Raw genomic sequence first — 115,343 nt, forward strand, 5'->3', positions numbered from 1 at the left:
ATTATTGCTGTTATTAAATATATCTGGATTTTCTTCGTTAATAGTGCTCTTCGCAGTATCTTTATTATCTGCTCCGGATGAAGCTGTATCAGAAGATGCATCTCCTATTCCCTTCCATATATCACTTTCTGCAGGTCCGCTAAGTGTAGATGAATAACTTCCATCTTCATTGAATGTTACACTCTCGGCAACCTTTTCAGAATGTGTAAAACCTGTTGTGTCAACTGGTTCTGGAATACCTTTGACCTCGCGGAATATCTTCATAAATTCCTTACCTGTAATTGTTTCGTGATCATAAAGATAATGGGCAATCTTGTCAAGGACATCTCTGTTCTCTATAAGAAGCTGCTTAGCTTCCTCATAACATTCCTTTAACATATTCTTGACTTCTTCATCAATCTGTGCAGCTGTTTCATCAGAACAGTCAAGTCTTGCATTACCATTAAGGTAAGGGTCATCAACTGTTGCCAGATTCATAAGTCCGAATCTGTCTGACATACCATACTGTGTAATCATAGCCTTGGCTATCTTGGTAGCCTTTTCTATATCGTTAGCAGCCCCTGTTGTAACTTTGCCAAAGACAATCTCCTCTGCCGCACGTCCAGCAACTAAAGTTACAAGTCTTGCCATAAGCTCATCTTTGTTCTGTAAGTACTTTTCTTCTTCTGGAACCTGCATTACATAACCTAATGAACCCATAGTTCTTGGTACAATAGTAATCTTCTGTACTGGCTCTGAGTCTTTCTTTAAAGCTGTAACAAGTGCGTGTCCTACCTCGTGGTAAGCAACTGTCTGCTTCTCTTCCTTGCTGAGCACCCGGTCTTTCTTCTCTTTACCAGCTATGACAACTTCAACTGCCTCAAATAAATCTTTCTGTGATACATACTTTCTTCCTGCCTTAACTGCAGCGATAGCAGCTTCATTAATCATATTGGCAAGATCTGAACCTACTGCACCACTTGTTGCAAGTCCGATTTCTTCAAAATTAACTGTATCGTCCATAAGCACATCTTTAGAATGTACTTTAAGTGTTTCAATACGTCCCTTAAGGTCTGGCTTGTCAACTATAACTCTTCTGTCAAGACGGCCTGGTCTAAGTAACGCCTTATCAAGAACTTCTGGTCTGTTAGTAGCCGCAAGTATAAATATACCCTTTGATGAATCGAAACCATCCATCTCTGCTAATAACTGGTTAAGTGTCTGTTCTCTTTCGTCATTACCGCCGCCATATCTTGAATCACGGCTCTTACCAATAGCATCAATCTCATCTATGAATATGATACAAGGTGCCTGCTTGGTAGCTTCTTTAAAAAGGTCTCTTACTCGTGAAGCACCAACACCTACGAACATCTCAACAAAATCTGAACCTGCAAGTGAGAAGAATGGTACATTAGCCTCACCAGCTACTGCCTTTGCAAGAAGTGTCTTACCAGTTCCCGGAGGACCTACTAAAAGAGCACCCTTTGGAAGCTTGGCACCAATCTTTGAATACTTATCTGGATTATGAAGAAAATCCACTATCTCTGTAAGCGACTCCTTCGCCTCATCCTGTCCTGCTACATCTTTAAATGTAACACCTGTCTTCTTCTGTACATATACCTTAGCGTTATTCTTGCCGACACCCATGCCGCCCATCATACCGCCGCCTTTGGATATTCTTCTATATACAAAGGCAAATATTACATATATGAATAAGAATGGTAATACATATGCAACCAGAAATTCTACTATTGATGAATTAGAATCTGGTATATAACCTGAGAATTCAATACCTTTTCTCTTGAGTAATGGAACAAGTGTGTCATCATTAACATATCCTGTATAGTATGTGTAGCCTAACTTGTTCGCTTCCGGAGTATCCCCTGCACTGTCAACTGGTGTAATAAGAATTCTATCCTGTTCAAGTGCAACGCTCTTTACTTCATCATTATTAACCATCTCTATGAACTCATTATAAGTTATCTCCTTATAAGTAGCATTCTTTACGAGATTGTTAAGCATTGTTATTCCAATAAATGTAATAACCGCAGCAATTATAATAAAGACAATAAGACTGGTGTTCTTAGGCTTTTTATTATTGTTATTATTGCCGCCACCATTATTCCTGTTGTTATTATTACCACCACCGTAATTATTACCGTTGTTGTAATTATCCATTCGGCTTCTCCATTCCTAGTTCTTTATACTCTCATCGTCTGATAACTTATCATTAACAGACAATACCCATTATAAAGAAGGAATATTTATAAATCAACCTTTAATAAAAGGTTTCATACTATTTATTTTTTATTAAGATTTAGTTATTCTTTTCCTGATACTCAAGTGCCGCGCCAATAAATCCTCTGAATAATGGATGTGGTCTGTTAGGTCTTGACTTTAATTCTGGGTGAGCCTGTGTTGCTAAGAACCAAGGGTGCTCCTTAATCTCTATCATCTCAACAATTCTTCCGTCTGGTGAGATACCTGAAAGCTGCATGCCATTTTCAACAAGAACTTTTCTGTAGTCATTATTTACTTCATATCTGTGTCTATGTCTTTCATTAATAGTTTCTTCGCCATATAATTCATATGCCTTAGAATCCTTGGCAAGCACACAAGGGTATGAACCAAGTCTTAAAGTTCCACCGATATCGTCAATACCTTCCTGATCTGGCATAAGGTGAATTACTGGATGTGTTGTATCTGGCTTTAACTCAACACTGTGCGCATCTTCATATCCAAGAACGTCTCTTGCAAATTCTACGATTGCAAGCTGCATTCCAAGGCACAGACCTAAGAATGGCACGTTATTCTCTCTTGCATATTTTATAGCCTGAATCTTTCCTTCTACACCTCTGTCACCGAATCCACCTGGTACAAGAATACCTGATACATCTGATAATAATTCAGCGGCATTATCCTTAGTAACTGTCTCTGAGTCAATCCATTTGATTGTGACATCAGCAGAATTATATACACCGCCGTGCTTTAATGCCTCAACTACTGAAATATAAGCATCGTGAAGCTGTATATATTTACCTACTAATGCAACTGTAACCTTCTTAGTTGGATTTTTCCAAGCCTTGCACATAGCTCTCCACTCATCTAAATCTGGTTCTGGACAATCAAGCTCTAGACATTCGCAGGCTACCTGTGCAAGATGTTCTTCTTCCATAGCAAGTGGTGCATCGTAAAGTATCTCAACATCAAGATTTTGTAATACGTGTGTCTTTGGCACGTTACAGAATAATGCAATCTTATCCTTAATACCAGGTTCAAGTGGGTGCTCTGTACGGCATACTAAGATATCTGGCTGAATACCCATTCCCTGTAATTCCTTAACACTTGCCTGAGTAGGCTTTGTCTTCATCTCGCCTGAAGCCTTAAGATAAGGAATAAGTGTAACGTGTATAAGAATAGCATTTTCGTGTCCAACTTCGTGCTGGAACTGTCTGATTGCCTCTAAGAATGGCTGTGATTCGATATCACCTACTGTTCCACCAACCTCGATAATTGCAATCTTAGTTTCATCAGTTGAATAATCTCTATAAAAACGGCTCTTTATTTCATTAGTTATATGAGGAATTACCTGAACTGTTCCTCCACCAAAATCGCCACGGCGTTCCTTCTGTAATACAGACCAGTATACCTTACCTGTTGTTACATTAGAATTCTTATTAAGACTTTCATCAATAAATCTTTCATAATGCCCAAGGTCAAGGTCAGTCTCCGCACCATCATCTGTTACGAATACTTCACCGTGCTGTATTGGGTTCATTGTTCCCGGGTCAATGTTAATATATGGGTCGAACTTCTGCATAGTCACCTTAAATCCACGTGCTTTTAATAATCTACCGAGTGAAGCTGCTGTGATTCCTTTACCAAGACCTGAAACTACACCACCTGTTACAAATACATATTTTACAGACATTATTCCTCCTATCCGCCTTTCGGCTTACACATTAATCAACATTCCTACATTATTTTCAACATTATACAGTCATAAATTGCAAATTTCCACATTTTTTTATAATTAAATCTGTATTAATTCTGATACATTTATTTCATTTTATAATCGTTAATAAAATGTCTTTTCTATGGCAGATATAACGTATTCTGACTTAATATTATTAAGCTGGACAATATTAATATTAGTTATCTTATCTTTATTAATATAACCATTAATAATATCCTCCCCCTTATCATTCTTCTCATACCTGAACTCTGTATCTGATATCGTGAGAGCTATTCCCTGTCCTGTATATTTGGAATATGCTTCCTTTAATGTCCATATTCTAAGAAAACGATTCTCATCTTCGCCAATCCACCGACATTCATTATCAGTAAAAAATCTTCTGGCAACCTTTAAATAATTCTTTCTTGTATGCTCTATATCCACACCAACTGCATTTTCTGATATGGCGCATACAACATAATCTCCTGTGTGGGAAAGATTAAAATGTATATTCTTATCCGCATACTCCGGCTTATTATTCGCAGTAAGTTTGATATCATAATCATAAGCCTTATCATATCCGCTGATAAGCTTATTTATATCTATATCATATTCCGAATTACTTTCCCATAAATGTCCTGCTTGGATATTCTCTCTTTCCCGCTTGGAAGCCTCAATTAGATAATTCTTATCTACACAATTCCCAGTTATATAATTATGAGCTATATAATTCCCAGCTTCATAGTCCTTTGTCGCATAATTAAGAAGAAGCCCTGCAACAAGGCTTCTCCTCTTATCTTCCATATATTGATATCTGTCAATCTTCTCCTGCCTGTACTCTGGCACAAGCATTTTCCCAGTGTTAAACATATCCTCGGTTATATCAGATATGTCCGTTATATACAATCTCATATTCTTCCTATGCTGTTGCTGTATCGAACTGGCTCTCATATAAGTTCTTATAAAATCCGCCAGCCGCAAGCAGTTCTTCGTGATTACCCTTTTCTATAATATGTCCGTCTTTCATAACAAGTATAACATCTGCTGACTGTATTGTAGAAAGCCTGTGGGCAACTATAAAGCTTGTTCTTCCTTCCATAAGCTTGTTAAATGCGTTCTGAATTTTTATTTCAGTTCTGGTATCTATAGATGAAGTTGCCTCATCAAGAATAAGCATTGGTGGTCTTGTAAGCATAATTCTTGTTATGCACAAAAGCTGCTTCTGCCCCTGTGAAAGACTTCCTCCGTCCTCACCAATCACTGTATCAAACCCATTAGGAAGACGCTTTATAAATCCGTATGAGTATGAAGCCTTAGCTGCCTCAATAATCTCTTCTTCTGTGGCATCCGGCTTTCCCATAGTGATATTCTCCCTGATAGTTCCTGCCTTAAGCCATGTTTCCTGTAATACCATACCAAAACCGTGTCTTAATGAATATCTTGTCATATCCCTTATATCAACACCTGATACATCTATGCTTCCTGAATTAACATCATAAAACCTCATTAAAAGGTTGATTACTGTTGTCTTACCACAGCCTGTAGGACCTACAATCGCAATCTTCTGTCCCTTCTTAACGTGAAGTGTGAAGTCCTCTATAAGCTTTCTGTCTGGTGTGTATGAGAAGTATACGTTATTAAGGTCTACCCTGCCATCAATATCTGTAACACTAACTGCTGATGGTGCATCTGGAATTTCTGGTTCTTCCTCTATAAGCTCGAACATTCTTCCTGCACACGCAATGGCATTCTGAAGCTCTGTTATAACGCCTGATATTTCATTAAAAGGCTTAGTATACTGTGTAGCATAACTTAAGAAGCTTGATAACTGTCCAACTGTTATGCCTCCGCCTATTGCAGAAAATGCACCTGCAACAGCTACTGCTGCATACACAAGGCTGTTGACAAATCTCGTCGATGGGTTAGTTATTGATGAGAAGAATATAGCTCTTAAAGAATACTTCTGTAATCTTTTATTAATCTCGTCGAATTCTTCTACTGCCCTTTCTTCATAGCCGTATGCCTTTACAACCTTCTGTCCGCCAATCATCTCATCAATAAATGCCGTCTGCTCACCTCTTGTTTCTGATTGGAGCTTGAACATTGAAAATGTCTTCTTAGCAATAAAGCTTGCAACAAATAATGAAACCGGGGTTATAACAACAACTACAAGTGTAATCTTTACATTTATTGTAAGCATAAATATAAGTGTTCCTGCAATTGTAAGCACACCTGAAAAGAACTGTGTAAATCCCATTAAAAGACCATCTGCGAACTGGTCAACATCGGCAATTACACGGCTTACAATATCACCATATGACTGTGCGTCAATATATTTAAGAGGAAGCTTCTGTAACTTTTCCATAGCCTCATCTCTTATATCTCTTGTAACGTGGTAAGTTATCTTATTATTGCATATATTCATTATCCACTGTGACAGTGCTGTTATGGCAACAACAATTCCTATTGTTATAAGCACCTTTGTTATGCCTGCAAAATCAACATTGCCCGGTCCTATAATATGGTCAATTCCTCTACCAACAAGAATTGGCACATACAATGTAGAAGCAACTGTTACAGCAGCCATAAGGATTGATATAACAAGAAATCCACTATATTTCTTTATTCTTTTTAATACTTTGCCAAGCGTAGACTTCTGCGCTTCTCTTTTATCCTTATTATCTTTCATAACTAATCTCCATTCTGACCTATGACTTGAACTGTGAATTATATATTTCCCTGTATACTTCACAATTCTCCAAAAGTTCTGTATGTGTACCTATTCCTGCAACCTCACCATCATCAAGCACGATAATTTTATCTGCGTGCATAAGTGATGCTGAACGCTGTGATACTATAAATACTGTAGGATTATTAGGCATCGTTCTTATAGACTTTCTAAGTGCCGCATCTGTAGCAAAGTCAAGAGCTGATGCACTGTCATCAAGAATAAGGACATCTGGCTTTTTAACAACTGCCCTTGCAATTGTAAGTCTTTGTCTTTGTCCACCTGAAAGGTTCTTACCACCCTGTTCAATCATATAGTCAAGGCGGCCTTTCTTCTTATCAACGAATTCCTTCGCCTGTGCTATTGCAAGTGCATCATCTATCTCTTTATCTGTAGCATCTGCCTTAGCCATCTGGATATTCTTTCTTATGCTTCCTTTGAATAATACTGCCTTCTGCATTACTATTCCGACTTTGTCCCTTAACTGTTCTATATTAATATCTTTAACATTAGTTCCATTTATTAATACTTCGCCACTGGTTGCATCATAAAACCTTGGTATAAGTCCGACAAGACTTGACTTACCTGAACCAGTACCACCTATTATACCGATAGTCTGTCCCCTGTAAGCCTTAAAATTAACGCCGGCAATACTTGTATCACCAGCTCCATTATACTTAAGGGCAACATTCTTAAATTCTACGACAGGAACATTTTCTTTATCTTCTGATAAATCCATACTGCCATCCTTCATACTTGGCTGCACTTCAAATATTGACTCAATTCTTCCTGCACAGGCAAGAGCCTTAGTTATATTAATTACAAGATTAGCAAGCTTGATAAGCTCAACAAGTATCTGTGACATATAATTGTAAAGGGCTACAACCTGTCCCTGCGTAAGACCACCTTGATTAACTCTTATTGCACCAACCCATATAAGTGCAATTATTGAAACATTAACAACTGTGTAAGTAAGAGGATTCATAAGACCTGAAATCTTACCTACGAACTTCTGCAGATGATTAAGTTCTTCATTCTTATTCTTAAAACGTGCAAATTCATCGTCCTGCTTATTAAATGCTCTTATTACTCTTACACCTGTAAGATTTTCCCTTGTTATTCCAAGGATTGTATCAAGACCTGCCTGTACCTTCTTATATAAAGGTCTTGTTCCTATCATAATTCCAAATACTATAACGGCAAGGACTGGTATAGCTGCGACAAATATAAGTGCCGCCTTGACATCTATTGTAAATGCCATAATCATAGCACCAAATACAATAAATGGAGAACGTAAGAATAATCTTAATACAAGATTAACACCATTCTGAATCTGGTTAATATCACTTGTCATTCTTGTCATAAGAGTTGACGTTCCAATGTCGTCCATCTCCGTGAACGAAAGTGACTGTATATGCTTGAATAAAGCATGCCTTATTCCTGTAGCACAGCCAACTGCCGCCTTGGCACTGAAATATTGTGCTGTTATTGAACATACAAGACCTATAATTGCAAGGCCTAAAAGCATAAGGCACATTTTTACTATATAAGCTGTGTCCTGCTGTCCTATGCCCCTGTCAATTATAGAAGCAACTACCAATGGAACGAATAACTCAAAGAGTGCTTCAAGCATTTTAAAAAGTGGTGCTAACACACACTCTTTTTTTAATTCTTCCAGATACTTTAGAATCATCTTCATTACTCTTTACCTCACTTGTCCTTATCTTTAAACAGCCAATGGATTATCTTACTCTAAATCTATAAGCTCTGATAAAAGATTCTCATATGCATACGCTCTCTTGCTCATAAAATATTGATTATACACTTCATAATTATAATATGAATGTTCATACTGTCTTGAATACAGATGAGCAAGGTCTACCTTCCGTGTAAATGAAAGTTCTTTGTTATTATACCACCAGTCAGCAATATTCAGCATTTTAATTGCAATTATTCCAACAATACCGCCCTTGACTTTTAAAAGCAGATTATAATCATATACTGAATCAAGAAAATATCTGTACAGATAATACATAAGAAGCTGTTCATATTCAGTTTCATCTTCCTTGTGGTATTCGTCAAATTCCTTCACAACAGCCCTGAACTGCTCTGCACTTGTACATTCCTCAAAGAAATTATTAACTTCCTCTGTGTATATATTCCAATCTTTATTAATAACTTCCATTCCCTCAAAACTTTCAAAGAACTTTCTTATATGCTTATATGTATCTTTCTTTCCAGCAGCAATACGCCTTGCCCTGTTTAACTTATTTTCCCTGTAGTCTTCCTTGGCAAAACGTCCACATACACCTACTATAAGTTCATCTCTTTCTCTATCAAGATAATCCTGTATATTCCTTGCAAACATCAGTATAAGCACGCATCTTTCCATTATCGTGTAATCTCTGTCCGTGGCTATATTATAAGCTATAATTCTTGCCTGCCTTAACTGTACAAAGGTAAGTGGGTCTATATCATTGTAGCTGTCAATCTGTTCCCTGTTCTTTACCTCTCTGAATTTAAGCTCGTCCTTATATCCTAATATAAGCTCACCTGCTGTCTTACAGGATGGTGCAATTCCAATCTCCCTTGTATTACCGTATTCATTAATAAATCTTGGAAACTCTGCACACGTTTCACACAGCTTATCCTTACCAAGCTTGATATAAATCTCACACAAATTCTTCTTATTAAGAAATGGACATCTTCCCTCTTTTAGCGTAAATGTACAACCACCATCTTCAGATGGCACCATAACACTTCTTAACTTATTGCCAAATGACCCAATCACTCTCCTATACTGCTTGTACGACTCTTTATCAACATCAACATCCCAGCCTGCACAGCATGTATCCGTACATTCTCCCGCTATACATTTAAAATTCTTATAATAATCTGGTGTAACTATCTTCATTTAAGCCTGCTCTGCCTTTCTTTTAGTGTACTTCTACTTTATATATCCTAAGATATTCATACAATTTAACCCTTTATATTTTCTAATATTCGTGTATTTTCTAAACCTGCTGTGTCTTTCTGCCTGTTATAAGTGAATATATTGAAGTTATTGTAAGCACAGCAAATACTGCCACTCCAATAAAAAATGTATAGAACATATAAGGATTATTCTGTAAAAACACTGCAGCTGACGATGTATACACATCATTAAGTGTCACGCTTACTCCAAGTATATTGGCATACTGTGGATATTTCACCATTGTAAGCATTGCAAAATAATACACAGCTATAAGCTCTGGCACACTGCATACAAGTGAAACAGCTATGCTTATTGTCCTTATAATAAATGTATTATTATTCACCAGCTTTCTTGCAAGCACGCTGAATACTACCGAAGCCACCATAAATACCATAAACATAACATAATCATCAACCATCGAAGCTACCCTGTTAAACATATCTTCTCCGGATATTCCCTTATAAGTAATCATCAGCACATAGAAATTATATATCGTCCTTATTCCCATAAAAAATGCACCAATAATAACAACCCTGAATATAATATTTATAATCTTATTATCATTATTCTTCATATAATTCCTCATCTCCTTTAGTAATCACGCTATCTTTATATTTTACATTATTTCTAATATAATTCAATATTTATAATTTTACTTTTTATCATTGAAATATGATACATAATCTGTGTATAATTATAACATTATAATTAAACGAAAGGATTAAAATGATGAACACTAAAAAGCTCTCAACATTCAAACGCCTTTTTATGCTCTCTGTTGTGCTTGTGTTAAGCCTTGCAAGTACATTGACACTTACTGCCTGTGGCAGTAAAATTCCAGAGAACACTGTATTTTCAGTAGATGACCTTGCTGGAAAGTCAGTCGGCGTACAGCTTGGAACTACAGGTGACATATATGTTTCCGATATGGAATCTGATGGTTCAGGAACTAAGGTTGAACGATACAATAAAGGAAATGATGCAATTCAGGCTCTTAAGCAGGGCAAGATTGATGCTGTTGTAATTGATGCACAGCCAGCTAAAGCATTTGTTGCTGCTAACAACGAACTTATGATTCTTGATGAAGAATTTGTTACAGAAGAATATGCTATATGTATTGCCAAGAACAATTCATCACTAACAGAAAAAGTCAATGAGGCGTTAAATGTCCTTATTGCCAACGGAACAGTTAATACAATTATCAATAATTATATTGGTGAAAATGCCTCTAAAGAGGCATATGTACCTACAAGCTCAGGTTCTAACGGAACTCTTACTATTGCTGTTAACGCTTACTTTGAACCTTATGAATATTACAGCAATGGCAAGGTGTGTGGTATTGATGTCGATATTTCCAATGCCATAGCTGATTACCTTAATATGAAGATTGATGTTGAAGATATGGAATTTGATTCAATTATTACTGCTGTATCTTCTGGAAAAGCAGATTTTGGTATATCTGGTATTACTGTTACAGAAGAACGTCTGAAGAATATTGATTTCTCAATCCCTTACACAACTTCAAGCCAGGTTGTTATCGTAAGAAATAATGATGTTAAAGCTTCTGGTTCTAGTTTTGCTGATAAATTCAAGAGTGATTTCATTGATGATGCAAGATACCAGTATCTTCTCACAGGTTTAAGAAATACTCTTATTATTGCAATATGTGCCGCACTTATCGGTATTGTAATAGGTTTCCTTATTGCAATCGTACGTTCTAACCACGATAAGACAGGTAAGATGAAGGTGCTTAACTTCCTCTGCAACATTTATCTCACAGTTATACGAGGAACACCTACAATGGTACAGCTGCTTATTATATACTATGTAATATTCAGCTCAGTACATATTAACAAGATTGTTGTTGCACTCCTTGCCTTTGGTATTAACTCTGGTGCTTATGTTGCCGAAATCTTCCGTTCAGGTATTATGTCAATTGACAACGGACAGTTTGAGGCCGCACGAAGCCTTGGTCTTAACTATAGACAGACTATGATTCAGGTAATACTTCCACAGGCATTTAAGAATGTACTTCCAGCACTTGCCAATGAATTTATCGTACTCTTAAAAGAGACATCAATAAGTGGTTATATCGGTCTTAACGACCTTACCCGTGGCGGTGATATTATCCGAAGCATAACTTATGATCCAATGCTTCCACTTTTCGGTGTTGCACTTATATATCTTGTACTTGTTGTGATTCTTTCATCACTTGTAAAGAAACTTGAAAGGAGATTAAGAAGCAATGAACGACACTAATGTAATTCTTGAAGTAAAAAATCTTAAAAAGACATTTGGCGACCACGTTGTACTTAAGGACATTAATACAACTATTACCAAGGGCGAAGTTATTGCCATAATAGGTCCTTCCGGCTGTGGTAAATCTACATTTTTAAGATCACTTAATCTACTTGAAGTTCCTACCTCAGGACATATCATATATGAGGGCAATGACCTCACAGAAAAGGGTGTAAATGTTGATAAATTAAGACAGAGCATTGGAATGGTATTCCAGCATTTTAATCTCTTTCCTAATATGACAATCAAGAAAAATATCACTCTTGCACCTACACAGTTAGGACTTATGAGCAAAGAAGATGCTGACAAGAAAGCCTTAGAGCTTCTTGAACGTGTTGGCCTTTTAGACAAAGCTGACTCTTACCCTGATATGTTATCTGGTGGACAGAAGCAGCGAGTTGCAATAGCAAGAGCTCTTGCTATGAACCCAGAAATTATGTTATTTGATGAACCTACTTCTGCCCTTGACCCTGAGATGGTTGGTGAAGTACTTGCAATTATGAAAGAGCTTGCCGCAGATGGTATGACTATGATGGTAGTTACACACGAGATGGGCTTTGCAAGGGAAGTCGCTACACGCTGTATGTTCATTAATGAAGGTATGATTGAAGAGGACGAAGCTCCTAAGGAATTCTTTGATAACCCAAAGAGTGCACGACTTAAAGATTTCTTATCTAAAGTATTATAATAATAATATCCAAAAGCTTATTTTAATATTTTAAGAATTAAGCTATAATAAATAATAGTAATTAAGGCAGGTGTTAATTATCATATAATCTGATGTATAATTAACACTTGCTTTATTATTTAGTACTTGTACTAAAGATTAATAAATCACATCGAGGAGGAGCTATATGGAACAATTCAAAAAAGACCTGATTACAACAGGCCGTCCCAGCTTTATTCCAGCACTAATATTGGGAATAATCGCTATTATATCAGCAGTTACCGGAATTGCTTTTGAATTCAGCCGTTATGATAATTTCGACCCAACACATAAAGGTCTTGCACAGCTTAACGCTATATATCTTATGGGACCATTCGCCGAGGAGACTACTAATGGAAAAGTAACTGCAAGATATTATATTGCAGAGGACACCAATGGATATTTATGTGTGATAAGCACTAACAAGAATACTTCAGTACCTGTATATGGACAGGATTTTACTGACGGCAATGACATTTACTCTTTCACACCACAGACACTTAAAGGTAACAGAGTTAAAATATCTGCAAAGCTTGCTTCCTACCTAGTTAAATACTTCAAAGACTCAGGTCTTGGTATTACTACTTCTAACTACACTGATTACTTTGGAAGCTATTATCTTGATACTAATTACAACCGGCACCAGCTCTCTATTGTATTTTATATATGTTCCGGCATATTGGCATTTGCAGCTATTATGTTATTCATATCAGGAAACCGTAATGGTGCATTTATCAAGCAGAAAATGGCACAGCTTGAAGCCGATGGTTCTCTCAACGCCTTATATGAGAACTTTGCTACTAATAAACATTTTTTCTCTAATAAGTTAAAACTCGCTGTATCACCTGATTACATTATTGACCTGAATCGTACCACCAATGGATTTAATGTTATTCCATTAGATACTATTACCAATGTTTATGTATGCAATATAGCTGACGGCAAGCTTACAGGCACTAACTATATTGCCCTGGAGGTTGAATTCGGCAACAGAATAACTATTGCTCCTCACGAGGGTGAGCTGACTGAATATAATTATGTAGTCAATAACATAAGACATTTTATTAAAGAAAGACACGGGGAGGCAGATGCATGATAGTTATTTACAGTTATGGTACAATATACAAAAAAGATGCTGATACTGGTGTTTTCCAGTGTCCTAACTGTGGACATATAACTCCACACGGCTTATACAGACGAATTAACCGTGTTTCTATATTCTATATACCTGTTATTAATATAAGGGGTAAAAGCGGCGAAACGTGTGAATATTGCGGATTTGTACGCCCACTAAATATAAGCGATTACAGAAAGGCTAAGAAAGCTGCAAGACAGTAATTAAGCAGATTATTGTTATACACTTGTCCATACTAATACGGCACCGGCAATGTAATATTAAATAAGCACTCTTATACTTGACCTATGTCTCTAGTGCTGTAGATTTAGATTATTGACACAATAAAAAACAGATGATTAATTATGTATCTATACAGCAGACCAGAACTAAATTCCGGTCTGTTACAGGAAAATCACATAATTAACCATCTGTTTTTAAGACTGCATTTTCTTCTTTCCAATAATAAGAAGGACCACACCTGCTGCAATAAAGAATATTGATATAAACTGCGATGTTGAAAGAATACCTATCTCGCCCCTGTAATCATTTCTTAAGAACTCAATAAGAAATCTTCCAATCCCATATAAAATCATATATAAATAGCCAATTCCACCAGCTGGAAGCACAAGCTTTCTACCATCTTTCTTCCTTATTGTATAGCCTATAAAATGTGCCACCGCAATAAGTATTATCATATGAATTATATTAGCTCCTGCTGATATAAGCTGTGTTGGAATAAGCTTTACACCTGCTGGTGCCTGAGAACCCGCTGGGAATATCACGCCAAATGCACTGTCTGTCACACGTCCATAGCAACAGCCTGCAAGATAACAACCTATTCTTCCAAAGCCCTGTGCTAATGCTATCTCCGGCATTATAAGATCAAAATACTCAAGGAAATTAATCTTCTTAATCTTACAATAAAGCATACTGCAAAGCACACCTGCTATAATTCCTCCATACACAACAAATCCTGATGAACCTAATACCTCTTTAGGATTTTTAATAAAGCTGTCAAATTCAACTATTATAAATAAAAGTTTTGCTCCAGCAAATCCTGTAAGTCCTGCGATTATCGCTATATCTATAACCGACTCGTCCTTAAGTCCAAGTTTCTTTGCTCTGTATTCACCAAGAATCATAGCAAGGATAAATCCAAGTGCTATCATAAAGCCATAGCCGTGAACGGTCAGCCCTCCTATTTTAAACAAATCTGTCTTCATATATATCCTCTTTTCTTTAAATTCCAAACATCTTTATATTAATAATTATCTTTATATCAGAAGCGTTCCACATTCCAAGCATTTCTATATTAACCATCATCTTTATATCTGAAGCCACTCTACATTCCGAACATCTCTATGGATTTATCAAGTCTTTCCTTGAATTCTTCAAAGAATTTATCTGCTTCGTAACCTTTCATGTAAAATGTTCTGAGATTATACATATTAAGTATCTTAATCTGTTCCTCAGAAAGTCCTGCCAAGGCTCTCTGAACCTTCTTAATATAACTATGCCATTGTATCACATATGAATTATAACTTTCAATATTATCAATTCCTATCCACTTGCGTACTTTTATCTTAGTCAGATTATCTTTATTACATTCACCCTTCTGTAATATATAATAAAAATGCTCATCATCTTCCCAATATCTTCCTAACGGAAACATTCTGCATATGCCAGGCCTGTAATTATGTATTGTACATCTGTTATCAGCTCCAAGAAATGAACAGCCATTACTAACTGTCTGCATTTTAATATTAGGAAGTATACAGCCATCTACCATATTAAGCTCAATATTAGTATCCAGAAGCTGCTCAAATGTCTTTCCTGTGCCAATTCCAAGCCTGTAACAATCATAAGGATCAAGCACTATTGTTCTGCCCATTCCTATGCAGCATATCTTCTTACAGCCCTGGCAAGAATTCGTATCTGTCTTTACCATATCATTTTCTCTATATAATCTTCCATCACTAATATCTTCCAATCCTACATCTCTTAACATTATGTCACGTCAGCACCTTTCCTGTTATTTAAAATTTCATCTATCAAATTAAATTTTCATCTATTAAATTATAATCTCATCTAACATATTATAATCTCATCCGTCAAATATCTTTTTAGCCACTCAGACTTATTCATATTATACTTTAATATCGGATATGTGTCGATACTGCTTTTTTTGCTAAACACGGCTTATAATGCTATTTCATTTTCTATTTAATTATTATATCTGCCTGTTGTATACTGCTTCGTGCACTTAATAATCTGAAAAAGCACGCAGAAATGACAAAAAATACCAAACTTCTTTAAAATACATATTACTTTTTTATAAAAATGTGATACAATATATCACTGTACGATAAACAGTAAGCAATTGATGCAAGATGGGAGATAACAATGAAACACAAGATTATAACATTTGGTGAATTAATGCTCAGACTTTCACCTGACAACAATGAAAGATTTACACAGGCACATTCTTATGAAGCTGTATATGGCGGCGGCGAAGCTAATACTGCTGTATCCCTTGCCAATTTTAATGTTAATGTAAGCTATGTTACTAAGCTTCCAGAACATACTATTGGACAGAGTGCTGTTAATTCTTTAAGACAGTATGGTGTCGGTGTTGAACATATAGTAAGAGGCGGCGAACAGATTGGAATATATTTCCTTGAGAAAAAGACGAGCCAGAGACCTACTAATGTTATATATAACAGAAAAGGTTCAGCATTTGCCCTTGCCAATGTAGATGACTTTGACTGGGATTCAATATTTGCTGATGCTACATGGTTTCATTTTTCAGGAATTACTCCAGCAATAAGTGATAATATGGCACAGATTACTCTTCTTGCCTGCAAGAAAGCTAAGGAAAGAGGAATTACAATAAGCTGTGACCTTAATTACAGAAGCAAGCTCTGGTCTAGTGAAAAGGCTAACAAAGTAATGAGCGAAATATGTAAGTATGTTGATATATGTATCGCTAATGAAGATGATGCAGTTGGAATATTCGGACTTGATGCCTCTAATTCAGATAAAGAGAAGAATTCTTACATTGCAGAAGAACTTATAAAAATGTTCCCTAACTTCAAGATGGTTGCATCTGTATGGAGAACAGAAACTTCAATAACAACATTCAAGCTCCAGTCAATGATATACACAGAAGGAAAGGCTTACTACAGCCAGGAATTCTTTATGAATATTCTTGATTATATTGGTGCTGGTGATGCTTATTGTGCTGGTATTATATATAGTTTTATCAATGACTTTGACCCACAGAAAGCTGTTGAATTCTCTAATGCCGCAAGCTGCTTAAAACATACTGTAAGCGGTGATTACAACCTCGTATCTGTAGACGAAGTTATGAAGCTTGCATTTGCCAAGGCTGGTAATGAGGTTTCCCGTTAATATTAATAAACAATAAATATATATGGGTGTCATTTTAAACTAATGCTACAGTATACAGATAATAGCCTGTTATTATCTGTATATTACGTAATAGTCTATTATGACACCCTTTTTAAATTCTCTCTATATATTTATCTTTATATGGCAATAACTTACTATACCACTTATACAGCCTGAGACTGTCACATCTTACTCTTTACATTAACTACCATTAGCGATATAGCAGCTATTTCTATCCTTGTCATATTCCGTCATCATCACACTTTATTCTTATCCACAGTTATTGCAGTCACTTATGTTGTTCCCTGAATTCGTACACACTGGCATATCTTCCTCACACGTTGGCTGACAGCCTGTTTCGCAATCTTGTTTTAATCTACCTTCACATTTTGGTGGGCTTAAATCAAGAGGCTTGATTGCTAGATTCAAAAGATTGCCGCACACGAATTTCATCTCATTAGAATCTTCCTCTGCCACTATGCTTCCCTTAGGAGTTACAATCTTTCCAGCACTTGCAACCCTGTAGCCAGCAAAATACAAGCTCTGTAATATAATCGAAAGACCTATTGTTATCTCATCATCAGTTGTATCAAGGTTAATTACTTTTGGAATTGCAGAAAGATTAAGTCCCTGCGTTATTCTGTTATTATCCGCTGTAAATCCTGTATAATTAAGTGCCGCACTATACTGTGGTGTAGCCGCTGCATTATAATTGTAAGATATTCCATAAGGTGCAAATATTTCAAGCTCCACAGAAGTTGGATTGACATCTTCATCATAGGTAGCCGAAGTTGTTTCTGGTGGCAGATATACAGCTGTTGGATAAAGTGTTGCCACAAGCCTGCAATTCTCATCATACAGACTTACCGCAAATGTCACTGACAAGTTTGACAATGTAACTGAATAACAGTTCGGTCTGCCCGGTATCTGTGTTATAACTACATTTCCTGTTCCATATTCATAGGATACATCTATTACACTTGCAGTTGCGTTGACAGCCGTTGGATAAGTTGCTGATATATCTGCACCTATTGGAAATTCAGCACAAAGGTTAATACCAATCTGGTCATATATCAATGGCGCATAAAGACTAAGTTCACTCGGTGAACCGCATATCGGATTGGTACATACATCAAAACATCCATTAGGCATATTAGATACAAGATTACTTGCAATCTTTGTTGTACAGCATTTTTTCCTGCACTTACACTTTGCCATTTCAAATCCTTCCTTTAAGTATTCTTACTACATTATATGTTCTAAATACTTTGTTGCTACCATACATTTTAATAAGCTTCACATATCAGATCTACTGATGAACAGAGGGTAATATGTCAAATGTATATTCAGTTGGGAATAACCGCCAGTTAATTATCTATAATGCCTGTTCTAATATATTCTTACGTGTAGCCCATTTTGGTGGGCTTGACCGCCCTATCGTGCTTGCTGCAGACTACTTATGCGGTCTTACAGAGTGTATATATAATTCATCTCTTTATTATTCCTACATCAATCAGAATGGTTCACTTATCTTAAAAAATATTATGGATACCGCTAATGTATTGGCTATAGACTGTAATTATGTACAGGAATATTCTAATCCTAAGCTTGCCATATGTAATGACACCCTGCTTCTTTTCTATCTTAAGCAAAATCCTGTATCTGATAAACCCAGCCTGCACTGTATAACACCTGATGACAATAATGCACTGCCTATCCCACTGCCTGATATTAAAAAGCCTGTGAATTCTTACAGTGTGCTTGCATATAATAATTTTATTTTATTATGTGTTAATGAACACATATACAAAATTGAACAAATCGGACATTTCAAACAATTAGCTATATGCACTGCCGACAATAATAGTACTGATAATAACAACGCTGACAATATTAATTCAAATAATAATAATTCTAATAATAATGATAATTACATTGAACGTGAAAAATCCCTGACCGAAGATTTCAACAAAAAGATTGCCGCATGCCAGGCAAAAATAAATGAGCAGTCAGCCGTCATTGACAGCATAACCACCCAATATAATGAACTTATGGATATTGCCCGCCAGTACCGTGACGAAGCAATTAAATGGAGAAGTAAATTTATATAACTATTCCAATAATTAATTAGCGTAATGTACTTTTAAGAGGCTTAACCCCTTGGCTGGAGCTGTCGCTCCAGCTAAAGAACGATTCTTTGCCTCTAAAAGCTCTTGCATACTGTCTGCCTCTCTTTTACCAAAACCAACCTCTAATAATGTTCCTGATAATATTCTTACCATATATTGAAGAAATCCACTTCCGTGGAAGGTCATATTAAGATACGAACCCTTAAGCGATATATCAATTGAATATATCTCCCTGACTGTAGATTTCTTCATCTTTGGATTACCGCAGAAGCTTGCAAAATCATGAACTCCTACAAGATAAGAAGCTGCTTTCTTCATAGCCTCAACATCTGGCACAGCACCTGTGATATGCACATATTTTCTATTAAATACAGGCTTCTTATCCCCAACATAACAGGTATAACAGTAGGTTTTCCCCATTGCATTATATCTGCTGTGGAAACGTTCTGAAGCTATTCTTACTTCCATTACACATATGTCCTCAGGCAGATATCTGTTCATATAATCACAGATTTCATCTGGTGTCATACTTGTCTGCATATGTGCATTGGCTGCCATTCCTTTGGCGTGGACTCCTGCATCAGTTCTTCCTGCACCTATTACATCTATCTGCTCCCCTGTCATCTGTGACAGAACAGACTCTAACTTGCCTTGTATCGTCATATCTGTATTAGGCTGATGTTCCCAGCCATAATATCTGGTTCCATCATATGCTATTATCATCTTGTAATTATTCTTCACTTATTGCTTAACTCCATTCTTCTTACATATATCATTAAGACAGCACCCATCACAATGAGGCTTGGTTCTTGCACTGCACACTTCCCTGCCGTGTATTACAAATCTATGGCAAAGGTCACTTCCCTCTTCTGGCGGAACTATCTTCCACAGTGCCATCTCAACCTTTTTAGGTTCTTTCTCATCTTTTACAAGTCCAATTCTGTTGCACAGCCTTATACAATGTGTATCTGTCACAATTGCCGGCTTTCCGAATACATCACCCATAATAAGGTTGGCACTTTTTCTTCCAACTCCAGGAAGCTTTAAAAGTTCCTCTAATGTATCTGGCACTTTATTGTTATACACCGTATGAAGCATACGCATACAGCCGCTTATATCCCTTGCCTTACTCTTTGATAAACCGCATGGACGGACTATTTTCTCTATGTCATATACATCTGCATCAGCAAGTGCCTCTATTGATGGATACTTGTCAAATAACTGTGGCACAATAACATTCACTCTCGCATCTGTACACTGTGCTGCAAGCCTTACGCTTACCAGAAGCTTCCACGCATCATCATAATCAAGCGTACAGCCGGCATCAGGATATTCTGTTTTAAGACGTTCTATAACTTCATAAGCAAGCTGCTTTTTAGTCATTGCTCTTCTTTCCCTTTCCTGCAGCTATGTAGAATACCAACAGTGCAAGAATAACAGCTACTGTCATCCATATGCACACAACCTTAGTACCCTGTGGCTTAAACATATCATAATAACCCTTAAAATATATAACTAAATCAATAACAGGAAGAACGTATACCATATAGCCTTTTAACCATTTAGGAAATGATATGCCTTTTCCCATATTAACTTCTGCCACGAAATTGTCATATCCCCAGCCGTTCTTTCTTGTACAGAAAAGCACGAATAAAAGACAGCCAAGAGGAAGTATATTATATGAAACTATAAAATCTTCCAGATCCATTATAGTTGTACCAGCTCCAAGAGGCTGTACTCCCGACAAAACATTATATCCAAGAACTGCTGGCATACAAAGCACTGATATTACAAAAAGATTAACTAATGACGCTCTCTTTCTGCTACAGTTAAATAAATCCATAGTCATTGCAATAATATTTTCATATACTGCTATTACTGTAGATAATGCCGCAAATGCCATAAATATAAAGAATAATACTTCCCATATAACCCCACCCGGCATCTGGTTGAATACATTAGGAAGTGTTATGAATAATAACGATGGACCTGCACCTGGATTAATTCCATAGGCAAAACAGGCTGGTATAATGATAATTCCAGCTGTAAGTGCAACTACTGTATCAAGTATAACTACATTTATTGACTCTCCTGTAAGCTTGCAGTCTCTTGAAAGATAACTTCCGAATATCTCCATAGAACCTATACCAAGTCCAAGAGTAAAAAATGCGTGTGACATAGCTGCAAATACTACATTACCGATACCCTGCTCCTTCATCTTGGAAAAGTCTGGAACAAGATAGAACTTAAGTCCCTCCGAGCTTCCATCAAGCAGAAGGGAATTAACTGCCATTATTATCATAAGTGCAAATAATAATATCATCATTACCTTACTTATCTTCTCAACGCCTTTCTGTAAGCCAAGCGAACATACAAGTATGCTTATTACAACAACTACAAGTGTCCAGAATATCATAACTGATGGTGTTGAGAGCATATTATTGAACTCCCCGCCTATCTGCTCTACATTCTTTCCTGAAAGCTGTCCCGTAAGACTGTATACAAAGTAGTTGAGCATCCAGCCGGCAACCATTGTATAGAACATCATCAAAAGATAATTACCAGCATAAGCTACCCAGCGGAAATGATGCCATCTTGTTCCTTCTGGCGACAACATTTTAAATGCACTTCCAAGGCTCTTATTACTGCCTCGTCCAATTGCATACTCACATATAAGTATAGGAAGCCCAAGTCCAAGCAGACATAATAGATATATAACAATAAATGCCGCTCCTCCGTTCTTTCCACATATGTATGGGAACTTCCATACATTACCTAGTCCGACAGCACACCCCGCCGACACCAGTATAAAGCCTAATCTTGAAGCAAATTTTTCTCTCTTGTCATTCATTGTTATATATACCTTTCTTTTATTATTAAACAGACCCATTATTTTAATGCCTGCTTTAACCTGTAATTACCAAACTTACATATTTAATATGTTACTCCCAGTAACCTAATTCTACACCCTTGGCATATATTGCAATACCTTTTGAATAATAACCATATGAATTAAAATGTGTCCAGTCATATCTTAACTGTTTAGATATTCTTCCTCGTCTGAACCCTTTATAATCACCTACTGTTGGTCTTAATCCTACATCAGTAAGTCCGTTTTCTATAAGATAAGTTCTCATATTAATAAAATGTTCACCATATGCTTCTCTTAATGTCGCTTCCCACGCTGTATCACCAACCCCTATATAAGTTCCGTCCTCATTACGGATTCCCTGAGTTGTATCTGCTATTGATGTTCCCGGATCATCTGTATCACCGACTATTATATAATAATCACAGCCCGAATTCTGTATCATAGCATCATACTGGCTTATAAGCTGTCTGTAATTCTCCCAGCCGCCATTACTTCCTATCTCAAGTATAAGAATATCATTCTTTCTTTCATAGGAGGCCTTGGTATATACCTGTGTGTCCGCATATACGGTTGTAAAAGCATCATAGTTCACTTCTTCATCTGAATAACGGCATATATGAAGTCCCTCTTCTTCTGTACCTGTTATTTTAAACATTTCATCATTGATGTATACAATATCTGACTCCTGTGGCTCTGTATATCCATATGCACTGAAATCAGCCATATATACTTCCTCGCCATTCTCATCGACAATTGTAACATCTACACTGTCATCATATCCAACCTCAAATGTATCCCTGACATACATCTTTATGCCTCCCTGACGAAGTGCAATCTCATAAGATGTCTCACCTGAAACGCCAAGATTATATACCTTAATTCCAGTAAGATACTGTAATGTATCGGGACTTGTCCAGCCTGATATATCAAAAGGCTCATCATCTCCAAATACTATATAAGCCTCACCTGCACCCATTCCAAACATCATCGAATCACCCCAGCACGATATTGTTCTTGGAACTCCATCATATGGGATAACATCTGAGTTAAGTGTTCTTTCAGGCAGCTCATAAGCCTCTGCATCTTCATCAGGATAGTCCTCTTCGATATCCTGGTTATGATTACTTTTCTTATTATCAATGTGCTGTTTAGCAGCCGCAACAACTGATATCGTTAAAATAAGTATCAGCGTTACAGCCATAAATTTTAATAAATTCCTATACTTTTTCTTTAACCTCATTCAATTAACCACTTTCGTTATTATTATGTCCTAAATATATTCCCCCATACTAAATAACAGTTTATAATACGAAAATTGTGAATTAATGCTTATACATTTTCTTAATATTATTCAGAATAATTCCTGCTTACATAATTACCAATCTCAATACGGTCTTCTGGCATACGGCATCCAACGATATGGGTTCCTGCATTGTCAGTACTTCTTATAATTGTTCCTTCAAGAACCCTCCCCTGTTCAACTGGAAAATCTGGTACTTTTACAATTATATTCTCACCCTTACAATCTGCGAATTCTGTTTCTCTTGTCTGGAAAGCGAAGCCGTTGGCACTTATATTTACCATTGTACCCTCATATACATCTGCTCCGCCCTTGAATGTAACTGTACATTTATTATTAACAGGCATTCTTACATACTTTCTTCTGTTGACGATGCTTGGAAGTGAAGCTACTATGAGCCTGCATACATCACTGCCATACTGTGTGGCGGGTGCTGCTGACACAGAAGACCAGTGATAAAGTACATTTGCCGCTACAATATCAAGTTCGTATTTCAATGAGGTATTCTTATAATCTACATCTTTGTTCTTGAAACGTACATATAATACCCCATCTGCCTGTTCAACTATCTCGCCGTGGCTTTCTGTATCAGCTGGCTTTCCTGATATAATCTGTCTTATGGTACAATACATACCCTGCTTGATATCCTGAACACCCATAAAGCCGCCAACTCCAAGCTTTTCCATCATTGCACCAACAACATTTTCTATCTTATCAACATTGCGGGCTGACTCTTCATATTTGCTGAGCATTATCTTAGTGCTTTCGTCTGCGTTGCCTATGCAGTCAGTAATGTCTTTCATAACATTTTCAATCTCGTGCATATTGTCAACCATATTACGGTTAGAGCTTTCAACTTCCTGCATTGCTGAATCTACGACACCAATGTGTTCACCTATCTGTGTAGAGTCCTTAGCTATTCCTGACACGCTGTCATTAACCTGTACAACCTTGGTCTGTGTTGTCTGTATAAGTTCAAGTATTGTCGTTATTGACTTTAACATTCTGTTAGATGTATTTTCCAGATGTCCTAACGCTGTCATAATTCTATCTGATGATTCTTCTGTTTCTGTACTTAAATTTCTTATCTCATCTGCTACTACCGCAAAGCCTTTTCCTGCTTCGCCAGCTCTTGCCGCCTCAATTGAAGCATTAAGTGCTAACAGGTTAGTCTGTGAGTTAATCTCTCCAATTGTACCTGTCTCTGTCTTAACTTTACTGAATTCCTGCTGGAATTCTCTAAGTATATTATCTACCTCACCTGATAATTCAGCCATAGTCTTAGTACTTTCAACTACATCTGCAAGCTCTTTTGAACTTGTATCTGTATGTTCCACTGACTCACTGACAAGCTGCACAACTTCATTGATAAGTGAAGCTACATTTTCTACCTGATTATTAATCTGCGTAGTCATCTGTGTTGAAGAATATGTCTTATCATGAAGTATATCATTATTATGCGAAAGCTCTTTCATACTTGATACAACGAAATTAGCTCCCTGCTTGTTCTCTTCTTCCAGCTCTCTTACAACTGTAATTCCGTCAACTATCATATTACTTGAATCTTTAACCTGCTCAACTGTCTTGACAACTCTGTCAAGGTCAGCCTTAATTGAATCTGTAAGTGCTCCGTCTGAAAGATTAAGATGATTAATTGATAATACATAACATACATAGCAAAGGATTATACACGATATCTGTAATGAATAATTATCAATATCTGCCAACGCATTCATACCTGACATAAATTTAATAATTGTACTTAATATAACTATGGCAATATTACCAATTCCACAGCTCACTATGAACTTTCTGTCCTTGAACAGAATAGTCATACTTGCTACTGGAAATATATATGCAAATGTGAGCAGTGATGTGCTTGTACATACTATATATCCATAAAACAAACCATATCCAACACCTAATATATGCTTGTATCCATCAGCTGATTTTCCTTTTATCTTAGTATATATAACACCAATTATATATGGAACCCAGCCTATAATAAGAAATGGAATTATAAACTTCCTATCATATGTACCTTTAGTCATATTTGACAAATACTGCATTGTAAGCAGGATATTTAATATAAGCCATATATTTCCTGCTTTAGTATTAGCTCTGGCTTTGAATTTCTCAGCATCATATCCCATATTATATCCTCCGTTCTTTCGTTACGTAACACTATGTACAGTATATATCTTTACGCATAATTATTCAAGAAAAACGTATTTTACTGTCGAATTCTGCACCATATTTTTAAAAAAATCAGCTATAGGGTAACATAACTTTCCCTATAGCTGACTTTTATCTTTATTCTATCGTAAGTTTACATATTAATATTCTCACTATTACATATGCGTCTATTATCTTACTTACATACTTTCGTATGTTTCTGTACCTGAAATATTACTATAATACTATGATGTCGGGGTCAAAAGCCCCCGACTTTGATACCTACGAATTGTTCCGTGCTACGCACTCCCACAATTCTCCCCAATATTCGCATATCGTGGGATTATCATCCCACTTTTATGCTCATATCGGGGCGGGTCCCAAGGTCTTTCACCCACCTATGAGCAAGCTCATGTGGGTTTATACCTTTTGACCCTGGTATCATACTATATTACCATAATATTAAGCTTCTGATGCTTCGCCATCCTCATCAGTATCAGTATCTGTCTCTGCATATGTCTGCTCTGTTACGCTTACAATAACCTTCTCTAATACATCAGGTGATATTGATACATCTTTGTCCTTAGCAATATCAAGGTCTCCTACCTTAATACTGTCGCCCGGCTTAAGTTCTCCTATATCAACGCTTACCTTTTCAACAAGTGCTGATTTAGTTGCCTTATATGGAATTTCCTCCATATGCTGTTCAACAACCCCCTGTACCTTGTCGTGATTAACTAATACTATCTCTGCAACTGAGTGAACCTTTTCTCCTTCTGTAAGTACCTGGAAATCAATCTCTAATGTCTGTCGCTTGATTGGGTCGTAATCAACTTCCTTTACAAGAACATCATAATCTGTTGTATCGATTGTAAGCTTTGCCTCACTACCTTTGTTGCAAACTGATAAGAAACGCTCTGCTTCTTTCTTCTCAATCTTTACCGGTATTGATTCTGCAAGGCTTCTTCCAAATACATTGCCAGTTACATAACCTTCCCTTCTTAATTTCTTTGCCTTGTCATCCATGCTTCTTTTTTCAGCTTTTAAAGTATTCATTTATCTTTTCCTCCAAAAATCTGATTTGCTTAGCAAGCCTTCAACAAAGAGGTTCTGTTAAGTTTATCTATTCTTTATTACGATTTGTATTATAGTCCTTTGCAATTAAACAGATTAACCAAATTTTCAAGTTTTTTTTGTGCAATCATTACATATTTTCATTATAGTATTTTAACACAATCACTTTACATATTCAGATTTTAAATTATTTTATTACGAACATTGCGTGCCGGTATACCGATTTTATATTTATTTTATTGATTTTAATATAATAATCGTCTATTATATATCAGTAAATTGTATTTTTTATGTTTTTTTAATTTATTTTAAAAGTCCATTTATAAATTTATTATCGTAACTTTTTATTCAGGCATTTATACAACGGAGGAATCTATGCAGCTTATGTCATCATTGCAGCTTGAGGCTTATAATTACATTAAGAATTTAATTCTTACTCACCAGCTCGATGTCAACACACTTTACTCAGAAACTAAATTATCCAAAGAACTCGGCATATCAAGAACACCTATGAGAGAGGCTCTGCAATGCTTAAGCCAGGATGGTTATATCACAGTTATCCCAAGCAATGGCTTTCGCATAAGACAATTAAGCCAGAAAGATATGAGGGAAACTATCCAGATAAGATGTGCTATCGAAGGATTTTGTACGCAATGCCTGGCTAAAGAATATCAGACTGCTAAAGGTCAGAATACAATACAGAAACTTGGTGAAATTCTCAAACACCAGAAAGAATCACTTGCTCTTGATGATAACTACGAAAGTTTTATTAATTACGACCATAAGTTTCACCTGCTCTTAGTTAATTACATTGAGAATGAGGAGATTAATCATATGTTCCAAAAGCTTATGTATCTTATCCGACTTACAACACAGTCGGCACTTGAGGTTGAAGGCCGTATTAATGGAACAATAGATGAACATTCTGAATACTTTGAGAACCTGAAAACCGGCAATGGCAATGAGGCTTACAGAATCCTTATTGATCATCTTATGATGCCTCTTAATATTGTCAGGACAGAACTTTAATTTATAGAGAATATAGTCAAACAAAACCGCTTGTAACTAATGCTTACCATTAATTACAAGCGGTCTTTTTATATACCAATAAAATATTTAATTAAATTGACAATCGTCTGTTATATCCAGAATTATTAATTATAACTGAGGACCAGCAGCTACTAAAGCCTTACCAGCTTCGTTGCCTGTATACTTAACAAAGTTCTTGTTAAATCTTTCAGCAAGATCCTTAGCCTTTGTCTCCCATTCAGAAGCATCAGCGTATGTGTCTCTAGGATCAAGGATACCTGAATCAACACCTGGAAGTTCTGTAGGTACTTCAAAGTTGAACATAGGAAGTGTCTTTGTAGGAGCTGTCTTAATAGCACCTGAAAGGATAGCATCGATGATACCACGAGTATCCTTAATAGAAATTCTCTTACCTGTTCCATTCCAGCCTGTGTTAACTAAGTAAGCCTTAGCTCCGCTCTTTTCCATCTTCTTAACAAGCTCAGCAGCATACTTTGTAGGATGAAGCTCAAGGAATGCCTGTCCGAAGCAAGCTGAGAATGTAGGTGTAGGCTCTGTGATACCTCTTTCTGTACCAGCAAGCTTTGCAGTAAATCCTGAAAGGAAGTAGTACTGTGTCTGCTCTGGAGTAAGAATAGATACTGGAGGAAGTACACCAAATGCATCAGCTGAAAGGAAGATAACATTCTTAGCAGCTGGAGCTGAAGATATAGGTCTTACAATATTCTTAATATGGTTAATTGGATAAGATACACGAGTATTCTCTGTTACGCTCTTATCAGCAAAGTCAATCTTACCATTCTCATCAAGAGTAACGTTCTCAAGAAGAGCATTTCTCTTAATAGCATTGTAGATATCTGGCTCTGATTCCTTATCAAGGTTAATAACCTTAGCGTAGCATCCACCTTCAAAGTTGAATACGCCATTGTCATCCCAGCCGTGTTCATCATCACCGATAAGAAGTCTCTTAGGATCTGTAGAAAGTGTTGTCTTACCTGTTCCTGAAAGACCGAAGAAGATAGCTGTGTTCTCACCATTCTTATCTGTGTTAGCTGAGCAGTGCATTGAAGCTATTCCCTTAAGTGGAAGGTAGTAGTTCATCATAGAGAACATACCCTTCTTCATCTCTCCACCATACCATGTGTTGATGATTACCTGCTCGTGGCTTGTGATGTTGAATGCTACACATGTCTCTGAGTTAAGACCTAATTCTGCGTAATTCTCAACCTTAGCCTTAGAAGCGTTATATACTACGAAATCTGGCTCGAAGTTTTCAAGTTCTTCTGCTGTTGGCTTAATGAACATGTTAGTTACGAAATGTGCCTGCCATGCTACTTCTACGATAAAACGAACAGCCATTCTTGTATCCTTGTTAGCACCACAGAACGCATCTACTACGAAAAGTCTCTTGTTGCAGAGTTCTTTCTTAGCAATATCCTTAACCTTAGCCCATACATCTTCTGACATTGGGTGGTTATCATTCTTGTACTCATCTGAAGTCCACCATACTGTGTCCTTAGAATTCTCATCTACTACAATGTACTTATCCTTAGGAGAACGACCTGTATAGATACCTGTCATAACATCAACAGCACCAAGTTCGCTTTCCTTTCCTACTTCGTAACCTTCGTTAGAAGCCTTTGTTTCTTCTTCGAATAATAATTCATAAGAAGGATTGTGAATAATCTCTGTAGCGCCTGTAATACCATACTTGCTTAAATCAACGTTTGCCATTTTACATTAAACCTCTTTTCTTAAATTGTAGCACCAATAGGGCTTGTATGCCCTTTGGCAGATTACAGAAAATGGATTTAACCAAATTCTTCTGTTAGTATACATAATCAGCCTGCAAAAAGCAACCTTTTAATTGTTAAGTTTTTAACTTTTTATATCAATAATTCCTAATATTTATGTTAAATTCCAATTAAATATCATTACTATTTTACATATAACCGTATTTATACATATATCTGTATTATATATGCCGTATTCCTACACATATGTGTATTATTATCTATATCTATATTCTTACACATAACCGTATTTCTTGCGGTTTATTATTATGAATATAAGGCTTACGAACAATGCCAGAAGTTCTGCCGCTATAACAGCCATCCATATTCCATTAATTCCAAGTATAAGCGGAAGTATCATAATCATCGCTATCTGGAATACGAACATTCTAAGAAATGATACTGCCGCCGATACCGCACCATTATTAAGTGCAGTAAAGAATGACGAAGTAAATATATTAAGTCCATTGAAAAGATATGCTACTGAATATATTCTTATAGCAAGCGTTGTAAGCTCAAGCAGTTCCTTATCGTAGCTTACAAATATTCCTGCAAGATATTTTGCAAGCACCTCAGCAAGTCCGGTCATAACTAAGGACGCCACAATAATAAGCGTTATGCTTTTCCTGAACAGATTTTTAAGTTCTTTTTTATTGCCTGAACCATAATGATAGCTTATTACTGGTGCTGAACCTACCGCATAACCAAGATATGTTCCTGAGAATATAAATCCAACATACATAATTATTCCGTATGCAACAACACCATTTGTACCTATATACTTCATAAGCTGCATATTATAAAGCATATTTACAAGTGACATCGACATATTGGTAACCATCTCTGATGAGCCGTTAATGCAGGTCTTTATTATTATATCTTTGTTAAAACGCGCCTTCTGCAATTTAAGCACGTCACTTTTATCACTAAGGAAATATATTATCGGTATTATCGAACCAACTATCTGGCTTATTCCTGTTGCAAGTGCCGCACCAAATACGCCAAGCTTTAATACATATATGAACAGGAAATCCAAAAACATATTCGTAAATCCTGCAAGCAGTGAAACTCCAAGTCCAAGCTTTGGCTTTTCAGCCACAACAAGAAAGCTCTGGAAAGCATTTTGCAGGAATAATGCTGTAAGCATAACAAGCAGTGTTCTTCCGTATATTACACAATCATCAGCGATACTTCCCCTTGCACCAAGTGCCGCAGCTATAGGACGTATAAATATAATTCCGATTGCTGACAGTGCAACACCTGACACTATGCAAAGGTATATAAGCATAGAAAAATATTCTCTTGCCTTTTCTTTCTTGCCCTCTCCAAGTGTCTTTGATACGATGGCACTTCCTCCCGTACCAATCATAAATCCAACCGAGCCAAGTATCATTACAACCGGCATTATAAGATTAACTGCCGCAAATGCATCACTTCCTACAAAGTTGGATACAAATACTCCATCGACAACACCATATATTGATGTAAATATCATCATAATAATTGTAGGTAATGTAAATTTAATAAGCTTACCGTATGAAAAATGGTCTGATAATTTTATCTTCACTTTAATTCTCCTTGATGTTCTCTAATTCTTTATACTCTCAATAAGGCTCTCAAGCTTCTTCATATGCTTATATGTTGTTTCAAACATAACCTCAATCTCCCTGCTGTCCAATTGCTCAAAAGACTGCTTTTCTGCCTCTATTACAGGTTTAATAATCTTTTCCGCTAGCAGTTGTCCTTCTTTGGTAAAATGTATCTGCTTCTCTTTCTTATTATCATTAGACGGCTCTAATATTATAAGTCCATTTTTTTCCATAGTCTTAAGTGAGGAATTAACGGTCTGTGCACTGTAGAACCACTCCTCACATATATTCTTCTGTGTTATCCCCTCACCATAATAATATACAGAATACATTATCCAGAAAGCTGTATCTGATATGCCATTCTTCGCCGCATAATCGTGGTATATAACATTGGTTTCTTTACATACCTGATTAAACATCTGAAGATTTTTTGATATGTTCTTCATTCTAACTCCTTCTTAAATTATACCTGCTATCCAATTCTGCTTATTTTTTATTTTTAACTTTTCAATTTTATCCGTTCCTAATAGTTTATTCCGAAATCGGACTATTGCATCTTACTCCGATTTCGGAATAAAGTCAAGCTGCCAGCTTAACACCCTGTAATTTCGTATAAATTTCGATTACTGCTGTATACATAAAGCTATAAACATAACATAATTAAAAAAGACTTTTTAATTATTACCAGCCATATGAACCAGTCACACGGCTGCGTTAATAATTAAAAAGTCCTATTAATCTTACTAATATTATTGAATTTAAATACTATTAAATCATATAATATTATCAATGTCCTAAGCATTATTATACATTTTACACCTTAATGCCATACTTCTCCTCAAAATCCCCGACAGTAATCGGCTTTGAGAAGTAATAGCCCTGAAACCAGTCACAATTCATCTTGGCAAGCATAGAAAGCTGGTCAACATTCTCAACGCCCTCCGTTATTACGTCCATTCCTATATCGTGTGAAAGACTTATAATCGACCTTAATATCTGCTCTCCACGCTCCTCGTGGCTTGACTTCTTAAGGAATACCCTGTCTATCTTGATAACATCAGCACACACATCTTTAAGGAAATTAAAAGAAGAATATCCGCTTCCAAAATCATCTATCTCTATTATAAATCCCTCATCGTGAAGTCTTTCTATAGTCTTATGTGCCGCCTGCTTATCCTCTGATAACGCTGTTTCTGTTATCTCAATGTGAAGCTTATCTGTATCTATACCATACTTACTTACAAGATTTTTGAAAGTCTGGTATACATCAATATGATAGAAATCCTTTGCTGATATATTAACCGATATATAATAATTATAACCAGAGTCTTTCCATATCTTAAGCTGCTTAGCAGCTTCCTCCCATATGTAGTTATCCAGCCTGTATATAAGTCCTGCATCTTCAAAGCACTCTATAAATGCACCTGGCATAATAAGTCCCATATTAGGATGATTCCATCTTATAAGTGCCTCTGCTCCAAGCATATTGCCATCCTTATCCGTCTGTGGCTGTAAATACATACAGAACTGGTTCTCATTAAGTGCTGTCTCGAACTCACCTATAAGCTGCTGTTTAAATATGTCATTCCTATATGAATTCTCATCATAATAAAGAATATAATTGCTCATATTACCTTTACTCTTCATAATCACAAGAGATACCTTGTCTACCATCTGTCTTATCGTTTCATTGACATCTTTTATGTAATATACTCCAAGATATATATGAAGCCTGAAATTCTTGTTGGAATACCTGTCACTAAGCAGCTTTATCATATCAGAAAATTCTTTCTCAGACAGATACTCCTTAGGAATAACCATAGCAATTATGTCACCATTAAGTCTTCCAAGAACTGAATTACCTTTCATCTTCTGCCTGATAATATTAACTTCATCTATTAATATCTTATCTGCAATATTCTCACCATATATTTCATTAATAAGCTTAAAACTCTTAATATCTGATAATATAAGGCAATACTCTGTATCAGTATGCTCCTTTATGAGCTTCTGTGCATTCTTGTAAAACCCATACCTGTTATACGCCTTGGTAAGTGAATCGTAATTAAGCCTGTATTCAAGCTTGGCATATACAGCGGCATTCTCTCTTGTAGTACCAAGATAACTCCCCAGTGCCGCAAGTAGTCTGATTACGTCCTTTGCATCCTTTATATTAGGATTATCAACACCTATAAACCCTTTTAATGTATTGCTTAATATTATTGGAAACACTATAAGTGTATGTATATTCTGAGGCTTTAATATTTCATATTCAACAGGCATAGTCTCTTTTACATTTTCCAAATCTTCAATAAATATACTCTCACCACTTGAAAGCTTTGGTATCCAATACGGCATATCCTCTGCTCTCAAATTCTGAAGTTGATTAATCTGTGGTTCAATACCTTCATTACACCACTCATATGTGTTATAATAACAACCGTCTTTTTCATCAACTATATATGCTCTGTCAGCTTTCGTAAAATGTCCGATTTTTTCAAGAAGATTATTTATTGCTACCTGACATTCCCGTACATTTCTTACCTTTCCAAGTTCTGCCATCTGTGTAAGAATAAAATGTTCTGCCTCAAGTTCTGATTTTAATATTTGATTTTCGTATTGCAAACTTCCATTTTCCATATATTACCCCATTAATTATCAGCTAGTATATCCTTACAAAGTTAATCAACTGCCAGCTTAACAACTTGTTAATTCATAGCCAGCCTGATACCTTCTTCAAGTCTTTTAAGACCGTCCATAAGCACTGCCTTAGGACACGCAATATTTAATCTTAAGAATTGATTGCCATTACCGCCATACACATTGCCTGCTGACAGATATAACCCTGTCCTGTTTCTTATGTATGCCGCTAATTCACTGCTATTATCAGTAATTGCTGAACAATCCAGCCATAAAAGATATGTTGCCTCTGATTGCACAACTTTTATTGATGTAATATTGTCATTGACATACTCGTTAACAATTCTTTTATTATTATAAATGTAACCTCTCAATTCATCAAGCCATTTATCACCATAATTATAAGCTGCTTCTGCTGCCCATACCGCAAACGCGTTAGGCTCTGCAACCTCATCAGTATTAAGTGCTCTCCACACCTTATGCCTTAAATTCTTATGTGGCACAATGACAGCTGCTGTCTGTAGTCCTGCAATATTAAATGTCTTAGTAGGTGCAACACAGGTTATGCTTATATCCCTGCATACATCTGATACAGAAGCAAATGGGATATATTCCTTTCCAGGGTCTGTAAGATCACAATGAATTTCATCAGATACCACTGTTACATAATACCTTGCACACAGCTCACCTATCCTTGATAAATCTTCCTTGCTCCATATCTTTCCTGATGGATTTTGTGGATTGCATAATATCATAAGACTTGTCTGTGGATTGGCTAACTTATTCTTTAGGTCTTCCCAGTCAATGCTGTATTCGCCATTCTCATATCTTAATGGATTTTCAAGCACCCTTCTTCCATTATTGATTATTGAATTAAAAAATATATTATAAACTGGTGTCTGTATAACAACATTTTCATTAGGTGTTGTAAGCTTTCTTACTATGCTTGACACTGATGGTATAACTCCTGTGCAAAATACAAGCCAGTCTTTATCAATATCCCAGTTATGTCTTCTTGACCACCAGCCTGCTACAGCCTCATTCCAGCTTTCCGGTATTATTGAATATCCAAATACTCCGTGCGCCGCTCTCTTATTAACAGCCTCAATTATCTCTGGTGCTGTCTTAAAATCCATATCAGCAACCCACATAGGAAGTTCATTTTCTGCAACATCCCATTTCAAGGACTGCGTATTAGTTCTGTCTATTGGTGTATCAAAATCATACTTATCAGTACATTCCATCGCCTTATCTCTCCATCACTATTATTCTGACATATTCTATCTATTCTGCCATCTTACTTCACCCTTAGTAATAATTGGATATCTTATAAGCTCTGTTCCGTCCAGATTTTCCTTGTGCATATCTACTGCTGTTATCTGATGATTATCATATGTTGTGTAATAATATATTCCCTTTGCCGCATTGCAGCAGGATGTATAAATAGTAATCTCATACTTTCCGTCAGCTACCTCACAACAACCTCTCTGCTGTTCTACCGAACCTAGTATATGAAAGAACTGGCTTACACTTTCTTCCTCTGTATCGCTTGAAATTGCGTTAAGCTTGGTAAATGCTGCTCTTATAAAACGTGACTGGCTTGATAAATCTCCCGGAAGTCCCATAGCTCCCATTCCACGGCTGTAAGCATTTAACTTAAGCTTGTCTGCAAATGTATTATCTGGCTGTCTGCTTGAAAGCCCTGCATAATTATTAAGTGCAAACATCTGCATATCAAATGGCGGATTGTTAGTAAGCACTCCGACCGGATTGTCATATATATGAAGTCCGTCTTTCATCGATTCAACTGTGATTGCTTCATCTTTATCTGCAATTATCCAGTGAAGCTGTGCCGCTGGAAGCTGGCTGCTGAATGGTGTTCCTGTAAGATTAATTCCATCAAGCTTAGCTCTTGCTTCGCTGACTGTCGCACACTGGCTTAATATCCAAGGTATGAACTCAAACTGTGCTATATCCTTCTCACCACATACTGATGCCTTATATGCCGCATTACCAACAAAGTTAAGTCCAGCCATTCCAAGACCTTTTTCATTAACCGCATCATAATAAAGTGGGTATCCTTCTGACACAAATGCCATACCAATTATTGCATAATGGCTTTTAAGCTGTCCTATATGCCTGAAATCAAATATATAATTCCTTGGTGTAACTGTTATCTCTTCACCATATGAGAACTCATAATCAAGAGTTCTTCCAAAATAGAAATCTTTAGTCTTATAAGTAACTGCTGTACACATATATTAAGCCTCCTCTTTTATTCGCAATTTATATATTTTATTGTATACCAATTATATTATCTTCACTCTCCATATAATTACAATTAATATTTTTATATAATATTGTAAATTGTATTTTTAATTATACAACCATTATTCTTCAAAATAAAGCAATTATACAAATCCAATAATTAAATTTACATAAACCATATTATTGACTTTACCTCAAATCTGTATTGATGACATGCTGTTTCATAAGATACCTTATATGTCTGATTACATTTAATGATGATGTGTCGCCTTTTTATAGATTATATACGATATAAATGCAGTTACCAACTCAGTAACTCCAAATGACCACCACACTCCATTAACCTCATATATCCTGGAAAGAATAAATGCAACTGGAATTATAATAACTGCATATCTGAATACTGATATTACAAGTGATGGAAGTCCTTTTCCCAATCCTTCCAGTGCACCAGAGGCTGTTACAGATACTGACGATACGATAAAGCCTGCACTGATTATTCTAAGTGCCTTGGCACCGGCACTAATTGTATTTGCATTAGTTGTGAATAAGCCTATAAGCTTATCTGGTATTCCAAGGCATATAGCTGTTCCAGCACACATAATTATTAATACTATTATTGTGGCTGTCGAATATATTTTCTTAACCCTCTTATGCTCTCCTGCACCATAATTATATCCGATTAATGGTCTCATTCCCTGAACAACTCCATTGGCAGGCAGATAAAGAAATGTCTGTAACTTGTAATATACACCAAGCACGAATACATATGTCTGTGAAAATGCTGCTAGTATTACATTAAGTGCTGATATTAACAGTGAAGGAAGTGCCATATTAAGACTGGCTGGTATGCCGACCGAATACATTTTCAGACATAATGTTTTCTCTGGCTTCATACATTTTCTTGTAAAACGCACTGGCATAGGTCGTAGTATATATATGATAACATACACAAGAAGACTTACTGTCTGTCCTATTCCTGTGGCAATTGCCGCTCCTCTTATTCCAAGATCAGGGAATATTCCTATTCCGAATATAAGCATCGGGTCAAGCACGATATTAGTTATACAGCCACCAAGCATTGCCGTCATTGATGCTGTCATTCTTCCAACAGCCTGAAATGTCTTTTCAAACACCAGCTGCCATGCAAGTATTGTTGAAAATGCAAATGCTATATATGAGTATTGAAGTCCTAATTCTACAATACTGCTGTCATTAGTAAACATACAAAGGAATGGCTTTATAAGCATAATACAGCCTGCTGTCATTACTATTCCGTGTATTGTCGCAAGTAATATCCCCTGACTTGCGGCTTTGTCTGCCTGTACCTTATCCTGTGCACCCATATAAAATGATATTACTGAATTTATTCCTATTCCAAAACCTATCATTACCGAATTAATAAAGTTCTGCATTGGAAACACAAGCGATATAGCAGTCATCGCGTCTTCGCTTATCTGTGCTACGAAGAAGCTGTCTACAATGTTGTAGAGTGAATTTACAAGCATTGATATAACCATTGGAAGTGCCATAGTTATCAGAAGTTTTAATACGTTTTCTTTCTTCATATAAGTCTGATCCATACTTATCTCCTTATCTTATTGGGGTAAATCCCCTATTTCATAAAAATGAATGTGCTAAACACATTCCTGTGCCGAGTGCGGTCGCCTGCGACCAATTACATCTTCGCACGAGTGTGCATTATTGGCACATAGTGCCTTTTGTGTAATAAGGAATCACGATAGAATTCCCTATTACACAAAAATAGCCACATAGCTGTGATTAACAGCTATGTGGCGAAAAATAGATTCAACTAGAAAAATCCACATATATTTTATAAATTAATTGTAGCTGACAGCCTTTGTTATTGTTATACTCAAGGCTATGGTATTATAACATTATGTATTTTTAAATGTCAAACCACTTTAATATGTTTCTTGCAAGTTCTTTATGTCCCTGTTCGCTTAGGTGTTCCCTGTCTATTTCGCTTGGCTGTGCTGCATCTGAGGCTGATAAGAAATCTATTGATTCTTTTTCTGCAATTTTGCTGTATACACCTGCAAGCTTCTTAGATACTTCAACAGAAGCTTCTGAGAACTCAGGGTCGTAGTCCTGCTCCCACACACCTTTTCCAAGATGTATCGGTGATACAAGAAGTATTCTGCTGTGTGGAAGGCAGCTCTTTACCTGATTAATTAATCTCTCCACACCCTGTCCGATAACTTCTGCCGAAGCGTTGTATACTGTCTTGCAGTCATTAGTTCCTAACATTATAATCACATCTGTTACTGGATTGTGCGACTCTAATATTGTTGGAAGGAATTTGAATGAATTGCGGCCATCTCTTAATTGGTCGTCAAATACTGTTGTTCTTCCGCACAATCCTTCCTCTATCACACGATATTCATTATTAAAATGTCTGTTAAGTTCATTATCTAAAATACTTGTCCATCTTACGCCCCAAGGGTAACGCTGGTTAGTCTTAGGGATAAGCCCCCAGGTGTTGGAATCTCCAAAACATAGTATCTGCTTCATATGGTATGCCTCCAATATTATATAAATTTATTGCTTTTGAATTGCATTACACTTTCAAATTGCATTACAGTGGTGCTCTAATTCAATGTTATGACAACGGACATTAGAAAAGCATTGTTATATAGTGAGGCGTGCTGGATTGTTATAAGCAACAAAGACACGTTTGCACTAAGTGTCGCTCGCAGCGGTACTAAAGTGCTAAAGAACAGCACTTAAGGACCGGCGGCTCCCCATTGTCTTTTTATGCTTATATCAATCCAGCACTTGACGGTAGGGTTGCGATGGCTTTTCTAATTGGGCGTTGTTACAAAATTCAAATAAGTTATCAACTTGTAATTGCTATTTACATATATTTATTGTATGTTTATAGGATTATTATATGTTATTATTGGGGGATTGTAAAATTGATATATTTTATGCCTTGTTATAGTTTTTAACTATAGCAAGGCATTTTTAAACACTGACCATATAAAAAGATATTTTTATTTGGTTAATCTGTAAAGTCCTGCCACTGGGACTTTTCAATCGGGCTTGTTACTATACATTCGGGGGCTGGGGACAATATGTGCCTTACCACCTTAAAGATTTGGCCGGCATCACACAGGAGGCTGTCGGCATCTGCGAATTTTACTCTGGTCATTGCATTACATTCTAATAATGCCTGGTCAAGCTTTACAAAGTCTTCTGATATATGTGGCTGGATAGCATTGTAATGCTTTCTTACATATACTGTCTTTATAGATTTATCTGGCATAATTATCTGTAGTTTCATTGGTTTGTCTGACAGTCTGTTAGGTATGTTAAGCACTTCTTCAACGCTGTGAATGTATGTATTACGCTCATTGCCAACTCCTATAAGAAGTATCTTTCCACCACAGTCTTTTAAGCGGTCATAACAGCCGCCCGGTGTACAAGGTGTGTTATTGTATTCTTCACCTGCAAGATATTCTTTGGCACTTACACCTATTCCTGCCATACTGTGTGTTGGGTGAAGTGAACGTATTACCCCATCTCTTTTAAGAAACAGATTAGTAAGTATCCCAACACAGGACGGCGTAACCGCTGGGTCGTATACTGGATTGTCCTCGTTAATATTTTTCCATGTATGGGTTGGAAGCAGTAAAAGTCCGTCCTTAAAATATTCTATTAGGGCATCAAGCACTGTATCTGCCCTGCCTTCTACTTCCCCTATGGATTTCATTGAAGAATGAACAAGTATTGTTTCTTTTCCTGTAAGCCCCATAGCCTTTAAATATTCTTTTAAATCTTCCTTTGTATACATACTAACCCTCACTTCTTGTAATTTAATCCATCATTGATTATATATTGGATAATCATTCTTTGTTTCTTACCTTTTTTCTTACAAATACAAGACATATTGCCTGCATTACAATTGTTATAAACCACGAAGCTGGATACGATATGAATAACTCATACAGACTTCTATGGCTTGGGAATACACCATATATCCACACAAGTCTTGTCCCAACTGTACCTACAATTGAAAGGACCATAGGAACTGCTGAATAACCTACTCCGCGCATAGCTCCTGGAAGCATATCCATAATGCCACACAGAAAATATGGTATTGTCGATATTGAAAGTATCTCCATACCACACTCTATAACCTCACTCTGGTTCGTGTATATACCAAGTATCTGGCGTCCTAAAATGTATGAACCACCACCGATAACTACTGACACTATAACCGAAAGTATCATACAGTCAATTAACACCTTATCCATTCGCTTGAATTTTCTAACGCCATAATTCTGGCTCGTAAAGCTCATACACGCCTGTGTTATTGAGTTGACAGACACATAAAGAAAGCCAAGTATATTATTAGCGGCTGTATAACCTGCCATTGCTATCTCGCCAAATGAATTAACTGATGATTGAAGCAATACATTTGAAAAATTAATAACAGTACTCTGTATTCCTGCTGGAAGTCCTACACTTAGTATCTGTAAAAGGTAATATTTTCTTATTCTTAAATCCCTTATTCTTAACTTGTAATCTGACTCTGTTGTCATAAGGCATCTTATTACAAGAATACACGATATAAGCTGTGAAGTAACTGTTCCTATAGCAACACCTGCAACACCCATTTTAAATATTATCACAAGCACAAGGTCTAAAACCGCATTGGTAGAACCTGCTATTATAAGATACATAAGTGGTCTTTTCGTGTCACCTACTGCCCTTAATATTGCCGCTCCATAGTTATAAAGCATAAAAAATGGCATACCACAAAAATACAGTCTTAAATACAGTGCTGCCTGTCCAATTACATCATCTGGTGTGTCAATAAGGACAAGTGCCTCTCTTGCGGCAGCAATGCCAATAATGCACATAACAACACCACTTATTGCCGCAAGTGCTATGGCTGTATGGACTGTCTCCGACATTTCTTTAGCTTTGCCTGTTGCATAAAATCTTGCCGCAAGTACATTTGCTCCTAGTGAAACACCTATAAAAAGATTGGTAAACGTACTAATCAGTGCCGTTGTGGAGCCTACCGCGGCAAGTGCAGTACTGCCTGTGAATCTTCCAACAACAATTATATCTACAGCATTAAACATAAGCTGTAACATACCTGAAAGCATTAACGGAAGTGCAAAGGAAATTAGCTTATCCATTAATGTACCATTACACATATCTATTTCATATTTATTATTTTTCACAACTTTATCCTCTTTCTATATATAAACAAGAATGTGCAACGCACATTCTAACACCGAGCACAGCCGCTTACGACATACTACAGCTTCGAGCGAGTGTGCATCATCGGCACATAACATCTGTTAATAATCAGAAAGACATTACTACATTTTATTAGCAGAACTTCTGTTTATTAATGACTACATCCTTAATCGTGTCTGGACGACCGTTTAAAGGTTCAATCTTAGCGAATTCCTTACAGTCTGTACACACAATGCCATCCATATCAATATTTCTGAAGTATGGAACATCTTCTTCATTATCCATAGCTATTGTTTCATTACGGTTAAGCAGGTTGAGTACATAACCCATAGTAAGTATAACTGCCTCACCCTTTATATTAACCATATCGATATTGCGTATTGTGATATTCTCAACAACACCGCCTCTGCCTAGTGCACTCTTTATTCTTACACCTACATCCGTACCTATAAATGTGCAGTTCTCAACAAGTATATCCTTAACACCTCTTGACATTTCACTTCCGATTACGAAACCACCATGTCCTTCATTAACAACACAATCGTGTATATATATATTACTACAAGGTCCATCTATTGTTCTTGCTATTGCATTCTTGCCTGCTTTGATACATATTGCATCATCACCTGTCTCAAATACACTGTGGTGAATATGGACATTAGTACAAGACTCTACATCAATGCCATCACCATTCTGTGCATAATAAGGATTGCGTACCTTAATATTGTCAATTGTGACATTCTCACAGAAAAATGGATGTATATTCCAGGCTGGTGAATTCATAAATGTTACACCACTTAAAAGTACGTTAGTACAATGACGCAGGCTCACCATTACTGGTCTGTAGAAATCATAATAATCTCTTGCTTCTTCTAAAGCTTCATCTTTATCTGACTGGATATTCTTCTCATTACCAAGAAGGCTTGATTTAGTAGGCATCCATATCTGTGTTTCTTTAGTTTCAAATACGTTATCACTCTTTTTTAGAAGCTGTTCCCACTGTTTATCTGTTACCTTGAACTTCTTAACCGGACGCCATTCATCACCACTTCCGTCAACCATACCCATACCTGTAATTGCAACATTTACCGCATTCTCTGCTGTAATAGGTGATACAGTTCTTATGCATGGCTGTCCCTCATAATTAGTTATAATTAAAGGATAATCTTCTTTGGATTTTATGAACTTAAGAAGTCCCTGACTTTCAATTCTTATGCTTACATCTGATAAAAGACGTATTGGTGCACTTGCCCATATTCCTTTAGGAATTACAATTGTACCACCACCATTTTCTGAAAGTTCTTTTACCTTATCATTAATTACTCTGGCATTATGTCTTCCTGTTTCAATATCAAGCTTTCCGCTTATTGCTCCACAATCACTTAATAATACCTCAAGTCTTTTAAACTGGGGAACAGTTACCTTATAATCTTCTCTATACATTCTTTCTCCATTCTGCCTGTTTCTGGCTTTAACATTTTGACTGCATAAACACTGATTGCATACTATTATATACAATTGTTTACTATTATTTATTGTTATTTCGTGCTATATTTAATATTAACATTTACAATTCAAGTAATCAATGAAAGGATAATATTCATCGATGCAAAATATCAAATCGAATATGTCTTTAATTAATAAAAGCATATATTTTGTTATTGCCGGACTTGCAGTTATATGTACCGCCATATTCTTTAGCACCAGAATAACAGGATTATGCCTTAATAATGAAACAACTGCTTCTATATATAATGATTTTAATATACAGTATAATGAACATAATTATACAACCGAACTTCCAATAAAATTAAAAGAAAAAACAAGACACATAACAATTAAAAAGCATATCAAAGCTGACGAACTTGCTGGTGATTATATAGCATTTTACGCTTATAATTCTGCAATAAATGTATACATCAATGATGTGCAGGTATACAGCGAATAAGATATTATGGACACAATAGGTATGGCACGCCCTTCTCACTGGTACTTTATAAAAGTGCCACAAAGTGACTTTACACTTACAATAACTATGGCTTCACAGCTTAATATAAAGAACCTTCTTGAGCTTCACAGCGGAACTAAAAGTGCTCTTATATATTATCTTTTTGCCAGACACTCATTTCCTGCTATAACAGGTGTACTTGCTTTACTTTGTGGCATTATAATATTTTTTGCTTCACTTTTTATTAAAACTGAACTGTGCATAAGACTGCGCTGGTTAAGTATTATAACTGCTATTGCTGGTATCTGGTCTATGTGTAATTCAACAATATTGCAGATATTTATAAGCCGTGGCTCATTCACATCATATATAGGCTATGCCTGTTATTTTCTGTTTCCATTGACCATAACAGGTTACCTGCTTACTTACGAAACATTCGCCGATGAAAAATATTTCAAATTCTTATACTGGATTGAATTTGGCTCAATCATAATAATTACTATGTTACAGTTAAGCCATATTATTATATTATCCAATGTATTATGGATAGTACATATTGAATTAATTACAACATTTATAATGACAATAATAACATTTATACGAAACCATAATGTTATTTCAAAGCAGGAAACTGAAATATACACAGCATTTATAATAATAAGTGTATTCCTGACTATGGATATACTTAGATATTATTCTACCAGACCATCTACTGGCAGGGTCAAATATTCCATCTACGGATTGTTTATTCTGCTTATGTATTTTGCCGGCTCTATATTCATTGTTACACGCAATAACTTCGTTGAACATACACGCAACCGCATATATAAAGAGCTTGCATTTACTGATGGCATGACTAAAATTAACAACCGCTCTGCATTTGAAGTCTATATGGAAAAGGAGCGCAATAAGCCATCTTCCGGCGGCTGCATAATGATTGCCGACCTTAATAACCTTAAGCGTATTAACGATACTTACGGACACAGGCTTGGAGATGAAGCCATTATTAACACTGCTAATCTTATCAACGATAATTTTAACGACATTGGTAACTGCTACCGTATCGGCGGTGATGAATTCTGTGTCATTTCCAATATATCTGATATCAATATACTGCTTAGAAGAATTGATAATTTCCTTGATGATGTCAAAAATATTGCGGCTGACAAACATTATCCATATTCCGTTGCCACAGGTTACGGTATAATCGATGATAGTGGAATTGATCAGTGCTTTAAGGTTGTTGATTCGAAAATGTATCAGAATAAAAGGGCGAGCAAGAAAGGTCGTCTTAACTAGACAAAAAAGCACCATCCATAATTACTGTTATGAAACACCTCTAGCAGTCAGATTTCAGGTCTGGCTTTTGTGGTATTTCATACAGACTTTGTGGAGGGAACATTTTATTTTATACACCTATAATTTATTCAATTGTTATAACTTAATTCTAATTATTACAACTTATCCATATGAAACTTTCTTAAATCCTCTATTTCATCACATAACTCCCTGCTTGAACACGTTGAACAATCCATAACAAGCCCATTGAATATGTGGTTAAGTGAATCAGTTATCTGCTCACATCTGCCTGCATACTGCTTAAGCATTGTATAATCTGCACTACCTGATGTAATAAAGTATATCTTTACAGCCTCAACTTCTTCTCTTGTCTTATAAGCTCTTATAAGCTCTGAACCTATATTAGAAAAGCTTATATTACTATTTACAGCTTCCTTTGATATTCTTACCGGCTCTCTTTCTTTAACTGATGATATTCTCATCATAAATCCATCCGGATATGTATTGTATCTTACATAATCGACAGCTCTCATAACTGCATATAATGCACCTTTTTTAGTGTCATCAAGCACATTTTCCTTAAGCCTTATAAATGTAAGTCTTGCATATGGTATATCTTTGTCAATGCTTGTCATATCATCACCTATAAGATACACTCCGTCTGTATCAACAACAGCTTTATCCATAGTAAATGCCAATGCACTCACAGCCTCATTCATTCCGCCGCCAAGCTCGTATGCCATATCACTTCTTAGCACAAGCTTTTCTTTATCATTCATCTTCCAGTGTGCATTATTATCAAGCCTTCTGCACTCTCCATATGCCTTTATATTCTGCATTACACAGGCTATATCCTTATCATATAACTTCATACTCATTTATTCTTCTTATCTGCCTCACGTCTGTTCTTTGACCAGTTATAATATGCCGTAAGCGGTTTTATAAGCTTTGAGGCAAATTTCATATCAAGATTAAAGAAATATATAAAAAGGCTGAGTATAAACAGCACCGCAATAACAATCGCTATTATTCCAATTATCTTTAATATTATCATCTGGCCATTCCTTTCTGTCTGGCATATTCAGCCGCTCCTAAAGCACCCATAAGCTGTGGATCTATAGGAAGTTCTACCACCTTAACCTTTAACACCTTCTCTATAGCCTGCTTTAAGCCCTCATTCTTGGCACAGCCGCCTGTAAGTGTAACTGATTCAACAACTCCTGCCTTCTTAGCCATTACAAAACATCTCTTTGCTACCGAAAGCTCAATTCCTGCGGCTATCTCCTCCATTGGCTTTCCTTCTCCTACAAGTGAGATTACCTCACTCTCTGCAAATACAGCACATTGTGCTGTTATAGGGATAACATTTTTAGCTGTTAAAGAAAGCTTGGAGAACTCATCAAGGCTCATCTCAAATGCCCTTGCCATTGACTCAAAAAATCTTCCTGTACCAGCCGCACATTTATCATTCATTGAGAAATTAAGAACTGTTCCATCTGTATCTATAGCAATACCCTTAACGTCCTGCCCACCGATATCTATTATCGCCTTTACATCTGGTGCGGCAACGTGAACACCCATAGCGTGACAGCTTATCTCTGATATGTTCTCGTCAGCAAATGGTACTTTATTACGTCCATAGCCTGTTCCAATAAGATAATCAAGTTCGTCTGCACTATTAAGCCCGTCTACTAAAGCTACAGCCTCATCTAAGCTGTCTTTAGCACTAAGCACTGGATTAATTCTGCTTCTTTTAGTGATATTTGCTGCTATTTTTCCTGTTTCATCTAATATAACGCATTTGGTGTAAGTACTTCCTGCATCACAACCGCCATAATATTTAGCCATATTATTATTCCTTTCTTATCTTTATGAATTCTTACCAGTTCTGTGAGTCGTCAAAATCTTCCAATGTAGGGTCAAGCGGCTCTTCACGGAATACAGTTCTCATATATCTGTTGATTTCTGTCCTCATATCTCTTCTGCTGCCGTCCTCAGGACACATAAGATTATGTGTTACCCATATAAGATGTACGCCGTGCTTTCTTGCTTCTTCCTCAAATAAGCCGTGATATCCTGACATTGATTTACAGCCCATATGTACATACATAATAACTATGTCTATATTAAACATCTCACAATAACGCCATAACGCTTCAACACCTGTTTCATAACCGCCATTAGAACGGTTACGCATAATCATATTCTCATACAGATATGCAAGGTCAAGCATTGCCTGATGTTTATCCTCTGTATTGACCATCTCTGTTGATACCATACTTAACATATCGGTTATTGTAACTATACCCCAGCAGTTAAGCAGCCATATTGGAAGTGCTGTATAATATGCCGCCTGAACACCCCACGTCATAGCACGGTGTCGGTATTCCCTTGCCGCAAGCTCTTTCTTCTTATAGCCTTGCATAGCCATTCTTGTGAGCTTCTTATCCATATCAAGAAATGCCTGGTTTCTTCCGCCTGCCGCCTGATATACACCATATCTGTAAAGTGCAAGTGTAACACCCATAACCTGCGGATAGTCAGTCTTTGAGATTTCCATCCATTCAAGGAATTCTTCTGTCTCTGCATTGAACCTTTTCATACTCTTAAAGAAAGCATCCCAGTTAAACTTTTCTCCTGTCTGCTCCTCAATAAAATGTATTGCATTGACAACTTCTTCTGCCGCATATTCCTGCACGCTTTCCTGCCTGTGCCTTATAGGGACAGCAAGCTGGAATGTTGGAATCTTAAATGAGCGTGCCTCAATTCCATTTCCCATAAGACTTCCATCACAGGTTGTATTACACTGTACAGCACAACAGCCAATAAGCGGGAAATCGTCTGCAAGTGCAACTCCAAGCTCTGCCGCCGGCATAGGACATACATCTGTCGGAACTCCATATTCGTGTGTTACATCAACATAATAGCTAACTCCATTCTGCGACATCATTGAGCTTGTATACACGGCTGGAACTTCAACTGAAAGCCACACAAGATTAGGAAATCCACCCATAAGTGTACTCATCATATTCTCATCAAAAAGAACAATCTTCTTATTAAGTTCCTTATCATTGCCGATTGCAGGGTCTGCCCTAAATATCTGTCCAAGCATACCACATATATCTGTAACAATAAGTCCCAGTGCCTGATGTGCCATACGAAGCTGTAAGCCTCTCATTCCTTCCGTATGCCTGTCCATAAAATCAGGCAGTGCAAGATAATTAAGCATCCAGCGGTATCTGAAAAAGCCTTTTATATTATTAGGTTTTATTATAAATGTAATCAAAGTTTTCCAATATCCAAGCCACCTTACATAGTCATACCATGTATCTTTGAAACCTCTCCATTCACGTCTTTTCTTAGGTTTCTTACCAGTATAGAACTTACCAAGCGGCTCACTTCCAAGTTTACCTGACATAGCCAATCCTTTCTTAACCATATATCTGTATTTTTATTGTTAATTTCTTAAATGTATTCTTTCAGTCATACATTTACATCTTAATATTTACATCTTATTATTCATTTATTATTTTTTAAGCTTCTTAAGCTCAAGGCTCTCAACAAATGCCTGTATTCGTGTCCTTATCTGTCCCGAATTACCTGCTACATAAGGTCTGTCAATTGATAACACCGGATATCCGTATTCTTCACGCATAATATGAAATGCCGAAGCTCTCTCATATCCCCAGTAATCGCAGAACTTTATCTGCTGGTATATAAGCCCGTCTGCCTTGTATTCTTTGGCAATGCTGTCTACATATTCCTGACGTTCCTTAATCTTAGCTGTATTCATATAACGTGGACATTTGCCCCAGTGCATATACTGCCTGCATATCTGCATAAGTACATCTTCCGTGTCATTAAGAATAATCTCGCTTCTTCCCGGAAGTGAACCAAAACAGAACCTGTCAGCAACAACTAACGCACCAGCCTCCTCACAAAGCTTTATAAGCTCTGGATTATCAATCTCCGAACCTACCATAACAACCTTTTCCCTGTAATTCTTCTTATCATCTGGCTGTCTTGTGCCCAACTCCTTAAGCGTATCCTCCAGCTTTTCAATAAGTGCCTCTTTAGGACAGCAATATGTCGCAAGGCATAACACTGCGAATTCATAGCCTGTTATTCTTGGATTGTCTTCTTTTCTGTAGTCACCAATCTGTGTTATGAGCCTGCTTATCTTATTCTGCAAATCAACTGACTTTCTTAATGCTTCATCTGATATATCAATTCCATACACCTTGTTAAGCGGCTCTAATACATGTGCCCTCATCTGCCTTACATAATGTCTTAATGCTGTTTCATCGTCCTTCATAGGAACATCAGAATATTCCACAAAGAACTTTTCCTTGGAACATAAATTCTGTCTTTCTATATTCTCAACGCACCTGTTCATCTGTGCACACGCATCAGGTGCTATTATGCAGTCAAGAAATTCAAACCCTCCCTCGATTGCTCTTTCAAGTATGGCACGACAGCCCTCACAAAGCATACTGCTCATATAATATGTACCCATCTCTATAGAACCTGTTCTTGGTGCTCTAAGTCTTACCGAGAAACAGCCAGGAAGATTAATTAGTGGCTCTGGAATTTGAAAACAGACTGCTCCAATTGCAATACTGCCTTTATTCTGTGCTTCTCTTACAAGGTCATTATTGACCTCCTCTAATAGTTTCTCAAAATAATATAAATGCTGTAAATCCTTCAAAAATATTCCTCCAATACTATATCAAACCAATATTGCAAAGTGCCTCTGCCGCCCCTGCAACAATTCTGTCATCATCTGAAAGTGTAAGTATATTCTCGCCCTTAATATCTGCCTCTGCCAGTTTCATATCATTTTCAATTACAGATAATAATGGAAGCCCACCTATATCCATAAGTTCTATCACTTTCTTATCCGGTATGCGGTTAACTATAACTCCAGCTTTCTCATACATAACAAGCTCATCTGCAACATTTTTAATAGTCTTAACTACCTGACAGCCTTTCTTGCTTGCATCTGTTACAAGCACAAGATGTGTAACCTTTTCCATAACACGCCTGTTAATCTGCTCAATTCCAGCCTCGCCGTCTATAACTACATAATCAAACTGTTCAGAAAGAAGTGTTATCACCTCTTTAAGATATGAATTAATCCGGCAGTAACAGCCGGCTGTTTCCGGTCTTCCTATCGCTATAAATGCATAGCCGTCCTGTTCTTTAATTGCATCATATATCTCATACTTCGCCTCACCTAACAGCTCAACGGCTGACTTGGTATCGCCGTCCTCTACATTTTTAATGACTTCTTTTCTTATATCATCTATTGTCTTGTCCACTTCTATGTTAAGCACTGTAGAAAGTCCAACCGCAGGGTCAGCATCAATCGCCAGTATCTTCTTATCTGGATATTTCTCTACAAGCACTTTAACAAATGCTCCTGCAAGCGAAGTCTTTCCAACGCCGCCCTTACCTGCTACTGCTACTATCTTTGTCATAATAATCCTCTTTTCTGTGCACTATTCTATATAACCTGACTGTGCCTATGCACACTTTTTCTAATTAATTGTTGCTGCCATTCCTTTATGTTCTTTAACAAATGTATCTATCTCATTTACAAATCTCTGTCCATATTTCATCAGTTTATTCTGTCCTACACCTGATACCTCAAGCATTGCTTCTGCATTTAAAGGAAGCTTCTCACACATATCTATAAGTGTCTTATCACTAAATACAATATATGGAGGCATACCTTCTTCCCTTGCTATTATCATTCGCAATGCCTTTAAGCGTTCAAATAACTCATAACCTGCACTTGTAAGTGAATCTGTACTCTTCTTTCCTGTTGATGAACTGCTTCTTTTACCTGCTTTGCCTGTCTGCTTTCTGCCTTTCTTTCCTGAACCTGATAGAAAAGTTTCATCACCAGCCTCATAAGAACTGCCTGTGCTTCTTGTCTTACCTACAAGCTTTGCATTTTTCACTTCCTCGGACTCTTTCATACGCTTTAGATATATATGTGCATTTTCCTGCTTTAAAGGTGTTATATCTCCCATTTTAAGGACACTGTATTCGTCCTGTGTCTGTATTATATAACCGTCTGATATAAGCTGGGCTATAAGCGGTCTTAACTCAGCTTCTTTCATTCCTGCAAGCTTTCCATATGATTTATAATTAACAGCTCCAACCTCTTTAAGCCTTGCCCTGTCAGCTCCAAGCAGAGTTCCTATAACTATGCCCTGTCCAAATCTTCCCTTGGTTTCTGCTATACAGTTAATGACCCATTTTGCCTGCGCTGTCATATCAATTTCTTCATATTCACTATTGCAGTTGCCGCAATTACCACATACTCCGGTTACATTTTCTCCAAAATAATTAAGTATGTAATTTCTTAAACAGCCCGTTGTCTTGCAATACCCCTCCATTACATACAATCTATGCAGGTCACGCTGTTTAATAACGTCTATATCCTCATATTCAACGCCTTCAAATTCTTTCTTATCAAGAAGGAACTTATCTATTATCACATCCTGTGCAGAAAACAGCATTATACACTGTGAGTCCTCTCCATCTCTGCCAGCTCTTCCTGCCTCCTGATAATAATTCTCCATACTCTGTGGCATATTATAATGAATTACATATCTTACATTTGACTTATCTATTCCCATTCCAAATGCATTAGTAGCAACGACCACCAATGACCTGTCATATATGAAATCGTCCTGATTTCTTTTTCTTTCTTCATTGCTAAGTCCCGCGTGGTATCTTGTGACACTTATCCCCATACTGCTTAAGGTTTCATATAAAGTGTCCACATTTTTCCTTGTTGCGCAGTAGATAATTCCACTCTCATCAATATGCTCTTTAACATAATTGCTTATATACCTGTCCCTATTCTTGCCGCTTATATGCTCTACGCTGTAGTAAAGATTTTTCCTGTCAAAGCCAGTAATTACAACCTTAGGATTATCAAGCCTTAATATACACTCTATATCCGTCTTTACTTCGTTGGTTGCTGTCGCTGTAAATGCACTGACAACCGGTCTTGCTGGAAGGCTGTTTATATAATCAACTATCTTTACATAGCTTGGTCTGAAATCCTGTCCCCACTGTGATATACAATGTGCCTCGTCAACCGTCACCATTGATATATCTGCCTGCTTGGAGAACTCACAGAACTTCGCACTTTCAAGCCTTTCTGGTGCAATATATATAATCTTGTATATGCCATTAAGTACCATATTTAATGTGCCGTCTATCTCACTTTCTGAAAGCGTGGAATTGACATATGCCGCATTAATTCCGACATCGTTAAGTGATTTCACCTGATCCTGCATAAGTGAAATCAATGGGGATATTACTACTGTAATTCCTGAAAGCATCATAGCTGGCACTTGATAACAAAGCGACTTTCCTGCTCCTGTCGGCATTATCGCAAGCACATCTTTCTTTTCTAAGATTGCATTAATAATATCTTCCTGCCCAGCCCTAAAGGAATCATATCCAAAATATTCCTTTAATACCTCTTTTGAATCCATCACATATCCCTTTCTTAATATCTATTGCAATATTATCTGCTGTCTGAATAATTACTCTATTATTCAATCCTGTGCAAAAGCCCGTAACACATTCTGACTATAACTTTAATATTAACATATAATCGCCTATTATTCTATCTTAATAATTAATTATCAATAAGCACCAGTCAATTATATCTCCAGACTTCCAATAAACATTACTATCATAATTCCATATAATGATAAATAAATCTGTTATTCATAAGTTAACAAATATCATTTTGCCATAATTTAATTATTATATGTGCTATACTTGTATTAATTAATTCGTGAGTATACAACTTACAGATACGAGGTGGCTATGAATAATACACATACATACTGCAATGCACAGCGCCCAGATGCCAGACAGGGCACTGTAACTACTAATACAGACAATAAACTTATTAACAGACTTGATATAATTGCCAGTTTTAATCCACATTTAACAGATATTAATCCCCAATCTCCACTATCAGTTGGCAATGGGCGGTTCTGCTATACTGCCGACATTACTGGTATGCAGACTTTATATGAGGAATACTCAGCCGAAACTCCACTCTGCACAATGGCTGAATGGGGCTGGCATACTAAGAAAGCTGATAACGAAAAAGGCTTCTATACTTTAGACGATGTCAGAATGACACCATACAATTACTGCAAACGAACTGTCACTTATCCACGTGTAAAATACGAGGGCAATGAAGCCGCCTACGACTGGGTAAGACAGAACCCTCATAAGTTCAATCTTGCAAAAATCGGACTTTATTTTCATAACGAACCTATTAAAGCTGGCAGCATTTATTGTATAAATCAGACATTAGATATAACAACTGGTATTCTAAAAAGCAGTTTCAGGCTTAATGTTAACAGTAATAACAATGTTCGTACACTTAATAATATTGCCGCTGATAATATAAATACCAATGCTATTATTGATAATCTCGTAACTGTATACACAGTATGCGATGATAATTCTGACACCGTTGCATTTTATATAAGCTCTGGTCTTTTGCAGTGCGGACTTAGCGTTAATATTGCCTTTCCATACGCATCCTGTGATATAACAGGTTCAGACTGGAATAACACTGACGGACACAGCAACTTTCTTAACGCTTCCCATATACACCGGCAGATAGATGATACCGCTTACTATGTCAATTTTAATATAAATGGAACTGGCACCTCACAGCATACTGCTAATAATAGTACAATTACATCTGATTCTAATGTTACTATTAATAAATGTAATAACTCTGCTGCTGCCACTATTAAATCTAACGGTATACACAGCTATAATATTACAACTACTGATGATGAACTTAATATGTCCGTTAATTTCAATAAATCAATATACACACCTGCCACATACGACACAATTGCCGGTAACAGCAGACATTTCTGGCACAACTACTGGACAACTGGAAAGTTTCTTAACTCTGATAATAAAGAGCTTATGCGCCGTGTAATATTATCGCAGTATCTTCTTGTGATTAATGACAGCGGCTATATTCCACCTGCCGAAACTGGTCTTACCTGCAATAGCTGGTATGGCAAGGCGCACCTTGAAATGCACTACTGGCATATGGCGTGGGCTCCTTTATGGGGACACCCTGAACTGCTTACACGAAGCTTTGACTGGTATATTGATATATTAGATGAAGCTAAGAAAAATGCTTCACGCAACGGCTATAAAGGTGCACGCTGGACTAAGATGGTGTCTTACACCGGTTCGGACTGCCCGTCAAAGATTGCACCACTTCTTGTCTGGCAGCAGCCACATATAATCAATATGTTACAAATAGTAATTGATAATAATACCTCTGATGATTTTGACGTTAAGGCATATATGAGCAAATACTGGATACTTGTAAAAGAAACCGCCGTGTTTATAGCTGATTATCTTGTATATGACCCGATGTCCGATATTTACAATATAGAAGCACCTGTAATTCCAGTTCAGGAACGTCATCTGCCAGAGGATACAAGAAATCCTATATTTGAACTTGCATATTTCAGATATGGTCTTTTGATTGCCGCAAAATGGGCTTATGAATTAGGTTTTACTGATGAAGCCAGCCAATGGCACAATATTGCAATGCATATAGCACCACTTCCAATTAATGACGATGTATACATTGCACATAGTAACTGCCCTGATACATTTACTAATAAAGCTATAGACCACCCTCTTATGCTTCAAATCTATGGTATGCTTGACGGCTATGGTGCAGAGGATATTGTCGATAAAGATATCTACCGCAACACCCTTATGAAGGTAATTGATGTGTGGGACTATTCTACATTATGGGGCTGGGATTTTGCTGTTATAGCAATGGCGGCTCATAAGCTTGGACTTGATGACATTGCCTTAGAACAGTTACTTATTAACTCCCCTAAAAATGATTATGTAGAAAGCGGCAACAACAGGCAGAACTCTCGCAAAGATTTACCTTTGTACCTCCCCGGTAATGGAAGCCTGCTTCTTGCCGCCGCCAGAATATTTAATATATAACTTAGAATTATATGCGGATTTTCCTGTAATACAGCCGACAGCCTACATCATTGCCAGGCACAACTGGTATATCATTGGCTATTGGCTGTTATAATACATTTGCCGCTCATAACAGACATATCTTTAGTTCCGTCTATAATCTTTCCGTTAATAAATGCTTTCTGCATAATCAATGCCCTGCCTTATTAATATAATTTAGAACTGCTTCTTACTGGTTCACTTGTAAGATTAACTCCTAATCTGTTAAAAGTCCTGGTATCTGCCTCTGATAACATTACAGATGTATGTACCTGACAGCCCTTAAGATCAGGTATCTGTTCTAATGCTTTCTTGGCATTCTCATTAGCTACAGATGTCATCGCAAGTGCAATAAGAATCTCGTCACTATGAAGTCTTGGGTTTCTGCCGCCAAGATATTTAACTTTAAGCTTCTGGATTGGCTCAATATATTCTGGCTTTATAAGCTTCTCATCGTGCTTGATTCCTGCAAGATACTTAAGTGCATTAAGTATAAGTGCTGAGGACGCTCCAAGAAAATCCGTAGTCTTAGATGTAATAACTGTACCATCATTAAGTTCGATAGCGGCACACGCAACACCAAGCTCCTCTGCTCTCTTCTTAGCTGCAACAGTAACCTTTCTGTCATCTGTTGTAATCTTAGCCTGCTTCATTAAAAGCTCAATCTTATATACTTCGCTCTCAGAAGCTTCTTCCTTTGCCACTCTGTTGACTGCATCATAATATCTTCTTATAATCTCCATTTTGGAAGCTTCACAGCAGGCTTCATCATCAATAATACAATTGCCCGCCATATTAACACCCATATCTGTAGGTGATTTATAATATGTATTCTCACCATAGATTTCCTCTAATATAGCATTAAGAACAGGATATATCTCTATATCACGATTATAATTAACTGCTGTACTTCCATATGCCTCAAGGTGGAATGGGTCAATCATATTAACATCATTAAGGTCTGCTGTAGCCGCCTCATATGCAAGATTGACAGGGTGCTTAAGTGGAATATTCCATATTGGAAATGTCTCAAATTTAGCATATCCTGCCTTAATTCCTCTCTTATTCTCGTGATATAACTGTGAAAGGCAGGTAGCCATCTTACCACTTCCCGGACCCGGTGCTGTAATTACTACCAATGGTCTTGTTGTTTCTATGTAATCGTTCTTTCCAAAACCTTCTTCACTTACAATCATAGGAATATTAGATGGATATCCGTCTATAACATAATGCTGGTATACCTTTATATTCTTCTTTTCAAGCTTTTCCTTGAACTGTACTGCCGCATTCTGTCCTGTAAATTTAGTGATAACAACACTTCCTACATATAAACCCTTCTTCTCAAATTCGCCAATTAATCTAAGCACGTCTACATCATAAGTAATACCCAAATCTCCACGGACTTTATTCTTCTCAATATCAGCTGCACTTATTACGATTACTATCTCAGCAACATCTGATAGCTGCATAAGCATCTGAAGCTTGCTGTCTGGCTGAAATCCCGGAAGCACTCTTGAAGCGTGGTAATCATCAAATAATTTGCCTCCAAATTCAAGATAAAGCTTGTCACCAAACTTACCAATTCTTTCTTTAATGTGTTCTGACTGAATTTTTAAATATTTGTCATTGTCAAATCCTGTTCTCATAAAACTCCTCATTAATTATTTTAATTATTCCTTCGTTTATTTATTAATATATTAATATTAACATACATTTCAGCACAAATACATATCAACTTTATATTATTTTACTCCGCTTACTTTAGTTGATACTACTGATGTTAAAGGAACCATTTTAACACTCACACTTCCGTCTTTCTTTCTTGTAATTAATGTTCCGCCTCTTTGTGTATACTGCTTCTCAATACCCTTGTATCCAAGGTAATCTATCGACATTCCATAAGTAAGCTGTATACCTTTATACACAAGTGATAATGTATTTAAGTGGTCGTGTCCACAAAACATCCATTTTATTACGCCATTATCAACTGCACTGTTAAAAAATATCCCCTTAAACCTGGATATTCCAAAATGGTCATTCTTCTCGCCAACACTTCCGTGCTTATATATTACATCATTATCACCAAGCTTCATACGCTCATAAGCTTCCTTAAATTCCCTGACAGGCATATGGAAAAAAGCCATTGCCTTGATATTCTCATCTTCATTTTTAAGGCTGGTTAGCTTATTCATACACCATTCAGTCTGATCCTTGTGTATACAATCAAATCCGCTGTAGAACCAGCCTCCATCACCATACATATTAGAGTCAAGCATAACAAGCGGAAGCACAGCTTTATTATTATCATCAACAAGATTAATAAAGAAATTCCCCACTCCGTAAATATATCTGTTACCTTTAGTGAATATACAATATTTTCCCTCAGCAAATATATCAGCAAGCTCATCCTTATTACAAAATGCACCAAGCTCACAGTCGTGGTTACCAAAGCACAATGTATATGGAATTTTAAATCTGTCCATAAATGCTGTAAGAATTCTTGCCTGTCTTCCATTATTCATAGTTCCAGACTTAGGAAAAAAAGGGAATATAGAATCACCCGTAAGAACAATTAAATCCGGCCTGCTCTTTTTAATAATCTTGGTAACCGCACTAAGTGCAAGCTTATCCTTCTTTCCTGATAATATTCCAAATCCAAGATGAAGGTCTGTAAGTTGTAGAATTTTATAATCTTTATCTGTATCTATGTGAAGATTGAAAGTTTCATTATCTATCTTAGTAAAATTATGAGAATTATACATATATATGTTCCTTTCATTTTCTTAATTATTACAGTTATACATTTAACCACCGTCTTGCTCATTAACTTAATGGTATAAGTGCCCCGACAGCTGATATTATAGTCGATATTACCATAATTATCTGGAATGGGAGTGTGCCTATAACACCACATATCGGACTGCTGCCAGCCTTCTTTCTAGACTTTCCATAGGTAAGTACAAGCATTATGCTCACAAGCACAACAACACCGCTCATAATTCTTGTAAGCACTATAAAGCTGCTCACACCGAATATTGCAAATAATATACATGGAATAGTTGCTATAACCCAGCTTATTCTGTTGCCAATTCCTATCTGTTCGTGAACTACATCTCTTAATGCAAGTGTATTAGACCAGAAGGTTGTAAGCAGTGCAAAAAGTGAGAATATACCAGCAAGTATCATAGCCCACGAACCTATGCTCTCACCTAACTGCATATATGCTAATTCCTTATCAAGTGTTCCCTTAGTTCCAAGAAGCACCGTAAGCGTAACGATAAGCACAAGTATTGATGATAACGCAAAACCTATAAATATTGACTTTCTTATCTTATGTGGGTTGCCATCAAGTCCCTTAACAACCTGTATTACCGCCTGATTAGCTGATGTTGCAAATACAACCATACTATATAAAGCAAGCAGGTTATTAATATGAAATGGTGCTGTATACAAAACATTTAGTGGTCTTGTAAATGTTCCAGCTGTCATAATAACAACTATAACCATAAGAAAACTTACTGCATATTTCTGTGCGATACCTACCGCTTTCATTCCAATAAACACTACACTTCCTGCAATCAGATAATATATAAGCTGTGCCACCCACAGCGGCATATGAAACCAATTAACAAATATCTGTGCACCACCATTAATATTGCCACTGACACCTATCATTATGGCAAGTCCATATACAACAAACATTATCCAGCTGAATACTTTCTTCATTCTTCCCTTAAAAAGCTCTCCTTCAAAGCTTTTAACAAGCTGTACACCTCCATTGTTAAAAGAAAGTTCTGCTATGATAAGATGAAGAATAACATTTACTACATAAGCAAGTCCCACCATCCATACAACATCTAACATACTGTTTCTTGTTGCCAGATATGGAACAGCTATAATTCCTGTACCAATGCTGTTACCCATAATCATACTTATCGCTTCAAAAGTTGTAAGCTGAGCTTCTGAATTAATCGTCTTTGGCATATATTCACCTCTCGCAATTCTCATAATATTAATTAAAACTAAACGGGCTGCTGCACAAACCACAATTCACACAATATGCGAATAAGCAACAGCTTATAAATAACTCATACTGTATTAATTATGTCTGGTGCAACAGCCCTTTCAATCTACTTTGCTGGAATCTGCTTATCCATCTTTAATATGTGGTTCTTTAACCATTCAAGAAGGTAATCAATAAGCTCGAACAGATACTCCTGCTGTCCATCGTCAACTTCTTCCATATTAATCCCTGTAAGTCTGTCAACAAATGACTCGTGTGCAAGCTTCTGAGCTGCTAGTCCCTCGTATCCTATCTTTTCCATATACTCCTCCTCATCTTTAAAATGAAGCTTAGTATAATCTTTTAATTCATTAATTATTGAAACTATATGGTCATACTTATCGTGTAAATAATAGTCATTAATAACTTCATATGTACGCTCTATAATCTCAAATAACTTCTTATGCTCTGCATCTACAAAATCAATATCTGTCTTGTATTCATCTGTAAATTCAAACATACCCTTCTTGGCTGTGCTGACATTTTCAGCTTTCTTAGAATCCTGTGTCTTATGAACAACAGGCTCTAACTTTCCAATCATAATATCACTTCCAAGGATATGGTGGTAAAGCCACTTAGCAAGGAACTTTACAAGCTCAGCTAATTCCTTCCTGCTCTCCTCATCTGTCATATTATCAAAGTCCACTGATTTAACTTTATTAGCAAAGTCTGTATGCTCCTTCTTCTGTCGCATAAGTTCAGGGTCATTAATTGACTCCATATATGATTCCTCGTGTGCAAAATGCTCTGCGGCATAATCAACAAGATGTGCCACAATGCTCTTTACTGTCTTAACATCAACAGCCTGTTCCTCTAATAATGCCTGTGCTTCATTAATTATTTTAAAAAGCTGTTCGTGTTCTTTATCAATTGACTCAATTCCTGTCATACAGTCTTTAGTAAACTTATACATAATATTTCCTCCAATCCTGACATATTCACATAAGTAAATAACAATATGCTTATATATTTCATTCTATTATATATATTACTCAATCTCAATAGTCATTGTGCTATTTTAGCAATAATTACTTATTCTGTGTATGTCTTAATATATAATATGGTGTAAAATCATACTCCAAAGTATCAGGCTTTTCAACCTTTAACACTTCCCATTTTGATATGCAAGGGTGTGTCCTGGCATACAAGTCTTTCCTGTCAGCCTTCTCATATTTAAAGCCGTGTGTAATCATAAAGATATTCCATCTTCTATGCTCTATACGCTCAAGTTCCTCTTTATCAGAAAATGTATATGCCTTCTTGTCACACACAAGCCATTTCTTAATGTCCTGATGAAGCGACTGTGCTATGCTTGATTCACGGTCAAATATGCTCATCTTATGCCAGGCAGCATTAAGCTTTGCCTGACTGCTCTCAACCGAAAGTGCTTCCTCTGATAACACATCTTCTATCTTTAACATAAACTCATCGTTAAGAACCTTACCCTGCTTCTTATATTCATTTATAACATCATAAAGCACATTATATCTATGGTTAAACATCTTAGCTTCATCGACAATATAATGGTCTGTGAGTGACTCATATGAGAATATATCCCTATTCTGTTCAATTGTGAACAAGTTCTTCTCATCATATATCTTGGAAATGTTGTTGCTGTCCTTCATTCTTATAACTACAGGAATGTTAATGCATTTATCGCCCTTCTTATAAAGAAGCTGCTTTAATTCAATAATCGTGTTAGCCATAGAATGTGTGTCGCCCATAGCAACTACAAGATATGTAAAAGGCTTATCAGCATTACACTTCTTGAATATTTTATTAAACTGTAATGTTGTAGCATCTGTTTCCCAAAATCTTATTTTGATATGTCCGTCTATTCCAAATCTGTCATTATTCTCCTCAAATGGGAAATTTAACTCATAATATTCTGCTTTCTCACCTATAAATACATCTTCAGCTACAAGCTTTAAGCCATCAAGTGCATCTACACTGAAATTCTTCATAAATGAACCGATTATCGACTTCATATCCTTATCAAATACATCTATACATATATCAGACTCCGCTGATAACACTGCCATATTAATCCCCTGTATAAGCGTACTCTGTCCGAACTCACCAAAGCCTATAATACCAAGATGAACATCATAATCATCACCTGTATTAACCTGATATACAGGATGTTCCTTGAACATTTTATTAACTGCCATTCTGTTGACATCTATTATATTAAGGTCAAAATTCTTCTCCTCAAGTCTGTCATAATACTGCTTAATAAGCTGGCTCATTGAGTTATCACTACAGCTTAAATATATCTGCTTATATGAAGCATTATCTCCTGAGGGCTTCTGCAAGCTGTTGCATATACTGCCTATAACCTTAAGATATTCAATATTTTCCATCGCATTGTCATCACAAAGAATAATATCTGCATATTTAGTTATATCGATTGCCTTCAATATATCTTCAATAGACATATCATCATACTTCTGTCTGTAATTTACGCCTTTATTCATATATTTAAGCTTAGCTTCTTCGGTCATTGCACCTGTCTCTATCGTAGTTATACGGCATTCCTTTGCAAGTCCGCTAATAAACTGCTTTTTATATGCTCCCTCACCTATAAGAAGAATTCTCTTCTTACCACGCTGGCTTAAAAGGCTTCTTACATAGCTTGCCGGCTTGCGGACAAGTATTGCCAAAGCACCTACAGTACATAAAGGTGCTATAATAACTGCTATGCAATACACATATGTAAGGATAATGGTGAACACTCCACCACCCGCAGTCTTAACATATTCAAGTGCATCTGCCTGGTCAATATCAGGGTCAATCTTGTATGCCTTAATCGCATTCTGGATATTAAGCATTACCTTAAGAAATGGACTTTCCACACTATGGTAATAGAATATACCCTCAAGTACACATATAACAAACACTGCTATAGCTGTATACCACAAATAATCCTTATATTTATTTCGTTTCATTCTGTCCTCGTTTCTTCGCACTTTTCATTCATTATTATTAATATAGTATTAGTGCTTGGTTTGTTATATTTATTATATAATTTTGGCTGTTTTTTTACAATATTGATTTAAAAAAGAATGTGCAATGCACATTTCCTCTCCGGGTACAATTAACTGCGACAAACTACAGCTTCATACAAGTGTGCATCACTGGCACATAAAAAGCCCAGCATATTTTAAGATGTAATGTCAGCTTTCTGACTATACTGCTTAAATATACTGGACTTTTTATGTGTTAATCTAAAAATTTAATGTGTTAATTTAACAGACTGATTTTCACTCTGCCACTTTAATCTTTGCCCTAACGGATTAATCTTTACTCTGACATATCAATTTTTATTTGACTGCATCAAGTAAGTAATTATATCTTTCCATTTTACCATCTAATAAATCAAATATAAATTTCTCTGAGTTGTCTGATACCTGATCATAATCTTTCATACCATCAAACTCACCTTCAAGATAACCTTCCATAAACTTATTCTTATTCTTAAGATTATCTAATACAATATTGTAATTATCTAAATCTATGCAATAACGCATAACTGCCTGAACCTGTGATTCCATATCCTCGATTATCGGAGCAAATTGCTGTTCGGCAGCATTATCCCATTCAACGCCCTCAGCTTTAGCGTTACTAAAACTTCTTCCTATGAATTTACCACCGAATTTTAAAACAAGTACAACACCAGCAACGCCTAATACCTTGCCAAGCCAGTCTCCTGATGCAAAGAAATACCATACGCATACTGCTAAAAGTGCAAGCACAATAATAGCTGGAATAAATGCCTTCGTCTTGTCCTTCTTCTTTTCTTTCTTTACAATATCTCTCTGTGAATCTAAATCTTTTCTCATTGACTCAAAGCCTTCAAGTAATTCCTTTATGCTGTCCTCAATATCTTTTTTACCATACTCTGCACATTTCTTAATAAATGCAGTTACATTATCAATTATTCCTGTTTTATCGGAATCAGGACAATCTAAAGCTCTGCTTATAAAACCATTTCCATAGAAAAATGACTGACTTCCCATTTCTTTATCATCATCATCAAAATAATTGCCATCACATACGAATAAAGCATACCTGTCAACAGCTTCAAAATCTCCTGTAAGAGCTCTATATAAGCCATACCAGGCCTTTGACTTATCAGGATTTTCTTGTGTTGCTTTATCATAAAGGTCACTGGCTATATCCCAGTCTTTTTTCTTTAAATGCTGTTCGGCTTTTTCAATTATTGCATCAGGATCTATATTATTGCTATTCATAAGCTTACTGATATCATCTTTTAAATCTTGATGCATACTGCTTATATGCTCATCTGTCTTTCTGAATTCCTTTGAATGATTATGTATTAAAAACACATTATCACACGCCATACAAGCATACTTTTCTTCTGTTAACTCTTTAACCTGTTCACTTCCGCAATTTGGGCATTTTATCGCCTTCATATCTTTACTGCTCCTTTGTATTCTTTATTTTTCTTATATCAAGCTGTTTAACAATCTCATTACATTTTGCTTCAAATAAAGTATTATCTGTAATATCAGCTAACTCAGCTATCAACCCTTTAATTCTTAAATTCTCCTCTATAGCCTTTGGAGAACTCACCGGATTTTCATATCTCATTCTCTCGTAAAGCTTGTCTATATTCGCTTTATTGGCTGTATCCTGTACATTAACCCTGCATATTTCCAAATCTTTAATTAATTCTTTAAAATCCTGTATAGATTGCTTCTCTTTATTATCTACATCTTCTATATACTTATTGCTTCCCCACAAAATCATCTCAAATATTACAAATCCTAACAGTATAGCCGCCTGTATAAGATAAGAATAAATGCTGTATCTTTCTGGAAACTTTGAACAGAATTTAAAAAATACATATAACTGGACTACCATATATGCCACACTGTAATAAAGCATTGGCATCTTTAGTGCTGCTTTTTTCTTATCCTGCTTGTGATACACATACCAGCTAAATACCGGTTGTATCAGTAATGCGATAATACAAAATATATATTTCATCATACATTTCTCCTTGTTCCGCAGTTCATACAAAACTGTGCATTAGCCGGCATAACTGCTCCACATTCCTGACAATACACTTCTTTAGGAGTGACCTTCTCACCACAATTCATACAGAACTTAGCCCCCTGTGGCAGTGGGCTGTTACATTTACTGCACACCAGCGAAGCCCCCTGCGTATTCATTGAATCACCCTGTACGCCCATTGTGCCACCCTGCATATTCATTGCTGAATTCTGCATTGTGTTATTGGCATTTACTGCCGCTTCCATATTTCCTTTAAGCATATCGCCCATTGAAAATGCAAGTGGAATCTGTGCCATCATATTAGCTGGATTGCCTGCAAAACCCTCATTTTCTGCAAATGCCTTGCTGACATTAAACTGCTGTTCCTGCTGCCAGTTGTAGCCTTGTATCTCTCGTGATTTAGCAAGTCCCTGTGCCTCAATAACAGCCGCATCCCTGTTACCCATAGCTTCAAAACGCTTCTGTGCCATACTATTATCCAGATTCTTTAACTCAATTAAATCATCTTCATTAATATTAACTGCTGATAAGAAAAAATTAAGAATTTAAATTCCATATTCTGCTATATCATCTCTTATAAGCCCAGCAACATTTTCAGAAATATCATTCAAATGCTGGTTAAATTCATTGTAGCTGTACCTGCTAAGTTCCACTGCTATACAATTCTTAACCCTTGTAACTATCAAATCCTTAAAATATTTCTGGATATTTGCTGTAGACATTTCCTGTTCTGTTCCAACAAGATTAATCAGAAGCTTTCGTCCATCAATTATCTTAAGCCCAAATGAACCGCTTGCTCCTGCACTATAACTATAGCCATAATTAGGGTCTTTTACTGTAACCTGGCTTGGTGTTCCCCAAGGTATATCCATCATTGTTGCAAGATTAATGAAGTATACTTCTGTGTGAAATGGAGATACTCCACCTGTAACAAGATTTCTAAGCTTTGAAATTAATGGAATATTCTTAGTTTCCAATGTGTAACGTCCAGCCTTGAAACTATCTAATGCCTGTCCATCACTGAAAAAAACTGCTTCCTGTGACTCGTGTACAATAAGCTGTGATAATGTATTAAAATCCTCCGCAGGATGCTTATATATAAGAATGTCATTATCACCTTCATATTTAATAACTTCCTGTATTGCCATTTATTTTCTCCTGTAAAATACGTACTTTTTGCTAAGTATAGCACATAACTTCCATTTTGGATACTATTTTCTTCTATTTTGGATACTTTTTTCTTCCTTATTGGATACAATTTTTAATGTGTGTTAATAAATTTCCAGCCATATTAATATATGGATTTTATAAATCCACCATTATTTACCTATATTTAGTACCTGAGGATTGGAGCTATATGTCAGAACGAATTAACCAGCACTTAAATCCACTTGTTGGAAATAATATAAGAAGACTCCGCAAGGAACGTGGACTGAAAGCAACTGAGGTTATTGCCAAGCTCCAGCTTGAAAATGTCAATGTAACAACCGGCATTTTCAGTAAAGTAGAAAATGGCTACAACAACCCTACAGTTGATATGCTTGTCGCCCTTACCAAAATATTTGAGTGCGATTTCAATGAATTTTTTAAAACAGAGTGAGAACAATTCTACTATATGATTATATATGTGGATTGTTCTCACTTTTTTGTACAGTAACACTCTGCCTTAATAATGGAGCGTGCTCTGTTTCCAAGCTTTGTCTGCACTCTGTCTTCGTACCTTAATCTACGCTCTTCTGTCCTAAATCTTTCTCCTTCTTTAGATACACAACACCGGCATATATACGCTCTATTGGTCTTAACACACTTTCTATAAATTCTATGTCCTCATCTATAATATCTACAAGTTCATTACTGCCATCTGATGTGCTTTCTATCTTTAGTACTACAAGATTTCCTGCAAATATTCTCTCAGGCTTTAAACTTTCCAAATCTTTATTACTTATTTTATTGTGAACTGTATTTTTAACATCTGCTGATTTTTTATCTGTTTCATTATTAACTGGAAGTCTGTAAAATGCCCTGTTAAGCGTTCTGCCCTGCACTACTGCATCTTTTTCAGCTATTAGTAACAGACCGTCATTCAGCCACACAATATCAAGTTCATCTGTACCGCAGCCTTCATCAATATTTTTACTGTCAATTCTTCTATCAGCACATTTACATAAGATATATTTTCTTACATATGATAATTTATCGCCTGTCCATTCTGTGTAACCTTTGTATACAACGCCATTCTGTGCACACATATAATATGCCTTTATCATCTTAGTGAGTGTTCTCTTAGAAATCCTTCCATTCATCATCTGATAAATCATCTTGCATATCCTCGTCATATTCTCCTGAATGTGATGGCTTTCCGCCTATCAACTCCTCAGTATTATTATCTGCAGCTGGTCCACAGACACGACCCATAGTGTTGAATACGTCAGCCGTTGTCAGACAGAAATTATTACCTATGCCAGGTATAACCATATTGGTTGTTGCCTGAAAACCGTCAAGGCAATAAGGCTTGGACTTTCCCTCATCAAATACTGTATCTGCAATAATAGAAGTCTTTGGCTGATAGTCATACACTGAAATATCTACATAGCCTTTAGTAAGAAGCATATCCAGAATTCTCTGCACCTCACTATACTGAAGATTTCCGACCAATACAGCATCTTCATTTACTGCAAATACCGATATATCATCATCTCTGCCATCTTTTAACTTAAACAGAATACCTGTTATATCTTCTTTGCTGCTATTTGCCTTTGCTACCATACGCAGTGTATCTCCATTAAATGTAAATCTTTTTTCAACTATTGGTTCTGCCTTTTTAATCTCTCTAACTGCTCCATTGTTTAATTTAACTACCATAATGTCCTCCATTCTTGCGCTGCTTCTAAGCGCATCTCAAGTTTGTGCAAAGCACAAATCCTGCGTGTGAAAAATCTTATTTTTCACACTATCCTCCATTCTTACCTGTTATAACAGGTACTTAAATTGATTATCAGCTATACAGCCTTTATCTTATCTTTAGGAACTCTCTTTCCTATCGACAATTGAAGCATAATAAAAAGCAGCCTGATTTTCCAAGCCGCTTTTTTTAATCTTTAAAATATGCTATTTTACTGTATCTGCAATTTCAAAAAAATTCTTCATCGCATAAATTCACTATCAGAACATTTTCCAATGGGAATTTCTTATAAATTTGTCTATAAATTCAGGCATTGTCATTTTCCTTATATGTCCGCCATCACGAAACCCAACATCGTATTTGTCCATAAATGCCCTGTCGTCTGCCTCACTGCAATCTATATCCGTTATAAACGCTATGCTCTGTGGTCTGTTTCTGTCTTTATCACGATATACATAGACATATAATGGTTTAACATTGTGCATATTGAGCATTTCCCTATATATAACTTCAAGTGTTACATCATTCTCATAGTCAGCTTCTTTGCTTGAAAGCCTGTAATAAGGGCTATTCTCATTCTGGTTCTCAACATAAGTCTTCCAAGTCATAATCCAGTTGCCACGGTAGGTCTTAAGAACCTTAAGTATATCCATCATATGAGCACCGCTAAACTCAAATCTTTTATATTCCCTTATATATTTTGGCATATCTATATAAAGAAACTGCCTGTCAAATTGAAAATCAAGCCCCTGCTTAACTATGCTTGTGGAGATGCTTTCTATATTAAGATAATCAGCTTCTATAAGATGCAAATGTATTTTCTTTACATACATATCAGCAAATTTGCAGAAATCCTCTTTGCTTAATCCACATAACTGCTTTATCCTGCTTCTGGACATTTTCGTATCATCAAGATATGAAGATATATCGTCTACAACAAGCTTTCCGTCTTTATATGAATAAGTCTTCTCAAGCTTAGAATCAAGCCAGTATTCAGTCCGCAGACAATTGCACATAAAATACCTTGCCGCAAGCGTGTATTCATCATAACCTGTTGCACTCCAGTCCTGATATACACTAAACAGTGCAAGCCACTGGTTAATCTTGGATATCAGCACTTCCTTCTGCTTCTCGATACCCATCACTTCTATTGTCTTAGTAAATGCTTTGATGTGCTTGTATACTTTAACTGGTTTTTTCAATGCATTCTGAAACTGCACAAGCTGGTGATAATTCCTGCGTGCTAAAAGAACAATTCTGTTAGAATATCCATTTGCACAAAACAGCGGAACAAGTCCCATTTTGCCGAACATATCGAAAAATGTATCCGTCCTCTGGTCTGCCTGACTTATAATATAATGCAGCATTCCACGGTATATCTCATTACACTCAACCTCAGCATAATTAAGTGGTATATGCAGATTATGGTAAACCTGCTGTCTAAGCTTCATATCAGGTGAATACATATTCCAATACTTCTCCTTAAAGACGTCCTTAGGAAGCCCCAGATATTCAAGAAGCTGTGTCTGAGTATAAGTGTTATCTTTGCTCGCAAGCTGCTTACATATAATTGAATACACCTGCCTTTTCAGTTCCATTGGGAAATCCGTATAACCTGTATGTCTGCTTCTTAATTCACTTATTATATTCTTAACATCTTCGTACAAATGTATATTCACTCCTTGTGTACACACTACTTTAATTGCAGTAATTCGCACTGATTAATTCCTGCATCCCAAAAATGTTCTGTGCTTAAACCCCTGACCTGGCATATTATTCCTGAATTCATTGCACCATGTCCGATTATTACAATATTCTTTCCATCCTCAAGCTGTGGTTCCACTACATTTCTAAGAAAGTCACCTGTTCTTTCAAATAACTTCTCAATGCTTTCCCCACCTTCAACTGCCTTATACTTTTCTGGTTCTTTAAATAATATATTAATCGGACAATCTAAAGCCCTTGCTGACTGTTTTGTTCCTTCATATATTCCAAAGCTCATCTCAACAAGCCTGTCATCTGTTATAATCGGAATATTGCGGTTTTTTAAAAATATCTCTGCCGTCTGTCTTGCTCTTGCCAATGGAGAACAATAGCATACATCAAGCGGCACATTTTTATAAACCGCTGCTGCCTCTTCCGCCATCTTTCTTCCAGCTGCATTGAGTGGAATATCTGTTCTCCCCTGCAGTTTATTTCTCTCATTCCAATCAGTCCTGCCGTGCCTCATTATGTATAACATTGTACTCTCTCCTTATCTTATGAAGTAGTATTTCGACGAGATGTTATTCTTATATTATAACACCTCATCTCCAGTATTAACAATGTGTTACAGCTCAATCTGAATTATGTATGTTACGCTGTTTCGACTTTCCTGCCTGTGCAGGCAGCATATATCTTATCTATCAACCTGTCACATAACAATGTATACGCCGCTCCTACTACATTTACACCTATTCTAAGTAAAACAGCATATTTAAGTCCGAACAATTCCGCCGCTATTGAAAGTGCGCCAAATGTATTAAACACTGTCTGCCACGAATAACCTGCTGAATATCCGACACCTATTCCACCTATCATACCGATATAAGGATACATCGACTTTGGAAGCACAATATACATAATTGAAAAAATCAGACATCCAACAATGTTAAATGCACCTCTCTTGCCTGCCCGTCCTTCTATATCCTTTGAAAATGGCAGGCACACTGACATGCACGCTATACCTATCCACATTGCTCTTGGAATATTAAGCAAGTTCATGACAAACATTGCACTTGATACTATAAATGTAAGCTTGATATACCATCTGTTTCTTGCCGAATTAATATTGAATTCATAGAATAAATCCTGGAATGTTCTTCGATATGGTCTGTTCTTCTGGTTCTTATAAAAGATAATCATACAAATTACCATACCACAAAGAAGTCCGATAACCCTTAACACATAGTCCTGTCCTGTAACGTCATACCCCTGTAATAACAGATAACCAAGCACAAATGTCGAATGATTATACATAATTACATTATGACAGCCCATTATCATAAGAAGCATTATACATACTATATTAATAAGAAATGCTGCAAATGGTGGCACCATATTACTAAGCCTTGGTCCTGCTATCAATATAGCATATATTCCCATAATTGACAAAAGTCCATGTGATGTCTTTATTCCAAAATCTGCCTGTCTTAACACAAGCACTGCAAGAAGTACTGTAACACCTACCACACTGTTAGCACTGCCTAGAAGCTTACTGAATATTGTAACAACTGCTACACAGAATACCATAACAAGGTAAACCTTGAAATTATATATTAATATATGTTTTCTTTTCTCTTTAGCATCTTTTGTGTTCTTAATAAGCTGTTTAGAGCCTGCAGAACTTAACTGTAATTCCTGATAAAATGTCATAAAACCACTCTGATCCTTTCATCCCCATATATTTATTGAGTTACATTTCATATGATTTGTACTCAATAATCATCTTCTTTTTATAATTTTAATGATGATGAAATAAGATGATAGGGTGGAGTAATATAACACTATTCCTTGCTATTGTCAATTATAAACTTATAACCCTGTCTGGCATATAATTCAATCTTTTCTACTTCCGAACCAAATGCAGCTCCATCTGCAACTACAAGTACATTTTTATCTTTTTTCAAATGCTTATATATATTCGATTTTCCATCTGCTGATATACACTGTAAATGTTCTGATGAATATACTTCTTTGAAAAACTGGTATCCTGCCTTGGAGTCTTCTGTTATAATATAATCCACTTTAACGCTTTCATTTACATTAACATTTGTATATATCTTATACATTTCATTATATACATTTTTTAATGTTCCATATTTACCGGAATTTCTTATGCCATATATCTCATCTACACTATATGGAAGTGTTTCAAGTGTCTCTCTTGTTATTATAACGAAATAATTGTCTGACTTTTTTACTTCTTCTGCAAACTCTACACTTGATACGAACTTATTTCCCTCATCTATAAAAATTATGCTATTCTTCATCTCTGCCAATAAAGCTTTCCAATATCGCCCCTGCAAAATATGACATTCCCTGTCGCATGCTAATCTTATTCCGCTATCAGCTCCATTTTCCTCATACTCTGATATCATATCTGCCAGTGTTGTCTTACCGGTTGCACTATCACCTTTTATTATTGTAATATTACGTTTTACCTCGAAATCATATCTTATTTTCTTATTTTCTACTATTATTCTATACTTTCCTTTCATATATCCCCCTAGACATATGCCATAGCCTCATCTAATAATTCGCTCATATTGTGAACTATCTTTTCTGTATTAAGTACTTTTATGTTAAACCTTCCAGCTCCGAAATCCATCAAATGCCTCAGATTAATAGTTACATCTTCATTTTCAGATATTTTTAGAAGCCACTTTGCACAATTATTACCACAGGTTGAGGCATTAAATATTTTCTCTTTATCATTTATTATTAATATTAAGGTTTTTGTTCCACCAGATAACGCAAGTGGTGATATCTTACCCAACACTGGACTTTCTATAAGATTGCTGTCAATAACTTCTGATTTATCAACATCTTTTATTATATCCCTGACTATAGGTTCTGTTATCCAGTTATCCTCATATGTATTTTTAAAATATACTGCTGTATTATATACAGCTTCTTCCATATCTCCATAATATATATTTAACATATCCTGCCCCTTTCCTATAAATTAAATATATCTCATCAATATATTCTAATTATCACAAAATATATCAATATCAATAATATGCTATATTACTAATAATGTATTATTATATCAAAGCATTTCTATAAAGCAAATAATCTATACTTTAAATTAAGGTATCTACAAGCCTATAACCCTGTCTGCCATCTGTATTGTTGATGTCCTGTGCGCAATCATTATAATTGTCATTCTACCCTTTAAGTTCTGTAATGTTTCGTTTACTGCACGCTCCGACTCATTATCAAGTGCGGAGGTTGCCTCATCCATAAGCATTATCGGAGCATTTTTAAGGATTGCCCTTGCTATGGCTATACGCTGTCTTTGACCACCTGATACAGACATCCCCTTTTCACCAACAACTGTGTCATAACCATCTGTAAATTCTATTATAAACTGGTGAGCATTAGCCATCTTTGCAGCTTTAATAATCTCAGCTTCCGTGGCATCAAGCCTTCCCATTCTTATATTATCCATTATACTCATATTAAAAAGTATTGCATCCTGTGGAACAAGTGCAAAAAAGCTTCTGCCAGCCGCCAGACTTATATCATCAAGATTATTGCCGCACACTTCAATCATTCCACTGTCCGGCTTATAAAATCCCATAAGAAGCTTAGAAAGTGTTGTCTTTCCAGAACCTGAAGCACCTGTAACTGCCACGAACTCGCCTGACTTTATTCTTTCATTATAATTATCAAGAACTACAATCGGTGCATTATTTTCATCTTTTATATATGAAAATGTTAAATCACTTATCTTAACTGAATAATCAGCATTATTTAAAATTGTATTATGACCGCAAAAGTTGTTTATTTCATTAATTACAACATCCTCATTTATATCTTTATGATTTAGAATGTCCGATTTATTCAATTTTTTACTTTTATCCTCTGTTTCCTCATCAAGAAAATCAAATATATTCTGTGCATATGTCAGATACGCAATAAGCTCCGGAATATACTTTCCCATTTGCAGGAATTGTCTTGAAAAACGTCCATACATTGTATATATCGCCGCAATAGCACCAAGTGTTGTATAGCCCTTCTGCACGAATAATATTCCAAGTGCCAAAAAAACAAGATTACATATAAGGTCAAAGCCTGTATTAGCACATTCAAGCAAAGATGAAAACATATTTCTTTTATCAGACTTTACAGCATACACATCTGCCTCTTCATTATATCTGTCAACTGTTTTTCTTCCTGCCGGAAACATCCTTACCTGTATAATTCCCTGAATAAGATCTGTTATATGCTTTGTCATTATGCTGTTTGACTCAGACATTTTCTTACTTAAGCTTTTAAGCGGTCCAGTTAGAACCATCGTAACTCCTATCAGCACTGTATTTACAGCCACAAGACAAAGTGTAAGCTGCCAGCTGAGTGCAAACATAGGCACTAAGAATACAACTACCATTATAAATGGCATAACAACTCTTCTGAATCTTGAACCAAATATATCACCCATTCTTCCAAGGTCAAATGATACTTTTGATAACATTTCCCCACTATGGTGATTTTCATAATATTCACAAGGCAGCTTCATTTCGTGACTTAACACCTGTTCGTACAGCTTTCCATATATTCGCTTTGCTTCCACGTTATATCTTATGCAGGCAAATCTATATCCTAACAACACTATCACACCTGTTATGACTATTATTACAACAGAACTTATAAGCCTGTCCCACTCGCCTTTCTGTGCTATGTCAACAACTATCTTCATAAGAAATGCTTCCATAACTGAAAACATTGCAAATGTTATGCTCATTCCTAATATGGAACCATAATACATAAAACGTCTTTTTCCCATAGTTCTCATAGTCCGTAAGAATAACTGCCATATTCCGGAATTCTTCTTATTATTATCCTTCTGCGTACATTCCTGCATATACTCCTCCCATATCAAGCAACTGTTTATGAGTTCCAGCCTCAACTATCCTTCCATGCTGAAGTACAATTATTCTGTCAGCATCTTTTATTGTAGACAATCTGTGTGCGATCGTTATGCTAGTTTTCCCTTTGCACAACCTGTCAAGAGCATCCTGTATAAGCTGCTCTGTTCCCTCATCAATAGCAGATGTAGGCTCATCTAACAACAGAATTGGCGTATTTTTTAATATTGCCCTTGCTATAGCAATACGCTGCCTCTGACCACCTGAAAGCTGGCTTCCACCCTCACTTATCACAGTTTCATATCCGTCAGCAAGTCCTTCTATGAAGTCGTGAATTCTTGCATCCTTACATGCATTAACAACTTCATCGTGAGTTGCATTAGTATTTCCATACCTGATATTTTCCTCAATAGTTCCTGGAAATAAAAATGTATCCTGTGAAACAAGCGCCATATTCTCTCTTGCGCTTTCAATATTCCATTCATTAATATCCATTCCGTACAGCTTATATGTTCCGGCACTGGCATGATATAAGCCGCATAACAGTCTGAAAATAGTAGTCTTTCCACCACCTGAGCTTCCGACTATTGCTATATTTTCGCCATTTTTAATCTTAAAGCTGACATCATTAAGAACATTTTCGCCCTCTTTATATGCAAACTTTATATTGTCAAATTCTATGGCATAATCTGAACTATGCCTGTCAGATATATCATTTTCAACATTACTTGTAATGGTCTTATTATGCGATATATCTGATTCTGTCTTGTCACCAAAATGCTCATCTTTAGCCGAAAGTATTCCTTCAAGCCTTCCTATACACACCATACAGCCTGTAGCATCAACTATGGCAAAAGGAATTCCTATAATCGACTCAACAAACTTTTCAAGAATAACGACAAAACCAACAAGTTCTCCAACTGTAAGCTGTCCATTTCTTACAAGCCATATGCTTAAAAATGCACATAGTATAGAAGGAATCCATTGTATGAGTCTTCTTATAACTATCGCCGTATTGCTTATACCTGTTCTTATCTGCTCTGTTTCCACAAGCTCCTCTGATGCCTTATGCATTCTGTTTTCAAAATACTTCTGTAATCCAAAGGCTTTTATTATCTGATACCCCATTATAGCTTCATGATCAATCCCAAGCATTGCATCAACCTTTAAACGATATACTTTTGACACATCACGCATTTTCTTCACAAGAATATTTGACAGCCATATTACAAGTGGATAACTCACAACAACTGCAACAAAAAGCACTACATTTATCCTTCGCACATAATTGGCATATATAAGTGCTGCCGTAATATTTGTTATAATTGTTGCAAAATGCTCTGTCAAAAAGTTTTCCGCTTCTGCTATATCAGAATTCACCTTATTAATTATTGTTGCTGTACCTGCATTATCATAATATGAATAATCTATCCGGTATAACTTGCTGCTTATCTGTTTTCTGTATGAATTAATAACCCTTACCGCATATTTAAGCGAAAGCCTGCTTCCAGCAAATGAAAGTACAAAGCCTGATAATGTCAGATATGTAAACTTCACAATAATACTGTTAATATCAACAGCTTCGCCTGACAGCATATAATCTATGTTGACACTTATTATCTTATTGGCACTCACAATTATCTCATTCACAACAGCATTAAGAAGCAGTGCCATAATTATCAGATACGAATACCTGAGCATATTTTTTATAAAATTATTTGTTTTAAGATTAAACTTCTGATTCATATGTTATCCACCTCTTATTATGATTTAACTATAACTTATTCTTGCACAAAATTTTATTATTTTCATTAAATATCATTGCTTTTATGACGTATAATTTATAAAATTATGCTATGTCAATTATAACTTGGTTAAACCACTCAAGAATGGAGATTACTATGCCTCTTCCACTTAAACCCGGAGAAAATATTTATATAGACCACAAAATAAAAGAAGCAAGCTACGCAATGCCAGCAATGCAGGCTGCACATGACCACTACACCATCGGTTATATGGTATCAGGTGATCGAAGATGGATTGCAACTGATAACATACGTGTATGCCACGCCGGCGATTTTGGGATTGCTAAGCTTGAGGTTTATCACAGGAACTGTCCTATATCGGATGTTCCTTATGACAGATATGTAATAAAAGTTCGTACAGAAGTATTTGAACCTATTATTAAAATAATCGGACATACTCAATTAGATATTCTTTGTCGCAATTATCTACATTTTACCAAAGCTTCACAGAATGAAATACAAAAAATGTGTGATGAAATGTTATACGAATACGAACGAAATTCTGACCACTCACAACTGCTTCTTCAGGGAATGTTTTATAAACTATTCTTCTATGTATATGAGCATCACATTTCAAGTGACTCAGATAACAATACTTTATATCTGAAAAGATTCGATGACAGAATTCAGAAGGCTATGATATATGCTGAAAATAATCTTGAATATGGTGCCAGCCTGCAGAATGTGGCAGACTTTGCCTGTCTTTCTCCATCACATTTTTCAAGACTTTTCAAAGCTGTAACTGGTTCATCATATACTGAATATATAACAGCGGTCCGATTACAACACGCAAAGATTCTTTTAGAAATCGGGGAAATATCTATAAGTGAGGTTGCAAACAAAGTCGGCATATCTAATGCAAGCTACCTTAGTGCACTGCTTAAGAAGCATTATGGTATCACACCGACACAGATAAAAAGAAATTCTAATTCTGGGAATTTAACGTAATAATTTGACATAAAAATAGAAATAGAGTAATATAATATTATAAAAGATGCTACCGATAGACGGCTTAGTCTTTTCAATAATGATTAAAAAATAACCGCTTAGTTGACCAGACTGGGGCGGTTATTTTTTTGATTTATACACAGAAATGCATATAGAAACTATCGCACAAATAACTAAAGTATAGTTAAATAAATCTGAATATGTAACCATGTCTATCACCTCCCTTCTGAAGAGGTTCAAGACTAAACCGCCTACCGTTATGGCAGCACCCGAATTCTATATTAACACCAAATATCAAATTTTACAAATTATAAAATGACTGTAAGAACTATGAACTATGCTCATATTAGACCTTTTAACCTTGGTATCATTAAATAAATTTAAAATAGCTGATATCTTATAAATGTAACTATCCACATCGTCCAATCTGTAACCTGACTTTGTAAACTGTCACATCTTATATAAGATACCAGCTATTTTTAATTAAATTTCAACTATAATATTCATTTATAACACTTCTATAATTATAGTAATTTTCTTTAAATTAAATTATTTCTTCTATATTATAATGTATTAATCAGAAGTTAAAATCTATCACTTTCCAATACATCTACATTATAACACATCAACCTGCTTAAGCTGCCTTCTCTGAGTTCTTCTCACTCTTTGCATAGCTCTTAGCTGAGTTAACTACAATGATAAGACCAAGTACGATAAGAAGAATTGCTATTATAAGCTGAAGTCCATTTGCTATGAACACCTTCCCCCATGTAGTAGTACCTGCTGGGATTGTAACTGATGCTGCGTTCTGGATAGCCTTAACCATAGCGATAAGTCTCTGTACAAGTGCTGTAAATGTTACACAAAGCATAATGATAAGAGGTGGGAAGAGCATCTTGTTGCTGCGTCCTGTAACCTTTAAGAATACGCAGAGTGTTATAAGAACAAGTGCACTTAATAACTGGTTAGCTGAACCGAATAATGGCCAGATGTTAGCATATCCAATCTTTGTAAGTACGAAACCACAAAGAAGTGTTACGATTGTTGAGAAATATGTATTGCAAAGTAATTTTCTCCAGCCTTCTGCGTGTTCCATATCATCTACGCTGAAAAGCTCCTGGAAGCTCATACGTCCGATACGTGCAACTGCATCAAGTGATGTAAGGGCAAGTGCTGATACACACATTGTCATAAATACTGTTGCGAAATGTACTGGAACACCAAACATTTCAAAGAAACCAGCTACACCACGGCTGAATATCTGGAATGGAGTACCTGTTGCTGCTGTACCATCAGCGGCTGCGGCTGCACCTGCTACACAAAGAGCAAGAACTGCAAGTAAGCTTTCAAGTACCATAGCACCATAACCAACCTTAAGCATATCCTTCTCATTCTCTACTGTCTTAGAAGATGTACCAGATGAAACAAGGCTGTGGAAACCTGAAACAGCACCACAGGCAACTGTTACAAAAAGGATAGGGAACATTGTTCCAAGCTTTGCATTGTTAAATCCTGTGTATACAGGAAGGTTCATAGATGGATGGGCAACTACAAGACCAAGTGCTGCTCCAACTATCATAGCGATAAACATAAATGTTGTCATATAATCTCTTGGCTGCTTCATAAGCCACATTGGCATAACTGCTGCAAAGAAGATATATACGAATGTGATATAGCTCCATGCATTCTTACCTAAGATAATTGGACAGAAGTTACCAATTACAAATGAAGCAACAATAAATGCAATACCAACTACTGCTTCTTTCCAGCCTGAAAGATTAAACTTCTTCTGGATAAGACCAAATACTACTGCGAATACCATAAACATAATTGATACTGTACCAGCAGAACCATTAGTTGAAGCTGCTGGTGCTAACTGTGATGCTCCATCAACTACTGTATATGCATTAAATGTACCTGCAACCATATCAGCAAATGCTGCAATAACGATAAGTGTAAATAACCAGCAGAAAAGTAAGAAAATCTTACGTCCAAACTTACCGATATATTTCTCAATGATCATACCCATTGACTTACCTTCGTTCTTAACTGAGGCATATAAAGCACCGAAGTCTGTTACAGCACCAAAGAATACACCACCGATAAGAATCCAGAGTAATACTGGTAACCATCCAAATGCTGCTGCCTGAATAGCACCTGTTACAGGACCTGCACCAGCGATTGATGAGAACTGATGACTAAATACAGTCCATCCTTTGGTTGGAACATAATCTTTTCCATCATTGTACTTTACGGCAGGTGTTTCTGCCTTAGGGTCTATACCCCACTTGTTTGCTAACCAACGGCCATATACCATATAGGCACCAAATAATATAACAGCCGCGATTAAAACGATTACTAAAGTGTTCATAATGTCACTCTCCTATATATAATATTAGCTGAGCAAATAAATATTCCCAGCCTATTTCACTAGCCAAATACAATGAACGCAGAAAAACGGAAATTAAAAATAACTAATTCCATAATGCAAAAAACCTTCGCCTCTGCACATATCTTAACGATATCGTACAAAGACGAAGGTAAATTACATTACTTCCGCGTTACCACTTTGCTTGCCGGATAAATCCGACCTCTCTACTGCCACACATATGGCATGCCCTGTTAACGATGGGTACCGGTTCTGACTACTAAATTAATATCTTTCACCAGAACTGCTTGCAGGTGAGGGCTTATCTATTCCTTGCTGCCGTTTCTCATCAACCAACGGCTCTCTGTAGGCGGTGATATAAATAAATCATTTCCTGTTCTTCGCATTTGACTATTGAATTAAGTAATAAGATAATCTCTTCATTTTAATTTGTCAATAAAAAATTTAATTATTTTTTTGTATTTTTAATGTATTTTTAATTTGACTACATTTCTACTATATCTTTACTGTAACATTTATTATGTTCTGAATGTCTTTAAAGCATCTATTGTCTGCTGTATAAGGTCATCAACACTCAAGCCGGGCATATCTGCTCTATTTTAAATAACCTCTCTTGAACAGCCAGCAGCAAAACCTTTGCTCTTGTGATAGTTGTGAATAAAAGGAATATTTGATTTTTTTATAATCACTCTGATGTATATTATATATCATTTTGGTATGGTATATATTTATTTTATATATTAATAAATTACAAACTTTATAATTATATACATATATAAGTATATGAAAATTTAAGATTTTTTTAATATTTACAGCTGGTTTTATTGACACAATTCTTTTATAACATTATAATTATTAGATAAAGATGCGTGGAGATATATAATTTTTCACAAATTAATCTAATTTAAGGAGCGTGATTCCAATGAAAAATATTAAGGTTCGAACAAAGCTTACTATAATTCTGGCTTTAGTAATTGTCCTTGTAACTTCTGAAAGTTTTATTTCTATTAAGAATATGAACCAGTTAAAAGACAAGGCACTTGAAACTATGGACACATCATCAAGACAAAATTATGATGATTCAATTAAAGAGCAGGTTGGTGTTGTCATCTCCCTGTTATCGGAAATCAATAATGAGTATAAGTCTGGTAAATATACTCTTGATGAAGCTAAGAAAATAGCCGCTGATGAAATCCGTCAGATGCGTTATGGCGAAGCTGGATATTTCTGGGTTGACCAGTCCGATGGCAAGAATATTGTTCTGCTTGGAAGTTCAACTGAGGGTACTAATCGTATGAATACTAAAGATGCTGATGGCTACCAGATGGTCAAGGAAATAATACGTGTTGCAGTCCAGGATGGTGGTGGTTATACAGATTATGTATTTCCTAAGGAGGGAGAAACAGAACCTTCACCAAAGCGTTCTTACAGCGAATACTTCAAACCTTTTGACTGGGTTGTTGGTACTGGCAACTATACTGATTACATAGACACTGCTATTGCACAGCAGGATGAGGAATTCACCAGCTATGCTTCAAGCAAAGCTATTTCGCTTATTTTATGCAGCGTATGTATGCTTATTGTTGTTGCTATACTCGTTGCTCTCATCGCAATTGATATTACTAAATCATTAAGAAAAATAAAAGAACAATTCGAAGTAATTGCCGGTGGTAATTTTGCCACAAAAATGCAACAGCCTATGCTTAAGCGTAAGGATGATTTCGGACAGCTAGCCAATGCACTTGAAACTATGCGCGAATCTGTACGAAGCCTGTTAGCTCAGGTAAAAAATGAGGCTGCCAATATTGATAAGGTTGTAGAAACTATCGACACTAATGTATACAATCTTAATGCAGAAATTGAAGACGTATCTGCAACAACAGAAGAGCTTGCTGCAAGTTCAGAGGAAACTGCCGCCTCTGCTGAACAGATTAACGGAATGACACAGCAGATTGAAGAAGCTGCAAGGGAAATTGCCATAAGAGCACAGGATGGTGCAACTGAATCCCAGGACATCCATAAACGTGCTGTAAAGACTAAGGATGATACTGTAGAAAACCGTCAGAAAGTTAAACAGATGATGGCTGACATCAGAGTAAATCTTGAGCAGGCTCTTGAAGATGCCAAAGTAGTTGACCAGATTGGTGTGCTTGCCGACTCTATCCTGAATATTACTGCACAGACCAATCTGCTTGCCCTTAACGCTTCTATTGAAGCTGCAAGAGCTGGTGAGGCTGGTAAAGGCTTTGCGGTTGTTGCAGAGGAAATACGTGTATTAGCTGAACAGTCTAAAGATGCTGTAGCCAACATTCAGGCTGTTACAGAAAATGTAAACAAAGCTGTAGGCAACCTGACAAGCGATTCTAACCGCCTGCTTGATTTCGTTGATACTGATATTGTTGAATGTCTTAACGGATTTGAAAAGATGGCTGATGACTATAATATGGATGCTTCCAACATTAACGATCTTGTATCTGATTTCAGTGCAACATCAGAAGAGCTTGTTGCATCTATAAGCAATATCACTCAGGCGATAGATGGAATCACTTCCGCTTCTAATGACAGTGCAACTGGAACAACCAACATAGCCCAGAAGACAATCGTAATCGTAAAAGGCTCAGAAGCTGTTATGAATGGAGCTAAAACCGCAGAAGCCTCTGCTGCTGAACTTCGTAAAAATGTTAATAACTTTGTTATTGATTAATTTTATATATAGCAGGAATTATGGGTGTGGAAATGTTTGTTTCCACACCTATTTCATTCCTCTGCTTTATTCTTTTATATTTATCCTTAATATACAGATATACCCGGCTCCACAACAATATGAAGCCGGGTATGATTAATTATCTTTAGTTTCTACTTATTACTAATCTTATTATCCTCATCAATGACTTTAGATACTATCTGCCATTTGTCTGATTATAACAATAAGATAAATAACCTCTTTACTTTATACATTCTTCTTTCTTGTTACAGCAGCAATACCTGCTAATGCAATTGCCATCACACACAGAACAGCATACAATACTATAGGCGAGCTGTCTCCTGTCGCTATGCCGCCTGTTGCTGTATTATCAGCATTATCTGTTGTTACAGCATAATCTGCTATTACAACTGCATATTCAGATGCGTGACTAAAGTTAAGAGATATGTTACCATCTGCATCTATTGCACCTGCATTCTGGAATATCATTCTGCCTGTGCTGTCATAATAATAGAGATTGCCATATTTGCCAGCATATTCACTTCCTATATTGTATGTAAGACTTGCCTTGAATCCAAAATCTCCACTATACGCAAGTGAAATCTGCTTAACTGGATTATTGCCAGCAAGCTCTGATATAACATCATCTGGTATTGCATCAGAGTCTGTATCTACCGAAAGGTTAATATCCTTAAGATTATCAGCCTGAATATTATTTCCGTTGATAGTCCATTTATAACCATTCATATCAAGAACAATATCAACATCCTTACCCTTGGCTGCTTCTAACACATCCTTTGGTGCAACTGTTGCATCTGACATATCAACTGTATAAGTATCTCCAGCCTTGGCAGTAGTAATTGCTGCTACAGCTTCCTGTATCTTATCAGATGATAACTTAGTTCCTTCATTGTTGCCTTTGTTTCCATCAGTTGTTGTCTGATTATTGTTACCACCGGTACTACCATTGTTATCATCAGTAGGTGGAACATAATCGTCTATTTCCGCATCTGCCTCGAAATAATAACTTCCAGTATCTGTATTAATGATATATCCATTATTTATATGACAACAACATCTACCATAAGCTGATTTCAATACATCTAATGTTACTATTCAACAGTTGCTTGCATAGTTGCAATATGGCTGATTTGCAAATTTCAATACATCTAATGTTACTATTCAACTCAGCAGGTAAGTGCAAGTGGTACTGTCGATGAATTTCAATACATCTAATGTTACTATTCAACCAGATTACCGCCGTCCTTAAACAAGGACGTAGAGGATTTCAATACATCTAATGTTACTATTCAACTATTACAGCAGCATTTAGAGCATATGATACTCCAGCATTTCAATACATCTAATGTTACTATTCAACTTAATGTATATAACCCTAAAACTCGCGTAAATACATTTCAATACATCTAATGTTACTATTCAACTGCCGCATTGGTCTTGTAGGTGTTCGCGTTTGTCTCATTTCAATACATCTAATGTTACTATTCAACTGTAGAAATGGCAAGGGCAGCAGCTAAGCAGGTGATATTTCAATACATCTAATGTTACTATTCAACGTACATTAATAGAACGTATAATAGAATGGATGGAATTTCAATACATCTAATGTTACTATTCAACGATTAGGGCGGTATTATATCATTGTAGCATTGCTATTTCAATACATCTAATGTTACTATTCAACACTTTTCATAGTCAAGAAAAATGGTAAAAATATATATTTCAATACATCTAATGTTACTATTCAACTCGGCGTAATGTTCATTAATGCAGGTCACACGCTCATTTCAATACATCTAATGTTACTATTCAACCCCTCTGTTTCAAAAGCCATTACTAATTGCTCATCATTTCAATACATCTAATGTTACTATTCAACCACAGGTCTTCCATCACTTGGCTAGGAGGTAGATTAATTTCAATACATCTAATGTTACTATTCAACAATGTTATTAGGTAAAGATTACACACCTTTTACGAGATTTCAATACATCTAATGTTACTATTCAACTTTAGCAGCAATCTCAAATTTAGATAATTTAAGACATTTCAATACATCTAATGTTACTATTCAACGATGAAAGATATTAATTGCAAAGGAGTTATGTATTAATTTCAATACATCTAATGTTACTATTCAACAAATAGTCTTACATAATCACCTAATAAGAAACTGATTTCAATACATCTAATGTTACTATTCAACACGCTAATACAACAGCTCAGACACAGAAGGTTCTATTTCAATACATCTAATGTTACTATTCAACATCCTTGATAGCCTTTTCCATAGCTTCCTGAATAGCATTTCAATACATCTAATGTTACTATTCAACACAGGACTTGGATTTAATTATTACACGCTATTAAAATTTCAATACATCTAATGTTACTATTCAACTAAATTTCGACTTTCTAAGCTTTGTGATATTAAAAGATTTCAATACATCTAATGTTACTATTCAACATTCGGGTATCATATCTACACCACTGAATTCTATAATTTCAATACATCTAATGTTACTATTCAACTATCTGAGGATTTATCTGTTGTGAGGTTTGATTTATTTCAATACATCTAATGTTACTATTCAACTCTATCCATCTGTATCTGTGTACCAAAATAATCTTTATTTCAATACATCTAATGTTACTATTCAACCTGCATCCATTCTCAGCTTTACCTTCTTATAAGCTCTATTTCAATACATCTAATGTTACTATTCAACATTAATATGAAAATTGAAACTATTGAGCAGGAAACATTTCAATACATCTAATGTTACTATTCAACTTTATCCTCTTTCTTTTCCTAACAAAATCCTGAATTTCAATACATCTAATGTTACTATTCAACTATATAATAATCTATTGCCATAACTAACAGTGTCATTTCAATACATCTAATGTTACTATTCAACGATATATCCCAGCAACAGCATATAAGCTTATAAGATTTCAATACATCTAATGTTACTATTCAACTGGACAGACAAGACGATTAGACAGTGCCGTTCGTAATTTCAATACATCTAATGTTACTATTCAACAAAACATTAATTAGCTTAAAATTACCACTTAAAAACATTTCAATACATCTAATGTTACTATTCAACTCTTGATATAATAATTAAAGATTTAAACAAGAAGAATTTCAATACATCTAATGTTACTATTCAACTATAAGTTCTCATTAGCTCTTTATGTCTTTCCGAAATTTCAATACATCTAATGTTACTATTCAACTGTGAGCTTAACATTAGTTGTCTTTCCCTTTGTTTCATTTCAATACATCTAATGTTACTATTCAACAAGAACACTTGAGGAACTATATCAAGTCTATGATAATTTCAATACATCTAATGTTACTATTCAACTTAAAGATGGAAAGGTTATGTTTGATGTTAGCTTATTTCAATACATCTAATGTTACTATTCAACATATATAATTAACACCTATTCTACTAAGATAAATTATTTCAATACATCTAATGTTACTATTCAACTAACTTCTGTAGAAGCATCCTTCTTGCTGTGAATATATTTCAATACATCTAATGTTACTATTCAACAGGAACTTTATATCGCCAGTTGAAAATCCTAATAAATTTCAATACATCTAATGTTACTATTCAACCTATCTTCCATATTCTCTCCTATTCCACTTCTGATATTTCAATACATCTAATGTTACTATTCAACGGTCTGCTTTGCTATGCAGTCCTCAATCTGTTCTTATTTCAATACATCTAATGTTACTATTCAACTTGTCCGGATTATATAATCCCATTTCGGTTGCTGCATTTCAATACATCTAATGTTACTATTCAACCTTTTGTAGTCTTGCCTGAGAATGATTTAAGTATATTTCAATACATCTAATGTTACTATTCAACTATTTTTCCATATTCGTCTATGCTCATATAATGGCATTTCAATACATCTAATGTTACTATTCAACTAAGAGGAAGTGAACTTTATAAGAATTATGATTCTGATTTCAATACATCTAATGTTACTATTCAACATTGTTTCTCACATTGATTATGGACAGGATTTTTAATTTCAATACATCTAATGTTACTATTCAACTTATTATGTATTTAATTATGGATTAGTTGGAATAAAATTTCAATACATCTAATGTTACTATTCAACAAACTTACCTCGTTACAATATTTCTGTACATAAGAGTTTTACAATCACATGTGGCATATTTTCTCCCTCGCAATCTAATGAAATCTACCATTATCAACCTTATCCATTTCTTCGACTACCTAAATATAATAATCCAGCAACTCATATATCCAATCTTTCAATTCTGTAAATTGATAACCTAATTCCTTTGCCTTATCCGTACATATACTATATTCCGGTTCCCCATTGTATGGTGCATCCTCGCCAGAATTATCAATTATCGCTCTTGCTCCCGTCTTTTCTTCAACATATTCGATAATTTCCTTTATAGAAATCGTACCATCCGAAGCACCATTAATTGCTCCTTTAACATCTTTATCCACCAAAAATGTAAGGAATTTTCCTGCTTCGTCGGAACGAATATAACTCATCTGATAATCAACATTATCAATATTCATTGGAATGGATTTCATAGTATGTTCTACATAGAACAACAGCCTTTTTGTATAATCATCCTTTCCAATGGCAAACGGATATCTAACGGCAATCCAATTCTTTTCTGGATACTGCTGCCATAACGCACACTCTGCCTGACGCTTTATTTGCTCATAAGGGAATGCTTTTCTATCACACCATATCAGTTCATTTTCAATTCCATCAAAATCTGCCTCAACGGTATTGATATGTTTCGGGTTATACACAGATGTGCTTGACATATAAATATACTTATCACAATCTATAACATCCATCACATACTTAATATCATTTGAGCAATATGCAATTTTATCAATTACTACATCGTAATGAGTACCGCTTAATGCCTCTCGTACACTTTCTTCCTTAGTCCTTTCCAGAAATATCCTTTTAACCTTATCCCCAAATGAATCTGATGCCTTCCCACGTGTTGCAATTGTTACATCATAACCTGCGGTTAAAAGCTCATTAACCATATGTATACCAAAAAATCGTGTTCCACCAATAACTAGAATATTCACTGTTGTGCCTCCCTTGTTTCTATATTTCACCACTTTCAAACGCCTTTTTCACCTGTTCCAAATCGGAATACTTGCCCTTTATTATCTGCAATATTTCTTCATCCGGTTGCCACAAATCCGGAACTATGATTGGCTTACATCCCGCTCTGTAAGCCGATAGTAATCCGTTTTTTGAATCTTCAAGAGCTATACACTCTTCAGGATTTTCATTTAACATTTCACAGGCTTTTATGTAAATGTCCGGCGCTGGCTTAGATTTCTCAACCATATCTCCACAAATAATTGCGGAAAAGCAATCTATAATTCCTGCGTCATTTAGATGTTTTTCCACTTCCCAATGCGGTGATGAAGAAGCAACTGCCAACTTGGCATTTGCATTTTTCAAATACTCCAACAAGACATACAATCCTTGCTTTAAAGGAACTTTATTATTTTCATAATAGTTTTTTAGAAATTCTTTTGTGTATTTACGCAATTCTTCCTGATTATACCGATCACCAAACTCTTCGTTCCAAATCTCATAAGAGGCAACAATGCTCATGCCTAAAGTTTTATAGACCATATATCCAGCTTTCCCAATACCAATCCTTTCACCAGCATAATCCCAAGCCTTTATAAACACTTTCTCTGTGTCAAACATCAGTCCATCCATATCAAAAATAACATTCATTTTCTTTACTCCTTTTAAAGTTCCATCAACCCGTTTTCGTTAAAGTAATAAATATTCTCTTTTTTATATCCATACTTTGAATCTGGAAATGATATGTGCGGTTCAAATGTAAAATACTTTACATCGCCAAGTTTCGTCATATTACCTTTTTCAATGTAAACTCTATCACCTTTGGTTTTTACAATGGAATGCCCCAGATTGCCCATAAAATCAAGATTCACAAATCCATTTTCTACGATGTACTTGTTCATATGATAGTACAATTCCTCAAATGTTGTTTCCTTCGTGGCAAAACGCAATAATTCTATATGTAATTTTTCTTCCATCTGCAGACCGTTTTTCCATTCCGGATTTTCAATCAGCCCTATATCCTCTACAACCTTACCATTTTCCATAATAATAGTTCTCGCATAATCTCATCAGATATCACCTGCCTGTGGACTTAAATCAATGGTTATAATATCGTTATTTCCTATAACTCTATCCGAAGTTACATACTGCTTACCAGATACAGAAACTTATGTTTCATCTCCTGCAAATACAAATGCACCAACATCCCAATACTAGAACGAATCCGCACCCTCCTCTGTGAGATTATTACTACAAACTTCAGTAATGAATCATCTACTGTATCATAAAATTTAACTTCTAACATATTTCTTCTCCATCGACACCTATAATCTCATCTTCTAAATTTGCTTTGAAACAAAATGTACAATTTCCTTCTTTGGTTCAAGAATATAAGGTACCAACTCCTGCGGATATACCTTTACATCATTCTTTAAATCCTCAAGTGGAACCCAGCAAAAATCTAAATCAATCCTTTTGTCATCCAGACCATCATAACCATGAAATACTCCATCTAAAGGAATATCATAATTAACGAGATGTACATTATAATATAAACATATCTGATGACATGGTCTTTTACACCATGGAAAATATATTTCACCAATCGCCAGCAGATTATCTACCTCTATTTTAGTGTGAAGTTCTTCTTCAAATTCCCGCTTCAAAGTTTCTATACTTGTTTCCATTGCTGCTACATGTCCACCTATAATGGAATAATCATCATTCTTAGGACGCTGTAATAGAATTTTTCCATTGCGTATCAATATTCCACCAACTCTGTATGAAAATACAAAATCATCATTCTTAAATAAAATATCCACTTCAAACTCCTTTGCATTTATTTAAACTATTTCAACTCTTCTATCCATTTTCCATTTTCTTCAAAAAAGAAATATTCACTAATATTGTCATTTAAAAATACTTCCAACATCTTATCCATTCCATAAGCAAGTTTTCTCTGCTTCATTTCATCTAATGTCAGCCAGAATACATCCCCTTCTTCAGACGAAGTAACTATTCCTTCAAACTTATCTGTCTTATACAATAACACTATGTATCTTGTTTCCTCATCCTTCATCCAGTCTTTTATCCCACAAAGTTTTGGTTCTGAAATTTTCAATCCAGTTTCTTCCCACACTTCGCGTATAACAGCATCTGTAAATGATTCTCCTCTTTCCATATGTCCTCCCGGAAATGTTATTCCAAAGTAATCATCATCTCTCTTATCTTGGACAAGTATCCTATTTTCACTAAACACCATACACATATTAGTCATTATCACTTTTTCTGTTCTTGCCATTCGTAATACCCTTATCCTTCATTTGCTGAATCCCTATATATCATTTCAACAATACTGTCTGCATCAATATCAGATGTAATAATTTTTTCATTAAAAACTGATGAAAAATCCTTTTCTCTCCACCATCTACGCATATCTTCTTCACCAAATTCCTGTTTTTTATCTCTTGTATTATGCCGCCTGACCGTCTCTTCAAATGGTATATCAAAATAGTACGCATATATATCCATTCCATACAATTCATTTGCCGTTTTGAACAAAGGACTATACCACTCATCATACATGATGCCCTCTAAAATAACCACATCACAATGCTCATACCCATATTTCATAAGTTCTATCATAAGTGGTAATGCCTTAGTATCAACGCCATCTTTAACCCACAAGATATTTCTCCTAATCTCATCTTGTGAAATCATCATTGTATTGTATCCAAATTTCTTTTGCAACGCTCTAGCTACTGTTTTTTTTCCACTTCCAGAGTTACCTCTTAATATGATTATCTTTTTCATAATTTCTCCTTAATCTTGCTATTACTCTCTCCACAAATAGAGCCAAACCAGAGCCATTTGATAAAACAAATGCCGGAAACCCGCATAAATACAGGCTTTCGGCATTTTAATTCGTTATTCAAACTCGCAAAATTTGATTTCATTCTGGTTGTTTTAATGCAGTTATCTATACTATGTTGTATTGACAACTCATATATTTTCCACTCATTATTCTTCGTTCCACACATTTTTAGTACAAATCCAGTACCATTGCTATATTGTCATTATTGTGTGTAGTTCTGCTGGCTTGCAGGTTTGTTTATTATTCTGAAAATAATTATCTGATGATTTGCAAGTCCACCTATGGAAATTATAATCTCCGGGCAATGTTTCTGCAACAAAAAATTTTGTGGTACTAATGATTCTGAAAATTTATGCTAACTCTTTCCAAATAATCACCTTAACCCCAACTAAGAATCATCCATATTACTTTAGTAATTGTAATTTCAAGATTAATTCATCATTTGTCGATAGCTTTGTATATTTAATTGCATTTTTTATAATACCAGTATTACTTTCAAGTAATATACTATTATCCATTTCTTCAAACACTTTTTCGTATTTTTCAGACTCCAAAGGTTTTACATTTTTTATAGTTCTTAATATATCCTCTTTATTAATTATCCAATCTCTTCTTTTAATATTCTCATTTTCTTTTCTCGATGTTGTCAAAATAACTGTTACATCATTTCCAGCAACTCTTTCATCACTTCCCACTATCTCTATTGCATACGATGTATTTCGCCCTATATCCATATTTATAGTATTAAATGCCTGTCTTCCCCTATACTCTAAAAACATTTTATTTATCAGTAATACATGATTTCTAATTCTGCAAATTCTTTTCACGTCATATTTTATGACATTATCTTCTATTGAAAAATCTATAATAGATACCAATCTATTATTATGACTTGCTCCCATATCATTCACTAATTGCACAACATTAAACCCTAAAATTTTCTCATGCTCTTTTATCAGATCATATTTATTTTTCAAATTTAACAGATGTATTTTTAAATTTTCATAATATTGTTGCCATTCAATTGGCAATAAATATTTTGCCTCTATTTTTAATTCTTGATTTAAGCATATTTCGGATTTTCCAAAATCATTAAATGCACACAAATCTATAATTTCATTATCAATCACTTCTCTCTTTGTACAATCTATTGAAATATTACAACATTTTCCATCCGCATCCAAAAATTTCCCCAACAATAGTTTTTCATAATTATATTTTTCCTTAAAATTTCCCATATCTCTGTTCTTTACTAACTTAATAGGAACCAATTCTGCTATTGGATTCTTTCTTCTACCATTTCTTATTGATAAGTCACATTCTTGTCCTAATAGCAAATAATAATTACCTTTAATGTAAAAAATATCCCCTGTCATTGGTGGTGTCATAAATTCATTGACATGATAATCATACTGTTCAAACCTTTGAAATGCTTCAAAATCATTATTTTCAATTTCTTTAGAAGAAACATTATTGCTCATTCTCTCAAACAAACTCGACAACAGAATCGTTCTCTTAATTTCATTTGCACCATCCTGATATGTATAATATTTTTCTCTCAAATCAATCCACTCATTCAAAATTTCATGATTTGTTATTCCCTCATCTTTTGCCATTGAAGATAAATATACTGCTACATTCATATTTGATGCTGCATAATAAAACGATTTTTTCAACGAGTCCATTCTTTTATTTTTTAGCATAGTAAGCATAATTTTATACTGACTCATTATTAAATGTCTTTTAATTTCATCATCGATACTTTCCGTAGATTTATTAACAAACCCCACATACATTTCATCAGTTTTTCTTGTAATATCTTCCTGTTGTGAACTTAATACAATGCATACACCACTTTTTCTGGCTTGATTATTTGCATACAATTCATCAATGATGTCTTTGCCTCTTGCTTCCCCACCCATAAAATTATCAATAACACAAAGGAAAAATTTGTTTTCTCTAGAAAATAATTTCCAATCTTCTTCCATACACTTAAGATCTGGTGCAGAAAAATCTTTATAAATCCTTAGTGGCAAACTAACACCATCTTCCTTAGATCCGTCAAGCAACCCTCTATATCCTATTGCATTCTCAATTTTTAACCCTATTCCAAATCTTTGAAATAATTCGCTATTTTCTTTTACCTCGTCTTCTGTCAGGTTCTCAATCGCATTCTTAAGTTCATATAATCCATGTTTCTTTATATAAAATTCAACATCTCTTTTAGGCACTGAATCCCATATAAATTGATCCTTACATTCGGAATATACTTCAAATATCTTTATCAGTTTATTTTTTATCTGTTCATCAGAAATATTTGTCACTAAATTTTCTTTTTCGTCATTTGTCAGCATTAAACAATCATACATAACTGACTTTCTAGACAAATCAAACTCAACTGAATCCTCAACTATAATAATTCCAGCAATATTCATCAACGAATAAAATTCATTAAATGCCACATGCTCCATAATATCTCTCCTTATCTGATGCAATCCTTAGGAACTGTAATAGAAAAAATATATCTATTCCCCCATTCATTTGTTTCCTCCAATAATTCGATGTCTGCATTAAAAGATTTCAATAACTTTTTAACAATATACAGCCCCATACCTCTTCCGTCATTTTCCTTTCCGGACTGTAATGCATCAAATAAAATATATTCCATTTTCTTCAATACACCCAATCCCGAATCATATACCCAAATATTTGATTCTGTTTTCTGTTCAACAACTATTTCATTATTGGTTATACAATATTTTTTTTCTTTCAATGCTCTTTTTTCTCTGATATCAATCCAATAGATTGAATTTGTAAAGAGGTTGTATAGCACATGTAGCAGAACTCCCTTAGGCATATACCACAGTGTTTTCAAATTTTTTTGTATAATAGTAATTTTATTCTTTGAAAGTTCCTTTTTTAATTTTCTTTCAATTTCTCCCACTACAGCTCCAACATTTTCACACGCATATTCATCATAATTATTTTTTTTGATAAAGGTCTTTTCCAAAAAATTATATAAATCTGCTATATCTTCTACCTTTCTCAGTAACAAATCACTTTGGTCTTTTATTGGTAATAAATTATCATTATATAGTTTTATGTTTGTATCATAAAGAAATTCCTTCAACACCTCAAAATCACTTTCAATATTATACATGTTAGGATCATTAACTATCGAATGTAACTCATGTGTCATTGTTTCTGTTATTAATCCATTTGCCATTAATTTATAATTGTTAAATGCTTCTATCTGGATTTCTTTAAGTCCTGCCTCTGCAGTATCTAAGACTTCTTTTGTTTTTCCAAGTTCATCTTGCGTTATTTTAATTTGGGTATCTACAGAATCCAATGTTTCAATTGCTTTCTCATATACCTTTTGCGAAATATTAACATCATCACCTATTACAACTGCTTTTGTTAATAATATTTCTTTAGTTCTCTTAATTTCCTTTAATAATCTCTGGTTCTCTTTTAATAACTTATTGTTTTCATCCTTTCTACGCTTTACTTCCTTTTTAGCATCATCTTGCAGTAATCCTTCGTCTCGCAAAATAGATTTTGTTATATCATCCGCTGCTCGATTAAAATCATAAAAATAGTAATTAAATATTGTTATTATTACTTCTTTGAATATTTTTGCCACATCATTTTGCACAACATCAAGTCTGGAACTAATTTCTCTTATATTTGTCTGCATAGGATCATTTATCGATACATATCCAACTGTATTACTTTGATTCATTCTATAAAACTGCTGACCAGAAGTTCTGTACTGTTGCATTTCAATCCAGTCATCATCTCTATTTCCAAGTGCTCCTATTCTATATCCGTTTCTATAAAGTTTTATACCATTATATAAAGATAAAAATTTTTGAATATCATCCAACGAATATTTTTCCAAATTAGGATGAGTCTCTCTTTTCAAATATTTTACATAATCTACATATATTTTTCCAACAGCATTATCTTGCTTAAAATTATATGCCCGACCCTCTATCGGCAATATAGCTACTAATTCATCAATTTCTTTTTCCACTTGTTTTATTAGAAATTCCTCTAAAGCTTCTTGATTCTTTATATCCGAGTATTCTTTTTTTCTCTTCTCCTTAATCTTATTTACCAATTCTTCATACGAAATAGTAATATTTAAAGATGACTCATAACGCTCCTTGTATCTATCAAATAATTGAATATACTCTTCTTTTTTTCTCCTATATTTTGGAAAATATGAGACTGGTTTGATACATGATCTATGTGTTTTTTCAATAAACTGAGGTGTCAAATTCAAGCTCATATTTAATTCAATTTTTCCATTTATATTATTTATTTCAAAGACATTTACACTTTCAGCAAAATTCAGTAATTCTGAGTCAAATCCTGAACAAATCTGCACACCATTATTATAAAATGCTATTTCTATATTCCTTACTGCTTTATCATATGGAGATATTAAAAATGATGTTGCCACCCGTAAATCATCTGATAAAGTCACTTTATTATCATCAAATAATCCCAATTGCAATGGTTCATTTATAAGTTCATCTTTTTTTACATCAATTATCCATATCCTTGTATAGGCCTCTGCCATTTTAGATAACTCATAATATGGTATTTCGAATTCATCAATTTTATCAGAATTTATCAACGCATTCCAATCAATAAAAATAACTTTTCGTTGTTTATCATCACTTGAAGCAGTCTCAAGGATTAATTTTTTACCCAAGCATTGTGCAGCAAGTCTTCCAATCCCCTTTTCCCCCAGATTTGTATTTTCATAATCTTTATATTTTATATCTGTACCTATATTTAGATAGCCTTCTTGCAATTGTACTGCGTTCATTCCAATCCCAATATCTTCAATCAATAATATGTTAGACCCAGCCACCTTTTCTTTTAGCAGGAAAAACATATCGTCATCTAATGGCACCAACATTTTATCATTTTTTTCTATTTGCCCAATGCCATCAAAAAACTGTATATTGACTCGTTTACTATGCGCATCTATGGAATTTTTTATTAATTCCACAACAGCTACAGCTGCGGATGTAATCAGATCACTGCCTAAATGCTCTATTATTCTAGGATTAACTTTCATTTTCACTTTATTCATTTATATACCTGCTTTCTTAAAAGTAATTAGTTATTTTCCTTGCTATTTCCAAAGCCATCAAATATGGGACCCCATTTCCAACCATTTTAAACTTTGCACTCAAACATACATTCGAGGGCAATTCAAACCACATAGGCAACGACTGAATCGCCATAGTTTCTGCAACGCTTAAGCGACGTGTTTTATATGGATGAAGATGCACTTCGTTATTTCCATAAGCAGCTGTCGGGGAGTATTTCCATCTATGTAAACGCTTAAAGGACTTTCTACTAGTATCACCTTCTTGTATTGTTTGTATTTTTTCTCTTCCACCTTTAACCTTAAACACATCTTTTTTATTAGGATGTCTATATACATTATTTTTTCTAAACCATTCTTCTACAGTTAAATTTCTTGGTACGTTGTATTTAAATTTTCTTTTGCTATTTTCTCGATATATCTGTGGTTTAGGCCAATTCATCATCTTCACAACTGCAGAATCATATGGTAAATTCGTATTCCAAGGGAAATCAAATGTATCATTCACGCAAATTACTTTTCTAGCTAATTCAGTGCCCTTCAATACCCCTATCATAAATATTCTCTCTCGATCTTGTGGCACTCCGAAATCTAACGAATTCATAAGTTGTTCCGTTAGTATATATCCATTTTGTTTTAATTCACGCTTTAATTCTTCGAAATATTCTCGATGTTTTTGCGTTTTGATTAACCCTTTTACATTCTCAAACAAAAAGAAATCCGGCCGAAAGTGACAAATCATATCTATATAACTCTTTGCTAATTTTCCATTTTCCCCTTCTCTTCCCTTGTTTTTCCCACCCACAGAAAAGTCCGGACAAGGCGGTCCACCTATAAACCCAATTAATTCATTATTCTGTCTCTCATTATTAATATATTGTTGAAAGATATGTTCCCCCATATCTTCCAAATAATAATTAATATCATTTACATGATAGCCATATATTGGTTGGTTATAGTTACGTTTTCTTCTCGCATAACAGTATGAATCCATAAATTCTTTTTTAAATTCATTAACAAAAACAATCTCATACCCAGCATCTTGAAATCCCAAATCCAGCATTCCAACACCAGCAAAAAATGAAAATATCTTCATATCACTTCCAGTTTCCTTCTTTTTCCTCAATAACATTATCAAAAATCGTTTCTTCCACAACCTTAACACACTCATCCGTATGTTTCTTTATATCTTCACCCCAGAACCGGATTACTGTCCAGCCCTCAAAGTCTAATTTTTTATTTATCTCATCATCCCGCTCTATGTTACGGGAAATTTTATTAATCCAAAACTCACTGTTGTTGCTCTTTTCCAGTCTCTTCTTTAAAGTATCCCAATCTTTCCCATGAAAGAATTCTCCATCACAGAAAATTGCAATCTTATACTTTGTCAGTGCAATATCCGGGCTGCCCGGCAATTTTTTATAATTCTTACGATACCGGTATCCTTTGCTCCATAAAGCCTTTCTTAATATAACTTCTATTTTGGTATCCTTTCCATGAATATTTTTCATATTCTTATGCCGCTGTTCTTTTGTTAAAACATCTGCCACAAAATCACCTCAACAATCAGTTTTCAATCAACTTTGCCAGTTTTTCTATCTCTTTCATTTCCTGTCTGACATTTATACTCATAAGAGTCTTTACATCAATAAGAATCCCTTGAATTTTCTGATATTCCTCAGTATTATCTTTCCAGTTACTTGCTGCTTCACCCACTTTGAGCATATTTGCATTATCTGGATACTTACTTTTTAACGAATCAAAAGGCATAAGAAAAGCATTATATACTTTAATATTTTCTCCATGCTTTTTCTTAAATTTATCCTCTTTTGCTATATATTCACCATATGTAATCTGTTTGTTTATTGATGTAGATTCTGGCAGATCCCAGGTCTTTCCTGTTACTCCATATTTATAATATTTTGCATCAAGTACATATACATCTGTTCCATACAACATAACCGTATCTGGTTCAAGTAAAGCATTATCATATTTACTTCCATTAACATACCATGTTGTTTTAGGAAAATAATCTGCTTTATTCTCAATGCCAAATACCTTATCAATCATTTTCTCCCATATATATTCAAAACGATATGTTCCATATCTGTAGTTTTTATCAGAATCTTTATCTCCTTCAAAATCAATAATTGCAAGCATATGCCGGAATAGCATCCTGTTTTTATCATTAAAAGTATTGGCAATTTTATCTTTAAGAACAGAACGGAATAACCTTTCCTGTTTAACAATTACTGGTTTCTTCGGCATCATTTCCGTATAGAGCCAGCCTATCCGTTCAAAGCTTTCATATACACAATACTCATGTATTAATGTAATCAGTTCATTCTCTTTTACACTATTCTTCTTTGTAACGAAATCAAGATAAAACACGTCCATATCCTGTACATATGGTTTCTGGGTTTTTATTGTCCTGTTCCAATTGATCTTTCCCGATTTAGCAACTTTATATAAAACTTCCTGCTCCTTATAATAACCTCGTACAAAAAAATCCTTTATAAGATACATATATGACTGCAATGGAAATTCTACTTTATCAAAAGCATTACCTTGCTTAAGAATTTCTGACTCTTTTCGTTCTGTGTTAGCTGAAAGTGTTGTAAGTAAGAGCATTATATCCTTGCGAAGCTCATTGTCATCTTCAGATATATGATATCCAAGCGGAAAATTGATACTTATGTCACCATCATTACATCTTAACCCTACAAATGTATCCATTTCACGATTAGAATTCACTCTGCATTTACTTCGAATATCAACTTTCCTCAAAAAATCACCACCTAGTTTTCATTATTATCTGTATTCTTTTGTTGCATTTTTGAAAGCATTTTCTCATAAACGCTCATTCTCAATACCGCCGCCAGTTTATCTGATGTTGCAGTCTCATATGTAATAACCACATCTTCAAGAGACTTACAATTTTCATTAAATATAGCTGTCTTGTCCATTTTAAAGGCATCATCCCATAAATATTTAAGTACCTTTTCAGAAAATCTGCCTGCCTCCAGCTCTTTCTTTCTGGCAAAATATGTTCCAAGCCGCTTATCCTCAGAGCTTGCCATATCAACATTGATATCAATGACCATATCATTGATTACTGTAGCAAATGCTCCCCAGCTTACTTTTGTACCCGCAATTATATCTTTTGAATGTTCAGACTTATCAAAATTATTCTCTATCTGTCTCATATTCCACCTACGCTGAAAAGCAGTGTCCAATGTAAATACATTCTGATCTGCTGTATTCATCGTAGCCAGAACATACATATTTGATGGTATTCTTACCTGATGTTTTTCATCCCCGTAGACTTCCTTTCCAACCTCATAATTTGAAATTCCATATTCACTTTCGCCCACTTCTTCAAGAGGAAAATCCTCTTCATCTTTTCTGTCAAGCAACTGGAATACTTCTCCGAATATTGCAGGAGCATTACCTCTGTTTAATTCTTCTATGACAAGATAATAGTAGTTACCAGGATCATTTTGTGCATTCTTGAGCAACTTAGTAAATGGTCCAGGAGTAAATACATATTTCAGCTTATCGTTACCATCCTTATCTTTTTCCACTCTCGGCAATATTTGTCCCACAAAATCTGAATATGTATAATCCGGATGAAAAACCACTCTCTCCATGCATTTTTCATCATCACAATATTTTGTCTTTATTTCATGACTTTTTCCAGCACCTGGAACGCCATAAAGAAGAATATTTTCTGCTCCTGTTTTACGCTTAACAGATTCTTTATTTTCTTCCAGTACATTATCACCCTCAGAAATAGAGATTCCGTATGTATTTTTATTGAGACACCTATATATATTCAAAGCCTTCTGTAATTCTGTGGAGTATGACTCATTCAATCCTGCTGCTTTGATAATATCTGGTGCCTTGAATTCATTTTCGATTATATTTTTGCCATATTTTATTCCAAAAATATGTATAGATGCTACCTGCATTTTATCTTCTGCATTGCCATACATTTCTTTAAGAATAGTCCCCAATTCATCAACTGTGAATTTCTTGTTTTCTATTTCTGCATTTTTAATTTCAATAAGTTCCTTTATATCTACTTTTGTATTTGTCGGCAGCTTATAAAATTTATTATTAAGTGCTGAAATATTAAACTCTCCACGAGTTTCATCATTGGCTTTAATGCCTATACAATCATAAACCAGCTTTTCTTTATGCTTCAGAATCACCAGATAATCTCCTGTATGCAATAATCTTCTGAAGCTGACAAATGCCGGATCATCTATTGTAGTCAATGACAGCTGTACCTGATCTGCCTGCTCTTTTCTTCTACTTCTCACTATACTCGCACGCACACATCTGCTTTTTTCATCACCAAAGCTGATACCGCTCTCTTCACCATCTGCAAGATACAGGACATTATCCTTGTAAATATAAAGAGGTATCTGTGTTATAAAATATTTTTTTAACTGCTCATCCCTGTCATTATAATCGCACTTAAAATAGCCATCTGCCATAAGATAAGGGAACATATTCATCTGTTCTCCTGATATTGCTATATGGGTCTGATTTGTTGTTCTGCCTTCATCCAATGTGTTAGATGCTTCCAGTCTTTTTACCATTATTCCATCATATTCATTTGCTGAACTCTCCGGAACTATGTTCTTTATTATCTCTATTGCCTCTGTAAACTCCATCAGTCATTACCACCTTTCATATAGCTTTTTATCACATGTGCTATCGCTCTTCCCAGAAGTGGAGGAACAGAATTTCCTATCTGCATATAAGTCTTCGTATATGCACCTCTGAAAAAATAATCATCAGGATACGACTGCACCCTTGCTGCCTCCCTCGGTGTGAGTCCTCTTGCCTGTGTTGGATGAATATACATATTACAATCAAACTTCATATGCGCTGTTATTGTTTTACAAACCTTATCATTTTCAAGTTTAAAATATTTATCTTTAAAAATACCATTTCTTCTGGCATATGGCATAATATCTGCAATTTTCGGATCATCTGAGCGGTCTCCCGGCTCCATGCGGCCATAAATTTCTATATCACGGTCATTGTTATATCTCGCTTTATGATTTGATACTACATTAACCACCCTGTCCTGATTAATATACGAAATATAATCATTGGTTTCTGTAATACTATTTTTTTCTATTTTGTATCCGCTCTCTATTGAACCACTTTCTGTAGAATTTTTTACTCTTGAAGCTTCCAGCTCCCTAAGTGCAAATAGCGCATTCCCAAGATTATGTTCCGGTATATTTTCACTTAATGCAAATATTTCATTAAAAATTTGTTCATTATCTACTCCCAGGCAATTTCCTATATATATAAGTCTTTCCCTGTTCTGCGGAACCCCAAAATTCTTGGCATTCAATATATGGCATTCTACCGAATATCCAATAGCTCGAAAATCTTCTTTTACCTGTTCAGCTACAGATAACATTCCCTTAACATTTTCCATAACAAAAAATTTAGGGTGTACTTTTTTTACAACTTCAACATAACTCTTATACAGATGATTTCTAGGATCATCTATCAATCTCTGTCTGTTAGCCATACTAAATCCCTGACATGGTGGCCCACCAACAACAATATCAACGTTTCTGCCTGCAAGTAGCTTATCAAGATTTTTTACCACATCTTTTATATCACCTAACACTATATGATCCCTTGGTGTCTCAGGATGATTGTGTGCATATGTGTCCACACAACAATCCTGTATATCATTTGCCAGACTTGTCACAAATCCTTCCTGTGTAAAGCCTAATGACAAGCCACCTGCCCCACAGAACAAATCTATCATCTTTAACGAATCATCACTTACATTTTTTCTGGCATTTTCAATATATGTATTGCAATATTTACTTACAGGACACTTATAGCATTCCTGTTCTTTTTCATTACATATAAAAGCCAGTCTTCTAAATGCTTCCATTAGTTCCGAATCATTATCCACATCAGTCTTATATAGATCTGCCCTGTCATTAAGGAATTTCTCTGTTACAGGCTTTGTAACTCTTTTTAGGCAGACATCTACATGATTATTCTCCTTATCGCCCAATCCAGCCTTTATAAAAGATATAAATTCACCTTTATCATTTTTGTATTCCATATCAGTCTTTCCACTCTCCAAGATTTATTAATGTTGCCTTTACCGATTGGGCAACAGCTTTTGATACATTAACTGTAACTGCATTTCCAAACTGTTTATATGCCTGACTGTCAGATACTGGGATTACGAATGAATCCTGAAATCCCTGCAATCTTGCACACTCACGCGGAGTAAGTCTTCTTACCCTTCCATTCTGGGTTACATAGTTATCCTGGCATGCTCTGTGCATCTTCGCCATAGTTGCACACAAAGGTCTCGCAATCTTCAAATCTATTTCCGATTTTGCCTTATATCCACCAGTTCCATCTGATAATATTGTAGGCAATATTCTATCTGACAGGAAATATTTATCATCAACTTCTGGTTCCAGTAAATCCTGCAATGTTTTATTAAGTTTTTTCTTTTCTGGAAATTCAAATCTTGCATTCTGATTATCAAAACATACAATATATGTTCTGTTTCGTGTCTGAGGCACTCCATAATCAGCTGAATTTAATATGTCACAGAACACATTATATCCAAGCACATCATGTAATATTCTGTATATTTCTTTATATGTTTCTCCATTATTATGTGTTCTCAAGGATCTTACATTTTCAAGAATAATTGCCTTCGGTTTCTTTCCTTTTTTTATTTTATCATCCACAATCTCTGCTATTCTGAAAAACAATGTTCCTCTTGCATCTTCAAACCCTTTTTGCTGCCCCATCATACTAAACGGCTGGCACGGAAAACCACCTATCAGGATATCGCAGTCTGGTATCTCCTCTAATGGAATTTCATTTATATCTCCAAGAACAATATGTTCTCCAAAATTAGCCTTATATGTCTGCACAGCATATTTATCAAAATCATTTGCCCATATTATATCATAGCCTGTATCTACAAACCCTTTATCAAGTCCACCAAGCCCACTGAAGAATGAAACTACTTTCATTTATTTTTCCTCCTCAAGCTTATTATTTTTTATGTAATCTCTGATCCACAATCCAATTTCCACAGAGGCAGTTTTCCCTTCATTACGCAATAATGTCATAAATTCATCTTTTACTGCCGGTTCAATTGAAATTTCTATTTTTGCAGTTTTTATTCTACCTGCCGGTCTTCCACAATTGCTTTTCTTTTTATTAGTCATTGCATTCTCCTCCGTTTAATAAACATATTATATAATGTTTTTATCAGGGTGTAAATACATTCTTTATTAAAATTTATATATACACTTTCTTTTCTGCTTGATATAATAAATATAAATCTACAGAAGGGAATACAATTACATGTATAGACAAATCATTGATACATTAAACCAATTTCTGAATTACATACATATCCCTGGCACACCACTTAATCCAGATGCTTTTCAAGGAATATTGGTAAAGAAACTTTCAAACCAGAATATTATAAAAGATAAGCGAAGAATTAATGCCGGGGATACTTCTTCAACGGTAAACCAGACACATATTGATGTTACTGGTAAACAAGGCATGTTATTTTTCTTTGAAGAACTGAATAATGCAACAACCTCCGTACAAAGCATTGATATTGATATATACGATAACAATTTCAGATACCTTCATGAAATCGACCAGCCCTCTGGCAGGACGGATTTAAACGGAAACACTTACTATGTACGTTCCAATATCAATCTGCCACAATACTTAACAGATTTCAATTTTACTCTTCACAGTTCTGCATATAAAAAATATGGTCATACTGGTGACCAGGTACAAATAAACATCCCAGATTCTGAAGAGTCTTTTACCCAGCTTCAGAGATTTGCATTCCAGGATGATGCTCTTGTTATGCTAAGATATGATTACTTGAGATATGTTGCTATTCTCATTCCGTGTGAATTATGCAACAACCTGTACTCTATTACAAACACACATGGTACCCATAATGTAAATTATGTAGCAATGAATCCTTCATATAACCCAGTATTAGCACACCAGATCCAGTATAATATTATTTCAAATGATGTAAGTTGCGATGATGTTGAAGCCATAACTTTGCAACGCACTCTAAATAATAACCCATGTGCCGGTACAGATGTTGAAAAGATTGTAAAAACCCGTGTTTCGCAAGGCTCTTTCCGCAGACTGTTACTTCTTGAACGTCATCACTGTAATCTTTGCGATATTTCCACCACATCTGTATTACGCGCAAGCCATATTAAAGAATGGGCTGAATCCTCAAAAGAAGAACGTATAGACGCAAACAATGGTTTGCTTTTATGCGCTAATCACGATGCCCTATTCGATAGACATCTAATATCTTTTGAACCTAATACAGGAAATATCTGCATTTCAAAATCAATTGACGATGATCAGCGAAATGCCTTAAATCTTTCTAAATCCGCCAGAATTTCTATGAATGATCGAATGAAGGCATACATGCAGATACACTACAAAAAATTTATTGAAAAAGAAAATCAGTAATTTTCCAATTGCGAGATGTACCTACATACATCTCGCAATGTTTTATCTCCGCATATCCCATATCTTGTCTTTTGCTTTTTCTGTATTAGTATCTCTACTAACTCTCTCATCATAAATCCTCTGAAACTCCTCATAAAGCTCATCTCCATCCAGTTTTATCCCCAGCCTTTTCATTACATCTGAGAACAGTCTTATGCTTCCACTCACATCAGCTATATCAAATCGAAATACATCTGCCTTAACAGAATCACTGACATTCTCATAACCACCAAGCTCTGATATTCTACTAACAATCCAGCCAGCTTTGTCCACAGATTCAGTCTCTCTAGTTTCCACATATTCACTTTTATCTGTTACATCAGTTATACTTTCGTCCATTCTTGCCAAATTCACATCAGCCAAATCAAGAATCTCTGGTGTTCCTATGCCATCTAAATCAGTCTGTTGTTTTCTAACTCCATCAGTTGGCTCTTTCTGTCTGCCTATTTCATTCTGATTATTGTCTGGATTCACTACCTCAACATTCGTCTCCGGCTCAATAGCCACATCTTTCTTGGACACAGCCTCATCTTCCATCCCCGGTATCTCAATATCCCTGTCAGCAACAATCTCCTCCTTCCCCGACATCGCATAATAAACTGTATACAAATCTTCTTTTATAATGTCATCAGCAAGCTGTATCTGCCTCTTAATTTCCCTTTTCTCCTGCTTCAGTTCGTCCAGTTCTTCCTGCACTTCCACATGCCATATCTGATATTCCCGGTACTGCTCTTCATTCTTTATACTGCGTTTCCGGCTAGAGCTTTCTCTGTATATCTCCTTCTGTCTGTCCTCAATCTGCTGAATCCTATCTTCTTTCTCACTTATGAAATCCACAAGCTCCACAATACTTTTGATGTCATTATTCACAAGCAGCAAATATTCATCCTGTAACTGATGAAACCTCTTCAAATCCTCTGCATACTTTGCTCCACCAACTACAAAACGCTTCTGTTCTACAACCCTTAATCTGTATAGCTTTGCATAAAGCTTCTTCTGGAATGGTGACAGCTTCGCCCTGTGTAGTCCCCTGATATCCGACGAATAAAAGTAAGGCTTTGCCATCCAAGGCATATCCACATAATGCCGTAACATATCTTCTGAAAACATCTCGTCCAGCTTTGCCAGTTTATGATAATACCGAAATCCCGGTGCCTGCACCTCCATCCATGCGTCTTTCTTAAATACATATCCAAGTCTTTTCATCAGATATTTAAAATGCTCCACATTCCCGGCTGCATATGCACACATCTTGGCATCCCTTAGAATTATCTCTTTCATTGACATTTCCTTTTCCCACTTGTCCCTGCTGATATTTTTTGGATTCCTGCTGTACTCTGCCGGCATAATGGAAAGTCCAAGTTCATCACAATATTTATTTGTAATAGGCTGAAGATAATTCTTCCAGTTGCCTTTCGGTGAATTGTATTTCTTGCCAGTTGTCATGCTGACACTGTTCCAGATCAGATGCCCATGCATATGTTCCCTGTCAGTATGGACTGCATACACCGCCTCATAATCATCACCAAGCACATCCTTTGCGAAATGCTCGAGGACATACATTGCCTGCTCTGCTGTTACTTTTTCCTCCGGTGAAAACGATATGATCACATGATAGCCCTGCCTTTTACCTGTCTTATGAAATATATTCTTTGTCTCTTCCATCTGCTCAAATGCTGTATCTGGCAGGCAGTTAATACCGCCCAACAGTATACATTCTTCTGTCTTATCCGGATTCTGGATATATTCCAAAGCATTCTTCAGGTGCGATGCTGGATTTCTGCCCTCTGACTCCTGTATATTTAAGATCTTTGTAATCGCCATACTTCCAGCACCTCCCCGAATGTTTTCTTTATATCATCCAGACTGTTCTGCAATTTATCAATATCGCTGTAATACAATCTTCCCTGTGAATTGCCAAGCTTTACCGCCTGATTAATATTATTTGCAATACCTGCTATGATACGGATTGCTCTTGCCCTGTCCTCAGGATAACTTGTATCTATGTTACCGCCTGTCCGGATCAATTCTCTTATATAGGCACTTGCTGTCATTCCAGTCCTATTAAGTGCCGCTTTCAGAATATCCATATCTTTTTCTGACACTTTCACAGATACCTTATGATCTTTCCTGTCAGACTTGTATCTTCTCTTTCCATCTGCCATACGTTTCTCCCCTTTCGTAATTCTTCAATGCTGTATCAAACCAATCTCTTTTTATCTGTACCATTGCTTTTTTCATCCTTTCTAAAAGTAGTGTTCACTGGTTTTGCAAGATGCGGAAAAGGTCGGACCTTTTCCCGAAAAAATATAAACGCCATCAGCGTTTACATAATTTTTCGCCTTGGCAGGAGCACCTGCACCCTGTATATAATATGTGGTGGTTAATGTACCACCACAATTACTGATATGGTGGCACTTTTTGCCCCCACACTAATGAAACTGCATCACTACATCCATAATAACGATTTCCTCTGCCATCATCCTGGTCTGTGTTCTTAGCTGTAACTGTTCTGTAAAGGAATTTGGATTCTTTGGCTTATGCTTTTTCAGCCACTTAGCTTCAATATCATCGAGCAGCTCATATGCTGTATCATTGACTTCATCTGCTCGCTCTTCAAGCTCCCCGAACCGCACCAGACTCTTATATCTCATTGGATATTCTTCCTTGATATATTTAATCCACATCCGCCCATACTTTCCTGCTTCTATATCTGCCTTCTCTGTCCCTGCGACAAGAACCGGATAGAAGATTCCATCCCTTTCTTCATATGGGATACCTAGCTTTTCAAATGTTGTCTTATTCATAATGATTACCGCCTTTCTCATCACTTTGCAGAATATCAAGCACATGCTTTAATGGAACCAGCAGTTCTTCAACATCTATACCTCTGTCTGCTTCATCTAATGTCTGTAATTCTTCCAGTATCGTATCAAGATGCACCTGTACTTTCTTTGCCACCTTCATTCCACCAACAACCCTGATTTCATGCTTCAGAAGACATTGGATGATATAATCCTGTTTTGAAAGTCCGCTGAGTGAAACCTTCACATTCAGCTCCTGTGCTTCCTCCGGCGACATACGAAACGCTACTACAACATTTCTCCATCTGTTCTTGGCATCCAGCCTTTTCTCGCTCATAATAATCTGCTCCTTCCGATATAAAATCTATTCTTTTAATTTCTGCTTCATATATCCAGCAAAACTTTTACCCGCATTATCATACTGCCTTGTACTTATCAATGCTTATAATCTTTTCCGCAGCCGCATCCATATCAATCATAGATGCTGTTTCCTCTGCCTGCATAATGTCTGCATCATCATCCTGCTCTTCACAATCCTCAAAGCTTGCATTGACAGCATCAAGTCTGTCTGCCATTGCCACCTGCTTTGATGGAAACAGATGTGAATAACGATATGTGATATCAATACTCTCATGGCCAACCCTGTCAGCTATTGCAACTGCGGAGAACCCAAGGTCAATCAGATGTGAAATGTGCGAATGCCTAAGATCATGAATTCTGATTTTCTTCACACCTGATAACTTACAACCACGCTCCATCTCATGATGAAGAAAGCTCTTTGTTACCAGAAAAATCCTGTCTGTTGGTGTCTGGTCATATAACATTGCAAAATATTCCTGCATTTCTTCGGCAAGGAACTTCGGCAGCTTGATTGTTCTGTTGCTCTTAGGTGTTTTTGGTGTTGTAATAACATCCTGCCCCTGCAGCCGCTGATACGATTTATTTATTCTGACTGTGTTCTTTTCAAAATCAAAATCTTCCATCGTAAGTGCAAGCAGCTCACCTAATCTCATTCCCGTCCAGTACAGCATTTCAAATGCATAAAATGAAACCGGCTTATCAATCACCGCTTCTGAAAACTTCTTATATTCTTCAGTTGTCCAGAAAAGCATTTCCTTCTTTTCTTCCCTGCCCATATTTCCAGCCTGCCTTGCCGGATTTGATTTCAGATTATAAAACCTGCACGCATGATTGAATATCGCACTTAAGATGTTATGCATTGTCTTCTTATAAGTCTGGGAATAACATTTCCCATTCTCATAACGGAATGCTACCATCTCATTCTGCCACTTGCGTACATCTCCCGGTGTAATCTCATTCATCTTAAGATTCCTGAAATATGGAAGTATCTTTGTATCCACAATGTGTTCTTTTGTAAGCCACGTGTTGAGTTTGACATAATTTTTCACATCCTCTGTATACAGCTTCCAGAACTCTCCAAATGTCATATCCAGATTGTTCTCCTGCCGTATTTTATAATTCCTCTCATAATCAAGTGCTTCCCTCTTTGTTACAAAGCCTCTTTTCTTTATCTGTTTGTTTTCCCCAGTCCAGTCCTTACAATAGAATTTGACGAACCAGGTGCCTGTCTTACTGTCTTTATAAGATGGCATATTCATCATCTCCTTCTTTCCATATGCAGAAGCAGATGCCTAAGCCGTATCGCTCCTGCCCTGCCTCCGCATTAATCTTCTTACCTGTTGCTTATCCTGCATCACTCATACCATAAATGCGTTCTTCAAAATATTTTCTGCTTACTTTTCCACGGATTACAATGTAACCCTTCCTTTCAAGTTCACTGTTGATCTGTCTCATAAGCTTGTATGCTGCTGATCTTGAAATTCCAAGAATCTGCATCACATCTCCTACTTCTAAAAACTTTTCGTTCATGCCTTTCACCACCTTTCCTTTATAAATTTGTTTTGGCGTTTCTCCATACCAGTTCTGCTGATGTCACAACCAGCCTCCTTACCTGAGATAATCTCCTGTAATACCGCCCGCTCCTGCTCGAGGTACTCGGTCCGCTTGGGGGAGTGTCTACATTCGCTCGATTCATATGAGTGTCCTGGCAAATGCCTGTTAGATTTCTGATACCGCTCATTCAGTTGTTTTTCAATACCATATTGTATAGATAATTGAATTGATATTATTCTATACCGTATGGTATTAAATTGTCAAGAAGTTTTTCTAATGTTCTTGTATAGAAAAACTTCCATTTTCATTTTTTCCGTGTTATACTGTCTTTAACAGTCCATCAGAGACAGATAAACGGAGGTAACTACACTATGACAATTGGTGAAAGAATAAAGAAAATACGGGTATTCCGTAAAATGACAATGGACGACTTGGGCGGTGCACTTGGATTTGAGGGCAAAAATATGTCTGTCCGCATATCCCAGTATGAAACCGGTGCCCGCATTCCCGGTGAAGATATGATTCTAAAACTTGCTGATGCTTTGCACTGCAATTACAAGGCAATCTCTGATTACAGCCTTGGTGCTGCTGAAGATATCATTGAAACACTTTTCTGGCTTGAAGAAAGTGCCACATCACTTCCTGCACGTGGAAAAGGTACAAGATTCCCAGAGTACACAGCTCCCGGCAACCTGATTCATCTGACTGCAATGACTCCGGCAAAACCTTCCGAGGCTGCCAGACCAACTTACAATAAAGATGATTATGAAAGTGCAGGCTCACCTGTCGCATTAACTTTTGAATATGGATTGGTAAATGATTTCCTTACGGAATGGTGTGAAATGAAAACGAAATTAAATAATGGAGAGATTTCTCCAAATGAATATTTTGAGTGGAAAATAACATGGCCTCAGGCATAAATGAAACTATTCCTGCACAGCTCACTTTAGTACCAAAATAGTACCACAAGGCAAAAAACAAGCTCACAAATGCCCATTTTACTAGGCTTTGCGAGCTTTTGAAAATTATTCAAACTCTTGGGCGGAGAGATTTATCTGGCTGTTTCTTGGTACACATTTGTGCATTTTATTCTTCATATTCATCTTATTTCGCATTTTCGTGTACCTCATCTAAAATTTTTAGAGCCAAAATGGAGCCATGTACTTCTTACGAATATCTATTTGCTAAAGTTATTGGCCAAGTCATATCGAATGCTTTTTTGATATTTTCTATAAACTGTAATAGTTCTTCTACTGTCCTATAATCTGAATAATAATATGTTACAATATCCGATGTCTGAATAAATTTCCATACTTCTGTCGAAGATACTTCTTTAAATATATCCTTCAAATTATCATTATTAAAATCATTCGGCAAATTTGCAAACAAATTCTTTATTTTATCTGTTGTATATAGAGCAGTTTCTTCCTTCATATCCATTGATCTCCAAAAATCATAATTATCAAGTGGTGCATTTGTTACTCCATATATAATTCTATACAAAAATGATTCTGGTGCAAAATAATCTGGGAAGAAACATATGTTTTGAGGATGTCTCCGATCATTCAGATACAATTTCTTTTGATCATATTTTTCCTTCAAGAAATCTCTTATTTTAGGTTTTTGAGATGGTTCTTTATATCTTGCATCCCCATCTAGAACAAAAATGACTCTCTTAAAATATGAATCTACCTCACATATTTTTATTAATTCTTCGCATCCCAATATAGTTGGTATTTGGTTGATTTTTTCTTCAAAATCTTCCATACCCTTTAATACTCGAATTCTATCATTGATAGTAGCATAATCTTTCACATCTGAGCTATGCCTCAAATATGGGTCATCAACATTCTCCCTGATAGTGTTTAAAATATTTCTAAATGCTTTGAATAATAATCTAAATAATTCTTTTCCAACTGGATCTTCAAAATATATTCTTACTTTAGGCTTATCAAAACTTAAGCTACCAAACATATCTGCTTCTAATAATTCATATGAATTACTATCAGATACATATGGAGCCATTGGATTTTTTATGTAAACAACTTTATAGTCTAAATTATTCTTATTTTCCTTCTTTATTGTCTCTTTTAATACCGATAATGAATGAGTACTCACAACAAATTGAATTGATAACTCATCTGATAATTTATCAAATAAATTCAGTAATCTAATTTGAGTATCAGGATGCAACGAGACATCAATTTCATCTATACACAATAATGCCCCATCATATCCATCCTGCATTGATAATACATAAATATCTACCAAGGCACTTATAATATTTCCTATATTGTCCTGACCAATAGACTGCGACAATGTAGGTGTATTTAATAAATCCATATGTAAAGATGCTCTAGAACAAGCATTTTTCTCTACAACAGTCAATGATGCATCACTAACTATAGAGTTTGGTATGATATAGTTGTACCATTCCTTATATTTTTCATCTGCCTTCGTTTTATAAAACGTATTATTTTTGTTTATCTTTGATATTTTTACAGTATCCTTTCGTTCACCCAAAGGATATAATCTAGATAAACTCAAATAAATTGTAGGTATTTTTACTCTTCCATCTGCACCTACTCCATAATTGTGCTTTGCTTGATCCGCAGCCACTTTATTCGTGCAGTTTTCTAACCCAACATTAGAAGTTCTTGGGATAATTCTAATACCTCTTCCAAATTTTGTATCATTCTTAAATGCAAGTCTTTTTGTAAAAGCGTCAGTTCCATTACTATCTTTATAAGTCAAATATAATTTATAATCCTCATATGATTCATCTGGATCAATATTAAAAAAGTCTGTGAATTCTGGCTGAAAATTACTTCCTAACATCGACTTAGAACTTACTCCTGAACTCGATGCTATTAGCGATAAAATATTGGATTTGCCCACACCATTTTGTCCACTGACAACAGTTATTTTTCGTCCTAAATCAAAAGAAGTGTCCCGAAAGTTTCTAAAGTTTTCAATATAAAAATGATATGGTCTTATCCTCATGTACTTTAATCTCCTTTATCGCAAATTCACACAAATTCCACTCTGTTGCATCTGGCTATCCGTTGGTATCATATCCAGACGTCTAAATATTATAATTTCACTTGCTTTTCTCTTTACAGCCGCACTATAGTTCAAATCAAACCTTTTCAAAATATGATTTTGGTAAATATCTGCAATTTCCTTAACATCATCATATGTAATAACCCAATCACAATTAACATGATTATCTATCATTCTTTCGATTCTTACATGATCATCATATGAAAAAAAATTCAAATACAATTGTTTTCCCTTACCAAAATATGGAGGATCAAAGTACACAAATGCATTATGCTGATATCTAGGCAAATAATTTTGAATAAAAGAATTAACATCTTTATTATACAAATGGATGTGGTTTTTTCTTTTTGCAATTTTTATAATACGTTCAATTAAGGCTTCTCTATTAAACCTAGCATCCATTCTCCAATTACCATTCTGTTCTGTACCTCCAATTACTCCACCTTTTATTATTCCCGATCTATTCGTTCTATTCAAATAGAAAGTTGCAAAACCAAGTTCATAACTATATCGATTACAATTATCTATCACTTGTCGCTGCCTGTTCCATTCATCAATAGTTAATTCTACATTTCGTATATCATTTATAAATCTATCTGTTTCTGAAAGAATTGCTCTCCAAAATGAATAAATTCCTTTATCCAAATCGTTGATAACTATATCATTCACAATTTCCTTTTCTAATAATTCTAATGCAATTCCCGCACCGCCAGCAAAGGGTTCCACATAAGTTCCGCCCAAATGTCCTGTTTGTCGAATCAATAGCTCCATAAACGGCTCTAATTTTCCTTTACCTCCTGGATATCTCAATGGAGAATAAAACATGATATAACCTCCTTTCCGTCAAACTATTATTTTATCTAATATCATATTGATTTTTATCCAATTTTACATTTAAAGTATACAACATTATATTCAAAACATCTATATTTATTTCAACTCTCATACCTAAAAAAAATCCCTAGCCATCATCTCCGCCGTAGCCCGATTATACCCCTTTTTCAAATACCCCTGCACAATCGTTCCAAACATTCCCTTAACCATATCATCCTCAATATCGCAATATGCCTGCATCTCCCCAGACAAAGCCATTACCACATACTCTATTGGCTTGTTATCCAACAACCTATGCAGCTTCGCCAGTGACTGCTCCGTTGTCCTCAGAGCAGCCTCCACTTCTTCACACTTTATCCGCAACATATTTCCATCTGTAAACCACACCTCAACATAGCCGTTATCCATGTTATAAGCACACTCCACGATATTATCCATTCGATTATCTTTCATCTCATCAATCCATCCTTCCCATTATCTTGTCCCATAAGACCTGTCATACTGCCTTATCTGCTGCTCTGTACGCTCCTGTTCCTTTACCTTACGAATAATCGTATCAATCTGCTCTGCACCGGCATATCTCTTCACACGCTCCAGATCATCAGCCTTTTCCTGCAACAGCTCTGTCCTATCACTCATATCCTTAATCTTGCCCTTGTAAAACTCCACATCATCTGACAATCTCTTCTTTTCCTTTCGAAGCTGTATTACTTCCTCTTTTAGCCTTACACACTGGATTGTCAGATTCTTTATCAGTGTTTTAAGTTTATTCACAAATGGCATGACTACCTTATCCCGAAATAACTTAGCACTTGCAAATGCTCCCGGCTCCGGCAATTGCCACTCCGGTGCTTCATCATACTTTCTTACATCACGCTGTAATAACTGCTCCGACTGCACTATCTGCTCTATATGGCTCTTAAGCTCATTCTGTTGCTTTTCAAGTTGAACATTATTCTGTTGCAAATCATTGTATTTCTGTCTTAATGCCTGATTATCAGATTTCAATGAATCATTCCTTTGCTCCAGAGTGTGATTGTCAGCAGATAACTGATCATTCACATTCTTCAATTTACTATTCGTATATTGTAAATCTTCATGCCGTTGTTCCAGTTCTTCATTATCTGTCTGCAACTGTAACTGCTTTTGCTTCAAATCATGATTTTCCATGCGAAGTCTGTCCTTGTGGCTTTCAAGCCTTGTATTCTCCATCCTCAAATTCTGATTACCTGCAAGCAGTACTTCCTTCTCCTGTTGTGCTATAGTTCTCTCTTCATTTGCCTTCTGTGTAGCTTCCTCAGCCAGTTCTTTTTCGATAGTAACATTCTGCAATTCCTGTTTCTTTACAGAAACCTCTTCTCCAAGCTGTGCAACCACCGAAGATATTTCCCGCTTCTGGCTATCCAATTCAGCTACTTCCCTTGCCCGCTCTTTCTTTTCAAATTCAAGCACCGACAAATGTTTCTCATGTGTACCCTTTTGCAGCCATTCCACACCATATCGCTCCATGACTGTCGCAAGTTCCTGCTTCTCTGATGCAATCCACTGATTTAATTCGGTAGCACCTCTAGTGCCACCGGTGAAGCCTTCTGCCACTAGTGCAGATTTTAATGATACCCTTGTATCAAGTCCTCGCTTACTTCCTGTAATATATGGTACAAAATCAATGTGCAGATGCGGTGTTTCTTCATCCATATGCAAATGTGCCGAGAATACATACAAGTTCGGATTTCTAGCTTGGAACTCATCCATAAATTCCGTTAAAATCCTTTTTGCCAACAATCCATCTTCACTTTTGGCATTCATATCATCTTTATTTCCAATCTGAAATATCACTTCATGAAATAACTTTTCCTGCTTACCCCTCCTGATTTTTTCATAGTAGTTATCAATCATGCGATCTTTTCGTTTCTGTTTTGCATTATATCGTTCCAGTGCTTCATCAAACAATTTATGATAAACCTGCTTAATATCTTCCTGGCAAAATTCCACATTATTAGCACTTCTGTTTTTATCTACATTCTTAGCTGTAAATGTTCTGGTATTATGGTTCACAGAACCTTTTCCGATCATTGCACTTATCGTTCTCTCCATAGGCAATCTTCCCCTTTCTTTTATCTGTCATATTAGCGCCGGATATCGGCATAGAGCGAGGTTTCCTCGCTCTGGCTTTGTTACTTTCGTCGAAAGTAACGCAAAAGCACTTTTGACAGCTACGCCATCAAAAATGCAACCTGACAAGTCAGGTTTTGCGCCCTGCCGGGAGCTTTTCTACCTGCGGCAGTCAGTGTACACAAGCCTCCACTGTGTCAACCACACCTCATTTTCCTTATCTATTCTAACGGAAGCGTGACACGCAGCCGTTATATATGTTTAAGAAAAACTACCACCGAAAGCTCTCCAGCACACCTCGTCTATCCAAATATTCCTTTCGAGCCTTTTCCTTTTCTTCTTCCGTTGGTGCAGTCTTATATTTTGTATACAATTCTCTCATTACCATTGCATCCAGTTTCTTCTCCAGCCCCTGTTTTATCTGAGGCAACAGTTCCTCCTGTTCCAACATAAAATATCTCATTATCGCAACGAAAAGTTCTTCTGAAATCTGTACATTTTTCATATCAATCCACCATTCCTTTCCTAATTCATTCAAGAACGCAACACTGCAAAGTCTATATTCTTTGCAACCTTGCAAAGTTTATCTCCGCAATTTCTATATAGCCTGCAATGTTGCGTTCTTACCCTATCTCTGTTTTACTGCATCCAGTTCCCAATAACACGAGTTATTGATTTTCTTTGCCTGGATGCCCAATTCTTTCTTTGCATTTTCCAATGTTCTCTTTGAAATGCCCTGTTTATCAGCCATTTCAAATATTTCATTACTCTGCACCATATTAGTTGTTTCTGCCAATTCACGAAGCATTTGCTTTGCTTGTTCCAGCTTATTTGCTTTTGGTGCAATACCGCCAAGTACTTCATCTGCTGTAATCTCATAATCTCCCAACCAACGAAAGCCCGTTTCTGATAACATAAATGCCTTCGGATGTCCAAATGCCGCAAGATTATTCATTATCTGAACAACTGCTCTTGTATTAGGTTCTCCCTCTATTCTGCCGACCAGAAGCACACTCCTCGCCACAGCAAAGAAGTCAATGGAACCCATGCCCCTGTATGCAGCTTTATTACCAGATGCCTTGTTCATATGACCAATAAGAAGAATTGCACACTAGTATTTCTCTGCTAATGCTCCCAGCTTCTTAGTCATATCTCTTGCCTCATTTGCCCGGTTCATATCCATGCCACCACCGAGATACGCCTGTATCGGGTCTAATATCAATACTTTTGCCTCTGTCTTTGCAAGTGCCTCTTCCAGTCTTTCATCTGCCATAGACAGGGATTTATCACTTTCATCAATAACCAGTATCTTTTCACAGTCCGCCCCGGCAAGTTCCAGCCTCGGCTTTACTGTATCTGCCAGTCCATCCTCTGCCGTCTGATAAATGACATTTACCGGCTCCTGCACATCCATATCACTGTCGAGACATTCTCCCTTTGACAGCTTTGCTGCTATATTTAACACCAATGTGGTCTTTCCATCACCCGGATCTCCTTGAATAATTGTCAGCTTCCCATATGGTATAAACGGATACCACAGCCATTTCACTTCCTGTGACTCAACCTCCGACATCCGTATCATCTTTAATTCTGTCTTCTGTTCCTCCATAAAAGTCCTCCATTTTCCAATCTTTTATTTGCTCCTAAGAAGAACCTCTGCTATACTCTAGTTGTATTTACAGGTGTAACAGGGGTTTTCTTTTGTTACCGCAAGTCCTAACAGTTGCCGCTGTCAGGACTTTTTTCTTTATCAATCTGTACTCCCTGCCA

At 35.8% G+C, this 115,343-nt stretch carries 99 protein-coding genes, 1 CRISPR repeat array and 1 other annotated feature (2 of these 101 running past the window's edge); of the genes, 15 read left to right on the forward strand and 84 right to left on the reverse strand.

What is annotated here, in order from left to right:
* The 7 genes from ftsH to C7390_RS09245 all read right to left on the reverse strand — a co-directional run.
* Positions 1 to 2,157, reverse strand: partial view of an ATP-dependent zinc metalloprotease FtsH gene (ftsH, locus tag C7390_RS09215; RefSeq protein ID WP_082437072.1) — the 5' portion only. 6 nt of this gene lie to the left of the window's left edge; only the first 2,157 of its 2,163 coding nucleotides appear in the window; it begins with the start codon at positions 2,155 to 2,157; its stop codon lies off the left edge, out of view.
* Positions 2,158 to 2,296: 139 nt separating this feature from the next.
* Positions 2,297 to 3,910 carry a CTP synthase gene (locus tag C7390_RS09220; RefSeq protein WP_022501968.1) on the reverse strand — a complete coding sequence of 538 codons (1,614 nt, stop codon included), beginning with the start codon at positions 3,908 to 3,910 and terminating at the stop codon, positions 2,297 to 2,299.
* A 147-nt stretch (positions 3,911 to 4,057) separates the two neighbouring features.
* Positions 4,058 to 4,846: a 4'-phosphopantetheinyl transferase family protein gene (locus C7390_RS09225; RefSeq protein ID WP_172678502.1), complete on the reverse strand. Its 789-nt coding sequence runs from the start codon at positions 4,844 to 4,846 to the stop codon at positions 4,058 to 4,060.
* A gap of 7 nt (positions 4,847 to 4,853) precedes the next feature.
* Positions 4,854 to 6,623 (reverse strand): ABC transporter ATP-binding protein, encoded by a 1,770-nt coding sequence (locus C7390_RS09230; protein ID WP_116444066.1) that lies wholly within the window; start codon positions 6,621 to 6,623, stop codon positions 4,854 to 4,856.
* A 19-nt stretch (positions 6,624 to 6,642) separates the two neighbouring features.
* Positions 6,643 to 8,361 (reverse strand): ABC transporter ATP-binding protein, encoded by a 1,719-nt coding sequence (locus tag C7390_RS09235; protein ID WP_116444067.1) that lies wholly within the window; start codon positions 8,359 to 8,361, stop codon positions 6,643 to 6,645.
* A gap of 48 nt (positions 8,362 to 8,409) precedes the next feature.
* A complete protein-coding gene (gene fliB / locus C7390_RS09240; RefSeq protein ID WP_055173983.1) occupies positions 8,410 to 9,576 on the reverse strand; it encodes a flagellin lysine-N-methylase in 1,167 nt (388 codons plus the stop codon).
* Between the two features lie 100 nt (positions 9,577 to 9,676).
* Positions 9,677 to 10,210 carry a hypothetical protein gene (locus C7390_RS09245; RefSeq protein ID WP_022501973.1) on the reverse strand — a complete coding sequence of 178 codons (534 nt, stop codon included), beginning with the start codon at positions 10,208 to 10,210 and terminating at the stop codon, positions 9,677 to 9,679.
* A gap of 152 nt (positions 10,211 to 10,362) precedes the next feature.
* On the opposite strand from C7390_RS09245, the gene C7390_RS09250 reads away from it, so the two are divergent.
* The 4 genes from C7390_RS09250 to C7390_RS09265 all read left to right on the forward strand — a co-directional run bounded on the left by C7390_RS09250 (position 10,363) and on the right by C7390_RS09265 (position 13,978).
* A complete protein-coding gene (locus C7390_RS09250; RefSeq protein WP_318255820.1) occupies positions 10,363 to 11,895 on the forward strand; it encodes an ABC transporter permease subunit in 1,533 nt (510 codons plus the stop codon).
* Positions 11,882 to 12,622, forward strand: coding sequence for an amino acid ABC transporter ATP-binding protein (locus tag C7390_RS09255; RefSeq protein WP_022501975.1), 741 nt, complete (start codon positions 11,882 to 11,884; stop codon positions 12,620 to 12,622). Before C7390_RS09250 ends, C7390_RS09255 begins: the two co-directional genes overlap by 14 nt.
* 166 nt (positions 12,623 to 12,788) lie before the next feature.
* A complete protein-coding gene (locus tag C7390_RS09260; RefSeq protein WP_022501976.1) occupies positions 12,789 to 13,736 on the forward strand; it encodes a DUF6709 family protein in 948 nt (315 codons plus the stop codon).
* On the forward strand, positions 13,733 to 13,978 hold the full coding sequence (locus tag C7390_RS09265) for a hypothetical protein (protein WP_022501977.1): 246 nt from the start codon (positions 13,733 to 13,735) through the stop codon (positions 13,976 to 13,978). The genes C7390_RS09260 and C7390_RS09265 overlap by 4 nt, the downstream gene beginning before the upstream one ends.
* A gap of 213 nt (positions 13,979 to 14,191) precedes the next feature.
* Here the strand turns inward: C7390_RS09265 and C7390_RS09270 are convergent, their stop codons facing one another.
* Both C7390_RS09270 and C7390_RS09275 read right to left on the reverse strand, forming a co-directional pair.
* Positions 14,192 to 14,980 (reverse strand): prolipoprotein diacylglyceryl transferase, encoded by a 789-nt coding sequence (locus C7390_RS09270; protein ID WP_022501978.1) that lies wholly within the window; start codon positions 14,978 to 14,980, stop codon positions 14,192 to 14,194.
* 119 nt (positions 14,981 to 15,099) lie between these two features.
* Entirely contained in the window at positions 15,100 to 15,747 is a 648-nt protein-coding gene (locus tag C7390_RS09275; RefSeq protein ID WP_242854081.1) for a YkgJ family cysteine cluster protein, read from the reverse strand.
* Positions 15,748 to 16,160: 413 nt separating this feature from the next.
* Here C7390_RS09275 and C7390_RS09280 point away from each other — a divergent pair, with 413 nt between their 5' ends.
* Entirely contained in the window at positions 16,161 to 17,168 is a 1,008-nt protein-coding gene (locus C7390_RS09280) for a sugar kinase (RefSeq protein ID WP_055306250.1), read from the forward strand.
* A 270-nt stretch (positions 17,169 to 17,438) separates the two neighbouring features.
* Here the strand turns inward: C7390_RS09280 and C7390_RS09285 are convergent, their stop codons facing one another.
* Positions 17,439 to 18,386, reverse strand: coding sequence for a hypothetical protein (locus C7390_RS09285; protein ID WP_055173982.1), 948 nt, complete (start codon positions 18,384 to 18,386; stop codon positions 17,439 to 17,441).
* A gap of 113 nt (positions 18,387 to 18,499) precedes the next feature.
* Here C7390_RS09285 and C7390_RS09290 point away from each other — a divergent pair, with 113 nt between their 5' ends.
* A complete protein-coding gene (locus tag C7390_RS09290) occupies positions 18,500 to 19,279 on the forward strand; it encodes a hypothetical protein (protein WP_116444068.1) in 780 nt (259 codons plus the stop codon).
* A 12-nt stretch (positions 19,280 to 19,291) separates the two neighbouring features.
* Here the strand turns inward: C7390_RS09290 and truA are convergent, their stop codons facing one another.
* From truA to C7390_RS09325, 6 genes are all read right to left on the reverse strand, one after another.
* The gene (gene truA / locus C7390_RS09295; protein ID WP_055306252.1) at positions 19,292 to 20,038 is read right to left on the reverse strand and encodes a tRNA pseudouridine(38-40) synthase TruA; all 747 of its coding nucleotides are present in this window, start codon (positions 20,036 to 20,038) and stop codon (positions 19,292 to 19,294) included.
* The gene (locus C7390_RS09300; RefSeq protein WP_022501984.1) at positions 20,039 to 20,680 is read right to left on the reverse strand and encodes an endonuclease III domain-containing protein; all 642 of its coding nucleotides are present in this window, start codon (positions 20,678 to 20,680) and stop codon (positions 20,039 to 20,041) included. It lies immediately after the preceding gene.
* On the reverse strand, positions 20,673 to 22,187 hold the full coding sequence (locus C7390_RS09305) for a sodium-dependent transporter (RefSeq protein WP_022501985.1): 1,515 nt from the start codon (positions 22,185 to 22,187) through the stop codon (positions 20,673 to 20,675). Before C7390_RS09305 ends, C7390_RS09300 begins: the two co-directional genes overlap by 8 nt.
* A gap of 52 nt (positions 22,188 to 22,239) precedes the next feature.
* Positions 22,240 to 23,409 (reverse strand): hypothetical protein, encoded by a 1,170-nt coding sequence (locus C7390_RS13750; protein WP_318295643.1) that lies wholly within the window; start codon positions 23,407 to 23,409, stop codon positions 22,240 to 22,242.
* 107 nt (positions 23,410 to 23,516) lie between these two features.
* Positions 23,517 to 25,622, reverse strand: coding sequence for a methyl-accepting chemotaxis protein (locus tag C7390_RS09315; protein WP_116444069.1), 2,106 nt, complete (start codon positions 25,620 to 25,622; stop codon positions 23,517 to 23,519).
* A gap of 484 nt (positions 25,623 to 26,106) precedes the next feature.
* Positions 26,107 to 26,700, reverse strand: coding sequence for a hypothetical protein (locus C7390_RS09325; protein WP_055173977.1), 594 nt, complete (start codon positions 26,698 to 26,700; stop codon positions 26,107 to 26,109).
* Between the two features lie 393 nt (positions 26,701 to 27,093).
* On the opposite strand from C7390_RS09325, the gene C7390_RS09330 reads away from it, so the two are divergent.
* A complete protein-coding gene (locus C7390_RS09330) occupies positions 27,094 to 27,747 on the forward strand; it encodes a GntR family transcriptional regulator (protein WP_116444070.1) in 654 nt (217 codons plus the stop codon).
* Between the two features lie 129 nt (positions 27,748 to 27,876).
* Here C7390_RS09330 and pckA read toward each other — a convergent pair whose 3' ends face one another.
* The 11 genes from pckA to C7390_RS09385 form a co-directional block, all read right to left on the reverse strand.
* Positions 27,877 to 29,481 (reverse strand): phosphoenolpyruvate carboxykinase (ATP), encoded by a 1,605-nt coding sequence (gene pckA / locus C7390_RS09335; RefSeq protein WP_116444071.1) that lies wholly within the window; start codon positions 29,479 to 29,481, stop codon positions 27,877 to 27,879.
* A 294-nt stretch (positions 29,482 to 29,775) separates the two neighbouring features.
* On the reverse strand, positions 29,776 to 31,107 hold the full coding sequence (locus tag C7390_RS09340) for an MATE family efflux transporter (RefSeq protein WP_055306254.1): 1,332 nt from the start codon (positions 31,105 to 31,107) through the stop codon (positions 29,776 to 29,778).
* A 21-nt stretch (positions 31,108 to 31,128) separates the two neighbouring features.
* Positions 31,129 to 31,575 carry a MarR family winged helix-turn-helix transcriptional regulator gene (locus C7390_RS09345; protein WP_055173973.1) on the reverse strand — a complete coding sequence of 149 codons (447 nt, stop codon included), beginning with the start codon at positions 31,573 to 31,575 and terminating at the stop codon, positions 31,129 to 31,131.
* Between the two features lie 367 nt (positions 31,576 to 31,942).
* On the reverse strand, positions 31,943 to 33,769 hold the full coding sequence (locus tag C7390_RS09350) for a bifunctional diguanylate cyclase/phosphodiesterase (RefSeq protein ID WP_116444072.1): 1,827 nt from the start codon (positions 33,767 to 33,769) through the stop codon (positions 31,943 to 31,945).
* Positions 33,770 to 33,837: 68 nt separating this feature from the next.
* Complete coding sequence (locus C7390_RS09355; RefSeq protein ID WP_055173971.1) at positions 33,838 to 35,013, reverse strand: MalY/PatB family protein; 1,176 nt, start codon at positions 35,011 to 35,013, stop codon at positions 33,838 to 33,840.
* A gap of 36 nt (positions 35,014 to 35,049) precedes the next feature.
* Complete coding sequence (gene bsh / locus C7390_RS09360; protein ID WP_055173970.1) at positions 35,050 to 36,027, reverse strand: choloylglycine hydrolase; 978 nt, start codon at positions 36,025 to 36,027, stop codon at positions 35,050 to 35,052.
* A gap of 261 nt (positions 36,028 to 36,288) precedes the next feature.
* On the reverse strand, positions 36,289 to 37,620 hold the full coding sequence (locus C7390_RS09365) for an MATE family efflux transporter (protein WP_055306255.1): 1,332 nt from the start codon (positions 37,618 to 37,620) through the stop codon (positions 36,289 to 36,291).
* 325 nt (positions 37,621 to 37,945) lie between these two features.
* A complete protein-coding gene (locus C7390_RS09370; RefSeq protein WP_116444073.1) occupies positions 37,946 to 38,572 on the reverse strand; it encodes an SGNH/GDSL hydrolase family protein in 627 nt (208 codons plus the stop codon).
* A gap of 490 nt (positions 38,573 to 39,062) precedes the next feature.
* The gene (locus C7390_RS09375) at positions 39,063 to 39,854 is read right to left on the reverse strand and encodes an AAC(3) family N-acetyltransferase (RefSeq protein WP_116444074.1); all 792 of its coding nucleotides are present in this window, start codon (positions 39,852 to 39,854) and stop codon (positions 39,063 to 39,065) included.
* 52 nt (positions 39,855 to 39,906) lie between these two features.
* Entirely contained in the window at positions 39,907 to 41,256 is a 1,350-nt protein-coding gene (locus tag C7390_RS09380; protein ID WP_318255822.1) for an MATE family efflux transporter, read from the reverse strand.
* 151 nt (positions 41,257 to 41,407) lie between these two features.
* The gene (locus C7390_RS09385) at positions 41,408 to 42,718 is read right to left on the reverse strand and encodes a glycoside hydrolase family 28 protein (RefSeq protein WP_090140208.1); all 1,311 of its coding nucleotides are present in this window, start codon (positions 42,716 to 42,718) and stop codon (positions 41,408 to 41,410) included.
* A gap of 163 nt (positions 42,719 to 42,881) precedes the next feature.
* On the opposite strand from C7390_RS09385, the gene C7390_RS09390 reads away from it, so the two are divergent.
* Positions 42,882 to 43,223, forward strand: coding sequence for a hypothetical protein (locus tag C7390_RS09390; RefSeq protein ID WP_318295644.1), 342 nt, complete (start codon positions 42,882 to 42,884; stop codon positions 43,221 to 43,223).
* Between the two features lie 21 nt (positions 43,224 to 43,244).
* Positions 43,245 to 44,522 (forward strand): GGDEF domain-containing protein, encoded by a 1,278-nt coding sequence (locus tag C7390_RS09395; protein ID WP_318295645.1) that lies wholly within the window; start codon positions 43,245 to 43,247, stop codon positions 44,520 to 44,522.
* Between the two features lie 155 nt (positions 44,523 to 44,677).
* On the opposite strand, the gene C7390_RS09400 is transcribed toward C7390_RS09395, so the two are convergent.
* The 7 genes from C7390_RS09400 to C7390_RS09430 form a co-directional block, all read right to left on the reverse strand.
* The gene (locus tag C7390_RS09400) at positions 44,678 to 45,400 is read right to left on the reverse strand and encodes a carbon monoxide dehydrogenase (RefSeq protein ID WP_116444077.1); all 723 of its coding nucleotides are present in this window, start codon (positions 45,398 to 45,400) and stop codon (positions 44,678 to 44,680) included.
* Positions 45,397 to 45,576 carry a hypothetical protein gene (locus tag C7390_RS09405; RefSeq protein ID WP_022501585.1) on the reverse strand — a complete coding sequence of 60 codons (180 nt, stop codon included), beginning with the start codon at positions 45,574 to 45,576 and terminating at the stop codon, positions 45,397 to 45,399. Before C7390_RS09405 ends, C7390_RS09400 begins: the two co-directional genes overlap by 4 nt.
* Positions 45,573 to 46,370, reverse strand: a complete 798-nt coding sequence (locus C7390_RS09410; RefSeq protein WP_055306258.1) for an acyl-CoA dehydratase activase — start codon at positions 46,368 to 46,370, stop codon at positions 45,573 to 45,575. The genes C7390_RS09405 and C7390_RS09410 overlap by 4 nt, the downstream gene beginning before the upstream one ends.
* 31 nt (positions 46,371 to 46,401) lie before the next feature.
* Positions 46,402 to 47,940 carry a 2-hydroxyacyl-CoA dehydratase family protein gene (locus tag C7390_RS09415; protein ID WP_090140214.1) on the reverse strand — a complete coding sequence of 513 codons (1,539 nt, stop codon included), beginning with the start codon at positions 47,938 to 47,940 and terminating at the stop codon, positions 46,402 to 46,404.
* A gap of 108 nt (positions 47,941 to 48,048) precedes the next feature.
* Complete coding sequence (locus C7390_RS09420; protein WP_116444078.1) at positions 48,049 to 49,230, reverse strand: 2-hydroxyacyl-CoA dehydratase family protein; 1,182 nt, start codon at positions 49,228 to 49,230, stop codon at positions 48,049 to 48,051.
* Positions 49,231 to 49,246: 16 nt separating this feature from the next.
* Positions 49,247 to 50,002, reverse strand: a complete 756-nt coding sequence (locus C7390_RS09425; protein ID WP_116444079.1) for an ATP-binding protein — start codon at positions 50,000 to 50,002, stop codon at positions 49,247 to 49,249.
* A 60-nt stretch (positions 50,003 to 50,062) separates the two neighbouring features.
* On the reverse strand, positions 50,063 to 52,042 hold the full coding sequence (locus tag C7390_RS09430; protein WP_090140218.1) for a RecQ family ATP-dependent DNA helicase: 1,980 nt from the start codon (positions 52,040 to 52,042) through the stop codon (positions 50,063 to 50,065).
* A 340-nt stretch (positions 52,043 to 52,382) separates the two neighbouring features.
* Between C7390_RS09430 and C7390_RS09435 the strand changes: the two genes are divergently transcribed.
* Positions 52,383 to 54,575, forward strand: coding sequence for a glycoside hydrolase family 65 (locus C7390_RS09435; protein ID WP_116444080.1), 2,193 nt, complete (start codon positions 52,383 to 52,385; stop codon positions 54,573 to 54,575).
* 185 nt (positions 54,576 to 54,760) lie between these two features.
* On the opposite strand, the gene C7390_RS09440 is transcribed toward C7390_RS09435, so the two are convergent.
* The 9 genes from C7390_RS09440 to C7390_RS09480 form a co-directional block, all read right to left on the reverse strand.
* Positions 54,761 to 56,239, reverse strand: a complete 1,479-nt coding sequence (locus C7390_RS09440) for a DUF1846 domain-containing protein (RefSeq protein WP_116444081.1) — start codon at positions 56,237 to 56,239, stop codon at positions 54,761 to 54,763.
* A 96-nt stretch (positions 56,240 to 56,335) separates the two neighbouring features.
* A complete protein-coding gene (locus C7390_RS09445) occupies positions 56,336 to 57,355 on the reverse strand; it encodes a metallophosphoesterase (protein ID WP_022501594.1) in 1,020 nt (339 codons plus the stop codon).
* 61 nt (positions 57,356 to 57,416) lie between these two features.
* Positions 57,417 to 58,577 carry an aromatic amino acid transport family protein gene (locus C7390_RS09450; RefSeq protein WP_055173957.1) on the reverse strand — a complete coding sequence of 387 codons (1,161 nt, stop codon included), beginning with the start codon at positions 58,575 to 58,577 and terminating at the stop codon, positions 57,417 to 57,419.
* Between the two features lie 146 nt (positions 58,578 to 58,723).
* A complete protein-coding gene (locus C7390_RS09455) occupies positions 58,724 to 59,569 on the reverse strand; it encodes a bacteriohemerythrin (protein ID WP_022501596.1) in 846 nt (281 codons plus the stop codon).
* Between the two features lie 115 nt (positions 59,570 to 59,684).
* Positions 59,685 to 61,604, reverse strand: coding sequence for a hypothetical protein (locus C7390_RS09460; protein WP_116444082.1), 1,920 nt, complete (start codon positions 61,602 to 61,604; stop codon positions 59,685 to 59,687).
* A 375-nt stretch (positions 61,605 to 61,979) separates the two neighbouring features.
* Positions 61,980 to 63,092: a tetratricopeptide repeat protein gene (locus tag C7390_RS09465; protein WP_055173954.1), complete on the reverse strand. Its 1,113-nt coding sequence runs from the start codon at positions 63,090 to 63,092 to the stop codon at positions 61,980 to 61,982.
* Positions 63,093 to 63,096: 4 nt separating this feature from the next.
* Positions 63,097 to 63,672, reverse strand: coding sequence for a hypothetical protein (locus C7390_RS09470; protein ID WP_022501599.1), 576 nt, complete (start codon positions 63,670 to 63,672; stop codon positions 63,097 to 63,099).
* The gene (locus C7390_RS09475; protein ID WP_116444083.1) at positions 63,669 to 64,166 is read right to left on the reverse strand and encodes a zinc ribbon domain-containing protein; all 498 of its coding nucleotides are present in this window, start codon (positions 64,164 to 64,166) and stop codon (positions 63,669 to 63,671) included. Before C7390_RS09475 ends, C7390_RS09470 begins: the two co-directional genes overlap by 4 nt.
* A 75-nt stretch (positions 64,167 to 64,241) precedes the next feature.
* Complete coding sequence (locus C7390_RS09480; protein ID WP_116444084.1) at positions 64,242 to 64,844, reverse strand: SPFH domain-containing protein; 603 nt, start codon at positions 64,842 to 64,844, stop codon at positions 64,242 to 64,244.
* A gap of 209 nt (positions 64,845 to 65,053) precedes the next feature.
* Between C7390_RS09480 and C7390_RS09485 the strand changes: the two genes are divergently transcribed.
* The gene (locus C7390_RS09485; RefSeq protein WP_022204188.1) at positions 65,054 to 65,296 is read left to right on the forward strand and encodes a helix-turn-helix domain-containing protein; all 243 of its coding nucleotides are present in this window, start codon (positions 65,054 to 65,056) and stop codon (positions 65,294 to 65,296) included.
* 121 nt (positions 65,297 to 65,417) lie between these two features.
* Here the strand turns inward: C7390_RS09485 and C7390_RS09490 are convergent, their stop codons facing one another.
* The 9 genes from C7390_RS09490 to C7390_RS09530 form a co-directional block, all read right to left on the reverse strand.
* Positions 65,418 to 66,014, reverse strand: a complete 597-nt coding sequence (locus C7390_RS09490; RefSeq protein ID WP_055173953.1) for a hypothetical protein — start codon at positions 66,012 to 66,014, stop codon at positions 65,418 to 65,420.
* Entirely contained in the window at positions 65,980 to 66,558 is a 579-nt protein-coding gene (locus C7390_RS09495) for a hypothetical protein (RefSeq protein WP_022501602.1), read from the reverse strand. The genes C7390_RS09490 and C7390_RS09495 overlap by 35 nt, the downstream gene beginning before the upstream one ends.
* Positions 66,559 to 66,858: 300 nt before the next feature.
* A complete protein-coding gene (locus C7390_RS09500) occupies positions 66,859 to 68,265 on the reverse strand; it encodes a hypothetical protein (protein ID WP_022501603.1) in 1,407 nt (468 codons plus the stop codon).
* A 26-nt stretch (positions 68,266 to 68,291) separates the two neighbouring features.
* Positions 68,292 to 68,840: a histidine phosphatase family protein gene (locus tag C7390_RS09505; protein ID WP_116444086.1), complete on the reverse strand. Its 549-nt coding sequence runs from the start codon at positions 68,838 to 68,840 to the stop codon at positions 68,292 to 68,294.
* Positions 68,841 to 68,953: 113 nt separating this feature from the next.
* A complete protein-coding gene (locus C7390_RS09510) occupies positions 68,954 to 70,012 on the reverse strand; it encodes an FUSC family protein (protein WP_022501605.1) in 1,059 nt (352 codons plus the stop codon).
* Positions 70,013 to 70,143: 131 nt separating this feature from the next.
* Positions 70,144 to 70,857: a translation initiation factor 2 gene (locus C7390_RS09515; RefSeq protein ID WP_116444087.1), complete on the reverse strand. Its 714-nt coding sequence runs from the start codon at positions 70,855 to 70,857 to the stop codon at positions 70,144 to 70,146.
* Between the two features lie 8 nt (positions 70,858 to 70,865).
* On the reverse strand, positions 70,866 to 71,303 hold the full coding sequence (locus C7390_RS09520) for a DUF4869 domain-containing protein (RefSeq protein WP_022501607.1): 438 nt from the start codon (positions 71,301 to 71,303) through the stop codon (positions 70,866 to 70,868).
* A gap of 156 nt (positions 71,304 to 71,459) precedes the next feature.
* On the reverse strand, positions 71,460 to 73,229 hold the full coding sequence (locus tag C7390_RS09525) for an ABC transporter ATP-binding protein (protein ID WP_055173949.1): 1,770 nt from the start codon (positions 73,227 to 73,229) through the stop codon (positions 71,460 to 71,462).
* Positions 73,204 to 74,979 (reverse strand): ABC transporter ATP-binding protein, encoded by a 1,776-nt coding sequence (locus tag C7390_RS09530; RefSeq protein WP_116444088.1) that lies wholly within the window; start codon positions 74,977 to 74,979, stop codon positions 73,204 to 73,206. The genes C7390_RS09525 and C7390_RS09530 overlap by 26 nt, the downstream gene beginning before the upstream one ends.
* 155 nt (positions 74,980 to 75,134) lie before the next feature.
* On the opposite strand from C7390_RS09530, the gene C7390_RS09535 reads away from it, so the two are divergent.
* On the forward strand, positions 75,135 to 75,986 hold the full coding sequence (locus tag C7390_RS09535; protein ID WP_318295646.1) for a helix-turn-helix transcriptional regulator: 852 nt from the start codon (positions 75,135 to 75,137) through the stop codon (positions 75,984 to 75,986).
* A gap of 634 nt (positions 75,987 to 76,620) precedes the next feature.
* Here C7390_RS09535 and C7390_RS09540 read toward each other — a convergent pair.
* The gene (locus C7390_RS09540) at positions 76,621 to 78,357 is read right to left on the reverse strand and encodes a carbon starvation CstA family protein (RefSeq protein WP_055173946.1); all 1,737 of its coding nucleotides are present in this window, start codon (positions 78,355 to 78,357) and stop codon (positions 76,621 to 76,623) included.
* A 156-nt stretch (positions 78,358 to 78,513) separates the two neighbouring features.
* Positions 78,514 to 78,765 (reverse strand) — a binding site (T-box leader).
* Positions 78,766 to 79,297: 532 nt separating this feature from the next.
* On the opposite strand from C7390_RS09540, the gene C7390_RS09550 reads away from it, so the two are divergent.
* Positions 79,298 to 81,079 (forward strand): methyl-accepting chemotaxis protein, encoded by a 1,782-nt coding sequence (locus C7390_RS09550; RefSeq protein WP_022501612.1) that lies wholly within the window; start codon positions 79,298 to 79,300, stop codon positions 81,077 to 81,079.
* 246 nt (positions 81,080 to 81,325) lie between these two features.
* Here C7390_RS09550 and C7390_RS13755 read toward each other — a convergent pair whose 3' ends face one another.
* The 17 genes from C7390_RS13755 to C7390_RS09630 all read right to left on the reverse strand — a co-directional run bounded on the left by C7390_RS13755 (position 81,326) and on the right by C7390_RS09630 (position 101,507).
* Complete coding sequence (locus C7390_RS13755; protein ID WP_318295647.1) at positions 81,326 to 81,901, reverse strand: hypothetical protein; 576 nt, start codon at positions 81,899 to 81,901, stop codon at positions 81,326 to 81,328.
* Positions 81,902 to 82,170: 269 nt separating this feature from the next.
* Positions 82,171 to 85,258: a CRISPR direct-repeat array (repeat unit 30 nt; unit sequence ATTTCAATACATCTAATGTTACTATTCAAC).
* A gap of 119 nt (positions 85,259 to 85,377) precedes the next feature.
* Positions 85,378 to 86,232 carry an NAD-dependent epimerase/dehydratase family protein gene (locus C7390_RS09555; RefSeq protein ID WP_116444090.1) on the reverse strand — a complete coding sequence of 285 codons (855 nt, stop codon included), beginning with the start codon at positions 86,230 to 86,232 and terminating at the stop codon, positions 85,378 to 85,380.
* Positions 86,233 to 86,251: 19 nt separating this feature from the next.
* Positions 86,252 to 86,902, reverse strand: a complete 651-nt coding sequence (locus C7390_RS09560; RefSeq protein ID WP_116444091.1) for an HAD family hydrolase — start codon at positions 86,900 to 86,902, stop codon at positions 86,252 to 86,254.
* Positions 86,903 to 86,916: 14 nt separating this feature from the next.
* Entirely contained in the window at positions 86,917 to 87,297 is a 381-nt protein-coding gene (locus C7390_RS09565) for a M24 family metallopeptidase (RefSeq protein ID WP_116444092.1), read from the reverse strand.
* Between the two features lie 95 nt (positions 87,298 to 87,392).
* Positions 87,393 to 87,557, reverse strand: coding sequence for a hypothetical protein (locus C7390_RS13760; RefSeq protein WP_318295648.1), 165 nt, complete (start codon positions 87,555 to 87,557; stop codon positions 87,393 to 87,395).
* A 34-nt stretch (positions 87,558 to 87,591) separates the two neighbouring features.
* Positions 87,592 to 88,074, reverse strand: coding sequence for an NUDIX hydrolase (locus tag C7390_RS09575; protein ID WP_116444093.1), 483 nt, complete (start codon positions 88,072 to 88,074; stop codon positions 87,592 to 87,594).
* Positions 88,075 to 88,100: 26 nt separating this feature from the next.
* Positions 88,101 to 88,553 (reverse strand): 8-oxo-dGTP diphosphatase, encoded by a 453-nt coding sequence (locus C7390_RS09580; protein WP_116444094.1) that lies wholly within the window; start codon positions 88,551 to 88,553, stop codon positions 88,101 to 88,103.
* Positions 88,554 to 88,564: 11 nt separating this feature from the next.
* Positions 88,565 to 89,065, reverse strand: a complete 501-nt coding sequence (locus C7390_RS09585; RefSeq protein ID WP_116444095.1) for a kinase — start codon at positions 89,063 to 89,065, stop codon at positions 88,565 to 88,567.
* A 465-nt stretch (positions 89,066 to 89,530) separates the two neighbouring features.
* Positions 89,531 to 91,597 carry a hypothetical protein gene (locus C7390_RS09590; RefSeq protein ID WP_116444096.1) on the reverse strand — a complete coding sequence of 689 codons (2,067 nt, stop codon included), beginning with the start codon at positions 91,595 to 91,597 and terminating at the stop codon, positions 89,531 to 89,533.
* An 11-nt stretch (positions 91,598 to 91,608) separates the two neighbouring features.
* Complete coding sequence (locus C7390_RS09595) at positions 91,609 to 94,239, reverse strand: ATP-binding protein (protein ID WP_116444097.1); 2,631 nt, start codon at positions 94,237 to 94,239, stop codon at positions 91,609 to 91,611.
* Positions 94,240 to 94,255: 16 nt separating this feature from the next.
* Positions 94,256 to 95,353, reverse strand: a complete 1,098-nt coding sequence (locus C7390_RS09600; protein WP_116444098.1) for a DNA cytosine methyltransferase — start codon at positions 95,351 to 95,353, stop codon at positions 94,256 to 94,258.
* 1 nt (position 95,354) lies between these two features.
* Entirely contained in the window at positions 95,355 to 95,807 is a 453-nt protein-coding gene (locus C7390_RS09605; RefSeq protein WP_116444099.1) for a very short patch repair endonuclease, read from the reverse strand.
* A gap of 16 nt (positions 95,808 to 95,823) precedes the next feature.
* Entirely contained in the window at positions 95,824 to 97,044 is a 1,221-nt protein-coding gene (locus tag C7390_RS09610) for an LlaJI family restriction endonuclease (protein WP_116444100.1), read from the reverse strand.
* An 11-nt stretch (positions 97,045 to 97,055) separates the two neighbouring features.
* A complete protein-coding gene (locus C7390_RS13765; RefSeq protein ID WP_318295649.1) occupies positions 97,056 to 98,939 on the reverse strand; it encodes an McrB family protein in 1,884 nt (627 codons plus the stop codon).
* A complete protein-coding gene (locus C7390_RS09620; protein ID WP_116444101.1) occupies positions 98,939 to 100,372 on the reverse strand; it encodes a DNA cytosine methyltransferase in 1,434 nt (477 codons plus the stop codon). The genes C7390_RS13765 and C7390_RS09620 overlap by 1 nt, the downstream gene beginning before the upstream one ends.
* Position 100,373: 1 nt before the next feature.
* Positions 100,374 to 101,309, reverse strand: a complete 936-nt coding sequence (locus C7390_RS09625) for a DNA cytosine methyltransferase (protein WP_012740016.1) — start codon at positions 101,307 to 101,309, stop codon at positions 100,374 to 100,376.
* Complete coding sequence (locus C7390_RS09630; RefSeq protein ID WP_012740017.1) at positions 101,310 to 101,507, reverse strand: hypothetical protein; 198 nt, start codon at positions 101,505 to 101,507, stop codon at positions 101,310 to 101,312.
* Positions 101,508 to 101,646: 139 nt separating this feature from the next.
* Here C7390_RS09630 and C7390_RS09635 point away from each other — a divergent pair, with 139 nt between their 5' ends.
* On the forward strand, positions 101,647 to 102,807 hold the full coding sequence (locus C7390_RS09635) for an HNH endonuclease (RefSeq protein ID WP_116444102.1): 1,161 nt from the start codon (positions 101,647 to 101,649) through the stop codon (positions 102,805 to 102,807).
* Positions 102,808 to 102,849: 42 nt separating this feature from the next.
* Here C7390_RS09635 and C7390_RS09640 read toward each other — a convergent pair whose 3' ends face one another.
* The 6 genes from C7390_RS09640 to C7390_RS09665 form a co-directional block, all read right to left on the reverse strand.
* The gene (locus tag C7390_RS09640) at positions 102,850 to 104,670 is read right to left on the reverse strand and encodes a relaxase/mobilization nuclease domain-containing protein (protein ID WP_116444103.1); all 1,821 of its coding nucleotides are present in this window, start codon (positions 104,668 to 104,670) and stop codon (positions 102,850 to 102,852) included.
* A complete protein-coding gene (locus tag C7390_RS09645) occupies positions 104,649 to 105,011 on the reverse strand; it encodes a plasmid mobilization protein (RefSeq protein WP_116444104.1) in 363 nt (120 codons plus the stop codon). Before C7390_RS09645 ends, C7390_RS09640 begins: the two co-directional genes overlap by 22 nt.
* Positions 105,012 to 105,278: 267 nt before the next feature.
* Entirely contained in the window at positions 105,279 to 105,653 is a 375-nt protein-coding gene (locus C7390_RS09650) for a TnpV protein (protein WP_116444105.1), read from the reverse strand.
* A complete protein-coding gene (locus C7390_RS09655) occupies positions 105,646 to 105,987 on the reverse strand; it encodes a plasmid mobilization protein (protein WP_116444106.1) in 342 nt (113 codons plus the stop codon). Before C7390_RS09655 ends, C7390_RS09650 begins: the two co-directional genes overlap by 8 nt.
* Before the next feature lie 79 nt (positions 105,988 to 106,066).
* Positions 106,067 to 107,263: a site-specific integrase gene (locus C7390_RS09660; RefSeq protein WP_116444107.1), complete on the reverse strand. Its 1,197-nt coding sequence runs from the start codon at positions 107,261 to 107,263 to the stop codon at positions 106,067 to 106,069.
* 91 nt (positions 107,264 to 107,354) lie between these two features.
* A complete protein-coding gene (locus C7390_RS09665; RefSeq protein ID WP_116444108.1) occupies positions 107,355 to 107,540 on the reverse strand; it encodes an AlpA family phage regulatory protein in 186 nt (61 codons plus the stop codon).
* Positions 107,541 to 107,935: 395 nt separating this feature from the next.
* Between C7390_RS09665 and C7390_RS09670 the strand changes: the two genes are divergently transcribed.
* Complete coding sequence (locus C7390_RS09670) at positions 107,936 to 108,484, forward strand: helix-turn-helix domain-containing protein (RefSeq protein ID WP_116444109.1); 549 nt, start codon at positions 107,936 to 107,938, stop codon at positions 108,482 to 108,484.
* 247 nt (positions 108,485 to 108,731) lie between these two features.
* Here C7390_RS09670 and C7390_RS09675 read toward each other — a convergent pair whose 3' ends face one another.
* The 8 genes from C7390_RS09675 to C7390_RS09705 all read right to left on the reverse strand — a co-directional run.
* Positions 108,732 to 110,567 carry an AAA family ATPase gene (locus C7390_RS09675; protein ID WP_116444110.1) on the reverse strand — a complete coding sequence of 612 codons (1,836 nt, stop codon included), beginning with the start codon at positions 110,565 to 110,567 and terminating at the stop codon, positions 108,732 to 108,734.
* 15 nt (positions 110,568 to 110,582) lie between these two features.
* Complete coding sequence (locus tag C7390_RS09680) at positions 110,583 to 111,452, reverse strand: DNA adenine methylase (protein ID WP_116444111.1); 870 nt, start codon at positions 111,450 to 111,452, stop codon at positions 110,583 to 110,585.
* Between the two features lie 123 nt (positions 111,453 to 111,575).
* On the reverse strand, positions 111,576 to 111,914 hold the full coding sequence (locus C7390_RS09685; protein WP_116444112.1) for a DUF6061 family protein: 339 nt from the start codon (positions 111,912 to 111,914) through the stop codon (positions 111,576 to 111,578).
* A 21-nt stretch (positions 111,915 to 111,935) separates the two neighbouring features.
* On the reverse strand, positions 111,936 to 113,555 hold the full coding sequence (locus C7390_RS09690) for a plasmid recombination protein (protein ID WP_116444113.1): 1,620 nt from the start codon (positions 113,553 to 113,555) through the stop codon (positions 111,936 to 111,938).
* A gap of 289 nt (positions 113,556 to 113,844) precedes the next feature.
* Positions 113,845 to 114,153 carry a hypothetical protein gene (locus tag C7390_RS09695; protein ID WP_318295650.1) on the reverse strand — a complete coding sequence of 103 codons (309 nt, stop codon included), beginning with the start codon at positions 114,151 to 114,153 and terminating at the stop codon, positions 113,845 to 113,847.
* A 48-nt stretch (positions 114,154 to 114,201) separates the two neighbouring features.
* Positions 114,202 to 114,660 carry a hypothetical protein gene (locus tag C7390_RS13770; protein WP_318295651.1) on the reverse strand — a complete coding sequence of 153 codons (459 nt, stop codon included), beginning with the start codon at positions 114,658 to 114,660 and terminating at the stop codon, positions 114,202 to 114,204.
* Between the two features lie 24 nt (positions 114,661 to 114,684).
* Positions 114,685 to 115,182, reverse strand: coding sequence for an AAA family ATPase (locus tag C7390_RS13775; RefSeq protein ID WP_318295652.1), 498 nt, complete (start codon positions 115,180 to 115,182; stop codon positions 114,685 to 114,687).
* Between the two features lie 107 nt (positions 115,183 to 115,289).
* Positions 115,290 to 115,343, reverse strand: partial view of a plasmid mobilization protein gene (locus tag C7390_RS09705; RefSeq protein ID WP_116444114.1) — the 3' portion only. Its footprint extends 336 nt past the window's final position; only the last 54 of its 390 coding nucleotides appear in the window; its start codon lies off the right edge, out of view — the gene reads right to left on this strand; it ends in the stop codon at positions 115,290 to 115,292.

Source organism: Bacteroides galacturonicus (genome assembly GCF_003096855.1).
In the GTDB taxonomy this organism is placed as follows: domain Bacteria; phylum Bacillota; class Clostridia; order Lachnospirales; family Lachnospiraceae; genus Lachnospira; species Lachnospira rogosae.

Coding starts and splice junctions, on each gene's coding strand:
- C7390_RS09285 (WP_055173982.1), bottom strand. CDS start 18,386: ATGGCAAAGTGTAAGTGCAGGAAAAAATGCTGTACAACAAAGATTGCA.
- C7390_RS09560 (WP_116444091.1), bottom strand. CDS start 86,902: ATGAATGTTATTTTTGATATGGATGGACTGATGTTTGACACAGAGAAA.
- C7390_RS13760 (WP_318295648.1), bottom strand. CDS start 87,557: ATGTTAGAAGTTAAATTTTATGATACAGTAGATGATTCATTACTGAAG.
- C7390_RS09265 (WP_022501977.1), top strand. CDS start 13,733: ATGATAGTTATTTACAGTTATGGTACAATATACAAAAAAGATGCTGAT.
- pckA (WP_116444071.1), bottom strand. CDS start 29,481: ATGGCAAACGTTGATTTAAGCAAGTATGGTATTACAGGCGCTACAGAG.
- C7390_RS09535 (WP_318295646.1), top strand. CDS start 75,135: ATGCCTCTTCCACTTAAACCCGGAGAAAATATTTATATAGACCACAAA.
- C7390_RS09675 (WP_116444110.1), bottom strand. CDS start 110,567: ATGAGGATAAGACCATATCATTTTTATATTGAAAACTTTAGAAACTTT.
- C7390_RS09620 (WP_116444101.1), bottom strand. CDS start 100,372: ATGGAATACAAAAATGATAAAGGTGAATTTATATCTTTTATAAAGGCT.
- C7390_RS09640 (WP_116444103.1), bottom strand. CDS start 104,670: ATGGCGATTACAAAGATCTTAAATATACAGGAGTCAGAGGGCAGAAAT.
- C7390_RS09505 (WP_116444086.1), bottom strand. CDS start 68,840: ATGTTATACATAATGAGGCACGGCAGGACTGATTGGAATGAGAGAAAT.
- C7390_RS09655 (WP_116444106.1), bottom strand. CDS start 105,987: ATGAGCGAGAAAAGGCTGGATGCCAAGAACAGATGGAGAAATGTTGTA.
- C7390_RS09680 (WP_116444111.1), bottom strand. CDS start 111,452: ATGTTTTATTCTCCATTGAGATATCCAGGAGGTAAAGGAAAATTAGAG.
- C7390_RS09625 (WP_012740016.1), bottom strand. CDS start 101,309: ATGAAAGTAGTTTCATTCTTCAGTGGGCTTGGTGGACTTGATAAAGGG.
- C7390_RS09350 (WP_116444072.1), bottom strand. CDS start 33,769: ATGGAAAATGGAAGTTTGCAATACGAAAATCAAATATTAAAATCAGAA.
- C7390_RS09430 (WP_090140218.1), bottom strand. CDS start 52,042: ATGGATTCAAAAGAGGTATTAAAGGAATATTTTGGATATGATTCCTTT.
- C7390_RS09375 (WP_116444074.1), bottom strand. CDS start 39,854: ATGTATACAAAGGAAGATTTAAAAGAATATTTAAAGGCTATGGGGCTT.
- C7390_RS09465 (WP_055173954.1), bottom strand. CDS start 63,092: ATGAAGGCGATAAAATGCCCAAATTGCGGAAGTGAACAGGTTAAAGAG.
- C7390_RS09415 (WP_090140214.1), bottom strand. CDS start 47,940: ATGTCAGGTAAACTTGGAAGTGAGCCGCTTGGTAAGTTCTATACTGGT.
- C7390_RS09660 (WP_116444107.1), bottom strand. CDS start 107,263: ATGCCATCTTATAAAGACAGTAAGACAGGCACCTGGTTCGTCAAATTC.
- bsh (WP_055173970.1), bottom strand. CDS start 36,027: ATGTGTACAGCAGTTACTTATAAGACTAAAGATTTCTATTTTGGAAGA.
- C7390_RS09300 (WP_022501984.1), bottom strand. CDS start 20,680: ATGACTAAAAAGCAGCTTGCTTATGAAGTTATAGAACGTCTTAAAACA.
- C7390_RS09525 (WP_055173949.1), bottom strand. CDS start 73,229: ATGCAGGAATGTACGCAGAAGGATAATAATAAGAAGAATTCCGGAATA.
- C7390_RS09225 (WP_172678502.1), bottom strand. CDS start 4,846: ATGAGATTGTATATAACGGACATATCTGATATAACCGAGGATATGTTT.
- C7390_RS09370 (WP_116444073.1), bottom strand. CDS start 38,572: ATGAAGCAGATACTATGTTTTGGAGATTCCAACACCTGGGGGCTTATC.
- C7390_RS09600 (WP_116444098.1), bottom strand. CDS start 95,353: ATGAAGATATTTTCATTTTTTGCTGGTGTTGGAATGCTGGATTTGGGA.
- C7390_RS13770 (WP_318295651.1), bottom strand. CDS start 114,660: ATGAACAAGGCATCTGGTAATAAAGCTGCATACAGGGGCATGGGTTCC.
- C7390_RS09530 (WP_116444088.1), bottom strand. CDS start 74,979: ATGAATCAGAAGTTTAATCTTAAAACAAATAATTTTATAAAAAATATG.
- C7390_RS09280 (WP_055306250.1), top strand. CDS start 16,161: ATGAAACACAAGATTATAACATTTGGTGAATTAATGCTCAGACTTTCA.
- C7390_RS09670 (WP_116444109.1), top strand. CDS start 107,936: ATGACAATTGGTGAAAGAATAAAGAAAATACGGGTATTCCGTAAAATG.
- C7390_RS09395 (WP_318295645.1), top strand. CDS start 43,245: ATGGCACGCCCTTCTCACTGGTACTTTATAAAAGTGCCACAAAGTGAC.
- C7390_RS09475 (WP_116444083.1), bottom strand. CDS start 64,166: ATGGCACAGAAGCGTTTTGAAGCTATGGGTAACAGGGATGCGGCTGTT.
- C7390_RS09425 (WP_116444079.1), bottom strand. CDS start 50,002: ATGACAAAGATAGTAGCAGTAGCAGGTAAGGGCGGCGTTGGAAAGACT.
- C7390_RS09445 (WP_022501594.1), bottom strand. CDS start 57,355: ATGTATAATTCTCATAATTTTACTAAGATAGATAATGAAACTTTCAAT.
- C7390_RS09520 (WP_022501607.1), bottom strand. CDS start 71,303: ATGTTAAATATATATTATGGAGATATGGAAGAAGCTGTATATAATACA.
- C7390_RS09405 (WP_022501585.1), bottom strand. CDS start 45,576: ATGATAATATTAAAGATAATTGGAATAATAGCGATTGTTATTGCGGTG.
- C7390_RS09260 (WP_022501976.1), top strand. CDS start 12,789: ATGGAACAATTCAAAAAAGACCTGATTACAACAGGCCGTCCCAGCTTT.
- C7390_RS09345 (WP_055173973.1), bottom strand. CDS start 31,575: ATGAAGAACATATCAAAAAATCTTCAGATGTTTAATCAGGTATGTAAA.
- C7390_RS09330 (WP_116444070.1), top strand. CDS start 27,094: ATGCAGCTTATGTCATCATTGCAGCTTGAGGCTTATAATTACATTAAG.
- C7390_RS09325 (WP_055173977.1), bottom strand. CDS start 26,700: ATGAATACTTTAAAAGCTGAAAAAAGAAGCATGGATGACAAGGCAAAG.
- C7390_RS09270 (WP_022501978.1), bottom strand. CDS start 14,980: ATGAAGACAGATTTGTTTAAAATAGGAGGGCTGACCGTTCACGGCTAT.
- C7390_RS09450 (WP_055173957.1), bottom strand. CDS start 58,577: ATGCCAAAGACGATTAATTCAGAAGCTCAGCTTACAACTTTTGAAGCG.
- fliB (WP_055173983.1), bottom strand. CDS start 9,576: ATGAAGATAGTTACACCAGATTATTATAAGAATTTTAAATGTATAGCG.
- C7390_RS09485 (WP_022204188.1), top strand. CDS start 65,054: ATGTCAGAACGAATTAACCAGCACTTAAATCCACTTGTTGGAAATAAT.
- C7390_RS09290 (WP_116444068.1), top strand. CDS start 18,500: ATGTCAAATGTATATTCAGTTGGGAATAACCGCCAGTTAATTATCTAT.
- C7390_RS09220 (WP_022501968.1), bottom strand. CDS start 3,910: ATGTCTGTAAAATATGTATTTGTAACAGGTGGTGTAGTTTCAGGTCTT.
- C7390_RS09230 (WP_116444066.1), bottom strand. CDS start 6,623: ATGAAAGATAATAAGGATAAAAGAGAAGCGCAGAAGTCTACGCTTGGC.
- C7390_RS13775 (WP_318295652.1), bottom strand. CDS start 115,182: ATGGAGGAACAGAAGACAGAATTAAAGATGATACGGATGTCGGAGGTT.
- C7390_RS09565 (WP_116444092.1), bottom strand. CDS start 87,297: ATGGAAAATGGTAAGGTTGTAGAGGATATAGGGCTGATTGAAAATCCG.
- C7390_RS09355 (WP_055173971.1), bottom strand. CDS start 35,013: ATGGAATGTACTGATAAGTATGATTTTGATACACCAATAGACAGAACT.
- C7390_RS09255 (WP_022501975.1), top strand. CDS start 11,882: ATGAACGACACTAATGTAATTCTTGAAGTAAAAAATCTTAAAAAGACA.
- C7390_RS13755 (WP_318295647.1), bottom strand. CDS start 81,901: ATGTCAGATGCAACAGTTGCACCAAAGGATGTGTTAGAAGCAGCCAAG.
- C7390_RS09390 (WP_318295644.1), top strand. CDS start 42,882: ATGCAAAATATCAAATCGAATATGTCTTTAATTAATAAAAGCATATAT.
- C7390_RS09495 (WP_022501602.1), bottom strand. CDS start 66,558: ATGGTAGTTAAATTAAACAATGGAGCAGTTAGAGAGATTAAAAAGGCA.
- C7390_RS09540 (WP_055173946.1), bottom strand. CDS start 78,357: ATGAACACTTTAGTAATCGTTTTAATCGCGGCTGTTATATTATTTGGT.
- C7390_RS13750 (WP_318295643.1), bottom strand. CDS start 23,409: ATGAGGTTAAAGAAAAAGTATAGGAATTTATTAAAATTTATGGCTGTA.
- C7390_RS09385 (WP_090140208.1), bottom strand. CDS start 42,718: ATGTATAGAGAAGATTATAAGGTAACTGTTCCCCAGTTTAAAAGACTT.
- C7390_RS09315 (WP_116444069.1), bottom strand. CDS start 25,622: ATGGGATATGATGCTGAGAAATTCAAAGCCAGAGCTAATACTAAAGCA.
- C7390_RS09435 (WP_116444080.1), top strand. CDS start 52,383: ATGAATAATACACATACATACTGCAATGCACAGCGCCCAGATGCCAGA.
- C7390_RS09455 (WP_022501596.1), bottom strand. CDS start 59,569: ATGTATAAGTTTACTAAAGACTGTATGACAGGAATTGAGTCAATTGAT.
- C7390_RS09410 (WP_055306258.1), bottom strand. CDS start 46,370: ATGGCTAAATATTATGGCGGTTGTGATGCAGGAAGTACTTACACCAAA.
- C7390_RS09440 (WP_116444081.1), bottom strand. CDS start 56,239: ATGAGAACAGGATTTGACAATGACAAATATTTAAAAATTCAGTCAGAA.
- C7390_RS09665 (WP_116444108.1), bottom strand. CDS start 107,540: ATGAACGAAAAGTTTTTAGAAGTAGGAGATGTGATGCAGATTCTTGGA.
- C7390_RS09480 (WP_116444084.1), bottom strand. CDS start 64,844: ATGGCAATACAGGAAGTTATTAAATATGAAGGTGATAATGACATTCTT.
- C7390_RS09595 (WP_116444097.1), bottom strand. CDS start 94,239: ATGAATAAAGTGAAAATGAAAGTTAATCCTAGAATAATAGAGCATTTA.
- C7390_RS09490 (WP_055173953.1), bottom strand. CDS start 66,014: ATGATTTATCAGATGATGAATGGAAGGATTTCTAAGAGAACACTCACT.
- C7390_RS09510 (WP_022501605.1), bottom strand. CDS start 70,012: ATGACATTTTATCAGGAATTACAGTTAAGTTCTGCAGGCTCTAAACAG.
- C7390_RS09685 (WP_116444112.1), bottom strand. CDS start 111,914: ATGAAAGATAATCGAATGGATAATATCGTGGAGTGTGCTTATAACATG.
- C7390_RS09585 (WP_116444095.1), bottom strand. CDS start 89,065: ATGAAAAAGATAATCATATTAAGAGGTAACTCTGGAAGTGGAAAAAAA.
- C7390_RS09550 (WP_022501612.1), top strand. CDS start 79,298: ATGAAAAATATTAAGGTTCGAACAAAGCTTACTATAATTCTGGCTTTA.
- C7390_RS09460 (WP_116444082.1), bottom strand. CDS start 61,604: ATGAAACGAAATAAATATAAGGATTATTTGTGGTATACAGCTATAGCA.
- C7390_RS09515 (WP_116444087.1), bottom strand. CDS start 70,857: ATGAAAGGAAAGTATAGAATAATAGTAGAAAATAAGAAAATAAGATAT.
- C7390_RS09400 (WP_116444077.1), bottom strand. CDS start 45,400: ATGAGTATGAAGTTATATGATAAGGATATAGCCTGTGTAATGCAGAAT.
- C7390_RS09245 (WP_022501973.1), bottom strand. CDS start 10,210: ATGAAGAATAATGATAATAAGATTATAAATATTATATTCAGGGTTGTT.
- C7390_RS09305 (WP_022501985.1), bottom strand. CDS start 22,187: ATGGGTCTGTTTAATAATAAAAGAAAGGTATATATAACAATGAATGAC.
- C7390_RS09650 (WP_116444105.1), bottom strand. CDS start 105,653: ATGAATAAGACAACATTTGAAAAGCTAGGTATCCCATATGAAGAAAGG.
- C7390_RS09645 (WP_116444104.1), bottom strand. CDS start 105,011: ATGGCAGATGGAAAGAGAAGATACAAGTCTGACAGGAAAGATCATAAG.
- C7390_RS09630 (WP_012740017.1), bottom strand. CDS start 101,507: ATGACTAATAAAAAGAAAAGCAATTGTGGAAGACCGGCAGGTAGAATA.
- C7390_RS09635 (WP_116444102.1), top strand. CDS start 101,647: ATGTATAGACAAATCATTGATACATTAAACCAATTTCTGAATTACATA.
- C7390_RS09365 (WP_055306255.1), bottom strand. CDS start 37,620: ATGGATCAGACTTATATGAAGAAAGAAAACGTATTAAAACTTCTGATA.
- C7390_RS09235 (WP_116444067.1), bottom strand. CDS start 8,361: ATGAAGATGATTCTAAAGTATCTGGAAGAATTAAAAAAAGAGTGTGTG.
- C7390_RS09580 (WP_116444094.1), bottom strand. CDS start 88,553: ATGGCAAGAACAGAAAAAGTGATAATGACTAATATGTGTATGGTGTTT.
- C7390_RS09250 (WP_318255820.1), top strand. CDS start 10,363: ATGATGAACACTAAAAAGCTCTCAACATTCAAACGCCTTTTTATGCTC.
- C7390_RS09690 (WP_116444113.1), bottom strand. CDS start 113,555: ATGGAGAGAACGATAAGTGCAATGATCGGAAAAGGTTCTGTGAACCAT.
- C7390_RS09470 (WP_022501599.1), bottom strand. CDS start 63,672: ATGATGAAATATATATTTTGTATTATCGCATTACTGATACAACCGGTA.
- C7390_RS13765 (WP_318295649.1), bottom strand. CDS start 98,939: ATGGAGTTTACAGAGGCAATAGAGATAATAAAGAACATAGTTCCGGAG.
- C7390_RS09590 (WP_116444096.1), bottom strand. CDS start 91,597: ATGGAGCATGTGGCATTTAATGAATTTTATTCGTTGATGAATATTGCT.